This window comes from Cohaesibacter celericrescens, assembly GCF_002866925.1.
GTDB lineage: Bacteria > Pseudomonadota > Alphaproteobacteria > Rhizobiales > Cohaesibacteraceae > Cohaesibacter > Cohaesibacter celericrescens.
Genome location: NZ_PKUQ01000001.1, coordinates 57,425 through 172,767, shown reverse-complemented (window position 1 = coordinate 172,767; position 115,343 = coordinate 57,425). Strand labels below are relative to the sequence as shown.

General features: G+C 51.0%; 106 protein-coding genes, 1 tRNA gene and 1 pseudogene (2 of these 108 running past the window's edge). 52 read left to right on the top strand and 56 right to left on the bottom strand.

Annotated elements, in window-relative coordinates:
- Positions 1-597, bottom strand: partial view of an IclR family transcriptional regulator gene (locus C0081_RS00830; RefSeq protein ID WP_101532329.1) — the 5' portion only. It extends 207 nt beyond the left edge of the window; 597 of the gene's 804 nt are visible here — the first part of the coding sequence; the start codon lies at positions 595-597; the stop codon falls past the left edge of the window.
- Between the two features lie 133 nt (positions 598-730).
- On the opposite strand from C0081_RS00830, the gene C0081_RS00825 reads away from it, so the two are divergent.
- The 10 genes from C0081_RS00825 (at position 731) to xdhC (ending at position 14,138) form a co-directional block, all read left to right on the top strand.
- Complete coding sequence (locus tag C0081_RS00825; RefSeq protein WP_101532328.1) at positions 731-1,978, top strand: ABC transporter substrate-binding protein; 1,248 nt, start codon at positions 731-733, stop codon at positions 1,976-1,978.
- A gap of 115 nt (positions 1,979-2,093) precedes the next feature.
- Complete coding sequence (locus C0081_RS00820) at positions 2,094-3,014, top strand: carbohydrate ABC transporter permease (RefSeq protein ID WP_101531904.1); 921 nt, start codon at positions 2,094-2,096, stop codon at positions 3,012-3,014.
- Positions 3,014-3,862 carry a carbohydrate ABC transporter permease gene (locus C0081_RS00815; protein ID WP_101531903.1) on the top strand — a complete coding sequence of 283 codons (849 nt, stop codon included), beginning with the start codon at positions 3,014-3,016 and terminating at the stop codon, positions 3,860-3,862. Before C0081_RS00820 ends, C0081_RS00815 begins: the two co-directional genes overlap by 1 nt.
- A 73-nt stretch (positions 3,863-3,935) precedes the next feature.
- A complete protein-coding gene (locus C0081_RS00810; protein ID WP_101531902.1) occupies positions 3,936-6,020 on the top strand; it encodes an alpha-galactosidase in 2,085 nt (694 codons plus the stop codon).
- A 329-nt stretch (positions 6,021-6,349) separates the two neighbouring features.
- Entirely contained in the window at positions 6,350-7,258 is a 909-nt protein-coding gene (locus C0081_RS00805; protein WP_101531901.1) for a 2-dehydro-3-deoxygalactonokinase, read from the top strand.
- 3 nt (positions 7,259-7,261) lie between these two features.
- Entirely contained in the window at positions 7,262-8,116 is an 855-nt protein-coding gene (locus tag C0081_RS00800) for an SMP-30/gluconolactonase/LRE family protein (protein WP_101531900.1), read from the top strand.
- A gap of 364 nt (positions 8,117-8,480) precedes the next feature.
- Positions 8,481-9,302: a bifunctional allantoicase/(S)-ureidoglycine aminohydrolase gene (locus C0081_RS00795; RefSeq protein WP_101531899.1), complete on the top strand. Its 822-nt coding sequence runs from the start codon at positions 8,481-8,483 to the stop codon at positions 9,300-9,302.
- 183 nt (positions 9,303-9,485) lie between these two features.
- Positions 9,486-10,946 carry a xanthine dehydrogenase small subunit gene (gene xdhA, locus C0081_RS00790; protein ID WP_101531898.1) on the top strand — a complete coding sequence of 487 codons (1,461 nt, stop codon included), beginning with the start codon at positions 9,486-9,488 and terminating at the stop codon, positions 10,944-10,946.
- Positions 10,943-13,312: a xanthine dehydrogenase molybdopterin binding subunit gene (gene xdhB / locus C0081_RS00785; protein WP_101531897.1), complete on the top strand. Its 2,370-nt coding sequence runs from the start codon at positions 10,943-10,945 to the stop codon at positions 13,310-13,312. The genes xdhA and xdhB overlap by 4 nt, the downstream gene beginning before the upstream one ends.
- Positions 13,302-14,138: a xanthine dehydrogenase accessory protein XdhC gene (xdhC, locus tag C0081_RS00780; RefSeq protein WP_101531896.1), complete on the top strand. Its 837-nt coding sequence runs from the start codon at positions 13,302-13,304 to the stop codon at positions 14,136-14,138. Before xdhB ends, xdhC begins: the two co-directional genes overlap by 11 nt.
- Before the next feature lie 88 nt (positions 14,139-14,226).
- On the opposite strand, the gene C0081_RS00775 is transcribed toward xdhC, so the two are convergent.
- The 3 genes from C0081_RS00775 to puuE form a co-directional block, all read right to left on the bottom strand.
- Positions 14,227-15,657, bottom strand: a complete 1,431-nt coding sequence (locus tag C0081_RS00775) for a uracil-xanthine permease family protein (protein ID WP_101531895.1) — start codon at positions 15,655-15,657, stop codon at positions 14,227-14,229.
- An 84-nt stretch (positions 15,658-15,741) separates the two neighbouring features.
- Entirely contained in the window at positions 15,742-16,254 is a 513-nt protein-coding gene (locus tag C0081_RS00770; protein WP_101531894.1) for an ureidoglycolate lyase, read from the bottom strand.
- Entirely contained in the window at positions 16,251-17,690 is a 1,440-nt protein-coding gene (puuE, locus tag C0081_RS00765; protein ID WP_101532327.1) for an allantoinase PuuE, read from the bottom strand. The genes C0081_RS00770 and puuE overlap by 4 nt, the downstream gene beginning before the upstream one ends.
- 184 nt (positions 17,691-17,874) lie before the next feature.
- On the opposite strand from puuE, the gene uraH reads away from it, so the two are divergent.
- On the top strand, positions 17,875-18,228 hold the full coding sequence (gene uraH, locus C0081_RS00760) for a hydroxyisourate hydrolase (RefSeq protein WP_101531893.1): 354 nt from the start codon (positions 17,875-17,877) through the stop codon (positions 18,226-18,228).
- On the opposite strand, the gene C0081_RS00755 is transcribed toward uraH, so the two are convergent.
- The gene (locus C0081_RS00755) at positions 18,193-19,146 is read right to left on the bottom strand and encodes a LysR family transcriptional regulator (RefSeq protein ID WP_101531892.1); all 954 of its coding nucleotides are present in this window, start codon (positions 19,144-19,146) and stop codon (positions 18,193-18,195) included. The genes uraH and C0081_RS00755 overlap by 36 nt on opposite strands.
- A 148-nt stretch (positions 19,147-19,294) precedes the next feature.
- Between C0081_RS00755 and C0081_RS00750 the strand changes: the two genes are divergently transcribed.
- Complete coding sequence (locus C0081_RS00750) at positions 19,295-20,545, top strand: urate hydroxylase PuuD (RefSeq protein WP_101531891.1); 1,251 nt, start codon at positions 19,295-19,297, stop codon at positions 20,543-20,545.
- 207 nt (positions 20,546-20,752) lie between these two features.
- Here the strand turns inward: C0081_RS00750 and C0081_RS00745 are convergent, their stop codons facing one another.
- Positions 20,753-21,757, bottom strand: a complete 1,005-nt coding sequence (locus tag C0081_RS00745) for a Gfo/Idh/MocA family protein (protein ID WP_245417821.1) — start codon at positions 21,755-21,757, stop codon at positions 20,753-20,755.
- Between the two features lie 520 nt (positions 21,758-22,277).
- On the opposite strand from C0081_RS00745, the gene recA reads away from it, so the two are divergent.
- Positions 22,278-23,351 (top strand): recombinase RecA, encoded by a 1,074-nt coding sequence (gene recA / locus C0081_RS00740; RefSeq protein WP_101532325.1) that lies wholly within the window; start codon positions 22,278-22,280, stop codon positions 23,349-23,351.
- Positions 23,352-23,684: 333 nt separating this feature from the next.
- Positions 23,685-26,345: an alanine--tRNA ligase gene (gene alaS / locus C0081_RS00730; protein ID WP_101531889.1), complete on the top strand. Its 2,661-nt coding sequence runs from the start codon at positions 23,685-23,687 to the stop codon at positions 26,343-26,345.
- A gap of 103 nt (positions 26,346-26,448) precedes the next feature.
- Here alaS and C0081_RS00725 read toward each other — a convergent pair whose 3' ends face one another.
- Complete coding sequence (locus C0081_RS00725) at positions 26,449-27,660, bottom strand: NADP-dependent isocitrate dehydrogenase (protein ID WP_101531888.1); 1,212 nt, start codon at positions 27,658-27,660, stop codon at positions 26,449-26,451.
- A 343-nt stretch (positions 27,661-28,003) separates the two neighbouring features.
- Here C0081_RS00725 and C0081_RS00720 point away from each other — a divergent pair, with 343 nt between their 5' ends.
- The 4 genes from C0081_RS00720 (at position 28,004) to ttcA (ending at position 31,665) form a co-directional block, all read left to right on the top strand.
- Positions 28,004-28,741, top strand: a complete 738-nt coding sequence (locus C0081_RS00720) for an RNA methyltransferase (protein WP_101531887.1) — start codon at positions 28,004-28,006, stop codon at positions 28,739-28,741.
- 77 nt (positions 28,742-28,818) lie between these two features.
- A complete protein-coding gene (murI, locus tag C0081_RS00715; RefSeq protein WP_101531886.1) occupies positions 28,819-29,634 on the top strand; it encodes a glutamate racemase in 816 nt (271 codons plus the stop codon).
- Positions 29,635-29,953: 319 nt separating this feature from the next.
- Complete coding sequence (rpsD, locus tag C0081_RS00710) at positions 29,954-30,571, top strand: 30S ribosomal protein S4 (RefSeq protein WP_101531885.1); 618 nt, start codon at positions 29,954-29,956, stop codon at positions 30,569-30,571.
- Between the two features lie 209 nt (positions 30,572-30,780).
- A complete protein-coding gene (gene ttcA, locus C0081_RS00705) occupies positions 30,781-31,665 on the top strand; it encodes a tRNA 2-thiocytidine(32) synthetase TtcA (protein WP_245417836.1) in 885 nt (294 codons plus the stop codon).
- A gap of 70 nt (positions 31,666-31,735) precedes the next feature.
- On the opposite strand, the gene grxD is transcribed toward ttcA, so the two are convergent.
- The 7 genes from grxD to purC all read right to left on the bottom strand — a co-directional run bounded on the left by grxD (position 31,736) and on the right by purC (position 36,915).
- Positions 31,736-32,056: a Grx4 family monothiol glutaredoxin gene (grxD, locus tag C0081_RS00700; protein ID WP_101532324.1), complete on the bottom strand. Its 321-nt coding sequence runs from the start codon at positions 32,054-32,056 to the stop codon at positions 31,736-31,738.
- A gap of 130 nt (positions 32,057-32,186) precedes the next feature.
- Positions 32,187-32,420, bottom strand: coding sequence for a BolA family protein (locus C0081_RS00695; RefSeq protein WP_101531883.1), 234 nt, complete (start codon positions 32,418-32,420; stop codon positions 32,187-32,189).
- 202 nt (positions 32,421-32,622) lie between these two features.
- A complete protein-coding gene (gene purL / locus C0081_RS00690) occupies positions 32,623-34,827 on the bottom strand; it encodes a phosphoribosylformylglycinamidine synthase subunit PurL (protein ID WP_101531882.1) in 2,205 nt (734 codons plus the stop codon).
- Positions 34,824-35,513 carry a phosphoribosylformylglycinamidine synthase subunit PurQ gene (gene purQ / locus C0081_RS00685; RefSeq protein WP_101531881.1) on the bottom strand — a complete coding sequence of 230 codons (690 nt, stop codon included), beginning with the start codon at positions 35,511-35,513 and terminating at the stop codon, positions 34,824-34,826. Before purQ ends, purL begins: the two co-directional genes overlap by 4 nt.
- A 48-nt stretch (positions 35,514-35,561) precedes the next feature.
- Positions 35,562-35,753, bottom strand: a complete 192-nt coding sequence (locus C0081_RS00680) for a phosphoribosylformylglycinamidine synthase-associated small membrane protein (protein WP_101531880.1) — start codon at positions 35,751-35,753, stop codon at positions 35,562-35,564.
- Positions 35,754-35,797: 44 nt separating this feature from the next.
- Entirely contained in the window at positions 35,798-36,037 is a 240-nt protein-coding gene (purS, locus tag C0081_RS00675) for a phosphoribosylformylglycinamidine synthase subunit PurS (protein WP_101531879.1), read from the bottom strand.
- A 110-nt stretch (positions 36,038-36,147) separates the two neighbouring features.
- Positions 36,148-36,915 carry a phosphoribosylaminoimidazolesuccinocarboxamide synthase gene (purC, locus tag C0081_RS00670; RefSeq protein WP_101531878.1) on the bottom strand — a complete coding sequence of 256 codons (768 nt, stop codon included), beginning with the start codon at positions 36,913-36,915 and terminating at the stop codon, positions 36,148-36,150.
- Between the two features lie 631 nt (positions 36,916-37,546).
- Here purC and C0081_RS00665 point away from each other — a divergent pair.
- Together C0081_RS00665 and C0081_RS00660 are read left to right on the top strand one after the other, a co-directional pair.
- Positions 37,547-37,870, top strand: coding sequence for a DUF1476 domain-containing protein (locus C0081_RS00665; RefSeq protein WP_101531877.1), 324 nt, complete (start codon positions 37,547-37,549; stop codon positions 37,868-37,870).
- 249 nt (positions 37,871-38,119) lie between these two features.
- A complete protein-coding gene (locus C0081_RS00660) occupies positions 38,120-38,341 on the top strand; it encodes a hypothetical protein (protein ID WP_101532323.1) in 222 nt (73 codons plus the stop codon).
- 67 nt (positions 38,342-38,408) lie between these two features.
- Here C0081_RS00660 and C0081_RS00655 read toward each other — a convergent pair whose 3' ends face one another.
- The 3 genes from C0081_RS00655 to rpe all read right to left on the bottom strand — a co-directional run bounded on the left by C0081_RS00655 (position 38,409) and on the right by rpe (position 41,072).
- Positions 38,409-38,963 (bottom strand): RBBP9/YdeN family alpha/beta hydrolase, encoded by a 555-nt coding sequence (locus tag C0081_RS00655; protein ID WP_101531876.1) that lies wholly within the window; start codon positions 38,961-38,963, stop codon positions 38,409-38,411.
- A 39-nt stretch (positions 38,964-39,002) separates the two neighbouring features.
- The gene (gene purB, locus C0081_RS00650) at positions 39,003-40,325 is read right to left on the bottom strand and encodes an adenylosuccinate lyase (protein ID WP_101531875.1); all 1,323 of its coding nucleotides are present in this window, start codon (positions 40,323-40,325) and stop codon (positions 39,003-39,005) included.
- A 72-nt stretch (positions 40,326-40,397) separates the two neighbouring features.
- A complete protein-coding gene (gene rpe, locus C0081_RS00645) occupies positions 40,398-41,072 on the bottom strand; it encodes a ribulose-phosphate 3-epimerase (protein ID WP_101531874.1) in 675 nt (224 codons plus the stop codon).
- Between the two features lie 356 nt (positions 41,073-41,428).
- Here rpe and C0081_RS00640 point away from each other — a divergent pair, with 356 nt between their 5' ends.
- Positions 41,429-42,670 carry an NAD(P)/FAD-dependent oxidoreductase gene (locus tag C0081_RS00640; RefSeq protein ID WP_245417820.1) on the top strand — a complete coding sequence of 414 codons (1,242 nt, stop codon included), beginning with the start codon at positions 41,429-41,431 and terminating at the stop codon, positions 42,668-42,670.
- Between the two features lie 15 nt (positions 42,671-42,685).
- On the opposite strand, the gene C0081_RS00635 is transcribed toward C0081_RS00640, so the two are convergent.
- The 9 genes and pseudogenes from C0081_RS00635 to C0081_RS00595 all read right to left on the bottom strand — a co-directional run bounded on the left by C0081_RS00635 (position 42,686) and on the right by C0081_RS00595 (position 51,016).
- Positions 42,686-43,159, bottom strand: coding sequence for an Lrp/AsnC family transcriptional regulator (locus tag C0081_RS00635; protein WP_101531872.1), 474 nt, complete (start codon positions 43,157-43,159; stop codon positions 42,686-42,688).
- A 182-nt stretch (positions 43,160-43,341) separates the two neighbouring features.
- On the bottom strand, positions 43,342-44,367 hold the full coding sequence (locus tag C0081_RS00630) for a P1 family peptidase (RefSeq protein ID WP_101531871.1): 1,026 nt from the start codon (positions 44,365-44,367) through the stop codon (positions 43,342-43,344).
- An 11-nt stretch (positions 44,368-44,378) separates the two neighbouring features.
- A complete protein-coding gene (locus tag C0081_RS00625) occupies positions 44,379-45,293 on the bottom strand; it encodes a DMT family transporter (RefSeq protein WP_101531870.1) in 915 nt (304 codons plus the stop codon).
- Between the two features lie 153 nt (positions 45,294-45,446).
- Positions 45,447-46,553: a branched-chain amino acid ABC transporter substrate-binding protein gene (locus tag C0081_RS00620; RefSeq protein ID WP_101531869.1), complete on the bottom strand. Its 1,107-nt coding sequence runs from the start codon at positions 46,551-46,553 to the stop codon at positions 45,447-45,449.
- A 304-nt stretch (positions 46,554-46,857) separates the two neighbouring features.
- Positions 46,858-47,202: a DUF6867 family protein gene (locus tag C0081_RS00615; protein ID WP_373237397.1), complete on the bottom strand. Its 345-nt coding sequence runs from the start codon at positions 47,200-47,202 to the stop codon at positions 46,858-46,860.
- A gap of 17 nt (positions 47,203-47,219) precedes the next feature.
- Positions 47,220-47,945 carry an ABC transporter ATP-binding protein gene (locus C0081_RS00610; protein ID WP_101531867.1) on the bottom strand — a complete coding sequence of 242 codons (726 nt, stop codon included), beginning with the start codon at positions 47,943-47,945 and terminating at the stop codon, positions 47,220-47,222.
- 44 nt (positions 47,946-47,989) lie between these two features.
- Positions 47,990-48,811 (bottom strand): annotated as a pseudogene (locus C0081_RS00605) (ABC transporter ATP-binding protein); the annotation flags it as partial.
- Positions 48,808-50,100, bottom strand: coding sequence for a high-affinity branched-chain amino acid ABC transporter permease LivM (livM, locus tag C0081_RS00600; protein ID WP_101531865.1), 1,293 nt, complete (start codon positions 50,098-50,100; stop codon positions 48,808-48,810). The pseudogene C0081_RS00605 and the gene livM, both read right to left, overlap by 4 nt.
- A gap of 1 nt (position 50,101) precedes the next feature.
- Positions 50,102-51,016, bottom strand: a complete 915-nt coding sequence (locus tag C0081_RS00595; protein WP_101531864.1) for an ABC transporter permease subunit — start codon at positions 51,014-51,016, stop codon at positions 50,102-50,104.
- A 433-nt stretch (positions 51,017-51,449) separates the two neighbouring features.
- Here C0081_RS00595 and C0081_RS00590 point away from each other — a divergent pair, with 433 nt between their 5' ends.
- Complete coding sequence (locus C0081_RS00590; protein WP_101531863.1) at positions 51,450-51,842, top strand: MerR family transcriptional regulator; 393 nt, start codon at positions 51,450-51,452, stop codon at positions 51,840-51,842.
- Between the two features lie 69 nt (positions 51,843-51,911).
- Here C0081_RS00590 and radC read toward each other — a convergent pair whose 3' ends face one another.
- The 3 genes from radC to sfsA form a co-directional block, all read right to left on the bottom strand.
- The gene (gene radC / locus C0081_RS00585) at positions 51,912-52,610 is read right to left on the bottom strand and encodes a RadC family protein (RefSeq protein ID WP_101531862.1); all 699 of its coding nucleotides are present in this window, start codon (positions 52,608-52,610) and stop codon (positions 51,912-51,914) included.
- An 11-nt stretch (positions 52,611-52,621) separates the two neighbouring features.
- The gene (gene map, locus C0081_RS00580; RefSeq protein ID WP_101531861.1) at positions 52,622-53,458 is read right to left on the bottom strand and encodes a type I methionyl aminopeptidase; all 837 of its coding nucleotides are present in this window, start codon (positions 53,456-53,458) and stop codon (positions 52,622-52,624) included.
- A gap of 114 nt (positions 53,459-53,572) precedes the next feature.
- Positions 53,573-54,274 carry a DNA/RNA nuclease SfsA gene (sfsA, locus tag C0081_RS00575; protein WP_101531860.1) on the bottom strand — a complete coding sequence of 234 codons (702 nt, stop codon included), beginning with the start codon at positions 54,272-54,274 and terminating at the stop codon, positions 53,573-53,575.
- Positions 54,275-54,511: 237 nt separating this feature from the next.
- Between sfsA and C0081_RS00570 the strand changes: the two genes are divergently transcribed.
- The 3 genes from C0081_RS00570 (at position 54,512) to C0081_RS00560 (ending at position 56,098) form a co-directional block, all read left to right on the top strand.
- Positions 54,512-55,276, top strand: coding sequence for a competence/damage-inducible protein A (locus tag C0081_RS00570; RefSeq protein WP_101531859.1), 765 nt, complete (start codon positions 54,512-54,514; stop codon positions 55,274-55,276).
- Positions 55,277-55,332: 56 nt separating this feature from the next.
- On the top strand, positions 55,333-55,839 hold the full coding sequence (gpt, locus tag C0081_RS00565) for a xanthine phosphoribosyltransferase (RefSeq protein ID WP_101531858.1): 507 nt from the start codon (positions 55,333-55,335) through the stop codon (positions 55,837-55,839).
- Between the two features lie 174 nt (positions 55,840-56,013).
- Positions 56,014-56,098 (top strand) — tRNA-Leu (locus C0081_RS00560).
- A gap of 246 nt (positions 56,099-56,344) precedes the next feature.
- On the opposite strand, the gene C0081_RS00555 is transcribed toward C0081_RS00560, so the two are convergent.
- The 11 genes from C0081_RS00555 to C0081_RS00505 all read right to left on the bottom strand — a co-directional run bounded on the left by C0081_RS00555 (position 56,345) and on the right by C0081_RS00505 (position 69,074).
- Positions 56,345-57,316 (bottom strand): quinone oxidoreductase family protein, encoded by a 972-nt coding sequence (locus C0081_RS00555; RefSeq protein ID WP_101531857.1) that lies wholly within the window; start codon positions 57,314-57,316, stop codon positions 56,345-56,347.
- 66 nt (positions 57,317-57,382) lie between these two features.
- A complete protein-coding gene (locus C0081_RS00550; RefSeq protein ID WP_101531856.1) occupies positions 57,383-57,787 on the bottom strand; it encodes a carboxymuconolactone decarboxylase family protein in 405 nt (134 codons plus the stop codon).
- 13 nt (positions 57,788-57,800) lie between these two features.
- Positions 57,801-58,655, bottom strand: a complete 855-nt coding sequence (locus tag C0081_RS00545) for a branched-chain amino acid aminotransferase (protein ID WP_101531855.1) — start codon at positions 58,653-58,655, stop codon at positions 57,801-57,803.
- 53 nt (positions 58,656-58,708) lie between these two features.
- The gene (locus C0081_RS00540) at positions 58,709-60,205 is read right to left on the bottom strand and encodes a sugar ABC transporter ATP-binding protein (RefSeq protein WP_101531854.1); all 1,497 of its coding nucleotides are present in this window, start codon (positions 60,203-60,205) and stop codon (positions 58,709-58,711) included.
- Between the two features lies 1 nt (position 60,206).
- Positions 60,207-61,265, bottom strand: coding sequence for an SMP-30/gluconolactonase/LRE family protein (locus C0081_RS00535; protein WP_101531853.1), 1,059 nt, complete (start codon positions 61,263-61,265; stop codon positions 60,207-60,209).
- Positions 61,262-63,385: an ABC transporter permease gene (locus tag C0081_RS00530; RefSeq protein WP_101531852.1), complete on the bottom strand. Its 2,124-nt coding sequence runs from the start codon at positions 63,383-63,385 to the stop codon at positions 61,262-61,264. Before C0081_RS00530 ends, C0081_RS00535 begins: the two co-directional genes overlap by 4 nt.
- Before the next feature lie 192 nt (positions 63,386-63,577).
- Positions 63,578-64,606 carry a sugar ABC transporter substrate-binding protein gene (locus tag C0081_RS00525; protein ID WP_101531851.1) on the bottom strand — a complete coding sequence of 343 codons (1,029 nt, stop codon included), beginning with the start codon at positions 64,604-64,606 and terminating at the stop codon, positions 63,578-63,580.
- A 59-nt stretch (positions 64,607-64,665) separates the two neighbouring features.
- Complete coding sequence (locus C0081_RS00520; protein WP_101531850.1) at positions 64,666-65,637, bottom strand: ABC transporter permease; 972 nt, start codon at positions 65,635-65,637, stop codon at positions 64,666-64,668.
- A gap of 171 nt (positions 65,638-65,808) precedes the next feature.
- Positions 65,809-66,756 (bottom strand): LysR family transcriptional regulator, encoded by a 948-nt coding sequence (locus tag C0081_RS00515; protein ID WP_101531849.1) that lies wholly within the window; start codon positions 66,754-66,756, stop codon positions 65,809-65,811.
- Positions 66,757-66,904: 148 nt separating this feature from the next.
- Positions 66,905-68,230 carry a glutamine synthetase family protein gene (locus C0081_RS00510; protein WP_101531848.1) on the bottom strand — a complete coding sequence of 442 codons (1,326 nt, stop codon included), beginning with the start codon at positions 68,228-68,230 and terminating at the stop codon, positions 66,905-66,907.
- Complete coding sequence (locus C0081_RS00505) at positions 68,220-69,074, bottom strand: MurR/RpiR family transcriptional regulator (RefSeq protein WP_101531847.1); 855 nt, start codon at positions 69,072-69,074, stop codon at positions 68,220-68,222. Before C0081_RS00505 ends, C0081_RS00510 begins: the two co-directional genes overlap by 11 nt.
- A 119-nt stretch (positions 69,075-69,193) precedes the next feature.
- Between C0081_RS00505 and C0081_RS00500 the strand changes: the two genes are divergently transcribed.
- From C0081_RS00500 to C0081_RS00475, 6 genes are all read left to right on the top strand, one after another.
- A complete protein-coding gene (locus C0081_RS00500) occupies positions 69,194-70,981 on the top strand; it encodes a branched-chain amino acid ABC transporter ATP-binding protein/permease (RefSeq protein ID WP_101531846.1) in 1,788 nt (595 codons plus the stop codon).
- A gap of 76 nt (positions 70,982-71,057) precedes the next feature.
- Positions 71,058-72,215 carry an ABC transporter substrate-binding protein gene (locus C0081_RS00495; RefSeq protein WP_101531845.1) on the top strand — a complete coding sequence of 386 codons (1,158 nt, stop codon included), beginning with the start codon at positions 71,058-71,060 and terminating at the stop codon, positions 72,213-72,215.
- 19 nt (positions 72,216-72,234) lie between these two features.
- Positions 72,235-72,948, top strand: coding sequence for an ABC transporter ATP-binding protein (locus C0081_RS00490; protein WP_101531844.1), 714 nt, complete (start codon positions 72,235-72,237; stop codon positions 72,946-72,948).
- Positions 72,949-72,950: 2 nt separating this feature from the next.
- A complete protein-coding gene (locus C0081_RS00485; protein ID WP_101531843.1) occupies positions 72,951-73,844 on the top strand; it encodes a branched-chain amino acid ABC transporter permease in 894 nt (297 codons plus the stop codon).
- 74 nt (positions 73,845-73,918) lie between these two features.
- The gene (locus C0081_RS00480) at positions 73,919-74,713 is read left to right on the top strand and encodes an N-formylglutamate amidohydrolase (RefSeq protein WP_245417819.1); all 795 of its coding nucleotides are present in this window, start codon (positions 73,919-73,921) and stop codon (positions 74,711-74,713) included.
- A complete protein-coding gene (locus C0081_RS00475) occupies positions 74,710-75,360 on the top strand; it encodes a cysteine hydrolase family protein (RefSeq protein ID WP_101531842.1) in 651 nt (216 codons plus the stop codon). Before C0081_RS00480 ends, C0081_RS00475 begins: the two co-directional genes overlap by 4 nt.
- Positions 75,361-75,648: 288 nt before the next feature.
- Here the strand turns inward: C0081_RS00475 and C0081_RS00465 are convergent, their stop codons facing one another.
- The 7 genes from C0081_RS00465 to C0081_RS00435 form a co-directional block, all read right to left on the bottom strand.
- Positions 75,649-76,665 carry a LacI family DNA-binding transcriptional regulator gene (locus C0081_RS00465; RefSeq protein WP_101531840.1) on the bottom strand — a complete coding sequence of 339 codons (1,017 nt, stop codon included), beginning with the start codon at positions 76,663-76,665 and terminating at the stop codon, positions 75,649-75,651.
- On the bottom strand, positions 76,662-78,179 hold the full coding sequence (locus tag C0081_RS23135) for a glycerophosphodiester phosphodiesterase (RefSeq protein WP_180966686.1): 1,518 nt from the start codon (positions 78,177-78,179) through the stop codon (positions 76,662-76,664). Before C0081_RS23135 ends, C0081_RS00465 begins: the two co-directional genes overlap by 4 nt.
- Positions 78,179-79,237: an ABC transporter ATP-binding protein gene (locus C0081_RS00455; RefSeq protein WP_101531839.1), complete on the bottom strand. Its 1,059-nt coding sequence runs from the start codon at positions 79,235-79,237 to the stop codon at positions 78,179-78,181. The genes C0081_RS23135 and C0081_RS00455 overlap by 1 nt, the downstream gene beginning before the upstream one ends.
- Entirely contained in the window at positions 79,237-80,073 is an 837-nt protein-coding gene (locus C0081_RS00450; protein ID WP_101531838.1) for a carbohydrate ABC transporter permease, read from the bottom strand. Before C0081_RS00450 ends, C0081_RS00455 begins: the two co-directional genes overlap by 1 nt.
- Before the next feature lie 14 nt (positions 80,074-80,087).
- Entirely contained in the window at positions 80,088-81,401 is a 1,314-nt protein-coding gene (locus C0081_RS00445; RefSeq protein WP_101531837.1) for a carbohydrate ABC transporter permease, read from the bottom strand.
- Between the two features lie 117 nt (positions 81,402-81,518).
- Positions 81,519-82,874 carry an extracellular solute-binding protein gene (locus tag C0081_RS00440; protein ID WP_101531836.1) on the bottom strand — a complete coding sequence of 452 codons (1,356 nt, stop codon included), beginning with the start codon at positions 82,872-82,874 and terminating at the stop codon, positions 81,519-81,521.
- Between the two features lie 364 nt (positions 82,875-83,238).
- Positions 83,239-84,012, bottom strand: a complete 774-nt coding sequence (locus C0081_RS00435; protein ID WP_101531835.1) for a DeoR family transcriptional regulator — start codon at positions 84,010-84,012, stop codon at positions 83,239-83,241.
- A 231-nt stretch (positions 84,013-84,243) separates the two neighbouring features.
- Here C0081_RS00435 and deoC point away from each other — a divergent pair, with 231 nt between their 5' ends.
- From deoC to rbsK, 7 genes are all read left to right on the top strand, one after another.
- A complete protein-coding gene (gene deoC, locus C0081_RS00430; protein ID WP_101531834.1) occupies positions 84,244-84,915 on the top strand; it encodes a deoxyribose-phosphate aldolase in 672 nt (223 codons plus the stop codon).
- A 76-nt stretch (positions 84,916-84,991) separates the two neighbouring features.
- The gene (locus C0081_RS00425) at positions 84,992-86,041 is read left to right on the top strand and encodes an autoinducer 2 ABC transporter substrate-binding protein (RefSeq protein WP_101531833.1); all 1,050 of its coding nucleotides are present in this window, start codon (positions 84,992-84,994) and stop codon (positions 86,039-86,041) included.
- 81 nt (positions 86,042-86,122) lie between these two features.
- A complete protein-coding gene (locus tag C0081_RS00420; protein WP_101531832.1) occupies positions 86,123-87,622 on the top strand; it encodes a sugar ABC transporter ATP-binding protein in 1,500 nt (499 codons plus the stop codon).
- A 10-nt stretch (positions 87,623-87,632) separates the two neighbouring features.
- Entirely contained in the window at positions 87,633-88,610 is a 978-nt protein-coding gene (locus C0081_RS00415) for an ABC transporter permease (protein WP_101531831.1), read from the top strand.
- 11 nt (positions 88,611-88,621) lie between these two features.
- Positions 88,622-89,611: an ABC transporter permease gene (locus tag C0081_RS00410; RefSeq protein ID WP_101531830.1), complete on the top strand. Its 990-nt coding sequence runs from the start codon at positions 88,622-88,624 to the stop codon at positions 89,609-89,611.
- 113 nt (positions 89,612-89,724) lie between these two features.
- Complete coding sequence (locus tag C0081_RS00405) at positions 89,725-90,807, top strand: aldose 1-epimerase family protein (RefSeq protein WP_101532321.1); 1,083 nt, start codon at positions 89,725-89,727, stop codon at positions 90,805-90,807.
- A 65-nt stretch (positions 90,808-90,872) separates the two neighbouring features.
- Positions 90,873-91,796: a ribokinase gene (rbsK, locus tag C0081_RS00400; protein ID WP_101531829.1), complete on the top strand. Its 924-nt coding sequence runs from the start codon at positions 90,873-90,875 to the stop codon at positions 91,794-91,796.
- 138 nt (positions 91,797-91,934) lie between these two features.
- Here the strand turns inward: rbsK and C0081_RS00395 are convergent, their stop codons facing one another.
- Positions 91,935-92,444 carry a DUF2301 domain-containing membrane protein gene (locus tag C0081_RS00395; protein WP_101531828.1) on the bottom strand — a complete coding sequence of 170 codons (510 nt, stop codon included), beginning with the start codon at positions 92,442-92,444 and terminating at the stop codon, positions 91,935-91,937.
- A gap of 453 nt (positions 92,445-92,897) precedes the next feature.
- Between C0081_RS00395 and C0081_RS00390 the strand changes: the two genes are divergently transcribed.
- The 7 genes from C0081_RS00390 (at position 92,898) to C0081_RS00360 (ending at position 102,566) form a co-directional block, all read left to right on the top strand.
- Complete coding sequence (locus C0081_RS00390; protein ID WP_101532320.1) at positions 92,898-94,526, top strand: ABC transporter substrate-binding protein; 1,629 nt, start codon at positions 92,898-92,900, stop codon at positions 94,524-94,526.
- A gap of 124 nt (positions 94,527-94,650) precedes the next feature.
- The gene (locus C0081_RS00385) at positions 94,651-95,625 is read left to right on the top strand and encodes an ABC transporter permease (RefSeq protein WP_101531827.1); all 975 of its coding nucleotides are present in this window, start codon (positions 94,651-94,653) and stop codon (positions 95,623-95,625) included.
- Positions 95,626-95,632: 7 nt separating this feature from the next.
- Positions 95,633-96,562 (top strand): ABC transporter permease, encoded by a 930-nt coding sequence (locus C0081_RS00380; protein ID WP_101531826.1) that lies wholly within the window; start codon positions 95,633-95,635, stop codon positions 96,560-96,562.
- Between the two features lie 9 nt (positions 96,563-96,571).
- A complete protein-coding gene (locus C0081_RS00375) occupies positions 96,572-98,251 on the top strand; it encodes a dipeptide ABC transporter ATP-binding protein (protein ID WP_101531825.1) in 1,680 nt (559 codons plus the stop codon).
- 420 nt (positions 98,252-98,671) lie between these two features.
- Positions 98,672-100,768 carry a phosphate acetyltransferase gene (gene pta, locus C0081_RS00370; RefSeq protein WP_101531824.1) on the top strand — a complete coding sequence of 699 codons (2,097 nt, stop codon included), beginning with the start codon at positions 98,672-98,674 and terminating at the stop codon, positions 100,766-100,768.
- A gap of 745 nt (positions 100,769-101,513) precedes the next feature.
- Positions 101,514-101,852 carry a hypothetical protein gene (locus C0081_RS00365; protein ID WP_101531823.1) on the top strand — a complete coding sequence of 113 codons (339 nt, stop codon included), beginning with the start codon at positions 101,514-101,516 and terminating at the stop codon, positions 101,850-101,852.
- 114 nt (positions 101,853-101,966) lie between these two features.
- On the top strand, positions 101,967-102,566 hold the full coding sequence (locus C0081_RS00360) for a hypothetical protein (RefSeq protein WP_146006377.1): 600 nt from the start codon (positions 101,967-101,969) through the stop codon (positions 102,564-102,566).
- 25 nt (positions 102,567-102,591) lie between these two features.
- On the opposite strand, the gene C0081_RS23030 is transcribed toward C0081_RS00360, so the two are convergent.
- From C0081_RS23030 to C0081_RS23450, 5 genes are all read right to left on the bottom strand, one after another.
- Positions 102,592-102,960 carry a hypothetical protein gene (locus tag C0081_RS23030; protein ID WP_146006376.1) on the bottom strand — a complete coding sequence of 123 codons (369 nt, stop codon included), beginning with the start codon at positions 102,958-102,960 and terminating at the stop codon, positions 102,592-102,594.
- 220 nt (positions 102,961-103,180) lie between these two features.
- Positions 103,181-103,522, bottom strand: coding sequence for a hypothetical protein (locus C0081_RS00355; protein ID WP_146006375.1), 342 nt, complete (start codon positions 103,520-103,522; stop codon positions 103,181-103,183).
- Between the two features lie 122 nt (positions 103,523-103,644).
- Positions 103,645-105,462, bottom strand: a complete 1,818-nt coding sequence (locus tag C0081_RS00350) for an SLC13 family permease (RefSeq protein ID WP_210200351.1) — start codon at positions 105,460-105,462, stop codon at positions 103,645-103,647.
- Positions 105,463-105,872: 410 nt separating this feature from the next.
- Positions 105,873-106,304 (bottom strand): BA14K family protein, encoded by a 432-nt coding sequence (locus C0081_RS00345; protein WP_101531819.1) that lies wholly within the window; start codon positions 106,302-106,304, stop codon positions 105,873-105,875.
- A 174-nt stretch (positions 106,305-106,478) separates the two neighbouring features.
- Positions 106,479-106,847, bottom strand: coding sequence for a BA14K family protein (locus C0081_RS23450; RefSeq protein WP_245417818.1), 369 nt, complete (start codon positions 106,845-106,847; stop codon positions 106,479-106,481).
- Positions 106,848-107,237: 390 nt separating this feature from the next.
- On the opposite strand from C0081_RS23450, the gene C0081_RS00335 reads away from it, so the two are divergent.
- The 5 genes from C0081_RS00335 (at position 107,238) to C0081_RS00315 (ending at position 111,527) form a co-directional block, all read left to right on the top strand.
- Positions 107,238-107,807, top strand: coding sequence for a sigma-70 family RNA polymerase sigma factor (locus tag C0081_RS00335; protein ID WP_101531818.1), 570 nt, complete (start codon positions 107,238-107,240; stop codon positions 107,805-107,807).
- Positions 107,808-107,839: 32 nt separating this feature from the next.
- Positions 107,840-108,538 carry a hypothetical protein gene (locus C0081_RS00330; protein ID WP_101531817.1) on the top strand — a complete coding sequence of 233 codons (699 nt, stop codon included), beginning with the start codon at positions 107,840-107,842 and terminating at the stop codon, positions 108,536-108,538.
- 152 nt (positions 108,539-108,690) lie between these two features.
- Complete coding sequence (locus C0081_RS00325; protein ID WP_101531816.1) at positions 108,691-110,217, top strand: S8 family peptidase; 1,527 nt, start codon at positions 108,691-108,693, stop codon at positions 110,215-110,217.
- Positions 110,218-110,339: 122 nt separating this feature from the next.
- The gene (locus tag C0081_RS00320; protein WP_101531815.1) at positions 110,340-110,729 is read left to right on the top strand and encodes a VOC family protein; all 390 of its coding nucleotides are present in this window, start codon (positions 110,340-110,342) and stop codon (positions 110,727-110,729) included.
- Positions 110,730-110,786: 57 nt separating this feature from the next.
- Positions 110,787-111,527, top strand: a complete 741-nt coding sequence (locus C0081_RS00315; protein ID WP_101531814.1) for a helix-turn-helix transcriptional regulator — start codon at positions 110,787-110,789, stop codon at positions 111,525-111,527.
- 23 nt (positions 111,528-111,550) lie between these two features.
- On the opposite strand, the gene C0081_RS00310 is transcribed toward C0081_RS00315, so the two are convergent.
- Positions 111,551-112,756: an FAD-dependent monooxygenase gene (locus C0081_RS00310; RefSeq protein WP_101531813.1), complete on the bottom strand. Its 1,206-nt coding sequence runs from the start codon at positions 112,754-112,756 to the stop codon at positions 111,551-111,553.
- A 63-nt stretch (positions 112,757-112,819) separates the two neighbouring features.
- The gene (locus C0081_RS00305; protein ID WP_101531812.1) at positions 112,820-113,053 is read right to left on the bottom strand and encodes a zinc-finger domain-containing protein; all 234 of its coding nucleotides are present in this window, start codon (positions 113,051-113,053) and stop codon (positions 112,820-112,822) included.
- Positions 113,054-113,294: 241 nt separating this feature from the next.
- On the opposite strand from C0081_RS00305, the gene C0081_RS00300 reads away from it, so the two are divergent.
- Positions 113,295-114,044, top strand: a complete 750-nt coding sequence (locus C0081_RS00300; protein WP_101531811.1) for an alpha/beta fold hydrolase — start codon at positions 113,295-113,297, stop codon at positions 114,042-114,044.
- A gap of 32 nt (positions 114,045-114,076) precedes the next feature.
- On the opposite strand, the gene C0081_RS00295 is transcribed toward C0081_RS00300, so the two are convergent.
- On the bottom strand, positions 114,077-114,877 hold the full coding sequence (locus C0081_RS00295; RefSeq protein ID WP_101531810.1) for an enoyl-CoA hydratase: 801 nt from the start codon (positions 114,875-114,877) through the stop codon (positions 114,077-114,079).
- Positions 114,878-115,031: 154 nt separating this feature from the next.
- On the opposite strand from C0081_RS00295, the gene cysE reads away from it, so the two are divergent.
- Positions 115,032-115,343: the beginning of a serine O-acetyltransferase gene (gene cysE / locus C0081_RS00290; RefSeq protein WP_101531809.1), read on the top strand. 516 nt of this gene lie beyond the right edge of the window; only the first 312 of its 828 coding nucleotides appear in the window; it begins with the start codon at positions 115,032-115,034; its stop codon lies off the right edge, out of view.

The window sequence follows — 115,343 nt, the reverse complement described above, 5'->3', positions numbered from 1 at the left end:
GGCATAGCCGTCTCTACGAATCTGAACCAATTCAGACCGCAGCGTCTGTTCATCCCCAATTGTGTGGGGAGTGAAGGCATAAAAGCTCTGTAAAGACAAAATGTAAGACAGCTTGGGTTCTGGCACAACAGACAGCATCGCCTTGCCAACCCCTGTGCAATAGGCGGGCCCGACTTTGCCTGTTTGACTATATTGGCTGGCGAAGTTATTGGCGTTGCATCGGTCGATATAAAGCACTTGACCACCGTCTAGCTGGCCCAGAAGAACGGTCTCGTTAAAAGTCTTGCTCAACTTTTCGATGTGAGGCCGAGCAATGGGGGCGAGCGATGCTTGCTTCCACGCAGAGTGGGCCAAGCGAACCAAGCGAAACCCGAGGCTGTAGGTTTGGTGCTCGGCGTCGTAGCTGAGCATGTTCTGATTGGTCAGTGTTTGCAGAAAGCGATAAAGAGATGCTTTTGGGAAGTTGCTCTCATCCTGCAGTTCCTTGAAGCGGACAGGCCTATCAAAGGCTGCTACTTGCTCCAGCACCTCCAACGCCTTGCCGACCGTCCCATCTGATGGTTTGACTGGGGCGTCGGGTTGAATATTTTCCGCCATTTCATGCTCCCGCTCATGCCAGATGCCGGTGGCTTTCTCCATAAGCACTGTTGACAATATTTAGCCGTTTGGCATTATGTTTGCAATAAGTAAAACTCGGTTTCAATATATGAAACCTATTTGGGAGGAAGACATGCGTTCCATGCTTAAGACTACTTTGGTCGCTTTGGCGACAACCGCGATGATCGCGATGCCTGCAATGGCTGCGAGTTTGACCGGTGATCTTAAAATTTTCCTTGATACGTCTGACCCTGATCCTCGTGCTGCTATGGAAGGCATGATTGATCGCTTCCAAAAGTTGAACCCGGATCTGAAGATTGAAACCACAATCATTGACCACGAAGCCTATAAAACCCAAATTCGTAACTTCCTGACAGCCAATGCGCCTGATGTTGCTACTTGGTACGCTGCCAACCGCATGAAGCCATATGTCGACGCTGGTCTGTTTGACGATATTTCTGATGTTTGGGAAGATGAAGTCTTCAAAACCAAACTCGGTCCTTCCAAGGCTGCTGTGACCCTTGATGGCAAGCAGTGGGGCGTGCCTTACACCTTCTATCAGTGGGGCATTTATTATCGTAAAGACATTTATGAGCAACTGGGTATTTCTGAGCCAAAAGACTTTGCAGAAATGAAATCCAATTGTCAGAAAATTCTCGACAGCGGCAAAAAATGCTACACCATCGGCACCAAATTCCTTTGGACTGCTGCGGGCTGGTTCGACTATATGAACATGCGCACCAACGGGTTCCAGTTTCATATTGATCTTTTGGGCGGCAAGGTTGCCTGGACCGATGACCGGGTGAAAGCAACCTTTGCGAACTGGCGCGAGTTGATCGACATGGGTGCCTATGTTGATAATCACACGTCGTATAGCTGGCAGGAAGCGCTTCCCTTTATGGTCAAAGGCGAAGCTGCTGCTTATCTGATGGGGAACTTTGCTGTTCCACCACTCCGCGATGGTGGTCTTGATGATAGCAAGTTGGACTTTTATCAGTTCCCTACTATCACTCCGGGGGTGACTGTTGGTGAAGATGCACCAATGGATACTTTCCACATTCCTGCTCAGGCAAAGAACAAAGAAAATGCGCGTGCTTTCTTGAAATATGTTGTTGATGCTGAAAACCAGACCATCGTCAACAAAACCCTGCAACAGCTTCCTGTGAATGCTGATTCAGCTGTGGCTGACGACAAGTTCTTGCTTGAAGGTCTGCCTATGCTGAATGCTGCGGATGGTGTGGCACAGTTCTTTGACCGCGACGCTCCGGCAGAAATGGCCAAACTTGCCATGGATGGTTTCCAGAAATTTATGGTCAAACCTGACGCGTTGGATAGCATTTTGAACCAGCTGGAACGTGGACGCAAACGCATCTACAAATAAGTTGGCCGATTGAACCGATTGCTTCCTCGCCTGACTTTGCTCGGGCGGGGAGGTCTTAGCACCCGTCCTCGGTCCGGTCACACCTCCAACAATCACATTATAGAAAGGTTCGCTGATGAGTTCCGTGCCTGCAGCTCTTTCTGCCACAAACTCGAGTTGGTGGCACCGAAATCAACAGAGTATGACGCCCTTGCTTTTGCTTTTGCCGGGCGTTTTGTTTTTTCTATTCTATGTGATTTTTCCAATTTTCCAGTCTTTCAATCTTTCCTTTTATGAATGGGATGGGTTGGGTGAAAGAAGCTTCGTTGGTTTTTACAATTACGAAGAACTATATTGGGATGATGCCTTCTATATCTCCCTGCGCAACAATGTCATTTGGCTCGTTTTGTATTTGCTGGCTATTCCGGCCGGATTGTTCATCGCGCTTTTCCTGAACCAGACTGTCACTGGTATTCGCCTTTATAAGTCTCTGTTTTTCTTTCCATTCGTGATTTCTCAAGTGGTCGTGGGGCTGGTCTTTACCTGGTTCTATGATCCAACATTTGGCTTGCTGAATGTGTTTCTGGGCTGGTTCGGGCTTGGTCCGATCAATGTACTCGGAGACGAGCATTTGGTGACCTATGGTATTATCGCTGCAGGTTTGTGGCCACAGACCGCTTATTGCATGATCCTTTATCTGACGGGTTTGAATGCGGTTGATCCCGAGCAGATTGAAGCGGGGCGACTGGACGGTGCCAAGGGCGCGCGTATGCTGTGGTATATCATTCTGCCGCAACTGCGACCCGCGACCTTTATTGCCTTTGTGGTGACGGTTATCGGTGCACTTAGAAGCTTTGATTTGATTTCTGTGATGACCAACGGTGGCCCTTTCGGCGAGAGCCGTGTGTTAGCCTTCTATATGTTTGAAGTCGCCCTGTCTGAATATGGCTTCCGCATGGGATATGGTGCCGCCATTGCGGTGATGCTGTTCCTGATCATGCTGGTTTATATTTCGTTCTTCCTTTGGAAGATGGCGCGTGATGAGAGGGGCGTATAATGTTTCCGACTCCTGTAGAAAAGAAATCCAAAGCCTTTTCCATGACCTATCAAGGCATGTTGCCTGTGGTCATGCTGATGTGGCTGGCTCCTTTGCTGGCGGTTGCGCTGTTTTCCATCAAGCCTGATGCTGACTTTTCCCAAGGCAATTATTGGGGGCTGCCGTCCAGTTCTGAAGGGCTGGGCAATTATTGGAAAGTGTTCACCGCATCTGATATGCCTCGCTACCTGCTGAACTCGGTTTTTATTACCGTGCCGACGGTGATCGGGGCTGTGGCCTTGTCCTGCATGACGGGCTTTGCGCTTGGGGTCTATCGTTTCAAGGGCAATATGTGGGTCTTCTTCATGTTTGTTGCGGGCAACTTTGTGCCGTTCCAGATCCTGATGGTGCCGGTGCGTGAATTGACCCTGAATATGGGGCTTTACGATACCAAAACCGGCCTTGTGCTGTTCCACATCGCTTTTCAGACCGGTTTTTGCACCCTGTTTATGCGCAATTTTATTCGTGCTTTGCCCAAAGAGTTGATCGAAGCAGCGCGGGTGGAAGGCGTGAGTGAATTGCGGATCTTCTGGTATGTGGTGCTGCCTTTGATGAAGCCGGCGATTGCGGCTTTGGCTGTGTTGATTTTTACTTTCATTTGGAATGACTATTTCTGGGCGGTTGTCTTGACACAAGGGCCTGATAGTCAGCCTGTCACCGCCGGTATCACCAGCTTCAACGCCCAGTTCCGCGCTGCCTATAACATGATGAGTGCAGGCTCTTTGGTTGCGGCTCTTCCCCCTGTGATGATGTTTTTTGCTATGCAAAAGCATTTCATCGCCGGATTGACTTTGGGCGCAGTCAAATAGCTCAATTTTGACAGCTGGCGGATGCGCCAGCTGTCTCCCACTTCTGCATTTTCTCCTTTTCGGGATTATACCAATGAAAAGATGCTGGCGGATTGACGATGGACGTCAAAGCCTTGTCCTTGGCTCCCACCAAGATCGCCTTGCCGAGGTGATCTATTGGGGGCCTTGTTTGCCTCATAGTGAAGATCTCAATGCGCTCTTTGATGCCCATATCATGGACGTCACGGGCGGCATGTTGGACAAGAATCCCGAAGTGTCTCTCTGTCCGGAGGCCAAGCGTTCCTTCCCCGGTCAGCCCGGACTGATCGTGCGAGCGGGGGATGGCAGTCGGTTGTTGCCCGATTTTCGGTTCTCAGAGGTGCAGCAAAGCGCGTTTGGGCTGACATTGCTTTATCGTGATGATGCATTGGGTTTGACTTATGAAGCGGCGTTTCAAGCAAATCCTGCAACGCATGTCTTCGCTTTAAGCGCCACTTTGCTGGCGGACGCACCTGTGTTTGTTGATTGGCTTGCCGCGCCGGTTTTGCCTGCGCCACAGCTTTCTGATTCCATGATTGATTTCTCCGGTCGTTGGTGTGGGGAATTTAAGCCCAATCATGTGCCATGGACCGCTGGTGCTCATGTGCGTGAAAGCCGAATAGGCCGCACAGGGCATGAGCATTTCCCCGGTCTCTATGTGCCCTGTCGTGGTGCGACCAATACGCAAGGGAGCGCTTACGCCTTCCATTATGGATGGTCCGGCGGCCACCGGATGATCGCCGAAGAGTTACCAGACGGGCGTAGGCAGATCCAATTTGGCCACGCTTCAGACATCGAGCTGGAAGCGGCTCGCCGTTTTGAAACCGCGACGCTTTACATCACCTCTTCGGTGGATGGATTGAACGGTTGTGCCGTGGCATATCAACGGCATTTGCGCGACGAAATTCTGACCATGCCTCACCCTGAACGCCCCAGACCTGTGCATTATAATTGCTGGGAAGCGATCTATTTTGACCATGATGTCGAGGAACTGAAGGCCATTGCCAATCGGGCAGCAGAGCTGGGCGCGGAACGTTTTGTGTTGGATGACGGTTGGTTTGGCAAACGGGATGACGATACCAGCTCGCTGGGGGATTGGGTGGTCGATGACCGTAAATATCCTCAAGGGCTGACACCCCTGATCGAGCACATCCATGGCTTGGGCATGACCTTCGGTATATGGTTTGAGCCGGAAATGGTGAATGAAGAGTCTGAGATCTATCGAGCACACCCCGAGTGGGTACTTGGTACAGATGACCAGATTCGCGGGCGACAACAGTTGGTCTTTGATATGGCCAATGAAGCGGTGCGTGATTACCTGTTTGATCACATATCTGCCGTGCTGGCTGCCGATGATATCGACTATATCAAGTGGGATCACAATCGGGTTCTTCCCTTTCCGGATTCCAAGCAAACGCACGGCACCTACGCTTTGATTGACCGGTTGCGCGGGGCCTATCCCGACGTGGAAATCGAAAGCTGTGCGTCTGGCGGCGGGCGCATTGATTTTGGCATCTTAAAGCGCACCCAGCGGGTGTGGCTGTCCGATAGCAATGATGCGATTGAGCGTTTGCGTATACAGCATGATGCTGCTTTGTTTTTGCCTCTGGCCGTTACCGGATCTCATGTAGGACCGCGCATTTGCCACACCTCTGGTCGGGTGCTCGATATTCGCCTGCGGGCTTGGGTTGCGGCACAACGCCATATGGGGTTCGAGATGGATCCGCGTGAGTTGAGCGAGGATGAGGCAACTGTGCTGGCCAACGTTACCAGCTGGTGGAAGGACAATCGCAACTGGATGCAGATTGCGGACATTCTTCGTCTCGAAAGCGCCGATCCTGCCGTGATCGCAGAGCAACAATTGGCGCGTGATGGATCTCGTTTTGTGGTCTTTGCGGGCAAGGCGGCCACGTCTTCCCAAATTGCACCGCGTCCGTTGCGCCTGACCAATCTGGATGCGGATGCGCGTTATCGGGTTGAGTTGATCAACAAAGAGGATAGTGTGGGTTTGTCTCGCGGATATGTTGCACTCAAATCTGGCGCGCTTGAGCTGAGTGGGGCCTATTTGATGCAATTTGGGCTGACGCTGCCCTGGAGCTTCCCTGACACGATTTGGGTTGTCGAAGGTCAGAAATTATAGACATCCGCATGATGCCCCGCAACAAGGCGGATGAGGGGGCGGAAAGCGCATGGGATTGGAACCTGTACTCAATCAAACAGTGTTGTTCTTTGGCTGTCAGGCCGTCGTTGTGGGGATGACAGAGGGGATGGCCGAGGCTGGAGTGACACACCATTCTCACTAACTTATTTCTTGCCTGTAGGATGGGGTAGCCAAATTTAATCTGCTATACAATGTCCAATTCCTGTATCAACGGCATGACACCAACATGGTTCCGTTTTGACTTTCAAGGTGAGCCGTATGATGCGTGGGCAAAGCAGGGTGAATAATGGAGGCATTGTGGTAAACGGATGACAGAGCTGAAATGGATTGCCGTTGATTGGGGAACAACCCATTTGCGCGTTTGGGGGATGAACGCAAGCGGTATCCCCTTGTTTCACGTCCGTTCTGACCAGCGTATGGGAGCTCTTGAGGCAGATGCATTCGAGCCAACACTGATGGCTTTGATTAAAGCGCATGTGCCAGATCTGGATCGCAAAATTGATGTGATTGCCTGTGGTCGGGTTGGAGCCCTAAAGGGAAGGGCGGACATGCCGTATTGTGCTGTTCCGTGCCAGCCTTTGGCAGGCGGGCTTACCAAACTTTCAAGTGATCAGTTTAATCTGAATGTGATTTCTGGTCTCAAGCAAACGCAGCCTTTTGATCTCATGCAGGGCGAGGAGGTGCAGATTGCCGGATATCTTGCTGGTGACAAGGAGTTTGATGGTGTTGTCTGTCTGCCCGGATTGCATAGCAAATGGGTGCGCGTCAGCGCCGAGGAAGTGGTCTCTTTTCAGACGGTAATGACCGGTGAAATGTTTGACGCTCTGTCCGATCATTCGGTTTTGCAGCACAGTCTTGCGCAAACTGGCCTGAATGAAGAGTTGTTTCTGGAAACGGTTTCAGAAGGGATGGCACATCCTGCGCGTCTGAGCAGCAGGTTGTTTTCCCTGCATGCAGAGAGCTTGTTGTCAGGATTGAGTGCAGAAGATGTTCGAACGCGCTTGTCCGGCCTGTTGATCGGGATGGAACTGGCAGCCACCAAACCCTATTGGTTGGGGCAGAAAATTGTACTCATTGGTGACCACGATTTGTCCTGTCTTTATGCCAAGGCCCTCACAGAACAAGGCTGTATGCCAATTATGGTTGAGGCTGAAGATATGATACGCAATGGACTGATCGCTGCCTATGGTGCGGTTGTAAAAATAGAGGGCGTTTAGGTTATGCATGTGTTTGATGATCGTATTTGCATTCTCGGTGAGGGGCCTCTTTGGCATCCCGAGCGCAAGCAATTGTTTTGGTTCGATATCCTAGGCAGTGCCTTAATGACCCGCGTGGGTGACAAGCAGTTGCAATGGGATTTTGACGAGCATGTCAGCGCCGCTGGATGGGTTGATGAGACGCATCTGCTTGTTGCCAGTGAAAGCGCATTGTCTCTCTTTGATCTGGACAATGGCGAAACCGAATATGTTTGCGGGCTTGAAAGTGACCGTCCGGAAAATCGCTCTAATGATGGGCGGGCCGATCCCTATGGCGGTTTTTGGATTGGAACCATGGGCAAGCAAGCCGAGCCGGGGGCTGGTGCGATCTATCGATATTACGATGGTGAATTGCGACGCCTCTACAAAGACATCACGATTTCCAATGCCATTTGTTTCACGCCCGATGGCCTGTGGGCCTATTTCACAGACAGCCCGACATTGTTGGTAAAGAAGGTTGCGCTTGATGAAGACGGCTGGCCGTGTGAAGAGCCGGAGGTTTTTCTGGATCTGTCGGAAAGGCATGTCAAAGCGGACGGAGCCGTGGTCGACACGGCTGGCAATATTTGGATTGCCCATTGGGGGTCGTCCAAAGTTGCGGCTTATGCGCCTGACGGCACTTTGCTGCATGAAGAGCCTTTACCTGCCACACAAGTTAGCTGCCCTGCTTTTGGAGGGGATGACTATTCTACCCTTTTTGCCACTTGCGCCAGTGTTAACATCAGTGATGAAGAGAAGGCAGACAGACCAATGACCGGAGCGGTCTTTTCCTGCCACGTGGAATTTACAGGTCAAAAAGAGCATCGGGTCTTGCTCTAGTGGTTTGATGGATAGAAGGAACGAAACATTGGAATGGCTTGTTGTGAAGCCCCTCAAAAGCTGGGGAATCCAAATGTTTCGTTCTAGTCACTCGGTTCTGCATCGCTATGTTTTTTGAGCTGTGATGTCTGTCTTATTGCGTAGTATTTCTGTCCGATATTCGCCTATCCAATTGATTTTCAAAAAAAATAAGAGATTGCTTCTTTCGAAATCATCCGCTTTGGCGGTTGGAAAAACAGCGCTAAAGCTGTTTGATCAGGCAGAGGGTATATCACTTGCTATATGTCCGTGTTTCCCAATCGATCAAAGATGGCTGGTGCAATTATGACCGGCATTGGATTCAATCTGTGAGGTCAGAGCCGTAATGTCCAGTAACAGCTATTATGTACCCTCAGGCGGTTTGCCCCCCCAGACGCAGTTGCTCACCGACCGAGCGGTTTTTACAAACAGCTACGCAGTCATCCCAAAAGGGACAATGCGCGATATTGTGTGCAGCCATTTGCCGTTCTGGGACGGTATGCGTATGTGGGTGCTGGCGCGACCGTTATCCGGCTTTGCGGAGAGTTTTTCGCACTATATTGTCGAGCTGGAAGCCGGTGGCGGCAGTGATCGACCAGAAACCGACAAAAAGGCCGAAGGGGCACTCTTTGTGGTGAGTGGTGAAATTTGCCTCACCATCGAGGGAACCTCACATATCATGTCTGGAGGCGGGTTTGCTTATCTTCCACCCAATTGCGACTGGACCATTCGCAATGACAGCAAGGGTTTGGCCACTTTTCATTGGTTCCGGAAGACTTATGAGGCTGTTGACGGTTTGGATATGCCACCTGCCTTTGTGACGCGTGAGCAGGACGAAACTCCTATTGCGATGCCAAACACAGACGGCAAATGGGCCACAACGCGGTTTGTCGATCCGCTCGATATGCGCCACGATATGCATATAACGGTTGTCACCTTCGAGCCCGGTGCTGTCATTCCTTTTCTTGAAACCCATGTTATGGAGCACGGCTTGTATGTGCTGGAGGGAAAGGCAGCCTATCGTCTTAACCAGGATTGGGTGGAGGTTGAAGCTGGCGACTATATGTGGCTACGCGCCTTTTGCCCGCAGGCTTGTTATGCGGGCGGACCGGGTAAGTTTCGCTATTTGCTCTATAAAGATGTTAATCGGCACATGGTGCTCAAGTGATGCCTTAATGGCATCAAACAGAGGGTGTCTGTTTCCTATTTTTTGAATTATCCTGAAGCTGTCACTGTTTTTTCAACCTTCTCGCGGGTAGACCGTTCCACTAGACTATTCCTGCCCAAAGAATGATCATGATTGATGTCTGCGTGATTCTTGAGCAGAATACATCTATGAGAGGATCAGGAAATGCCATCAATCCGAGATGAAGTCAGTTTTTGGCTGAACGACCAGTTGATTACACGCAGCGCCTTTAGTCCTTGTGAAACACTGCTCGATTTTTTGCGCCTCAATCAGCGCCTGACTGGTTCAAAAGAGGGCTGTGCTGAAGGCGATTGCGGTGCCTGTACGGTGTTGGTTGGGCGGCTCTATCGGGGCGGTCTGATCTATGAAACGGTCAATTCTTGCATTCGCTTTTTACCAAGTCTGGATGGTTGCCATGTGGTGACCATTGAAGCGCTGAAAGGCCAGAACGGTGCCTTGCATCCGGTGCAGCAGGCTATGGTTGATCATCATGGCAGCCAGTGTGGATTTTGCACGCCGGGCATCGTGATGTCGCTTTATGCCCTCTGGATGGAGGTGCCCCAACCCAATCGGCAACAGGTGGAGACGGCGTTACAGGGCAATCTATGCCGCTGTACCGGCTATGCGCCCATTCTCAAGGCAGCAGCGGCCATCAGTGACTATGGCACTCCTGCATCTGATTGGTTGGAAAATGAGCGTAATGTCAATTTCGATCGCCTTGCTGATCTGAAACATGGCGATCGGGTGGTGATTGAAAAAGACGGTCAACGGGCGATTTTGCCTGCCAATCTTGATGATTTTTCCCATGTGCGTTTGGATGAGCCCGATGCCACGATTGTTGCCGGGAGCACCGATGTGGGACTTTGGGTGACCAAGAATATGCGCGCGTTGGATGTGATGGTGTTTGTGGGCCATCTTGAAGAGATGAAAGAGATTTCCTGTGCCAAGCCCTATATTACTTTGGGTGCCGGAGCCACCTATAGCGAAGCACAGGATGCTGTTGTCGAACATTTTGCGCATTTGAAGGATTTCTGGAATCGGATCGCGGGACAGCAGATCCGAAATATGGGCACTATCGGTGGTAACATTGCCAATGGATCGCCGATTGGAGATTTGCCCCCTGTGTTTATTGCGCTTGGTGCCGATGTTATCCTGCGCAGAGGGTGGGAAGAAAGGCGTGTTCCGCTTGAGCAGTTCTTTATCGCCTATGGCAAGCAGAATCGGGAACAGGGGGATTTTGTTAAAGCCATCCGCATTCCGTTGATGCAAGACAGTAGCCATCATGCGGCTTACAAAATTTCAAAGCGGCGCGATGAAGATATTTCGTCGGTGTGTGTTGCCTTCAATCTGACCGTCGAAGACGGGGTGATCAGCAAAGCCCGCATTGCGTTTGGTGGCATGGCGGGCACGCCCAAAAGAGCCGAGCATTGTGAGGCCCGCTTGATCGGTCAGCCATTCTGCGAGGCGTCTCTGGTCGCTGCCGGTGCCTGTCTTGACGAGGATTTTACACCGCTGAGTGATTGGCGGGCAAGTGATGTGTATCGCATGAAGGTGGCCAAGAATCTGTTCCGCCGATTCTGGCTGGATCAAATTGACGGACAGCCTGAACAGGAGGCTGCCCAATGAAGCAGGACAATTTCCCTTCATCCAACGACACGCCATCTGGCATAAAAGGCGGGGTACATGAGGATCTAGTTCATGAATCCGCCAGCAAACATGTCACCGGTAGTGCTGACTATACCGATGATATTGCCGAACCTGTCGGCACCTTGCATGCCTATCTAGGTTTGAGTGAACGGGCTCACGCCAAGATTATTGACCTTGATTTAACCCCCTGTCTGGCAATGGATGGGGTGGTCGGTGTGCTCTGTGCGGATGATATTCCTGGCGTCAACGATATCAGCCCCAGCCATCTTGATGATGAGCCGGTGTTTGTCACTGACACATGTGAATTTTGGGGGCAGCCGCTGTTCGCCGTGATTGCCGAGACGCGCGATCAGGCTCGTCGTGCAGCGCAATGTGCCAAAATACTCTACGAAGATTTACCCGTCGTCACGGATGCTTACGCGGCGATGGAAGCGGGATATCCTTATGTTGCCAAGCCTCTGAAGCTGGAGCGCGGTGATTTTGAAACCGGCTTTGCGGATGCGCCTCATCGTATTGCCAGCCAGATGCGTATTGGCGGACAGGACCATATGTATCTGGAGGGGCATATCGCTTTTGCCCTTCCGGGAGAAGATGAAGATGTGACTCTGTTTTCTTCGACCCAACATCCCAGCGAAGCTCAGCATATGGTGGCCCGAGTGCTTGGCATTGCGTCGCATGCGGTGACCGTTCAGGTGCGGCGGATGGGAGGTGGTTTCGGTGGCAAAGAAACGCAAATGAATATTTTCTGCTGTGTTGCGGCGATGGCGGCGAAAAAATACAATCGTCCAGTCAAGCTACGGCCTGACCGTGATGATGACATGGCAGCAACCGGCAAGCGGCATGATTTCATTGTCGATTATGATGTCGCCTTTGATGATGACGGCAAGATATTGGCTGTGGCAGGGGACTTTATTGCTCGCTGTGGTTATTCGTCTGATTTATCGGGGCCGGTGACGGATCGCGCGTTGTTCCATGCCGATAATGCTTATTTTTACCCCCATGTGCGCTTGCGCTCGCATCCAATGAAAACCAACACGGTATCCAACACGGCCTTTCGCGGCTTTGGCGGCCCGCAAGGGGTGATCGTCGCTGAGCGGATGATCGAAGAGATCGCCTACAAGTTGGGCAAAGATCCGTTGGAGGTGCGCAAGGTCAATTTCTATGGTGGAGCAGGGCGCGATCTAACGCCTTATCATCAAACGGTTGAGGACAATATTCTGGATCGTTTGGTGGATGAACTGGCGCAAGAGTCTGATTATCAAGAGCGCCGGTCTGCCGTGTTGGCTTTTAATAAAAGGGCCAATGAAACAGGAGCGATTTATCGCAAGGGCCTCTCATTGGTTCCGGTTAAATTCGGCATTTCCTTCACTGCCACATGGTTCAATCAGGCCGGCAGCCTGATCCATATCTATGCTGATGGCTCGATACAACTCAACCATGGCGGCACAGAAATGGGGCAGGGTCTAAACACCAAGGTTGCTCAGGTGGTGGCGGATGCGTTCCAGGTTGATATTGGGCGGATCAAAATTACCAAAACAGCGACAGACAAGGTTCCCAATACCTCGGCTACTGCGGCGTCCTCCGGCACAGACCTCAATGGCATGGCAGCGCTGGATGCCGCCGAACAGATCAAAACGCGCTTGGTGGCGTTTGCTATGGAAAAATGGGGTGTTGATGCCGATGCTGTTGTGTTCTTGCCCAATCAGGTAAAGATCGGCGAAGCACACATGGCGTTTGATGTCTTTATTAGTGAAGCCTATATGGCGCGAGTGCAGTTATCGGCGGCCGGTTTCTACAAAACACCCAAGATCCATTGGGATCGTGAGAAAGGGCAGGGGCGACCTTTCTTTTATTACGCCTATGGTGCGGCGGTCTCGGAAGTGACCATCGATACTTTGACCGGTGAATATGTGGTGGATCGCACCGATATTCTGCATGACGTTGGCAAGTCGCTCAATCCTGCTCTCGATTTGGGTCAAGTTGAAGGGGCGTTCATTCAGGGCATGGGCTGGTTGACTACCGAAGAACTGTGGTGGGACGACAAAGGCCAGCTGCGCACGCACGCGCCTTCGACTTATAAAATCCCGTTGGCGAGTGATATCCCGCGCATCTTTAACGTCAAGCTGGCGCATTGGTCGCAGAATAAAGAACGCTCGATCAAACGCTCTAAAGCCGTTGGTGAACCGCCCTTCATGCTTGGTATCTCTGTGCTGGAGGCTCTGTCTATGGCGGTGGCAAGTGTCGCCGACTATAAGCAATGTCCACGTCTTGCTGCTCCTGCCACGCCTGAATGCGTTCTTTTGGCGGTGGATGCTTTACAGTCTGGGGCCGGTGATGCGCACTAGCCTGAAGGCTTTTCTGAATGCGCATGATCGCGTTTATCAGGTGTCCCTGACGCATGTGAAAGGCTCTTCTCCGCGCGAGGTAGGCGCAACACTCTATGTCGCGACTGACGCACTATGGGGCACCATTGGCGGTGGTCAGTTGGAATTTATGGCCATCGACGAGGCCCGACGCATGCAACGCGATGGGACGGTGACGCGCGATATGACTGTGCCTCTGGGGCCTGAAATCGGGCAATGCTGTGGCGGTGTTGTGACATTGCGGTTTTCGATGCTGGATGCTCAAGCACAGGCACTTGCTAAACAGCAGGAAACGAAAGAGATTGACGCTCGTCCAGCTGTTTATGTCTTTGGTGCGGGGCATGTCGGGCGGGCTCTATGTGCGGCGCTTGCACTTTTGCCGCTTCGTGTGTGTGTTATTGACAGTCGTGCCGATGAGCTGGCGTTGGTGGCTGGAGATGTGGAGCAACGCTGTAGCCCGTTGCCCGAGGCCGAGATACGCAGTGCTGAACCGGGCTGCGCCTATGTTATCTTGACCCACGATCATGCCCTCGATTTTTTGCTCGTGCGGGAAGCCTTGTTGCGTGGTGATGCGGCCTATGTCGGTATGATAGGGTCTAAAAGCAAACGCGCGACATTTTCCCATTGGCTCAAACAGGAAGTTGGCGTGGATGCTGATGCTTATCTGCAAAATCTGACCTGTCCGATTGGTGCGGGTGGTAGCAAGGATAAACGCCCCGCTGTTGTGGCTGCGATGGTCGCGGCTGAAGTGATGACCATGTTTGATGTGTGCCCTGTGCTGGAGTCCACGAACCCGACAGACGCATAAACCAACAGCCGTTGATCCAAACAAAAAGCCCACCGGATTGCTCCGATGGGCTATTTTTTTGGCTATTTCGATCAAGCCCAAAGGGTGCTTAATCGTTGTGAGGCAATGTGCCTTTGCCGTGGCCTGCCATGCCGCCGGAAACTTCTTCGGTGGCTTCTGCTGCCAGTTCTTCTGGCAAGATCAGGTTGAGCACGATGGCAATCAGTGCCGCGGGCAACAGGCCGGATGTCAGCAGAACCTTAAGAGTGCTTGGCAAGTGCTGAACGGCTCCGGGCTCAAGCTGCAGACCCAGACCGACCGACAGTGCTATGGCGAAGATCACCATATTGCGACGGTTCCAGTCCACATCAGACAGCATGGAGATCCCTGCTGCAACAACCATGCCGAACATGACAATCACACCGCCGCCCAAGACTTCGATGGGAATGGTGCGAATGACGCCGCCCACTTTCGGAATCAAGCCACAGATGATGAGGAAGATGGCGCCGATGGTTACCACGTGACGGCTCATAATGCGCGTCATGGCGATGAGGCCAACATTTTGTGAGAAGGAGGTGTTTGGAAGGCCACCAAAGATACCGGCGATTGCTGTGCCAAGACCATCGGCATAGGTTGCACCAGAGATTTCTTTGTCCGTTGCCTCACGACCCGCACCGCCTTTGGTGATGCCGGAAACATCGCCGACTGTCTCAATGGCGGAGATAAAGGCCATCAAGCAAAAGCCAATGATGGCGGCGAATGACAGCTCAAAGCCGTATTTGAATGGCATTGGCAGGGCAAACGCGGCTGCGCGATCCCATGAGGTCGCAATGGCTGAGAGTGTCAGCATGCCGGTGGACAACGCAAAGATATAGCCTGCGATCAAACCGATCAGAACCGCTGAGACTGACAACATGCCTTTGGCGTAGAATTTGAGACCCAAGGTAACAAAGATCACTACCAATGCAGCACCCCAATTGAGGGCGGAGCCATATTCTGGTGTGCCAATGGCAGGAACGCCACCTGCGGCATATTGAATGCCCACTTTGACCAGAGCCAGACCGATCATGGTCACAACAAGACCGGTGACAAGCGGTGGCAGGGCGATGCGGATTTTACCGATGAACATACCCAGAATGGCGTGGAAAATACCGCCGATGAAAATGCCTGCATAAAGAGCGGCCAAGCCATCAACGCCTTTGCCTGCAACAAGTGGAATCATCACTGGCAAGAAGGCAAAGCTGGTGCCCTGAACAACCGGCAAACCTGCGCCAATCGGGCCCAAGGTGATCGTCTGGAACAGGGTGGCGATGCCTGCGAACAGCATGGACATCTGGATCATGTAAAGAAGTTCGGGAAAGTCAGGCGAATTGGAGCCGAAGCCAAAGCCTGCTGCACCAGCCACAATGATGGCAGGTGTAACGTTGGCGATAAACATAGCCAAAACATGCTGAATGCCAAGTGGAATGGCTTTGTAAAGTGGTGGTGTATAGTTGGGATCGCGGAGTTGTTCCGGTGTCCCTATGCTGCTGTTACTCATGGATTAACCCCTCGAAGAAAAATTTTATTCCTCCAGAATGCTTTTTGCATTCTTGTCGTTTTTTGATTGCTACATATTTTTCGTTTATTCTGGTGTTCGACCGACTATGTAGGGTCGTTCGAACCAATGCTCCTGTAGATTTTTGCTCGTTCCTATGCGGTCAACAACCGCAAATAGTCCTGGTGCCTGCAACGGTGTCAAAACGCCGTGCCATATGTTGCGATGGAAATTGATGCCCTGTCCCGGTTTGCTTAAAAAGGCCAAAGGCATTCCCGGTTCGCCGTTTGCGTCTGGTGCGACGATGACTAGAAATGACGTCATACTCATCGGCAGAAAGGCCTGACTGCCCAGCGGGTGCCGTTCCATCATATCCAGTTGATAGGGCAGTCTGCGTGGTTGGGCGTCGAACAGGCTGATGCCGACTTTGCCTTGGTCGGCGTCTGCCTCGCCAATGTCGACTGCCGCCAGATCGTGATACCGCCCGCATAGCCCCTGATTGATCATCATGGTGGGCGTGCCCGATGTTTCCAATACCTCACCAAACGGTGCAAATGCGAGCTTCGTCAAAGGCTGTATGAGAATTTCCATGCTACTCATTGTGCGGCTCTGTTGCTGTGCGATGGTAGCATGTCCATCAGACGGAATTGGGCAATGCGCTCGACTTGTCGACAGGCTTCAGCGAATTCAATGGAACGGCTGTTGGCTATCCGGCGTTGGAAGGCCGCCAGAATGCTGGCCTTGTTGTGATCGCGGACCGCGATGATGAAGGGGAAGCCGTGCTTTGCAACATAGGCATCATTGAGTTTTGTGAAATCTGCGCGCTCTTGATCTGATAGGGCGTCAAGGCCTGCACCGGCTTGCTCGGAAGTCGATTCAGCGGTCAGACGTTTGGCCGCCGCCAGTTTACCAGCAAGGTCAGGATGGGCTTGCAAAACGCCGAGGCGTTCTTCTTCACTTGCAGAACGGAAAATCCTGCACAAGGCATTGTGAACGCCGGTCGCTGTGTCGTGGGCTGGCCCTAACTCCAAGGCAAATGCACGTTCGGCGATCCATGGGCTGTGCTCGAATACGCCGCCGAACTGGCAAACAAAACGTGGGAAATCCATTTGGCTGGGCTGGTCAAAACGAACCGGCGGATTGACCGTTTGCCAGTGCCGGGCAATGTCAATCCGCCGGGCAAACCATACATCCGCATGGCTTTTGGCGTAGTCCATAAAGCGTTTAAGCGCCATGATGCGGCCCGGACGACCGATCAGGCGGCAATGCAGTCCGATATTCATCATCTTGGGGGTGCCGTCTTGCCCTTCTGCATAAAGACAATCGAAGCTGTCTTTGAGATAGGCAAAAAACTGATCGCCGCTGTTAAAACCCTGCGGCGTGGCAAACCGCATATCATTACAATCGAGCGTGTAGGGGAGGATCAGTTGATCCTTGTGTTCTGATTGATACCAGTAGGGCAAATCGTCAGCATATGTGTCGGAGACATAATCAAGCCCGCCGATCTCGGTTGCGAGATCTACAGTGTTTTCCGAACAACGCCCCGTGTACCAGCCGCGTGGTGCTTGACCGGTGACTTCGGTATGCAGACGGATCGCTTCGATCATGTCTGCTTTTTCATCTTCACGCGGATAATCTTTATATTCGATCCATTTCAGGCCATGACTAGCGATTTCCCAATCGGCCTGCTGCATGGCGGCGACTTGATCCGGACTGCGGGCCAGTGCAGTGGCAACGCCATAAACTGTGGCAGGAATGTCCATTTGGGTGAATAGGCGGTGCAGTCGCCAAAAACCGGCGCGGGCCCCGTATTCATAGATGGATTCCATGTTCCAGTGACGTTGAGCAGGCCATGGGGCCGCACCAACGATCTCGGACAAAAAGGCCTCGGACGCAGCATCCCCATGCAGTACACAATTCTCGCCGCCTTCTTCGTAATTGATTACGAATTGCACAGCAATTTTCGCACCACCGGGCCATTGGGCTTTTGGGGGCGTGGCGCCATAGCCATATAGATCTCTGGGGTATCGTGTCACGCTTTGGGCTCCTTTTATATTTCTCTGTATAGCAAATAAATTGGCGCGCATTTTCTTGAAATTCAGATAGCTATTACTGCAAATGAAGCAGTGTTCTAATTTTCAGAACAATTATGGTGCAACCATACGTGACTTTGTGCAATCTGATGAACCGTCACATGCGACTTAAGAAAGGATTATTTGAATGTCTGGCTATTTGACAACCCATGTTCTTGACACGGCGCGCGGCTGTCCTGCGGCGGGTATGGTCGTGGAGCTGTATCGTTTGACGGATCAGACACGCACCCTTGTGCGTTCGCTTGTCACCAATGCAGATGGCCGAACAGATGAGCAGATTTTGCCAGAAAGTGACTTTTCCATTGGCCGTTATGAGCTGGTTTTTTATGCTGGGGCTTATCTCGATGCCTCAGGTGTGGCCCCCGAAGAGCCGCGGTTTCTTGACGTCATTCCTATTCGCTTCGGTATGAGCGAGGCCACGCACTATCATGTGCCGTTGCTAATTTCACCCTTTGGCTATTCCACTTATCGTGGCAGCTGAGCCTAGTTCCGCTTGATTTGAGAGGACCGTGCGGATGTGTCCTGACACAAAATCAATGAACAGGCGGATTTTGGGATCTTGCCTGCGGCGATGGGAATAAAGGCAGGCCATCTGAATGGGGACTGGTGGCGTGTCCGTCAGGATGGGAACCAATGCGCCAGAGCGAATATGGTCCAACACTTCAAACTCGGGCTTTATTATGATGCCATGTCCATTCAGCGCCCAATCGGTCAGCACGTCGCCATCATCGGACTCGAACGGTCCGGTGACCGTGAAGCGCTTGACCCCGTCCGGTGTTTGCAGCGGCCATTGAAACTCGGGTGCCCCTGGAAAACGCAAGTTCAGGCAAGCATGAGCGGGGGTGGATAGGTCGGAGCCACTTTCGGGTATGCCATTGATTTCCAGATAGTCCGGTGAGGCACAAAGCACCCTTTGGCAATCGGCAATCTTGCGAATGCGCAGATTGGAATCTTCTGGCACGCCGAGGAAAAAAGCGATGTCCAAGCCTTCTGCTGCGACATCCAACTTGCGGTCAGACAGCCGTAGACGCACATCGATCAGCGGGAAGTCCTTTTTGAAAGCGGGCACGACGGGTGCGATCAGGCGTCTGCCCACGCCCAAAGGCGCAGCGACATGGATGGAGCCGCGCGGTTTTAACGTGACACTTGACACCAGTGCTTCGGCTTCTTCAATCGTTTCCAATATGCGGCAGGCTCCGGGATAAAAGAGCTTGCCTTGCTCGGTGGCATTGAGCATGCGGGTTGTGCGCTGGAACAAGCGAACATTGAGATATTCTTCCAGCTGGGAAATGCGTGCGGACGCGACAGCGGGAGAAATCCGTTGATCACGGGCCGCTGCCGACATGCTGCCCAACTCATAGACGCGCACAAAGGTTCGAATATTGTCGAAATAGGCCATAGCGGCATTTCTCTTTTTATTGGATTTTTTGAATCTGATCTGTTTATTTCTTAATACCAGAAAATACTGCATTGCAATAGAGTGGGGGTGGTCCTGCTTGCTTTGGGCCCGCTTTGGGAGTTGATAAGCCGGATTTTGGAGTAGAATGATGCTAGATTTTGATCTGTTACAGCCGCTGGTTTGGTCATGGATGGAATTTGCCATTCGCTGGCTGCATTTGATAACGGCGATGGCGTGGATTGGGTCAAGCTTCTATTTCATTGCGCTGGATCTGGGGTTGCGCAAAGCACCGGATTTACCCGTGGGCGCGCATGGGGAAGAATGGCAAGTCCATGGCGGCGGCTTTTATCACATTCGCAAATTTCTCGTGGCCCCAGAGGCCATGCCAGAGCATCTGATCTGGTTCAAATGGGAAAGCTATACTACTTGGCTCTCCGGGGCGGCCTTGCTGATGGTGACCTATTGGGCGGGTGCCGAGCTTTTTCTGATTGATAGCGCCAAAATGGAGCTTGAAGTCTGGCAAGCCATCTTGGTCTCGGCTGGGTCTTTGACTATTGGCTGGATCGTTTACGACTTTTTGTGCAAGTCCAAGTTGGATGAAAAACCAACATTTCTGATGGTTTTGCTGTTCATTCTACTTGTTGTGATGGGGTGGGGGTACAATGAAGTCTTCACGGGGCGGGCGGTCCTGTTGCATTTGGGTGCGTTCACAGCAACCATCATGACGGCGAATGTGTTTTTTATCATTATGCCAAATCAGCGCATCGTTGTGGCGGATCTCAAGGCCGGTCGTGTGCCGGATGCAAAATATGGCAAGATCGCCAAACTGCGCTCGACGCACAACAATTATCTGACCCTGCCGGTTATTTTTCTAATGCTGTCGAACCATTATCCGCTGGCCTTTGCGTCGCCGTATAACTGGGTCATTGCTGCTCTGGTGTTTTTGATGGGCGTGACAATCCGCCATTATTTCAACAGCAAGCATGCTGGCAAGGGCCATCCAATCTGGACCATCCCTGCAACCATTGTGCTGTTTATAGCAGTTATCTGGATTTCACTTTTGCCTGCTGAGCATTTGGGCGAGGAAATGGAAGAGAGCAGTCGCCCACTGAGTCCGAGCGAGCAGAAATTTGCTTCAGCCGATGGTTTTGAAGAGGTGAGCGACATTATCATGAGCCGGTGCTCGATGTGTCATGCTCGCGAAACTGCATGGGATGGGATCGGTGTGGCACCTCGTGGTCTATATTTGGAACATGAGGGTGAAATCGCTCGGGCGGCCCAGTTGATCTTCCTCAACGCCGGAGTGACCAATGCCATGCCACCGGCCAACGTCACCTATATGGAGCCGGAAGAACGGCGTGCCATCGTCAAGTGGTTTACAGCGGCAAGCAAAGGCTAGAGCCGACAATCAGTATCGTGTGCACTGGCAAGCCCTAACGCTTTCCCTGTCGTTGCTTTTTCTGATTTGAGCGGGGCATCTGCTTGGGCTCTTTGCCTTCAGCCCGGCAGGAGACTCTGGCAGTGCGCCTGAGCTCCTTAAATGCCTGAGCCCCTTAATTGGTTGTCTTTAAGCCCTGCGCCCCGCGTCCAAGGCGTTATAAGCGCTTCAGACCGCATGACTTTCTGCCATTGCTTGTGCTTTGAGAGCAAGCTCCATGGCTTTCAAGGTGTGGGTTTGGGGCATGGCTGTTTCGGTTCGGTTTCTTACATCGTTGATCAAACGGCTGAAGTATGGGATTCCGGCGTCGCTTGCGTCGATTTTTTCGCATCTATCGCCATTGACCAAGATCAGCGTGTTGGTGGCATCGCTGACACCGGCATCGACATATTTGCGAAGCTCAATATACCCTTCGGTGCCGAGAATGGTTAGGCGTCCATCTCCCCAATTGGGCAACGCATCTGGCGTGTACCAGTCGATGCGAATATAGCCGCGTCCTTGATCGCTTTTCAGGACGATCTCACCAAAATCCTGTAGGCCCGGGTCTTCTGGATTGGCATAGTTGGCGACGCTGGCATGCATGATTTCTGCATCGATGGAGCCAGTAAAAAATAGGAACTGGTCAATTTGATGACTGCCGATATCGGTCAGAATGCCGCCAGAAGCATCACGGTCGAAAAACCAATCCGGGCGGGTTGGGCGGTTCAAACGATGAGGACCGAGACCAACGGTCTGGACAACTTTACCTATCGCGCCAGCCTGAACCAACTCAGCTGCTTTGGTGACGCAAGGGACTTCATGGCGTTCTGAATAATCAATTGTCCAAATGCGGCCTGTTCGTGCGATGGCTTGTTTGATTTCGTCTAACTCGGCCAATGTGACACAGCCGGGTTTATCGACCATTACATCTTTGCCGGCTTCCATCGCCTTTATGGCCCAGGCAGCACGGTCCCGCGGGATGCAGGAAATCAGGATCATGTCAATTTCAGGATCAGAGAGCAGAATGTCTGGGTCGCTGATGCGAGGTGTATCAGGAAAGCGTTTGATGAAACCTGTGAGTGGCTCGGGGTTGCTGTTCGTCCACCAGCCGACAAAGTCAGCTCCGGCATCTATCAAATTGCCCGCCATGCCGAAGATATGTCTGTGGTCTATACCAATTGCACCAAACTTCATTTCTTTTCCTCCCCAAACCGCTCTTTGTCGGCTGATTGCTCAATGGGCCGGTGAGCCGATGAGCCAATAATTTGCCATACTGAAGATTGCAGGATCGACCGCAGATCTATCATTTGTATGAAGCCTTTCATCCTATCCTGATGCCTTTCAAGTGTAAAAGCCATAGGGTCGTTATCTCAGCAAATCATTTGACTTGTTGTCAGTATCCGCCGGTCGTCGCGCGATGAGTAGGGTGCGGGTTTGTGATTTGAGGGGAGGGGCTGCCGCTTTCGATGTTCAATTGGTCAGTGGTCAAATTCTGAGAATTTTGTTCGAATCATCGTCAGAAAAGCAAATATGCCGAGCTGTAGGCCTTGCAACCGGTTCGTCAGGCGTGAGTTTTCCCGATGGAACATGTTGAGAACAAACCCAAATTTTTCTTTTTAATCAAATTTTTACGTCAATGCTTGTTTATGAGAACAAAGTAAGTACATTAATCATGGTTGCGAAAGCGTGTCTGCTATGAAGAATGGATTTCAAAATGGCTCAGAATAGTCTACGACTGGTCGAAGGAAGCAGCATGGATAAGACAAAGGCATTGGATGCCGCCCTCTCACAGATTGATCGCGCATTTGGCAAGGGATCTGTGATGAAACTCGGCCAGCGTGAAGTGGTCGAGATGGAGTCCATTCCGACCGGTTCGTTGGGCCTTGATATCGCGCTGGGTATCGGTGGTTTGCCCAAGGGACGTATCGTTGAGGTTTACGGACCTGAATCCTCAGGTAAAACGACGCTTGCTCTGCATGTTATTGCTGAGTCTCAAAAACGTGGCGGGATCTGCGCTTTTGTGGATGCAGAGCATGCCTTGGATCCTATTTATGCCCGCAAATTGGGCGTTGATATCGATAATTTGCTGATTTCCCAGCCAGATGCTGGCGAGCAGGCTTTGGAAATTGCTGATACGTTGGTGCGTTCTGGTGCGGTTGATGTGTTGGTGGTCGATTCGGTGGCTGCGCTGACGCCCCGGGCCGAACTAGAGGGAGAGATGGGCGATTCTCTTCCTGGCCTACAAGCCCGTTTGATGAGCCAGGCCATGCGCAAATTGACCGGTTCGATTTCGCGTACCAACTGTATGGTTATCTTCATCAATCAGATCCGTATGAAAATTGGTGTGATGTTCGGTAGCCCCGAAACCACGACCGGTGGTAATGCGCTCAAGTTTTACGCGTCTGTTCGGCTTGATATCCGGCGCATTGGTGCCATCAAGGACCGCGATGAAATCGTGGGCAACCAGACCCGGGTTAAAGTTGTTAAAAACAAAGTCGCCGCTCCGTTCAAACAGGTTGAATTCGACATCATGTATGGCGAAGGCATCTCCAAGCTGGGTGAACTGCTCGATTTGGGTGTGAAGGCAGGGATCGTCGACAAGTCAGGTGCATGGTTCTCATATGATAGCCAGCGGCTGGGTCAGGGGCGCGAGAATTCCAAAACATTCTTGCGAGAAAATCCTGAGATTGCTGACGAGATTGAAACAGCCATCAGACAAAGTGCAGGTCTAAAAGACATTCTTCTGGCTGGAGCTCCGACCAAAGCGGGCAAAGAAAAAGAAGAATAATCGTTGTTCTATTGAACCATTTATCTGTTTTAAGGGGTCGCCAGCTGGCGGCCCTTTCGCGTTTGATAGGACGGATGTCATCCCAAAACGGTGATGTCGTCTCATTAAAGCTTGGATTGTACAAAGGTTTTGATGACAAGCTGCTGAAAGCCGGCAGGTGAGGTAGCAAAATGATAGACACGGCGAAGATGGACCGTTAAAACCGCCAAGAGACAAGTTTTCAGGTATTGCCAGCAAATCATTATTTGTTGGCTGGCAGTGGCGCCGAATTGGCGTTGAACAAGTGCAAAAGGCTCAGTGTCTTTTGTTAAGGTCAAAGAAGATTGGTGCGTCATGAGTGGTGTAAATGAAATTCGTTCTACATTCTTGAATTATTTTGGCGACAACGGCCATACGATTGAGCAATCGGGACCTCTGGTGCCACGCAATGATCCCACATTGATGTTTACCAATGCTGGCATGGTGCAGTTCAAGAATGTCTTTACCGGCCTCGAACACCGGGATTACTCTCGTGCGGTGACGTCGCAAAAATGCGTTCGCGCCGGTGGCAAGCATAACGATCTGGATAATGTTGGCTATACAGCGCGCCACCACACCTTTTTTGAAATGCTTGGTAACTTTTCCTTTGGTGACTATTTCAAAGAAGATGCGATAGAGCTGTCTTGGAATTTGATCACCAAAGAATTCGGCCTTGCAAAAGACAAGCTTCTGGTCACTGTCTATCATGAAGATGACGAAGCCTTTGATCTTTGGAAAAAGATTGCTGGTTTGCCAGATGAAAAGATCATCCGGATCGCCACCAACGATAATTTTTGGTCGATGGGCGAGACGGGCCCGTGTGGTCCTTGTTCAGAGATTTTCTATGATCATGGCGACCACATTTGGGGTGGCCCTCCAGGTAGCGCGGACGAAGATGGCGATCGCTTTATCGAAATCTGGAACCTTGTCTTTATGCAGTATGAGCAGATTAGCAAGGATAAACGCATCGACTTGCCCAAACCTTCGATTGATACGGGTATGGGGCTTGAGCGAGTGGCTGCGGTTATGCAGGGCACGCACGATAATTATGAGACAGATTTGTTCCGCGCCCTGATTCACAATTCAGTCGATTTGACCGGTGTTGAAGAGCAGGGGGAAGCGGCAGCGAGCCATCGGGTGATTGCGGACCATTTGCGTTCAACCAGCTTTTTGATTGCCGATGGAATATTGCCATCCTCGGATGGCCGTGGGTATGTATTGCGCCGGATTATGCGTCGTGCCATGCGCCATGCGCGACTGTTGGGTTCGCAAGATCCGGTGATCTATAAAATGGTGCCGACGCTCATTCGCGAGATGGGGCAGGCATTTCCCGAGCTGGTTCGTGCCGAATCTCTGATTACCGAAACCCTGAAGTTGGAAGAAAGCCGGTTCGGCAAAACCCTGAGCCGTGGTTTGCAACTTCTTGATGATGCGACCGATGGCATGGCTGGTGGGGATCGTCTTGACGGGGAAACTGCATTTAAACTCTATGACACTTATGGCTTCCCGCTGGATTTGACACAGGATGCTTTGCGTGCGCGCAGCATTGAGGTCGATAGTGACGGGTTTGATGCGGCAATGGAGCGTCAGAAAGCCGAAGCCCGTGCCAACTGGACAGGGTCGGGGGAAGCGGCGACTGACGCGGTTTGGTTCGATGTTTTTGATAAAGTCGGCGCAACGGATTTCTTGGGGTATGAAACCGAGGTTGCAGAAGGCGTAATTGTTGCTTTGATCAAAGACGGCGCTGCGACTGATAGCCTGAAGGCCGGTGATGAGGGTGCTATCGTGCTCAACCAGACACCTTTCTACGGTGAGTCTGGTGGTCAGCTGGGTGATACAGGCGTGATGCTTGCTGATAATGTTCGGTTCGAGGTCTCCGATACCAACAAAAAAGCCGGCGCCATGTTTGTGCATCAGGGCAAAGTCGTCGAAGGCCGTTTGGCTGTAGGGGATGCTCTGGAGTTAAAAGTATCCAATGATCGTCGATCCGCCATTCGGGCCAACCATTCCGCTACGCATCTTTTGCATGAAGCCTTGCGCGAAACGCTTGGCGATCATGTTGCACAAAAGGGCTCTATGGTGTCGCCTGAACGCTTGCGTTTTGATTTTTCGCATCAAAAACCCGTTGCACTGGACGAGATGAGCACAGTTGAAGCGATGGTCAACGAGATGGTGCTGCAGAATAGCGCTGTCGACACGCGTGTTATGGCGGTTGATGATGCCATCGAGGCCGGTGCTATGGCGCTGTTTGGTGAAAAGTATGGCGATGAAGTGCGGGTCGTTTCCATGGGCAAAGCGGTTCGTGGCGAAAAAGCGGGCAAAACCTACTCTGTCGAATTGTGTGGTGGTACCCATGTGCGCAGAACCGGCGATATCGGCCTGATGACCATCGTGTCAGAAAGTGCTGTTGCATCTGGTGTTCGGCGTATCGAAGCGCTGACAGGCTCCGAAGCCCGTGCTTATCTTCAACAACAGGACGGGCGTGTGCGCGATGCGGCTGCCCTTTTGAAAGTTGCGCCCGGTGATATGCTGGAACGGCTTGAAGCTTTGATTGCGGATCGCCGAAAGCTCGAAAAAGAATTGTCTGAAGTCCGCCGTAAGATGGCCATGGGCGATAGCGGTGCCAGTGGAGATGCCGCTGAAGAGGTCAATGGTGTAAAAATTATGGCACGGGTCGCTGAAGGCGTGTCGCCAAAAGACCTTAAGGGCATGGTGGATCAAGGCAAAGAAGCGCTAGGGTCTGGTGTCGTTGTTATGATTGCCGTGTCTGAAGACGGAAAAGTCGGTGTTGTGGTTGGTGTGACTGCCGATTTGACCGCACGGTTCAGCGCTGTTGAGCTGGTTAAAAAGGCAGCAGAGGTACTTGGTGGCCGCGGTGGTGGTGGCCGTCCAGATATGGCGCAGGCTGGTGGCAAAGATGCCGATCAAGCCGATGCCGCGATTGCTGCGATCAAAGACATGATCAAAGCGTCCTAAGCTTGGTTGTTGTCGGACTTGCGTGTTTAAACAAAGGGGCGAACCATTGGTTCGCCCCTTTGTTGTTTTTGCGCCTGCCTTTGCCTTCGGTCGTGAGAGATATTTAGGCCATTGCCTTTTGTAGATTTTGGTCCACGGCATCCAGGAAGCCCGTGGTTGATAGCCATTGTTGGTCCGGACCGACGAGCAAAGCCAGATCCTTGGTCATTTTACCGCTTTCGACTGTGTCGATGATTACTTTTTCCAAGGTCGACGCGAACTTGGCCAGTTCTGCGTTATCATCCAGTTTTGCACGATGCTTCAGGCCGCCAGTCCAAGCGTAAATGGAGGCGATGGAGTTGGTGGATGTCGCCTCTCCCGCCTGATGCTGTCTATAATGACGGGTGACCGTGCCGTGGGCGGCTTCAGCTTCGACAATTTTTCCGTCCGGCGTCATCAGTTGGGACGTCATCAGGCCGAGAGAGCCAAAGCCTTGTGCCACGGTGTCAGACTGAACATCACCATCGTAGTTTTTACAGGCCCAAATGAAACCACCATTCCACTTCATACAGCAGGCAACCATGTCATCGATCAGACGATGCTCATAATAGATGCCTTTTTCTTTGAATTCGGTTTCAAATTCTTGCTCATAGATCTCTTGGAACAGGTCCTTGAAGCGGCCATCATAGGCTTTCAAAATGGTGTTCTTGGTCGACAGATATACTGGCCATCCCAGATTGAGGCCATAGTTTAAAGACGCGCGGGCAAAATCACGAATGGAGTCATCAAGGTTATACATGGCCATAGCGACGCCCGCAGAAGGAGCGTCGTAGACCTCTTTTTCAATAATTGTGCCGTCTTCTCCAACAAATTTCATGGTCAGCTTGCCTTTGCCGGGGAAGCGGAAGTCGGTTGCGCGATATTGATCGCCAAAAGCATGGCGTCCAATCACCATCGGTTGCGTCCAGCCGGGAACGAGGCGCGGCACATTGCGACAAATGATTGGCTGGCGGAACACGACGCCACCAAGAATGTTGCGAATAGTGCCGTTGGGCGAGCGATACATACGCTTGAGACCAAACTCTTCCATGCGCTGCTCATCTGGTGTGATCGTGGCGCATTTGATGCCGACACCATGTTTTTTGATGGCTTCTGCTGCATCAACTGTAATTTGGTCGTCTGTTCTGTCGCGCTCTTCAATGCCGAGATCATAATATTTGAGGTCGATATCCAAATAGGGAAGGATTAGTTTTTGTTTGATGAAATCCCAGATGATGCGGGTCATTTCATCGCCGTCTAGTTCAACGACCGGATTGGCAACCTTAATCTTCGACATATAACAGACCTCATCATAAAAGTGCCTGATCCTGAAGATCCCGTCATCGGGACATATCGTGCCTTTGGATCAGGCGTAAGTTCGTATGTTTCCCTATAGCACTCCCTGTTGGGTCCGGAAAAGTGCACAATGGGGTGTTCTTATCCCAAAGACTGCCCTTTGGAAGCTGTTCGCACACAGTTTCTTTTAGGCATTTGCTTCAATGTTAGGCTGGGTCTTGAAAAAAGCATCCTTTTGCTCCACTACAGCTTTCAATTCCGTGCTTTGCAGTGTGCGGCATCTGGCACTCAATTCCCTGATCAAAGGGATGATGTTCAACAAAAACATGAAAGAATGAAGCAATATGGATCCGGTGATTATTCTGGTTGAACCGCAATTGGGGGAAAATATCGGAACCGCTGCGCGCGCTATGGCCAATTTTGGCGTGACAGATTTGCGCCTTGTACGGCCACGGGACGGTTGGCCTAGCGAGAAAGCCCGCAATGCTGCCAGTCGTGCGGATCACGTGATTGAAAAGACCAAAATTTTCGAAACGCTGGAAGAAGCGCTGGCCGATCTTGACTATGTTCTTGCAACAACAGCGCGGCAGCGGGATATGCTCAAGCCTGTTCGGCATCCGGTCGAGGCAGCACAAGTGATGCGCCAGACAATCAAAGAGGGTGGTAAGGTTGGCGTGATGTTCGGCCGCGAACGCTGGGGGCTGGAAAATGACGAGATCGTGCTGGCAAACGAAATCCTCACCTTGCCGGTGGATCCAAATTTTTCTTCACTCAATATTGCGCAGGCGGTGCTGATCATTTGCTATGAATGGCGTATGTCGGGCAACGAACGTGAAGCCGCTTTGCCGTTTGAGACGCCAGATGTCCAGCGCGCAAGCAAAGAAGAGATGGTCGGGTTGTTTGAACATCTGGAACAGGCCCTGGATGAGGCCAGTTTCTTCCGACCAGCTGAAAGACGCGTGCATATGGTGCGTAACTTGCGCACTATTTTGCAAAAGGGCGATTGGGCCGAACAGGAAGTGCGCACATTGCGCGGAGTTGTTGCAGCTCTGCAGCGTGGGCCGAGAGACGACGACAAGTAAGAGCTAGCGCTACAATCGGCAGTGGGTTTTGAAGGCCGGTGAACGGTATACTGACTGCTTGACAATGGAATTTCGACATGTTTCGGGATAAAGATCCGCGCATATTGGTATTTGATTCCGGCTTCGGTGGGTTGTCTGTTCTGTCTGCGTTGGTTGAGACATTGCCATTTGCCGACTATATCTATCTCGCGGACGATGCCCGTTTTCCATATGGTGATTTGTCTGATGATGCCTTAACCAATGGCCTGATCGATATCATCCGGCAAGCCCTTCAGGAGTTTAGTCCTGATCTGCTGGTGGTGGCATGCAATACGGCTTCAACGGTCGCACTTAAGGCCCTGCGTGAGGCTTTTGCGATACCGATTGTCGGGATCGTTCCAGCGATCAAGCTTGCGGCCAGTGCTACGCGCTCGCGGCGTTTTGCTGTGCTCGCCACACCGGGCACTATCCGGCGATCTTTTACGCGAGATCTGATCAATGATTTTGCCGCAGGATGCAGCGTAGACCTCATCGCCTGTACCAAGCTTGCTGGATTGGCGGAAGATTTTGTTTTGAACGGTCAGAGCAACAAGTCTGCTGTTTGGTCTGAAATAGAGAGTGCGTTTTGTATAGCTGATGGTCCTGACGTCGACGTTATTGTGTTGGGTTGTACTCATTATCCTCTGTTGTTGCCGGTGTTGTTGGAGGTTGCACCTCGGCCGGTCTTATGGCTAGACCCAGCACCAGCGGTGGCACGCCGCGTTATGCATTTGCTGGGGCAGGAATGGCAAGATTGTCTGGCTGATTCCAATCTGAACAATGTTGGCCATAGATTTGGATTGACCTTCGTTGCCACGGGAGGTGGTGAAGACAGGCTCCGCAAAGCGTGGATCGCATTGCGAGGCTGTTCGTAATATTTGGCGCGATACACATAATTATTGGATCTGTTGCCGTGCTTATGGCGACTGACGGTAAAAATGAGCAGGAAATCAGCAAATTCTGAGCAATGCGGTTTGACTCTGTGCGATAAAGGCTCTAAACACCTGATCAATCGATGAGGGGCTTGTTCTGCAGCCCCCCTTTGGTTTTTACGCACCCGTGAGGATTGAGGAGCGCATCTTCGATCTTCTGTCGGATCCGGCCTTGGCCTGTGATCCTAGGAGGGGCGCGTTTTCTAAACAAGAACAAGGTACTTCAATCCGTGAAGTGGCCTGAAAACAAGGAAAACACGCGATGACTAAGCGCCATTCGCAGAAATACAAAATTGACCGCCGTATGGGCGAGAATATTTGGGGTCGTCCTAAGTCCCCAGTGAACCGCCGTGAATATGGTCCAGGTCAACATGGTCAGCGCCGTAAAGGCAAAATGTCTGACTTTGGTTTGCAGCTTCGTGCGAAACAGAAGTTGAAAGGTTACTACGGTAACATCTCCGAGAAGCACTTCCTGCGCATCTATAAAGAAGCGAACCGGATCAAAGGCGATACCTCGGAAAACTTGATCGGTCTGTTGGAGTCCCGTTTGGATGCCATCGTTTACCGTTCTAAATTCGTTGCTACCGTGTTTGCTGCGCGTCAGTTCGTCAACCACGGCCACGTTCATGTGAACGGCAAACGCGTCAACATTCCTTCCTACCGTCTTAAAGTAGGTGACCTTGTTGAAGTGCGTGATCGTTCCAAACAGCTTGCTTTCGTTCTGGAAGCAACCCAGCTGGCTGAACGCGATGTGCCTGACTATTTGACAGTTGATCACAACAAAATGACCGCGACTTACAATGCGATTCCACAGCTGGCGGACGTTCCGTACCCAGTTGTCATGGAACCAAACCTCGTGGTCGAATTCTACTCCCGTTAAGGGACTGACTATACCGTTGAATTTGCAAAAGGCCGCCTTTATCGGGCGGCCTTTTGTGTTTTTGTTGAGCTGTGTGGATCTCTTTGCTACAGCATCACCATCTGATTTGACTGGAAAGAGCTTCTATGAGTGATTTAGCCACACCGTCTGTTGTTGAACCTGCCCTCCAGCCCGCTATTCAAGGCGAAGAGGATGACCTGTGCCATCCTATGTTCCGCAAGGCACCCAGTTCCGTTGCTTTTAAAAAGCTGCGTAAACGGCTTTTGCGCAATGTGCGGGCGGCAATGGACGACTTTAATATGACAACCAGAAAACAGAAGTTTTTGGTTTGTCTGTCAGGTGGCAAGGATTCCTATGCGCTTTTGGCTTTGTTGCTGGATTTGAAATGGCGCGGGGTGCTGGATGCAGACCTGTTAGCCTGCAATCTGGATCAGGCCCAGCCGGGCTTCCCGTCCGATGTGTTGCCGCGGTTTTTTGAAGAGCATGAGATTCCGTATCATATCGAGCGGCAAGACACCTATTCCATCGTCAAAGAGAAGATCCCTGAGGGCAAAACCTATTGCTCGCTCTGTTCTCGCTTGCGGCGTGGCAACCTATATCGTGTGGCGCGTGAGCATGGCTGTGATGCGGTTTTGCTGGGCCATCACCGCGATGATATGCTGGAGACGTTCTTTCTCAATCTGATGCATGGTGGGCGCTTGGCGACCATGCCGCCAAAGCTGAAGAATGAGGAGGGGGATTTAATGCTTTTCCGTCCGCTCGCCTATTGTGAAGAATCTGATCTGGAGAAATTTGCCACTCTGATGCAATTTCCGATCATTCCATGCGATCTATGCGGCTCACAGGACGGTTTGCAGCGGCAACAGGTCAAAGCCATGTTGCAAGGGTTTGAAGCCCAACATAAGGGGCGCACGCAGGTAATGTTCCGTGCTCTGTCCAACATCCGACCATCTCACATGCTTGATCCCAAGCTGTTTGATTTTCAGGGTCTGTCTATTGATGATGAACGGGCAGGGGCGGACGATGACGATGGAGAGGGTTGTGGGGCCGTTTCGGCTTTGGCCGAGAGTTTCTTGGCTATGCACGAAGACTGAAGGGTTTTGATCACTCAATAAAAAACCCGGATCAATGATCCGGGTTTTTTGATTCGGCGCTGATGGCCAATCAAGCTGAGACTTTGGAATTGACCAAGGTCTGCAGTTCCTGATTTTGGAACATTTCGCGGATGATATCACAACCACCAACAAATTCACCTTTGACATAAAGCTGGGGAATGGTTGGCCAATTGGAAAAATCTTTGATGCCCTGACGCAGATCGTCATTTTCCAGTACATTGATGCCTTTGTAAGGGACGTCCAGATAGTCCATGATCTGAACAACCTGTCCGGAGAACCCGCACTGAGGGAAGCTTGGGCTACCCTTCATGAAGAGCACAATGTCGTTGGATTTTACTTCGTTTTCAATCCAGTCTTTGATATCGCTCATAATCCGTCCTTTGCGCAATTGATAAGACCGTGTTTGCAAAAGACTGCCCGGGGAAGCATTGCCTTTGGTCAAGTCGCGGCCTGAAGCGTTGTCTATTGTGGCAATCCGCTTTCTTGGGTGCCACTGGAAATTAATCCGGTATGGAGGTTTGCAAAGCCAGAGCGTGTAGTTCACCGCCCATGTTGCCTTGCAGGGCCTCATAAACCATCTGATGCTGCTGTACACGAGATTTGTCGCGGAAGCTTTCCGATACAACCTCGGCAGCAAAATGGTCGCCGTCGCCAGCCAAATCGCGAATGACAACTTTGGCATCCGGTAGGGCGGTCTTGATTAGAGTTTCTATTTCGCTTGCGTCCATCGGCATGCTGGTCTCCTCATTTCTTGATTTTGGCAGAGAAGACAGAATTACGCAATTATCCGTATTCTGTTGCGATCATTTATTCTGCCCATTCTGCCTTTCTCGCATGAAGAAAGGCAGAATGTGTGTTTGCACAAGCGTCTCTTTTAGACTGGGTCTGGTCAAGCTGAATTTTTAGACAATCACCAGTCAAATATTTGGCATCGGTTTAGACCTCTTGCGCCATGAACTCAGGGAACCAGTTTTCATGGCTGTCTTTGAGTGTTGCGACCGAGACTGCACCGTATCCTTTAACAGAAACCGTGTCGCCTGCAATGGTGCCAAGTTGTTCAGCCTGAATGCCAGCTTCTTTCGCTTTGGTGACCATTGCTTCAGCGACGTCTGAACCGCAGGTAATCAAATAGCGGGCCTGATCCTCTGCATAGAAAGCAATATGGGTGTTCTCAACTGGCAGTTCAATGGTGCAGCCAAGGTTTGACCGCATGGCCATCTCAGCCAGAGCGACACCAAGGCCACCGTCTGAAATATCATGCGCCGCATTGATGGAACCAGCGCGGATCTCGGTGCGGACAAAGTCGCCATGGCGTTTTTCAGCGGCTAAATCAACGCTTGGAGGCGCACCTTCCTCGCGTCCCAGCATGTCACGCAAATAGAGGCTTTGGCCCATTTCAGAGCCATGGCCACCAACCAGAATGAGTGCATCCCCTTCCGCAACAAATCCGTTGCCGATGGCCATGTCGACGTCGGGCAAGAGGCCAACAGCTCCAATGGCTGGAGTTGGCAGAATCGCTTCGCCTGATGTCTCGTTATATAGAGAGACGTTGCCTGAAACGATTGGCATGTTCAGCATTTCGCATGCTTGCCCCAATCCTTTGATACAACCGACGAACTGTCCCATGATTTCGGGTTTTTCTGGGTTGCCAAAGTTGAGGTTGTCGGTAGTAGCCAATGGCTCTGCGCCGACAACATTCAGGTTGCGCCAGCTTTCTGCTACGGCCTGCTTGCCACCTTCAAATGGGTCTGCTTTACAATAGCGGGGCGTTACATCAACGGTAAAGGCGAGACCTTTTTGGGTGCCATCAACGCGGATGACTCCGGCATCGCCACCGGGGCGTTGTTTGGTGTTGCCCTGAATCATCGTGTCATATTGTTCCCAAACCCAACGGCGGGACGACAGATCTGGAGTGCCGACCATTTTGACCAGACTTTCTAGCAAGTCAGCGGGAGCGGGTACGGTCGCAGGATCCAATTTGGCCGGTTTGGGTGTCTCGATCCAAGGGCGATCATACTCAGGTGCATCATCGCCGAGTTTTTTAATCGGCAGATCTGCGACTTTTTCTCCATTGTGATAGACGCGGAACCTTAGATTGTCGGTTGTCATTCCGCATTCGGCAAAGTCCAGTTCCCACTTGCGGAATACAGCTTCCGCCGCTTCGCGTTTGTCAGGATGCAGCACCATCAGCATGCGTTCTTGAGATTCTGACAGCATCATCTCATAGGGTGTCATATTCTCTTCGCGCACGGGCACCTTGTTAAGGTCCAGATCAATGCCGAGATTGCCTTTGGCTCCCATTTCAACAGCGGAACAGGTCAGACCGGCTGCGCCCATATCCTGGATGGCGATGACGGCACCGGTTGTCATCAGTTCGAGCGTGGCTTCCATCAGGCGTTTTTCGCTGAATGGATCGCCAACTTGAACGGTTGGGCGTTTTTCAGCAGAATCATCATCAAATTCTGATGATGCCATGGTCGCGCCGCCAACACCGTCACGTCCGGTTTTAGCACCCAGATAGACAACAGGCATGCCAACGCCTTTGGCTTCTGACAGGAAGATCTTGTCTGCATCGGCCAGACCTGCAGCAAAAGCATTGACCAGACAGTTGCCATTGTAGGACGGATGGAAATCCACCTCGCCACCAACAGTGGGTACGCCAAAGCAGTTGCCATAGCCACCCACACCGGCAACAACACCAGAAACAACGTGGCGGGTGCGCTCATGGTCGGGCATGCCAAACCGCAGCGCGTTCATGGCCGCGACCGGACGCGCGCCCATGGTGAATACATCACGCAGAATGCCGCCAACGCCTGTGGCTGCGCCTTGGTAGGGTTCGATATAGGAGGGGTGGTTGTGGCTTTCCATTTTGAAAACCACGGTCTGGCCATCGTCAATGTCAACCACACCTGCGTTTTCACCCGGTCCTTGCAATACGCGAGGGCCCTTGGTTGGTAAGGTACGCAGCCAAAGCTTGGAGCTTTTGTAGGAACAGTGTTCGTTCCACATTGCTGAAAAAATACCAAACTCGGTGAAGGTGGGCTCGCGGCCGATCAGCTCAAGAATATGCTCATATTCTTCGGGTTTGAGCCCATGAGAGGCGATCAATTCCGGAGTGATCTTGATTTCTGTCGGGATCATGCCACCTTCTCCAATAGGCTTTCAAACAAGCCGCGGCCATCGAGGCCACCATGCAGGTCTTCAATGAGGTTTTCGGGATGAGGCATCATACCCAGAATTGTACCGCGAGCGTTCATGATGCCCGCGATGTTGTTGCGTGAACCGTTGATGTTTGCGTCTTTGGTGATCTCGCCATTTGCATCGCAATAGCGGAAAAGAACACGGCCATCGTCTTCGAGCATTGCCAAGGTTTCATCATCGGCAAAATAATTGCCGTCATGATGCGCAACAGGGCATCGCATCACCTGATTCTTTTTATAGGCGCTGGTGAAGATGGTGTCTTGCCGTTCAACACGCAGCAAAGCTTCCTTGCAAATAAAATGCAGGCCAGCGTTGCGCATCAAAGCGCCTGGCAGGATGCCCGTCTCTGTCAAAATCTGAAAGCCATTGCAAACACCCAGAATGCGTACGCCTTGTTTGGCTTTATCCAACAGATCCGCCACAATGGGGGACCGTGCCGCGATCGCTCCAGAGCGCAGATAATCGCCATAGGAAAAGCCGCCAGGCAAAATGATCAGATCGGCATCAGGGATTTGGGTCTCGGCATGCCAGACCATCATGGGATCACTTCCGGAAATGGAGCGCACGGCGGCGGCCATGTCATGCTCACGATTGGTTCCGGGGAATACAAGGATGGCAGTTTTCATCAGTCCTGCTCCGGTTTGTTGTGGTTTCAGCAGCCAAATTATGGCCTGTCATAGAAGAAAAAATACCGCGAGCGTAGAGGCGACGACCGGAATGAGAATGAAGATAGCGGCTTTCATCAGCATAAAACGGATGGCTTTGGCAGCTTCTTCTTTCTGATTAAAGCGGGCCTCTTGTGTGGCGCCAGCATCAGGGTCCGTCATTTTTCCTGTTGGCTCTTGGGTAAGCGGTGGTCTTTCCATCTGTGCACTTTGTCCCTTCCTGCCCTAGTCGCAGATCAGGCGGTTCAGAGGATCTCGATTTGATAGTTTTCGATGACAGTGTTGGCCAATAGCTTTTCACACATATCAGAAAGCCTGGTCTGTGCAGTGTCCTTATCGGTGTCAGCGAGCGCGATGTCGATCACCTTGCCCTGACGAACCGAATCGACGCCGTCAAAGCCCAATGCACCCAGAGCGCCTTCAATGGCCTTGCCCTGAGGGTCCAGAACGCCGTTTTTCAGTGTGACGGTGATGCGTGCTTTCATCTTTTTGCTTTCCTAGTTTCCCAGTCCTGTTGTCTCGCCTGTCGCGACAGGGATGGGGAGAGGCAGAAGGATTAATGGAAAAAGGCAGGCGTTTGGCCTGCCTTTGCATGTTATTTGACCAGAACAGGGCCTTTGCCGCTGTGCTCTGGAGCGGAATTCATGATGATGCCTAGCCGCTTGGCCACTTCTTGGTATGCTTCGAGCATACCGCCCATATCGCGGCGGAAACGGTCTTTATCCAATTTGTCGTTGGATTCAATGTCCCACAAACGGCAGGAATCAGGGGAGATCTCGTCGGCTAGAATAACGCGCATTGTGTCGCCTTCGAAATAGCGACCGCATTCGATCTTGAAGTCGACGAGACGAATGCCCACGGCGCGGAACATGCCGCACAGATAGTCATTGATGCGAATGGCGAGAGCCATGATGTCATCGATTTCCTGCGGGGAAGCCCAGCCAAATGCTGTGATGTGCTCTTCGGATACCATCGGGTCATCCAGCTCATCTTTTTTGTAGCAAAATTCAATGATCGACCGTGGCAACTGGGTGCCTTCTTCCAGTCCCAAACGTTTTGCGATGGAACCCGCAGCTACGTTGCGTATGATGACCTCAAGAGGAATGATCTCGCATTCTTTGATGAGCTGCTCGCGCATGTTCAGGCGGCGAATGAAATGGGTCTGAATGCCGATATCGTTCAGGTTCGAGAATATGAACTCTGAAATGCGGTTATTCAGAACGCCTTTGCCATCGATGATTTCATGCTTCTTGTTATTGAAAGCAGTAGCATCGTCCTTGAAATGGGCAATCAGAGTGCCAGGCTCTGGACCTTCATAAAGAATTTTGGCTTTGCCTTCATAGATCCTGCGACGACGATTCATGAGCGTTGTACCGTTCGGTTAAGCCCAGGGCTTGGGCTGTTGGATGGAGCATAAAGCCTGCGTGTGACAGGAGGTCTGCTGCTGACTTATGTTGTAGCAATTATATTTCAATCAAGCTGCACCGGAATGCGCAGCATAGAATTCTGTGATCGGACTGGCGGCTGTTGCCCCCTATGAGAATCAGACTTTGGAGCCTGTAAACTATAAACCATTTGTGCTCGGAATTGGGGCTCGCGGCAAAGAATCCATGCCGAGCGCGCGCGGTCGAGCACTCAAGCCCGCTGATTAGCGAATTCTGCGCTGAATCACAATCTTTGAAACGTCAAAAGTTCCAGTTTTTTGCCAATAATATTCTAGTGCTGACTTGATGGCAGCAGTCGCCACTAAGATGTGTTGGAAATGAGCGCATTGCTGGGGCGTTTGCTGGTTTGGGACGGGGCTCTGACGTGGTGTAATTTCAACGATCCTGTGTATTTTGTGGTATAGTAAAGGGAGGAGGTTGAGGTCTGTTTATGCTGCCCTCAGACCAAAGTTTGAGGGAAATTGGCTTGGGTCCTGTTGTTTTTTTGCCTGCACCAAGTATAGGTGAGAACAAGCAGGTGCCGGTGTTTGCCTGATCGGGAGGGATTTTATGACGACATTTGAAAAGCGAGAGGATGGTTTTGAAGCCCGCTTCGCACATGACGAAGAATTGCGCTTTAAAGCGACCGCGCGTCGGAACAAATTGCTCGGGCTGTGGGCTGCTGAAAAACTGGGTCTTGATGCTGAAGAAGCGGGCGAATATGCGAAAGAAGTTGTTCGTTCTGATTTTTTGGAACCGGGCGAGGAAGATGTGTTTCGGAAAATCCAATCCGATTTTAAAGACAATGGCGTTGATCAATCCGAACACCGTATTCGCCGTACCATGGCAGAGTTGATGCAGACCGCAGTTAAGCAATTGACCGATGGTGATTAGCGCACTTTGCGTCTTTTGATCATCTTTAGACTTCAAATTTATAGAGCCTGATGATTTTTCATCAGGCTCGTTTTGTTTCTACTCATTTGTTTTGAATGTTCACATAAGGATAACTTGCCGCACGCCTACTTGATATAAGTCAGCGCCAAGTGGAAATTATGCATCCATTATTCATCATTGAATATGGACCTGCGCTATAGCTTTCCGGGGATCCGTGGCTGTTTGCGTGTAGTTGCATGGGAGACCTACATGCTGAAACTGACTGCAATTTTTTACATTATTATCGCACCAACGTTGGCGGGGATTTGTGCTCTGGTGCCGTTGAGTATGTCTGGTACGTTGGATTTTGATCCTACTTTTTTTGTGTCTTTTGTGATCGCCGGTGCGGTTTTGGCTCTGCCTGTGTCTTGGTTCGTCGCCAAGCGTATCAGCGCAGCTGTTTCCAAGAAGGGGCCTCGTGCGGTCGTGTGATTTGAGTGTTGTAAAATACAAAAGGCCCGATCATTGCTATCGGGCCTTTTTGTTTTCTACGGTGATCTTAAGACAGGTCTCGCATGAAATTAGCGAAGGTCATCAAGCCCTCTGGCCAAGGACCTTGGCCACTTTCGTCATTGATGTGGCCGGTTTCGCCAGCATCAACAAGCGTAGATCCCCATTTGTTGCCATAATGGACGGCTGTGTCATAGGCACAATAGGGATCGCTTCGCGAGGCTACTAGAATGGACGGGAAGGGTAATTTGTGTTCTGGAATGGGCGCAAAGTGCCTGATGAGTTCTGGCACATGCTCATCGCTTTCTACATTGGGCAAACCAACAAGGAACGCACCTTTCACCAGGCCAGGCTTGATCGCATGTGCTGCCTTCACTGCCGCGACGACACCCAGAGAATGTGCGACCAGAACGGCAGGGCGATTTGCTGCTTCCACATCACGCAATATGGTGCTGACCCAGCTTTCCAGCTGAGGGTTTGACCAATCTGCCTGCTCAATGCGTCGCGCAGATCTGATTTTTGCTTCCCAGCGGGATTGCCAGTGGTCGGGGCCGGAATTATCCAGCCCCGGAATGATGAAAATGTCTGCTTCAGACGCCTTCATATTCTGCCCCTTTGTTTTGACTGTGTCGTTGTCTTGCGTTTAGCCAAAAACGCGCTTGAAGATGACATCGACATTTTTGGTGTGATAGCCAAGATCAAAGCGATCACGGATGTCGTCTTCAGACAAGTAGGTACGAACATCTTCATCGGCAAGCAGCTCGGTAAGGAAATCAACACCGGCATCACCGGAGACCTGATAGCTGTCCCACACTTTCATAGCATTGCGCTGTACCAGTCGGTAGGCGTCTTCACGGGACGAGCCGGCCTGTGTCAGGGCAAGGAGAATACGTTGGGAGTGTACCAGACCGCCCAAACGATCCATGTTGCCCATCATGCGCTCTGGATAAACCAACAGCTTGTCTATCACGCCTGTGAGGCGTGCCAGAGCGAAGTCTAGCGTGACGGTGGTATCTGGGCCAATCATACGCTCAACGGAAGAGTGTGAAATGTCCCGCTCATGCCAAAGAGCAACATTTTCCATCGCTGGCGTTACGGCCATGCGAACCAGACGGGTCAGACCTGTCAGGTTTTCGGTCAGGATGGGGTTGCGTTTGTGCGGCATGGCCGAAGAGCCTTTTTGGCCCTTAGAGAAGAATTCTTCTGCTTCCAACACTTCTGTGCGCTGAAGGTGGCGAATTTCAGTGGCAACGCGCTCGATGGAGGACGCAATCACCCCCAATGTAGCAAAGAACATGGCATGGCGGTCACGAGGAATAACTTGGGTTGAAACTGGTTCTACCTGTAGGCCCAAGGCTTTTGCAACATGTTCTTCAACGGCAGGGTCAATGTTAGCGAAGGTTCCTACTGCACCAGAAATGGCACAGGTAGCAATTTCTTCGCGAGCGGCGATCAAACGCTTTTTGCAGCGGTCAAACTCGGCGTAGGCTTCTGCCAGCTTTAAGCCAAAGGTTACAGGCTCGGCGTGAATGCCGTGTGACCGGCCAATGCAGACAGTGTTCTTGTGTTCCATCGCGCGACGTTTGAAGGCGTCGAGCAGGGTGTCCAGATCTGCCAGAAGCAGGTCCGCTGCTTGGGTCAACTGAACGCTGAGGCAGGTGTCTAAAACGTCGGAAGAGGTCATGCCCTGATGAATGAAGCGGGCATCAGGTCCAACGATCTCGGCCAGATGGGTCAAGAATGCAATCACATCATGCTTGGTTTCCCGCTCGATTTCGTCAATGCGAGCAATATCGAAAGTGGCAGCGTTGCCCTTTTCCCAAATGGTCTTGGCTGCTGCCTCTGGAATGACGCCGAGTTTGGCCAATGCGTCACATGCGTGGGCCTCGATTTCGAACCAGATACGGAATTTATTCTCTGGGGACCAGATGTCGACCATTTCGGGGCGGGAATAACGAGGGATCATGTCAATTGCCTGTCTAATTGGGTTAGCGAGCGCGTGGTGCGCGCATCTGCGGGATTTCTATTGTGTTTTGTTCTATTGCGCTTTTTCGGCGGCTTCGCGAATGCGGGCTATGTTGTCGCGGTAGGCGTCAATGGAATTGCCTTTGAAAACCGCTGAGCCTGCGACAAGAATGTTGGCTCCTGCTGCTGCGACGAGTGGCGCGGTTTGCGTGGTGATGCCGCCATCAATCTGGATGTCTATGTCGCGGTCGCCGATCATTTCGCGCACGCGGCGGGTTTTGTCGACGGTGGAAGGCAGGAACGACTGACCGCCAAAACCGGGATTGACGCTCATCAACAGCACCATATCCACTTTATCGAGCACATATTCAATAACGCTTTCATGGGTTCCGGGATTGAGCGAAACCCCTGCCAATTTGCCCATGGCTTTGATGGCCTGAAGCGAGCGATCCAGATGAACGCCCGCTTCGGCGTGCACTGTGATCATGTCCGATCCGGCGTCTGCAAAATCCTCCAGATAGGGATCGGCAGGAGAGATCATCAGGTGGCTATCGATCAATTTTTCGGTATAGGGGCGAATTGCGCGTACAACCTGAGGGCCAAAAGTGATGTTTGGAACAAAATGGCCATCCATGACATCAACGTGTATCCAGTCACATCCAGCCTCATCAATGGCTTTGACTTCTTCGCCAAAGCGGGCAAAATCTGAAGCGAGGATGGAAGGGGCGATTTTAATGGGTCGCGCCATGAGTTTTGCTGTCCTTGATTGAGAGAAGAGTGTTGGCTTCGCGGGTAACACATTATAGCGGGTTTGGGCAAGTTTAGAGCGGCACAAGTTTCTTCTTTTTGTTGCCTTTGTTGCATCAAGGTGCTGCTTTTTTGTCATGCGGACATGATGGTGTTGTTTTTATTATGACAGGGCTCTCACCAATTGCTAAAAATTGGATATTGGATGCATTTTTATAGACCGCTTTATAAAGACATGACAGACTGAGAATATGACCCCTATTGCAGTGTCTCGTGACAAACGGGATGGTGGGGCTTGACGATGTATTTTACTCGTTCACTCGTTTAACAAAAATTGATTTAACCTGAGGATATGTGATGCGCTACGATGTGGTTGTTCTGGGGGGCGGTATTGTTGGCGTAAGCACTGCGTTGCATTTGCAGGCGGCTGGTCAACGGGTGGCCTTGATCGATCGGCGGGAGCCGGGTGAAGAAACCTCTCATGGCAACGCAGGGATCATTGAACGCGATGGCTATGTGCCGTTGACGCTTCCCAACAAAATCACCGAAATTTTGAAATATATGTCCAACCGGCAAGTGGCGATGCATTACCATCCGACATTTATGCCAAAGATGGCCAGTTGGCTCTGGCGGATGTGGCGCCTGTCCAACCCTGCTGGCATTGATATCTATGCTCAAGGCGTCGCGCCTCTGCGCGCCAATGCGATTCTGGAGCATGAGTATTTGGCCAGGGATGCAGGCGTGATGGATGAATTCCGCTACACTGGCTGGATCAATCTTTATCACAGTGCCAAAAGCTTTGCTGGCACTGAGGCTGCTTTGCGCTATGCCGATATGTTCGGGATAGACTTTGAAGTGCTTGGTATGGACGGTTTGGAAGACCTTGAACCACATGTTGATTTTAGCCACAAAGACAAAGGCATTCTCTGGAAAGGCTGTGTCTCGGTTCCATCGCCAAAGCGGATCACCAAAGCTTATGCTGCGCTTTTTGCTGAGCGCGGTGGTGACGTGCGGATAGGGGAAGCTTTGAGCCTGAAGCGGGAAGGGGACGATTGGACTGTCTCTTGCACCGATGGGTCCGTCTCTGCACCCAAGGTGGTGGTCGCTTTGGGGCCGTGGAGTATGGATTTACTCAAGCCGATGGGCTATCGCCTGCCCTTGGCGACCAAGCGTGGCTATCATCAGCATTTTGCCAGTCTTGACGGCGCAGTGCTCAATCGGCCAATCGTGGATGAGGATATCGGTTTCTTGATGACTCCAACCGATCTTGGCATTCGGCTCACTTCAGGCATCGAATTTGCGCCGCGGGACGCACGCAAGACGCCGACGCAAATATACCGCGCGGCTGATTGGGCTCGACATTTGTATCCGTTGGGGGCACCGGTAGAAGATGAGCCATGGATGGGGGCACGGCCCTGTTTCCCCGATTCTCTGCCTGTGATCGATCAATCAGACAGGGATGTTGGCCTCTATTTCAATTTTGGTCACGGCCATATGGGCTTTGGCACGGGTCCCGTTACAGGGCGCCTCATGGCTGACATGGTCTTGGGGAAAACACCATCGATCAGTCCTTCGCCATTTTCCGCCAAGCGATTTTGATTTTGTTGCCTTGCTCTATTCGACAAGCGGGAGCGATGCGGTTTCTTTGACGGTGGAAACCACGATGCGTGATTGTACGTCTGAGACCAATTCCGAATTGAGAAGCTTAAAGCACAGGAAATTATCATAGGCTTTGATATCTTCGGTCACGACTTTGACCAAATAATCAACGGCGCCGGTGATGCGTTCGCAGATGACGACTTCTGGCCAGATGCTGACCAGCTTGTCGAATTCTTCCATATTTTTACGGCTAGGTACTGTCAATTTCACAAAGGCGTAGGAGACAAAGCCTAGTCCCACAGATTCGCGATCGATGATTGCGGTGATCTGTTTGAGAATACCGGATTCTTTGAGTTTTTTGATGCGACGCCAGCAAGGCGTTTGGGACATACCCGCCTGCTTTGCGATTTCAGCTATCGAAAGGGATGCATCATTCTGCAAAACTTTGAGTATCCGGATATCGCCAGAATCCAGCGTCAATTTTTCCATTTTTTACTCTCTTTAGAAGAAATCATCTAAAAACTACAAAGAAACTACGGGTTTGTATATATTATTTTTTTCGCCGTCATGCCGATTGTAAATAGATGTCATCACGCTTGTTCCTGTTTGCAGTCTAATGTGCTGCTCTGTGGCGCTATTGCAGAGGTTTGTTTTGCGCGCTCCAATGTCTATTAGCCCACTGGAGCTTGGCCTAAAAATTTACTTCTCCATGTTGGAAACAGGTCGTTTTGCTTGCTTTGTGCTTCATAGACGCCGCGCGCTATGGCCCGAGACATAGTGGCGGCGGCATAGGCACCAAGTGCGGCAAAAGCGCCATCGCCTTGGGGTAGGGGCTTGGTGCCTGTGGACAAGGCAAAAACAAGATCCCCATCCATCGGTGTATGGGATGGCCATAAGGCGCGGGAAAAGCCGTCATGGGTCATAATTGCCAGTCTTTTGGCTTGGGCTTTGGTCAGTGCTGCATCGGTGGCTATGATGCCTATCGTGGTGTTGCTGTTTTGCCCACCCATGCCATTTTGCATGGCCTGCAACTTGGTGTAAGGCGCGTCTACCTCCGATGGCATGGTGTCAGGCAATCCCAATCCACCAAATTCTGCGTTCTTTTCAAACGGTGCAGCCCAAAAATGCGGGCCATCGCCCATCGTTGCCCTTCCTAGTGCATTCACTGCAACCAAGGCTCCGAGGCGAATGCCGTTGGGGGCTTGCATCGAGGCAGAGCCCAAGCCGCCTTTGAGGCCCGCCGTCAGGGCTCCTGTGCCAGCGCCACTGCTGCCCAGATCGAAGTCGTGGCTTGCTGCTTCCGCTGCCTGCCAGCCCATATCCCAATAGGGTCCCTGTCGACCCCATGCTTTGTCCCCGCCGTTGATCAGATCAAACAAAATGGCTGCAGGAACAATCGGAACATTGACTGGTCCGACTGAAAAACCACGTCCTTGTTGCCGCAGCCAGCCCTGCACACCTCCGGCTGCGTCCAGACCAAAAGCCGAGCCACCAGACAGAACCAGTGCATCGACGGTCTCCACGGTTTGATCGGGATTGAGCAGTTCGGTGTCTCTTGTGCCCGGGGCTCCGCCCAGTATGGCGCAGGAAGCCACCATAGGGCGCTCGCAAATGAGGGCCGTTGTGCCAGATTTCAAAGCGTCATCGCTGACGTTGCCAACCAGAATTCCTTCAATGTCGGTGATCAGGTTTTTCATGGAAGGACCTTTTAGGTGGTGGAATGCGACGTGGCGGACGCTTTAAGTCCGATGAACAGAGAGGCTAGAACCGCAATGAGCCCCACAATCTGGAGCATAATCAGTTTTTCTCCGAGCGCAAAGACCGCAACTAGAAGTGTGCTGGTTGGCACAAGCGCGGTGAACAGGGCGCTGCTGGATGCGGGCACTGATTTGATGCCGACACACCAGAGATAGAAAGACACCACGCTCGCCGTGATGATGTAATAGACAGCCAGCAACCAAAAAGAGGCGTTGGCTTGTGGAATGACCCAGCCCCCATCCTGTATCATCAAAACGGGCAGCGTGATTGGAAGCGCCAATAGATGCACGATCATGGTGAGTGTCCAAGGTGGGATCATATTGGCATAACGGCGGGTCAAAATAGCAAAGATGGCTTCTGATGTGACCGCGGCCAATATGAGGCCATTGCCGAGTAGGGTTTGGGACCAGACATGACTGGATCCTGCGCTTGTTTCAGGGGTGGCCAAGTTGATGCAAGCAATGCCTACAACGGCAAGGGCGACTGAGAGTGCTTTTCTGGGTGAGACATATTCTCGTAAAACCAGCCAGCTGAGCAGCGCGATAATGGCAGGCAAGGATGACGCAATGATACCGGCATTGATGGCGGACGTATACTGGATGCCAATCAACATCAGGGTGGTAAAGCCAACCACGCCAAAGAGGGACAGTAAGAATATTTCAAACCACTGCCGTTTGGTCAGCGCCAAAAGGCTTGCGCGCGCCCCTTTTTCGGTCATAGCAAGCGGCACAAGGCAGGCACTGGCCAGCACAAAGCGCAACATGGCAAAGGAGGCGGGGGGCATTTCGGTGACGATAATTTTTCCCAATGCAACATTGATGCCGGTGAGGATCATTGCGGTGGCGAGTGCAAGATAGGCGAGCATTGGCGGTCACTCAGGCTTGAGGGGGGGGTGCTTAGGATAATCAAATCTCGTAGCTGCTAATAGCAGAAAAAAGCCCCAAAGCGAAAGCAATGGGGCTTTTCATATCAACTATGATTTACATATGATCGCGATGGCACAACGAGCCAAATGCGATTATCTGTATTCATACTTGCCGTCTTTCCACTCATACCAAACATAACCTGGCAGAGTTACGTCGCCTTTTCCATCAAAGGAAAGTGAGCCGAGCACAGTGGAGAATTCGCCCTTGTTCAGAGCGTCGGAAACGGCAGCGTAATCGGTAGAACCGGCTGCTTTTACTGCGTCAACCCAAGCCTGGATTGCTGCATAGGTGTAAAGAACATAGCCTTCGGTTGGCTTGCCATCCGCTACGAGTTTGGCAACAACGGGTGCAGCCTGTGGGTTGAGAGCTGGGTTTGGAGAGAAGGTCATCAGTGTGCCTTCACCGGCAGCACCAGTGATTGACCAATATTCGTCAGTCACAAGAGCGTCACCAGAGATCAGCACTGTGTCCATGCCCTGTTCACGCATTTGACGCACGATCAGGCCAGCTTCCGTGTGGTAACCGCCAACATAGAGAGCATCGATTTTTGCCTGTTTCAGCTTGGAAACCAGCGCGGTGTAATCTTTTTCACCGGCAGTATAAGCTTCATACATGGCGGCTTTGCCACCAGCTTTTTCAAAGTTGAGAAGGGTCTGATCAGCCAAACCTTTGCCGTATGCTGTTTTGTCATGCACAACAGCAACGTTTTTGCCTTTGTATTCTTCAGCCAACATTGCGCCGGCTACAGCACCCTGCTGGTCATCACGTCCACACACACGATAGGTGCCGCCTTCTGGATCGGGGCGCTCATCGGTGAATTTTGGGTTGGTAGATGCAGGTGAGATCTGGATGATTTCTTCTTCAGCATAAACTGCGGAAGCAGGAATAGATGAACCTGAACAGAAGTGGCCAGCCATGAAGACTACGCCTTTGCCGACCATTTGGTTGGCAACTGCAACAGCCTGTTTTGGATCGCAGGCGTCATCGCCGACTTCGAGCTTGAGCATTTCGCCATTGATGCCGCCAGCTGCGTTGATGTCTGCTACAGCCTGTTCAGCGCCGATTTTCATCTGCTGGCCGAAGGATGCGTACTGACCTGTCATTGGGCCTGCTGTGGCGATCACGATGTCAGCAAAAGCTGCGCCGGACATTGCGATTGTGCTTGCGATGGCGACGCCCGCCAATAGTGTCTTTTTCATCAAAACTCTCCCGTGAGATGTTTGGTGCGTTCCGTTGTGCCGTTTTGGTCACAACTATTCTGGAATGTTTTTTATTGAACCCATTAAGTCTGACTGTGGGGCCCGAATGTGTCAAATCTAGGCACGTAAATCAGGCCCCCTGCAAAGCTTAACCCTTTGGGTTGGTTGGATTAGGGCTGAATTTTAAAAAAGTTTCAATCCCTTTTCTTTCCTGTTGGCAATATTTGGATAAAATATACCTAGTCCTTTCGGTGGAATAGAGGAAAGTGGCGTGACCGTCACTTTCATGCTTGTTTGCATTGGTTCAGGTATTGCGCTCTTTCCAAGAAAGAGGGCTGACTTTTTCATAGAGCCAATGATATTGCCTTACCATCTGGTTGGTCCGCGTGAAGCGAAAGCCCAACCAACAGATGGTTAACAAAATTGCAAAGTTGATCAAATAATACTGCAGCGACAGCAGCTCACCCTCATAGAGGGCAAAATGCAAGAAACGAACAGCTGCAGTTAAAAGCGCCATATATAAGATCATCTGTGTGACAGGACGCCAACTGAGAGCGATACCGCGGCCGGACATCCAAGCTGCGCCACCACCCAAAAAGATGGTGACGACCATAAATGCGGCGAAGGAATTTCCCCAAAGAATGGACATGATTTTTCCTTTTCCCTTTAGTGCCGTCCACCTTCCAGATAAGCAGCCTGAACTTCTGGGTTTTCCAAAAGCTCGTGACCACCACCTGTCAGGGTGATTTGACCGTTGATCATGACATAACCACGATGGGCCAGTCTGAGGGCGTGGAACGCGTTTTGCTCTACAAGGAAGACCGTCAGGCCCTGTTTTTCATTCAGTTCCTTGACGACCTCAAAGATCTGTTTGACCACCAGAGGCGCCAGTCCAAGTGAAGGTTCGTCGAGCATCAGTAGTTTGGGTCGGGACATCAGAGCTCTGGCGATGGCGAGCATTTGTTGCTCTCCGCCGGACAGGGTGCCTCCGCGCTGATTTTGCCGCTTCTCCAAAATGGGGAAGAGGTCAAATACCATGCGCAAGTCTTCTTCCATATGCTCATACTTGATGACAGAGGCGCCCATTTGCAAATTTTCCTTCACCGTCATGCGGCCGAAGATCCGGCGGCCTTCTGGTGACTGGGCAATGGCTTTATGAGCGATCTGGTGGGTAGGCATGTCGGTGATGTCTTCACCGTTGTAGATGATCTTGCCTTCCCGTGCGCGGGTGATGCCGCACACGGTCATCATTGTGGTCGATTTTCCGGCACCGTTGGCGCCAATGATGGTGACGATTTCACCCTCATTGACATCAATATCGATGCCGCGTAGAGCAACGATTTTGCCGTAATAGGTTTTTACGCCCCTTAGGCTCAGGAGTGGCTCGCTCATGAGGTTTGCTCCTCCTTGTGCTTGAAGTGTGCTTCGGCTTCGGCGTCAGCAATCTCTTCGTCATCAACACCCAAATAGGCAGCGATCACCGCAGGATCATTTTTAACATGCTCGGCGTCACCATCCGAAATTTTGACACCATAGTCGAGAACGACCACGTGATCGGAAATTTCCATTACCATGGACATGTCATGCTCTATGAGCAGCACGGCGGTGTCATCTAATTTGCGAATAGAATAGAGCAAGCTGTTCAGCTCTTGGGTTTCCTTGGGGTTCAGTCCTGCGGCCGGTTCATCAAGGCAGAGCAATTCGGGGTCGGTACACATGGCGCGAGCGATTTCAAGCCGCCGTTGGTCGCCATAGGGCAGGTCTGCTGCAGGATCATCAGCACGATCAATCAGATCGATGCGCTCTAGCCATGCTTTGGCTTTCTCGACGGAATTTCTCTCCGAGTTAAGAAACGATTTGAGACCAAAGATGCCGCTAATGCTGTAGTTGGACGCTTTCATTAGCTTGTTATGCTGAGCAATCATGAGATTTTCCAGAACAGTCATGCCTGCGAAAAGGCGGATGTTCTGGAAAGTTCTGGCTACTCTGGCGTAACGTGCGATCTCAAAATCCGGAATCTGCTCGAGGAAGAATTCCTCTTCGTTGGACCGCCGCATCGTGATGCGGCCTTCGGTCGGCTTATAGAAACCGGTGGCACAGTTAAAGACCGTGGTCTTGCCAGCTCCATTGGGGCCGATCAACGCAGTGATGTCATTGCGACCTACCTCAAAAGAGAGGTCGTCGACCGCCACCAGACCACCAAAGCGCATGGTTAGATGCTCAATGGTCAGGATTGGATTGTCTTTCCAAGTGGTCATCCTTCACCCTCCGCAACAAGATCGCCGGAAACAGCTTTTTTCTCTTTGAGATAGACAGATGGTTCACGGCTGGAAACCAAGCCGCGCGGCTTCCAAATCATGATGAGCACCATGAGCAGGCCAAACACCAGCATGCGCAGTTCTTCGAGGTCTCGGAAGACTTCGAAACCACCGATCATGATGATGGATGCGATAACCACACCAAGTTGGCTACCCAATCCACCCAGAACCACAATCGCCAAGATGATGGCGGATTCGATGAAGGTGAAACTTTCAGGTGAGATAAACCCCTGCCGTGTGGCGAAAAAGGCACCGGCAAACCCGCCAAACATTGCACCCAACGAGAAGGCCGTCAGTTTGGTGGTGGTGGTGTTGATGCCCAATGAGCGACAGGCAATCTCGTCTTCCCGCAATGCTTCCCATGCGCGCCCTATAGGGAGCTTGCGCAGACGCATGGTTACGAAGTTGGTGATTAGCGCGAGAATAAGGATCAGGTAAAACAGGAAGATCACTTTATGCAACGAGGAATAGTCGAGCCCGAAGAATTCTGCAAAACCACCTTTACGGGTGAATTCCAACCCGAAGAAAGACGGACGTGGAATGCGAGAAATGCCATCTGGACCACCGGTGAATTGATACCAGTTGAGCAGAATAACGCGGATAATTTCACCAAAGGCCAGGGTCACAATGGCCAAATAATCACCGCGTAGTCGCAGGACAGGGAACCCAAGGATGATGCCCCAAAAGGCAGCAAGTACGCCAGCCAGCGGCAAGCAGATCCAGAAGGAAAGCCCGAAGTAATGGGCTAACAATGCGTAGGAATAGGCACCTACCGCGTAAAAGGCCACATACCCCAGATCAAGGAGACCTGCTAGGCCAACCACGATGTTCAGACCCCAGCCCAACATGATGTAGGTAAGAACCAAAATGCCCAAGTCGATCATGTAACGATCGCCATAGAAGGGCAGTGTGACGGCAAAAACCAACAAAGCCGGACCGACAAAAGTACCGATTTTGGTAAGGGTTTTGGCCTTTGGCATCATGGCTTGTGTGGCATTGGCGAAGGCATTCTCGCCTTGCCAAACAAACAGACTCATCAGAAAACGGCCAGCAAAGACAACAGCGACCATAGCAGCGACCATTGGCCATTGGCTTTCAATGACAAGGCCACCCGTTGCTGTTTTGGTTCTAAGGCCAACCATGACAACGGTAAGCCCCAATGTCACGAGTGCCGCCATGCCCGCTTGCTTAAGCGCGGAGCCGACACGGCTATCAATAAAAGATGACATATCAGACCTTCTCCACTTCAGGCTTGCCGAGCAGGCCAGATGGCAAGAAGATCAATACGATTGCAAGTATTGAAAAGGCTGCGACATCTTTATATTCGACTGAGAAATAGCCAGACCAGAATGTTTCGATCAGTCCGATCAGCAATCCTCCGAGCATAGCACCGGGCAGAGAGCCGATGCCGCCCAAGACGGCTGCTGTGAAGGCCTTGACGCCAGCAAGGAAGCCAATGAAGAAGTCAATCACACCGTAATAGAGCAGGAACATGACGCCTGCGACAGAAGCAAGGGCCGCGCCCATTACAAAAGTCAACGAAATGGTGCGGTCTACATTGACGCCCAACAATGCTGCCATTTTCTGATCCTGCTCACAGGCGCGCTGGGCGCGTCCGAGCGACGTTTTGTTAATCAGGATGGTAAAGCCAGCCATCAACACCACGGTGGTGACAATGATCAGAATCTGCATGTAAGATAGCTGAACAATGAAACCATCATTTTCCATGAGTTCGAAACCACCTGTGATTTGTGGCGCAAGTGGTTTTACGCGTGCGCCCTGTACGATCTGTACAAAGTTTTGTAGCACGATTGACATGCCGATCGCTGTAATCAGTGGTGCGAGGCGAAATGAGCCACGCAGCGGACGATAGGCAATGCGTTCGACACTCCAACCCCAAACTGATGTCATCAACATGGAGACGATAAGGACGATTAAGAGCACGACAGGAAGGAAGGTGATCCCTAAGGCCGTGATCGCTAGCAGTGTTATCAGGGCTATAAAGGCTCCCACCATAAAGATGTCACCGTGGGCAAAGTTGATCATGCCGATGATGCCATAAACCATGGTATAGCCGATGGCGATTAGGCCATAAATTGAGCCTAGCGCAATGCCATTGATCAGCTGTTGTATAAAATATTCCATTTGACTCGCTGTTCCTTGACTCCCTGTGGCTTGGTCGCCACTTATTTATTGGAAAGTGTGCATATTTTTTTATTGGAGATAAACTTCTCACTATAACTTTTTAGCAAGAAGTCAGGTTTTAGACAATTCTTTCAGCTCTAAATTTAGCGAATATTTGCCAATTATGGGATAAGTGTCCAAAATTTAGTCAGTTTCATGCAAGTTTGGCGGAGATTTGGCGCAAGTCTCCCGCTGAATGAGATGATTGATTGCATAATAGTCATATTATTGGGAATAACCTGCCTTGGCGTATAAACTATAGTCTATATAACTGCGAATGCCTGCTTTTTGACTTGGATTTGCCCAGAAAAGAGGCCTTTATTTAGCGTGCCGGACAACCAGAAAATAGTGATTATGTATAAGTACTTAAGTAGAGTTAAGCAAGAGGCTGGTCGTGAAAATCAGTGAAGCGGCAAAACAAATTGACCTGCCGGTAAAAACCCTCCGATATTACGAGGAAATCGGTTTGGTGGTTCCTGCGCGTGGTTCTAATGGATATCGCATATATCGCGATGGAGATCTGATTAGGTTGCGGCTTGTGGGGCGGGCGCGTCAGTTGGGCTTTGCGATTGATGATTGCCGTAGTTTGCTCGCTCTTCAGGCCGATGATATGCGTGCGAGTGCAGATGTGAAGCGGATTGCGACAGCACATCTTGCGGTCGTCGACGAAAAAATTTCTCAACTACAGGTGTTGAGAGGAAGCCTTGCTCCGCTTGTAGATGCTTGTCGGGGGGATGAAGAGGCCGATTGTGCAATCTTGAATGACTTTGCTCAGCCTATCTCATAATCAGCCTGTCTTACAAGGAGCACAAGGAAGCTGTCTTTTTATTGTGATAGCCATTTATCACAATGGACCTTATAGCAACCCCAACCCACGGAAACTGGTGTGGCCGTTGCGGGCGACAATGATGTGATCGTGGATGGAAATACCGAGCGGTTCGGCGGCTTCGGCCACCTGTTTGGTCATGTCAATGTCCGCGCGTGAGGGTGTCGGGTCGCCGCTTGGGTGATTGTGCACCATGATAAGCGCCGTGGCGGACAGCTCCAAAGCGCGCTTGATCACCTCACGGATATATACCGGTGTGTGGTCGACAGTGCCGGTCTGTTGAACTTCGTCGGTAATCAGGGCGTTTTTCTTGTCAAGGAAGATGACACGAAACTGCTCGATATCATTGAATGCCATCGATGTGCGGCAATGGTCTAATACGGCTTTCCAAGAAGAAAGGACCGGGCGCTCTTTGACTTGCCCGTGCGCAAATTCTGCCGCGGCGGCGTGAATGAGCTTCAATTCGGTGACGACAGAAGGGCCGATGCCTGCAAACTCCAACAACAGATGGTCCGGCGCTGCTAGAACTTCGGCAAAGGAACCGAAGCGTTTTAGCAGATCCTTGGCAAGTGGTTTGGTGTCTCGGCGCGGAATGGCGCGAAACAGGATCAATTCCAGCAACTCATAATCATGCAGGGCGGTGGGGCCGGAATCGCGGAATTTTTGCCGCAATCGTTCCCGATGACCCATGAAATGAGGCTGGCCAGATGCTTCCTTAAATCCGCCCATGCGCTGTTTCCCTATGTTTGCCCATTACCATAAGGTGGTTTGTCAAAGCCCGCGGGAGACAAGGTGAAGATCTCACAGCCGTCTTCTGTTATGCCGATGGAATGTTCAAATTGAGCGGATAAGGACCGATCACGCGTAACTGCGGTCCAGCCGTCTGATAGCACTTTGACGTGCGGTTTGCCCAGATTGATCATCGGTTCGATGGTAAAGATCATGCCCGGTTTCAGCTCGACCCCTTCGCCCCACTGGCCATAATGAAGAATGTTGGGAGAATCATGAAACAGGCGGCCTAGACCATGGCCACAGAAGTCTCTCACCACGCCGCAGCGTTCATTTTCGGCAAATTCCTGTATTGCAGCGCCGATGTCCCCCGTGGTGTTGCCCGGTTTGGCAGCTTCGATGCCAATCATGAGGCTTTGATGGGTGACTTCAATCAAGCGCTCAGCTGCACGTTTGATGTGGCCAACCGGATACATGCGGGAGGAGTCGCCGTGCCAGCCGTCTAGAATGTAGGTAACATCCACATTGACGATGTCGCCTTCTTTTAACGGCTTGTTGTTGGGTAGGCCGTGGCAAACCACGTGATTGATAGAAGTGCAAGTGTATTTGGTGTAACCGCGGTAATTCAATGTCGCGGGCAAGGCATTGTGTTCGGCGCCAAATGTCCGGATGAAGTCGTCGATTTCCTGTGTCGTGGTGCCTGGCTTGACCAGTGCTACCACGCCATCCAATGCTTTAGCCGCCAGCTGACCTGCCCGACGCATGCCTTCAAATCCATCTTCGCCATAAAGACGAATGTCACCTGTGTTTCGCAGTGGGCCGTGGCTGGCCTCAATATAATTTACCATTGCGTCGTTCCGATTTGAGTTCTTTCTCCATGGATATCGCTCCCTGCGCAAATGTGCAAACAAGAAGCAGGGGAAAACTGTTCTTTACCACCGCAACCATTGGTTCGGGGCGTGTCATTCCACAAAGGGGATCGGTTGGTTGAGCGTTATGGCTTGTGTTGTGATGGTGCAATCATAAACAAGGGCCTCTACGCCACGCTTTTGGGCGTTTTGAAAGTGTTGCGCATAGGTGGGGTCGAGATCTGCGGCCAGAGAGAAGCGTTTTGCATCGGTACGCTGTACCAAATAGAGCATGACGGCCCTATGGCCTTCCTCGACCATGTCGCCCAATTCAACCAGATGTTTTGCACCGCGTTTGGTAACCGAATCCGGGAATTCCGCCAAGTCTGACTGGCGCAATAGATGGGCGTTTTTGACCTCGACATAACAATCTGGCCGCCCATCTCCCTCTAGCAACAAATCAATGCGGCTGTTCTGGCCATACTTTACTTCACGGCGCAGGGTCGGGTAGCCGGTGAGTTCTTTGATTGTTCCAGCAAGGATTGCTTCTTCTACAATGCGATTTGGGTGGGCCGTGTTGATGCCGATCATCGCTTCACCCAGTGCCATAAGCTCCCAACTGTAGGCAAGCTTGCGTTTGGGATTGTTGGATTTTGATAACCAGACGCGGGATCCGGGCTCTTTTAGTCCTAACATGGAGCCGGGATTGGCGCAGTGGGCTGTGACGATGCTGCCATCATCCAACTCTACATCTGCGAGAAAGCGTTTATAGCGCTGAATCAGTCGGCCGGGGATGAGGGGTGCTTCAAATTTCATAATTGGATCTCGGCAAAAGCAAAGGGGCAATGGGAGCTGAGCTGGCGGTAGGAAAAAATCCAATGCGAGGGTCTTTACGTATCTTTTAGGCTATCGGTTGGTGATATGGCTATCTTCTTGTTAAGATTTGATGTGGACCATGGCGGCCCACTTGTGAAGAGCGGATGTATGGATTAAAGCGAAGTGCATTCTTCAAGCTTGTAGTAAGAGAGGCCATTGTGGGCCTTGCGAGAGTATATGGCAATGAATGCAGATATAATAACAGCAGCCGTGCTTGTTATCGGAGACGAAATTCTCTCAGGCCGAACCAAGGACAAGAATGTCGGGTTTATTGCTGACTATCTGACACAGCTGGGGATCGATCTTAAAGAGGTCCGTGTGGTGTCCGATGACGAGGCCGCTATCGTTGAGGCCGTTAATGCGCTGCGGAAGCGCTGGACCTATGTTTTTACCACTGGTGGCATCGGGCCGACCCATGATGACATCACTGCTGATTCTGTGGCTGCTGCTTTTGGTGTTGGGATCGATCATGATGCGCGTGCGATGGCCATTTTGGAGGCCCATTATGCCAAAATGCCTAACGCCGAGTTTAATGATGCCCGCAAACGGATGGCACGCATTCCGTTTGGAGCGGATCTGATTGAAAATAAAGTCTCCAGTGCCCCCGGCTTCAGGCTGGAAAATGTGCACGTGATGGCCGGTGTGCCATCGGTCATGCAAGCCATGATGGATGCCATTGCGCCGACCTTGAAGGGTGGGCGTCATATGATCAGTTTAACCATTGATAGCGGGTTGGGTGAGGGGATCGTCGCCGGTCCTCTTGCTGACGTGCAAAAGGCTCATCCATCGGTTGTGATCGGATCTTATCCCTATATTCGAGGCGATATTTTTGCCACCAACATCGTAATGCGCAGCAGGGATCAGTCTAAGCTGGACACTGCTGCTTCTGCCATTGAAGCTATGCTGGCGGACCTAAAAACTCAACAACAGGCTCAATTCTAGGGTATATAAGGGCTTTGCCCCAGATGCCGATGCACGATTGAGAGAAGGAAACACTCATGTCAGAAGATACATCCAATGCTTTTCCTGTTTATTGGGAACAGTTCCATAGAGACTGCCGTGCCCTTGCTTGGCGGTTGAAGGGCGTTTCCGAGTGGAAAGCAATCGTCTGTATTACCCGCGGTGGATTGGTGCCTGCGGCGATTATTGCCCGTGAGCTTGGTGTGCGGATGATTGATACCGTCTGTGTTGCGTCCTATCATGATTATGAAACTCAGGGCGGTATGGACGTTATCAAGCCGATTGACCCTTCTGTGGTGGATGTTGAAGGTGGTGAAGGTGAGGGCGTTCTGATCATTGATGATCTGGTGGATACAGGTAAAACGGCCAAAGTTGTGCGCGCGATGCTGCCAAAAGCCCATTTTGCGACCGTCTATGCCAAACCAATGGGCCGTCCATTGGTGGACACGTTTGTGACCGAGGTTTCGCAGGATACATGGATCTATTTCCCATGGGATATGGGGTTGCAGTTCCAGGCTCCGATTGCCAAGAAACATCAAGGCTGAGGTCTCTCGCAGATCGACAATTGGTGTTTTAAGAAGCGACCGGCTATAATCCGGCCGCTTTTTGTATTTTGGCTGTTGGCTAATGGGCCTCTTGTGGATGGTGGTGCGAGCATTGCTTGCAATTGTCTTGCTCTGGTATTAGCAATGGTCGGACTCGCGTTTGCGGGTTTGAGTGCGGGCGTGATGGAATGGTAGACATACAGGACTTAAAATCCTGAGGCCCTAGGCCGTGCGGGTTCGAGTCCCGCCGCCCGTACCAAAAAATCCAGAAACTGAAATTATTTGGTGAAGTTACGCTCGATCGGCTGACACATTTTCACTTTTGCGTCTTCTTGAGATCCACTGTTTTGCAATGGGTATGGCTGAGGAAGCCAGCGCAAAATCGCCCTGCGCACAATCACAGAGAGTTCCATTGGCTCCCATTTATAAGTGAGGGCCACTATCTAACTTGGAGACGCCAAGGGGGGCTGGTTTGGCGATTGCGTTTGCAAACCAGCAGCCATTGTTACGGTTGCAGCACTGCTGCTCCGGTGGTTTGTCTGGCTTCGAGCGCTTGATGGGCTTGAGCTGCTTCGCGCAGAGGCCGTTTGGAGACCACATCAGCACAAATATCTTGGCTCAGCAGACGGCCAAACAGATCGGCGGCTCGCATTTCCAGGTCGGTGCGATCTGCGACATAGTCAAACAATACGGGGCGATTTGCAGAGAGTGATCCTTTGGCTAGGTCGGAGAGTTTGAAATCCTCAATCATGCCGGAAGACTGACCGAAATTGACAAACATGCCAAAGGGCTTAAGGCAGCTCAGTGAGCCGCGCCAAGTGTCCTTTCCGACGCTGTCATAGACAGCTTCACAGCCAGCACCAGCTGTTAGCTCCATCACCGCTTCGGCAAAACTGACAGCGCTGTAGTTGATCACATCGCTATAGCCATGTTTGAGGGCGAGGGCGACTTTTTCCTCGGTGCCTGCCGTGCCGATCGCTCTTGCTCCGAGCGCTTTGAGCCACTGACCCAGAAGCAAACCAACACCACCTGCCGCCGCATGGACCAGCACGATGTCTCCGGGTTTGACATGGTAGGACGATGTCACCAGATATTGTGCGGTTAGTCCTTTAAGCATTACGCTGGCGGCAAGGTCGTCTGATATGCCTTCGGGCAGTAAGACTAGGCGGTCAGCAGCAAGCACGCGGCGTTCTCTGTAGGCACCTGACTTTAGCACATAGGCGACTCTATCTCCGGGCTTTAGATTGTCTACGCCTGCTCCAACGGCTTCAACGACACCGGCGGCCTCGGCTCCGGGTATCATTTTGTCTTCTGCCCAAGGGTACAGTCCCGAACGATTATAGACATCGATAAAATTAACACCGATTGCAGTGTGACGAACCAACGCTTCTCCTGGGCCGGGTGTGCCTGTTTCCAGCGCGCACCACTCCATGACTTCCGGACCGCCAGGTCTGGAAGCAACAAGTGCCATATCCATTTTTCTCTCCGATTAATGGTTGCCGTGATTGGTAGCAACGCTCTAATTTTGCTATTCGGCTCGGTTTTAGGCCACGAATTCGGGATCGATGGGGACCTGCATGCCGGTGACAAGATGGTTGGTCTGAGCTGCCAAGCTGACGATAGACAGCAGCTCACCATAGGTTTCATCGCTCATCCCTTTGGCCCGCGCCTGAGCGGTATGGGAATGAATGCAATATTGACAGGAATTGGCGATGGAAACTGCGATATAGATCATCTCGCGGGTCATCGGGTCGATGTTGCCTTCAACCATCATTACGGCTTTCAGGCCTTCCCATGTGCGTTTCAGCAGGGCGGGGTCATTGGCCATTGCGCGCCAAAAATTGTTGATGAAATCAGTCTTGCGTGCAGCGCGGATATCATCAAATACCTCTTTCACTGCCGGAATTTTTTCAGCCTCAGCATCTGTGATCAGTTTGACTGTAGCCATAGTTCTTTTCCTCTCAAGCGTGCGCCCAGTCCATATAAAGGGAACGAGCTCTTTTTGTTATCGGTCCGTAGTCCAGCGTCCGGTCATCAAAGCCAATAATGGGGACCACTTTGGAAATGTTGCCGGTAGAGAAGATCTCGTCAGCATTGCGGAAGTCTTCCAAAGTTAGTGTGATCTCATGAACCTTCACACCAGCTTGTTGCAGCAGGGCAATGACGCGTTGGCGCGTGATGCCATTCAGGAAGGTTCCATTTGGCACTGGCGTGAATACTTCACCGTCCCGCACCATGAAGACATTTGACGTCGCCAATTCCGCGACATTTCCTGCGCAATCGGTTACAAGGGCATTGTGAAAGCCTTTGGCCTTTGCTTCACGCATCATGCGTGCATTGTTGGCATAGAGGCATGCGGCCTTGGCATTGACGGGCATAACCGAAAGAGTTGGCCGACTAAAGCTGGTTGTTGTGATCGTAAAACCGGTTGGCTCGACCATCGGCATTTCTTCAAGGCAGAGGGCAAAGTCGGTAGAAGAGGCCAGTGGTGGCACGGTTCCGACGTCACTTTCCTCAGCCCAATACATCGGGCGGATATAGATGTCGGTCCCCGGCGCAAATTTTTTCAAGCCCTGCATGGTGAGGGCTTCAATCTCTTTGCCTGTCAATGTGGGGGTAAGGCCCAGTGCTTGGGCGGAGGCATTGACGCGCTCGCAATGCAGATCAAGATCGGGGGAGACACCCTCAAACAGGCGGGCTCCGTCGAAAACAAGAGAGCCGAGCCATGTCGCATGGGAGGCTGCGCCCAAAATGCGAACGTCGCCTTCTTGCCATTTGCCTTTATAATAGGTCCACATCGTACGGTCAGACGCCATCGATTTTCTCCTTTTTGTTCTTCTCGTTATTGGTTGTTAGCTGGGCGGTTTTATCAATGGACCGCCGCATACATAATTTTTTCTTCTGTCGCTTCCACGGGAGAGAATTCTTCCACAATACGCCCTTGTCTACAGACAAGGATCCTGTCCGAAAGGTTCATGATTTCCGGTAGGTAGGATGAGATAACCACAACGGCCAATCCTTGATCGGCCAAGCCGTTGATAATCTGGTGGATCTCGGCAATTGCGCCTACATCGACTCCGCGTGTCGGTTCGTCGAAAATGACCAGATTGGGTTCCTGAACCAACCCTTTGCCGATCACAACTTTTTGCTGGTTGCCACCAGAAAGCTCAACAACACGGGCGTTGTCATTGATTGCCCGGACATTCAGTTTTTTGGACCAATCTTCCGCAACGGCATGTATTTCCTTGTCGCTGACATACCAAGCTTTGTTGTGGCCTGCGGCGATCAGGCCGGCATAGATGTTTTCCGCGATTGACATGGTTTCGAAAAAGCCTTCGCTTTTGCGGTCTTCTGTCACATAGACAATGCCGTCTTTCACCGCTTGTTGCGGGACGTAATATCGGGAGGGCTTGTCGTTCAAAACAATAGAGCCGCCTCGTAAGAAGTCTCGCTTATAGATGCCGGAAACAATTTTGAATGTTTCTGTCCGACCCGATCCAATGAGACCGAAGACGCCGGTGATCTGGTCGGAGAAAATTGAAAATGAGTTGTTGCGCACCATAGCGCCCATAGAGATGTCCTGAACGGACAGGACCTTTTTGCCCGCTTTGCGCAAGTCGGATTCGGAACGATTGCGATATAATTCGCCTGACAACGTTCGGCCCACCATGGAGGCGATGATGGTGTCGCGGGTAAAGTTTTCCGTTTTGTCGCTTGCAACCATTTCGCCATCACGCAGGATCGTTATCCTATCTGAAATCATCAAGGCTTCTTCAAGAGCGTGACTGATGAAAATGATGGATACGCCGCGCTCTTTCAGGCGATTGATCAGAGCAAAGAAATGACGTTTCTCTTCCGGTGTTAAAGTCGCGGTGGGTTCATCAAAGATAATCACTTCAGCATTGTGATGAACGGCACGGGCAATCTCTACCATCTGTCGCTTCGCCGCACCGAGAGTGGCGACCAAGGCGGTCGGATCGACGGAGAAATTCAAAGATTGCAGAAATTGTTGGGCCGAAATATAGGTGCCACGTAGGCGATTGAGGAATTTTTCCGATCCCAGATAGAGATTTTGCGCCACGGTCATGGAGGGCACAAGACTGGTTTCCTGAAACACCATTGCGACCCCGGCATCAAGTGCCTCGTTCGGAGAGGTAAAGATTGTTTTCTGGCCATGAAAATACATGCTGCCGTCGGTTGGTTCCACAACGCCCGCCATCATTTTCGTTAAGGTTGATTTTCCAGCTCCATTCTCACCAAGCAGTGCGTGGACTTCCCCCTGTCGAAGCTCGAAGTCGACATGCTGGACAGCAGGAACGCCGCGATAGGCCTTGGTGATCTTGTCCATGCGAATGATGGGTTCCATGTCAGTGGCCCTTTGCATTTGTGTCAGCAATCTCAATTAGGCAATCGCCCCCCTTTGAGGCAATGATGAGCCGTCCCTCATGCTCTATGGCGCTACAAACACCGTGGCGCGTGCCGTTGGCGCGGCTATGCATGCTGGTTAAGGGGTTCATATTTGCTCCGAGCCGGACGACGAGCCCATAAGAGCGGGCAGGAGACCACGCTTTGTGTACGCCCATGGTGCGAATGCTGCCGCATTGCAGTGGCTCAAGGAAGCTGCGGCCAGAACTCAGTGCTGGGGCGATCCAGTATTCGCGCGGGACGGTGGCCATCATGTCATAGCGATAATGGGTCTCTTGCAGCACGAATTCGATCAAGCGATTGCGAGGCGCAAAAACGGAAAGAATGGCTCCGCCGTCTGCTGTGGGGGACAGGCGGGCCGGATAGCCGGGAATATGATCGATGAGGAGCGAAATGTTTTTATCCGCATCAATTTGCATCAGCCGATGGCGCCAGCTTTCTGAAAAAACGACACGACCGCCACTCAATGGGCATAGGCCACTGGGATAGGCAAGATTGTCTGCCATCTTATGAAAGGCTTCACTTGGCTGGTGGCGAACCCAAAGCGAACCGGTGGCGCGTTTGTTCATCAGATCTGCGGCCCAGTCCGAACATGTATGCTCAGACGATCCATTGGCCAGCCATAAAGCACCATTGTATGAATAGGCGAGGGCTGTGATTGCGCGGATCTCTTCTAGAAGGTGGATTGGTTCTCCTTCTATCAAAAGCTGGCCTGTTTCCAGCGCTACAGCCAATTGCCCCTCTGGCGAGACAGCAAGTGCCGTAATCGGAGCTTCGAAATTCTTCAAGAGCTCAGGCGTTTTGTCCGGGTTGATAACATAGATGGCATTGCCAGAGGTCGCGATGATATCCCCATTGAGGATTGCCAGATTATCTGCTTCTGCCAAATCGCATAGAAGTGCAGCGTCATCCAACTCTGTGTTGGGCCGGAAAGCACCATCCATCGGCGGTATTGTCACAGCCTTACCGCGAAAGAAATCGAGGATCGGGTCAAAAATCATGCTTTTTCTCCCCAATAGGAAGTCATGCCTGTCCAGCTTTCGTCCGCACCATCGATTTCATACCGTCCGATGCGATTGTTTAGAATGCCACCGATAAAGAGTTGGCCCTTATGCTCGCGCATGGAGGTCACCATCGAATGGGATTGTCCTGTCAGGTCGCCAAAGGTCTGAATGATATTGGCACTATCATCGAATTTGACGATGCCACCTGTGTTGATGTTGGGGAAGAGCCAGTCGTCCTGTGGCAAACGTCGGGTCATACGCTTGCGCATGGCCGGATGTCGCAACGAGAGATCGAAGCTGGGTGTCCGCATTCCGAGCCAAGCCATCCAGTAGGTGCCATCTGATGCGCGGTTGATATTGTCTGTGTAACCCGGCATATCTTTGATAACGCATTCGGCAGTGCCTGCCTTGGGACCTTCCAGCCAATAACGGTGGATCCGGCAGGCCCAGCTTTCGGAAAAATAGAGCGACTTGCCGTCGTGGGCGATACATACGCCGTTGGTGTAGCGATAGCCATCGAGCAGGGTTTTGGTTGAGCCATCCTTGGGATCATAGACCAAGAGACGTCCCGTGCCGCGGTTTTCGATCGAATCCAACGCCCATTCGTGCGCATCATAGCGCTTGGTGGAGTCGGTGAAATAGATCTTGCCATCGGCTGCGATGTCTAGGTCATTGGGGTCACGCAAGCGAGCATCATCGACAATGGATGTCCAAGATCGTTTTGTTTCTGCCGTAAGACGTGTGACTTCCCGTTCTGGAGAAATTTTGTATAGCCCCATAGCGCCAACGCAGGTGATCAGGTTTTGATCGCTGTCGAAAGCCAGACCGAGGGGGAAGCCTCCCACATGGGCAAAGACTTCCGAGCGTTTATAGTCGGGCGCGAAAAAGCGAACGATCTCTCCGTGGCGGGTGCCGCAATAAAGATTATCTTCCCGATCGAGTATGACATCTTCCGGCCCTTCCAATTCGCCAAGCCCAATATGATCGGCTTTAGAAAGGCTATTGTTGAGAGAGTAGGGGGATCCAGAGCCGGGCTCGGCGGACAAGGCTTCTCCCATTTTGAGATAAACAGGAGCAACATAGACCTCGTTGAGGACCTTGTGTCGGTTCTTGAGCCAGCGGATGTCGATGGTTACCGCGACAGCCAACATGATGCCGAGTACCATTTGGTTGGTACCGGTACCAAAACCAAGACGGATGAGGCCGTTGGTCATGATCAGAACGATAATGGCTCCCATCATGCCTTTGGTCACAGAGCCACGACCGCCCCCCAGACTGTTGCCGCCGACAACGGCTGCCGTTAAAGCGAGGATTTCGAGATTGAGACCTGTTCCGGGCCCCGCACTGCTTAGGCGCGTGGCAATAAGAAAACCGGCGATACTGGCGCAAAAACCCGAGAAAACATAGGTCATAAAGACCGTTCGTCGCACGCGAATGCCGGCATTATGTGCTGATCGACGAGAGCCGCCGACGGCTTGAATGTGCCAACCGGGGCGGGATCGTGTAAGTACAATATGAGTGATAAATGCAAGAAGCAGGGCTGTCAGGATTGGAACCGAGAAGCCATAAATCGTGCTGTCTCCAATGAAATCCCAAGTGTCTGATGATGCCATCGACATCTGTATTTCGGCACCATATTTGACGATTAGAATATCAAAGACAGCGCGGCCAATGATGAAGGTTACCAGCGTTGTGAGGAATGCACGCAACCGCAAAAAGCCGATAAGATATCCGTTGATCGCACCGCAGGCGATGCCCGTGCCAATCGCCGCCAAAAGCGCGACCCAGACCGGCGCATCGAAAATGAAAAAGGTTGAGACTGATGCAAAGGCCGCCAGAGCAAAGATCGAGCCGACAGACAAATCAATGCCACCACCCAGCATAACGACGGTCAAGCCCGTTACCACGATAGAGAATTCACCGAGCTGGCGCGTGGATTCTTGCAACGAATAGAGCTTGAAGAAACCCGGTATAGCCGAGCCGAATGTCGCCACAGTGATCACCAAGGCAATAAACGGAATGGCATTGTCCGTCCAGCGTTTGGTCAGGATCTCGCCGACGAGGTGATCGGGGATTAAATTATAGCGCCAGGCTTGTATGCGTTCACGAAGGGCCATCTATCAGGATTCCGACGACTTGGTCCATCTGGCCCTTCGCATATAGACAGGAAAAGGGCCAGACAAAATATAAGCAGGATAGGGCGGCATCACCGAAAGTTTGGGGCTGCCGCATGGATGGGAGGCGTGGTTTCGGGTGACCATGGACCACCCGAAACATTTGAGAAGGAAACTTATCCGTCTCTGTTGGATTTACTCTATGCCGGCTTCAGCCTGTAACGCCTTGAGATCCCAACAGCTATCGGGACGCAAGTTGTCCTTCGTTGTTGCTTTCAACAGGGTGTAAATGTAGGGAGCTGACGTTCCGGGTTGCTGGCCGCTTTGCAGCAGGTATTTGATGATTGCCACCATGTTGTGGGTCTCGCGAGCCAACTCAGTCATGACAACAGCACCGTAAGTACCATCAGCGATGCGATCACAGTCTGCCGTTTGCTCGCCACCGCCGGTGGTGACGAGGAAGACTTCATCCTGTTTGCCCGCGTCACGAATGGCCGCAGCTGCGCCTGTTGCGTCGCCGTCCCAGAAATCAATGATGCCGCAAATATCAGGATTTTGCTGCAGCATCGTGGTGGTCACATTGCGAGATGTGGTTGCATCCCAGTTGGAATCCGGTTTTGCAACGACTTCGAAATCAGGATATTTTTTGAGCACTTCCATGATGCCCGCATATTGAAACAGGCTGGTTGCATTGACCTGATCGCCTTGCACAAGGCCGATTTTTTTGGAAGAATCCGGTCCGCAGCCCTTCACCACTGCTTCGGCTTCCAGTCGTCCCAATTCCGCCCAGTCGCTTCCGATGTAGGCATCCGCTTTGAAGTTTGCCGGATTATCGATGAGGATCACATAGATGCCGGCTTTCTGTGCCCGCTTCATCAGTTTGGAATAGGAGTTCATATCGGGAGACATGACAATCAGCACGTCTGGTTTGTTTTCCGATGCAATTGCTTCGGTGATGGCTTGTGCGCCTGCTTCCACACTCCAGTTGGGATCGCGTGTTTCCAAAATACCCTCAAAGGCGGCGACTTCGCGTTTCAAAATGGCGGTCCAACCCTGAGCAAGGTCGAAACCCATAGCCATCGGTACGAGCATGATGCGCTTGCCCTTCAGGGCATCGGCATAAACCTTTGGCGCCGGATCTGCTGCCGAGGCCTGTGGTACAAGGGCAGCGCAACTGATGGAGAGTGTCGCCGTCGCGGCTAAAAGTGTCTTGATGATGTTCATGACTGTTCCTCTATTCAATGATCTGGCGATTGGTTTGTCTTTTTTTGTTTTATTTTTTATTAAATATCACCCTGTTGCGCTGTCTGCTCATCACGTGGGTTTAAGAGTCCGTCGACGATAATTGCACCGAGCAAAATCGCCGACTTGATGAGGTTTTGATACAACAGGGAAATGTCGATGATCGTCATTGCATTCAGCATGATGCCGATGAGTGCGGCGCCGAAAAGCACGTTGCGGACACCTCCTTTGCCGCCAGACAGGCCGATGCCACCAATGACGGCGACCAGCACGATGTCGTACAGCAGGCTGGAATTGACGATACGGGTGTTGATGGAGTGGAGGCTGGCTGCGGTCAGGATGCCGGCGATGAAGGCAACTAAGGCAGAAAGAACATAACGCAACACCATCATCGGGCGTACCGGCATGCCGGCGTTGCGTGCAGCTTCGGGATTGTCGCCAGCGTAATAGACATAGCGGCCCCATTTGCTGTAGCGCAGAAAGAGGAAGGCCGCAAAAGACAAGCCTGCGAAAATAAACACCTCAATAGGCACGTCACCAAAACGGAGGCTACCGAGTATCTCGACCCAATGTCCCGCTGGCACCGGCACCGAATCGGTGGAAATGAGTTGAGACCGCACAAAGCCAAAAACAAAGGACGCACTGGCCAGCGTTACAAAAATTGCAGGCACTTCTGCGTAAGCAACAAGAAAGCCGTTGATCAGGCCAATGCAAATGACACCAGCCAGCGCAAAAGCAAGCGCGCCTCCTTCGCTGACACCACTGCCCAGCATTTGAAGATAACAAGCCACGGACATCGCCATGATCGACACCATGGAGAGATCAATGCCACGACCAATGATGATCACTGACATGCCAAGGGCGAGGATGCCCAGTACAGATACAGATCTGACAACGGATACCAAATTATTTGCGGAGAAAAACCCGGGCAGGGCCAAGGAAGCCAGCGCGAATATTGCAATCGTGATTGCAAAAACAATGCGCTCCTGATTGAGGTTTTTTACAAAGCCCATGCGCGATTACCTACTCCAAGCGTGTGATCTGCATATTTTTGATGCAGTGCAAATTATTGCCTAAACAACAAGCAGCGTAGCTTTAGATGGAATTGCGCGTCCAATGAATAATTTCATTGTGAATCTATGCGAAATTAGAATAGATCAAATTTTAGTGGCTAGAATTTGGCTTCAAATAACGTGCAAATGGCCGTAACGTTCTGTTGATATTGTGTTTTCTGATGCAAGCTGTTCGTTCTGAATGTGAGCACCTAAGGCGTCGACAAATCGCTTTCCGTAGGCAGGCAGGGGGTGACGGATATTCCACATGGCGCAGATGCCAAAGCTGATGAGCTCGCCTTTAAGGGCTATGGGGCGGCACATCAGCTCCTTTGACTGCGGTTCTGACGAAGACGGCACCACCGCAACGCCATTGCCGCCGATCGCCATCGCGAACAGGGTGTGTGGAGAATAGCTCTCCAGAACAATGCGCGGGACTGTTCCGCTGACCCTGCAGGCCGCATCGAACACCTCACGAGAGGCGTGTTTTTTGTTCAAAGAGAGAATAGGCAAATTGAGCAATTGGTCAATTTCGATGCTATCGGGAGACTCACCCAGAAATTCCCTGTCACCAACCGCCAGAAATCCCAGTTTGCCTAAAGGTTTGCTTTCAAATGAGTCTATCGGAGCCGATGGTTCGGCGCTGATTGTTAGATGGAAGAGGCCATCTTGCAGCTTGCCTGCCAACTCCGGACCGCCCCCGTCCTCGAGGCGGATTTCTATATCTGGGTTTTCTTCAGTCCAATGTTTTAGAAAGGAAGGCAGATACCGTTCAATCAATTGTGAACAAGAGCCAATTTTGAGCAGGCCAGTTTCCCCACCCGTCAAGTCGACAGCAAAGGTACGCAGTTCTTTGTCAGCGACCAATACCTTGTTTATCTTGGCGTAGAGTGCTTCACCGTGGGGAGTAAAGCGGATGTTTCTTCCAGACTTTTCAAAGAGCTTCACTCCCAGATAGTCTTCTAGGCTTTTGACCTGTCGGGAGAGTGCGGATTGGGTAATGTTTAACCGCTCCGCAGCTCTTGTGAAATTCATCAATTCAGCGACTGAAACAAAACTGTTGAAATTGCGAATATCCATGGTTGAAAGTCCTAAATGCCCAGAACAGGTATAACGTCTGTTGTAGGAGCAGCTGACACGAATGGAATTTTGATGTCAATCATTCTTGTTATGTCATTGAAGTCATGTGTTTCTCCAGGAGAATATTTGCTTTTACTCTTGTCGAAACTTAATATACTTCGGCGTAAGCAATACAGCGCGCTTTGGTGTCATCCTTGCTAATATGGTCTTTAAGATAGGATAGCTCACCCCGCTTGTGGGCCAAATAAACGTCGACAAACTCCTCGGCAAACCAAGAGCGAACCACGTCATTGTTGCTCAGTCGATCGAGTGCTTCTTCAAGGCTTTGTGGCAGCCGGACATAGCCGCGTTCTGTCAATGCCTCTTCTGACAAAAGCGAGAGATCTTCCTCTGTAATTGCTGGAGGAGCCAAGCCTTCTTCTATGCCTTGTACGCCAGCATGAATGATTGCGGCCAAAGCCAGATGTGGTGAGGCTGACGCGTCGGCAGCGCGGAATTCAAAGTTATATTGCCGCGCAATGCTGTCTTTCTCGGTTGAGGTGACGGGACAGATGCGGACAGATGCTTCTCTGTCTCTAAAACCCAGATTGTTGTAGGCAGCGCTCCAGCGATGGGGTGTCAAACGCAAATAGGACACATCGGACGGCGCGGTAAAGGCGATGATGCTGTCGAGATATTTAAGCACGCCTGCAATGAAAGAACCGGTTAGAGCAGACATCCCGGCTGGACCATCTTCGTCATAGGTGGCTGGTTTACCGTCCTTGTTGAGAAAACTCATATGAATATGCACACCATTTCCGACGGAATCGGGGTCTAGAATGGGGGAAAAACTGACTTGTTCGCTGCAGTGGGCTGCAGTCATGCGCGTGACTTCTCGCAAAATGAGGGCCTCATCCGCGGCGCGGTGGTTTTTGGACGGTCCTATGGTCACCTCATACTGGTCGGGTCCATATTCCTTCATGAAGGTGTCGATATCCAAACCGGCTTTATCAAGCGCAGCCATAAGCGTTTCGCCAAATTTGCGGCGACGGGAGAAGCCGGTCAGGGAATAGCCCTCACCATTGGGTGGTTTGCCACCTTTAAACTGGAATTCATGTTCAAAGGCCGCGCAAAGATCGACATGGCCGAGCTCTTTGAGCCGCTTCAAGGCGTTTTTCAGGATAGATCGGGTACAACAATTCCAAGCGTTGCCGTCAAGATCAGTGACATCGCCAATTATGAAGCGCTCTACTGGGGCTTCGTCTTCAAAATCAATTTCAACGCTAGTCTCGCCATCTGGGATCAACAATAGATCGCCCAGCGCCCCAAAAGGGCTTTCAGCGATGGCATTGAAACAGGTGATTTGAACGTTGGTTGGTGTCCAGCCGACGCCACGTTTGAGGCGTTTTTCCAGATCGCGAAGTGGAAAGGACTTGCCACGAGATTTGCCTGCAATGTCGGGGGTGACTGCAAAGATCAACGGGTTAGTGATCATTATTTTCTTCTCCAAAGTCAATGCGCATGGAATCCCAATGCTCGATGCGCTGCTTGGTTGTCTCCCAATGGGAATCGGCGATGTTGGTCAGGATGGCTTCATTGATGGCAAAAGCGCCGGAATAGCTGTCCCAAAGCGTGTTGCTGTTGATTGGTACGGCAAGAATTTCTGAGGCATGGCGCGCCACGGGCGAAAGCCAGCGATCTGTCATCAGGATGATTTGGGCTTTCCGTTCTTCCGAGGCTGTCCGGGCCAGTTTTAACAAATTGGGTTGGTAACGCCGGAAATCAGCCACAAATAATATGTCGCGCGCGCGCATACGCAGCAGATATTCCGGCCAAATTTCGGGGTCTGCGGGCACGTGATAGACCTTTTCCCGGATCTGACGCAGGTGCCGGGAGAGATATTGCATCAGTGTGTCACTCATGCGCCCTCCGATAAAATAGAGCGAGCGGCGGGGATCCGACAGCATGTCGCAGACCAGTGCGAATTGAGCCTCGGATATGGTCTGGGTGGATTCATCAAGGATGGTTTCAACGCGCGCCAAGAAACTGGAGAGATAGGCTCCTCCCACCGGTGTGCTCATATCTTTGCGTTCAACCGGCGAGGTCTGCACCTGCTTTAATTCCTCGATTAAATGCCGTTGAAAATCCTGAAAACTATGAAACCCCAGTTTGGTAACAAAGCGGGAGATGCTCGGAGCTGACGTCTTTGCGCGTTCGGCAAGAATCTGTATTGGCTCAAGGCCGGCAAACGGATAATCCAGCAAAATCGTTGTGCTGAGACGCCTTTCTGTTGCCGTAAATTCCGACGCGTGGGCTTCGAATTGCTCTCGAACCGTCATGCATTTTCTCCCTTTTGAACCATAATGCTTTATGAAAATTATTTGTCAAATATATTTTTTATATTGACATTGAAAATAATCCATCACTATGGTTGTTAGCAATTAGTCGGAGATTTTACATGCTTGTCACCTCGGGACGTCAGCTGATTTTTTCAGTTTTTGCTATTGTTGTACTGGCGCTTTTGGCGTCTGTCGTCGCTTGGTATATGGGGCCGGCGAGCCAACGCATTCTGGTGGTTTTCTTTGTTTCCTTGATTGCTGTCGTGGCGATCGGGGTCTATAGCGGCAACAGTGGTATTCTCAGTTTTGGCCACGTGTCTTTCATGGCGATAGGCGCTTATGCGTCTTCTCTGTTGACCGTTCCGGCCATGATGAAAGCCGCAACACTGCCTAAACTGCCAGAATGGCTGGCCTCAACCGAGATGGGCCTATTGCCTGCCATCGTGATTGCCTTGCTCTTCACCGCGCTCATCGCAGTGGTGACGGGTGTGATCTTTGGCAAGTTAGAAGGGTCTGCTGCGACCATCGCCACACTCGGGTTGCTGATCATCACACATGGCGTGATTATTGGCTGGCGCGATGTAACCCGCGGTTCCGGTTCTTTCTTTGGCGTGCCAAGGGAGACCACTCTTGTGGTTGCGATGGTCGGTGCCGTGGTTGCCCTAGTTGTTGCGCGCCTCTACCGGGATTCGATTTCCGGCCTCAAATTACGAGCCAGTCGCGAAAATGCTATCGCTGCCAGTGCTGTGGGGGTCAACATAAGACGGGAACGCCTGATCGCATGGGTTCTGAGTGCTATGTTGATGGCCCTTTCGGGCGCATTGATGGCGCATTTTCTCGGCGCCTTCAGCCCAAAAAGCTTCTATTTCACCGTCACCTTCCACCTGTTGGCCATGCTCATTGTTGGCGGTATGACAACTGTGACCGGCGCCATTGCTGGCTCGGTGCTAATAACCATCGTCACTGAGATTTTACGCCATTTGGAAGGTGGATTTTCCCTCGGTTTTATCGACGTTCCACAAATATTCGGCACAACCCAGATCGGTATAGCCCTGCTCATTCTGTTTGCGATGTTCAAAAAATCGGATGGATTGCTTGGCTTGAAAGAGTGGGAAGAACGGCTGATCAAGTTTACACATCCTGCTGTGAGCCAACAGAGCTTGGGTGCTGTTGAGCCTGCTGGTTTTCTCACCGCTCAGGGAATGACCATGCGCTTTGGTGGTTTGACTGCGGTTGATAAAGTCGACTTCCTGCTCAAGCCGGGCGAAATTGTTGGTCTGATTGGACCAAACGGGTCAGGCAAAACCACTTTGCTCAATATGCTTTCTGGCGTTCTTGAGGCTAGTGAAGGGACCTTTAAGATCGGCGATATTGTGCTGGATGGGGTTCCGTCTCATTTTATCGCCGAACACGGCATTGCGCGCACCTTTCAAAATATCCGTCTGTTCGGGCATCTCAGTGTCTATCAAAATGTTCTCGTTGCTGCCCTGTCGACCAACGGTGGAGAGCACGCGCATGGCCGCACGCAATCTGCCTTGGCCAGAATGGGTATGTCGCAGTTTGCTGATATGGAGGCGGGCACGTTGTCTTATGGCGATCAACGCCGTGTCGAAATTGCCCGCGCTCTTGCCTGCCAGCCGAGCCTTCTTTTCCTTGATGAACCTGCTGCAGGCATGAACCGCGAGGAAACCGATGCGCTCATGGATATGTTGCGCAGCCTGACCAAGGATTTGGGCATCGGTATCCTGCTGGTGGACCATGATCTCAAGCTTATCAACCAATTATGCGATCGCATTTCCGTTCTCAATGAAGGCAAATTGATCGCTCAAGGCACTCCCGCAGAAATCCGCAAAAATCCGGCTGTTATCGAAGCTTATCTCGGTACAAGCTCGGAGCAACACCAATAAGCAAAAACAAAACAAAACAAAATAATAAAAGTGAAAATCACCAAGCACCACTCCCAAAAAAATCCAGAGGATTACTATGAAAAAGGCACTCTTTTTATCAAGTCTTCTCGCTTTATCAGCGTTGAGCCAACCGGTTTTGGCTGAAAGCCTGAAAATCGGTCTTGCAACAGCACAAACCGGCGGACTTGCTCCCTATGATGCTCCCGTTATTGAAGGCGTCAATATTGCGGTTGATGAAATCAACGCAGCGGGTGGCATCGACGGCAAGATCATGATCGAACTGATCAACAAGGATATGCGCTCTGACGCTGCCCAGACGTCAATTGCAACGCAAGAGCTGGTGGACCAAAAAGTTTCTGTTTTGGTGCTGCCTTGTGATGCTGATCCGGCGCTGGCTGCTGTTTCAATTGTTGCGGCGGCTCAAATTCCGGCGATTTCTACCTGTGCGTCTTCTCCAACGCTACCGATGGTCGGTGGAGATTATATGTTCGCCAACTTCCCCGGTGACAATGTTCAGGCGACGGTATCGGCTGAATGGGCATGGAAAGAAGGCTTTAAATCCAGCTACATCATCTATAGCCCGGATGCGCAATACACCACGCTGCCGCTTTATTACAAAGAGGTGTTTGAAAAGCTGGGTGGCGAGATCCTGGGTGAGGATACCTATTCGATCAATCAGCAGGATTTCTCCGCAATCGCAACCCGTATTGCCGCACTCGATCCTCAGCCAGACGTCATTATGACGGCCGCTTTCGAACCTGATTTCCCATCCCTTCTAAAGGCATTGCGTGCCGCTGGCGTCAAGAGCCAAATGATCGGCTCCGATGGTATTGATAGCCCAACCACCTTTTCGCTGGGTGATGTAGTTGAAGGCACGGTCTTCACCACCGCTGGCTTCGAGTTACCAGGAAGTCCTATGGAAGCTTTCAATAAAAAATATCTGGAAGTCACCGGCAAAAAATCTCAAACGGTCTTCAACGCTGTTGGTTATGACTTGATCAAAGTCATTGAGGCCGCTGTTTTGAAGGCTGGATCAACCGAGCCTGCAGCGTTGCGTGATGCTATTGCTAACCTTGAGAATATACAGGGTGCAACCAGCCTCATTACCTATAAAGGCACGCAAGGCATGCCCGTCCGGCAAGTGTCGCTGGTTCGGGTAAAGGATGGTGATCGCGAGCTCATCGGCCAGCCTAACCCGACCGCAGATCTCATTCCTGCGCCACGGATGCAATAATCCAAGGAGGTTGGATCCTATGACACCGCTGTTAAAAGTATCCTCGCTGCAAGTGTGGTATGGCGCTGTGCAAGCGGTCCGTGGGATCGACATTGAAGTCCAGGAAGGCGAAATAGTTGCCTTCCTGGGAGCCAATGGAGCTGGCAAGTCTTCCACGCTCAATGCCATCGCTGGTCTGGTGCCTGCTTCGGAAGGGAAAATTGAATTCTCCGGCAGGGATGTAACAGATCTTGCCCCCGAGGCGCTGACGCCGATGGGGCTGGCACTGTCACCAGAAGGGCGCAGGGTTTTTCCTGCTCTCAGCGTTTCTGAAAATCTTCTGATGGGGGCCTACAGCGTGAAGGACAAACAAGCGATCGCCGCCGCTTGGGATCGTGTTTATTCCCTGTTTCCTATTCTGCACGAACGTAAGGATCAGCTGGCAGGCACTCTTTCAGGTGGTCAACAGCAAATGCTGGCCGTTGGGCGTGCTTTGATGAGTGGCCCCAAACTCCTGCTTCTGGATGAACCATCTCTGGGCCTTGCTCCTAAAATCGTCGAGCAGATTTTTGAATTGATCACCATCCTACGGGATCAAAAAGTGACCATTGCTCTGGTGGAACAGAATGTTGCCAAAAGTCTGGAGATCGCAGACCGCGGTTACATTATCGCCGGAGGGCAAGTGGTCGGTCAGGGGCGCGTAGAAGATTTGCGCTCTCAAGGTGGCCTAGAAGAAACATTCTTGGGAGCGTGACAATGGAACTTTTTCTGCAACAAACGGTCAATGCTATCGCTCTGGGCGGCACTTATGCACTTCTCGCTCTGGGGCTGGCGATTGTCTTCTCTATCATGGGGCTGATCAACTTTGCGCATGGAGAGTTGATGACAATTGCCGGTTATATCTTGATGTATTGCGGGCTTGCGGGGTTGCCCTTCTCGCTTTCAATTGCACTGGCAATCGGCGCTGCGATGTTGGCTGCGGTGTTGATGGAAATGATTGCTTTTCGTCCGGTGCGAAAGGCCTCTGGAGAGACAATGCTGGTCACTTCCTTTGCGGTCTCTATGGTGCTGCAAGTGCTGTTCCAGAATTTCATTTCCGCTCGGTCACAACCGGTTCTACTGCCTCAATTCCTGTCGGATAGCACGCGGATTTTCGGGCTGGTGATTGGCGTTAACAAGATCAGTGCCATTGTCGCCACTGTGGTTATGCTTGTGTTCCTTGATTGGTTCATGAAGCGCCAGAAACATGGTATTGCGATGCGGGCCGCCGCTGAAGATTTTGCGGTGGCGCGCTTGATGGGCATCCGAGCCAATACCGTGATTTCGGCAGCCTTTGCCCTGTCGGGATTGCTGGCTGGCGTGGCGGCTGTTCTATGGGTTTCGCAACGCGCTTCTGTTGATCCTTTGATGGGCTTCACACCGGTGCTCAAAGCGTTTATCGCTGCTATTCTCGGGGGGCTTGGTTCCTTGCGCGGCGCGGTGGCGGGGGGCTTCCTACTCGGCTTCATCGAGATTTATCTTGCTGCTTTTCTTCCTGCCGAATTTCAGGAGTTTCGCGATCCGATCGGACTTGGCATTGTCGTGCTTGTTCTTTTGATCAGACCAAACGGCCTTATTCCTGCTGCAGGGTTAAAGGCGGAAAAAGTATAACCGGAGCTATTCTTGAAAGATGAAAAGCGATTTTCAGTAGAGAATAACGCCAAAACAAAGAATGGAGCGTGGTCATGATGCAAAGTGACCAAGAGGCTCAAGATCAAGGTGCTTATATGTCGCGCTTGTTACAAGTTGGTGATCCCGCCCCTGCCAAAATAATCAACCCCGAAGGCACTTCGCCTATCTTACTGGTTTGCGAACATGCGGGGCAGGGTATTCCTGCTGCCCTCGGGGATTTGGGGCTTACACAAGACCAGCGCGATGCGCATATCGGATGGGATATTGGTGCGGCAGCCGTTACGCATCTGCTGTCAGAGCGTTTGAATGCGACGGCTATTTTGCAGCACTACAGTCGTCTTGTTATTGACTGTAATCGTCCGCCAGAGGCTGTCGATTCTGTACCTGAGGTCAGCGATGGCATTAAGATTCCCGGCAATATAGCCTTACCCAACCGGCGGCAGCGCGTTGAAGAAATATTCGAGCCTTTCCATGCTCAGGTCTCTGGCCTGCTTGATAGCGGGCGCTTTAGTGTGGCCATCTCGGTGCATAGCTTTACGCCCGTTATGCAAAATGTACCGCGTCCTTGGGACATCGGGTTTCTCTATCGCAAGGATGCCGACACGCCGTCCAGGCTGGCGGCCTATATGCAAAAAACGTTTCCCTGGATGACAATCGGACACAATCAGCCTTATCAGGTAACCGGAGTGTCTGACTGGTTTGTGCCCGTGCATGGCGAAGCACGGGGCCTCAAGCATAGCTTGATTGAAATTCGCAATGATCACATAAGCACCGAGGATGGACAGGCTAAATGGGCCGACATTCTAGGCGACTCTCTTCAGCATTTTCTAACCGAGGCATCAACATGACTTTGACACGCGACTTAGCTCTGGATCCCGCCGTTTCGGCTTTGCTCTTTATTGATGTTCAAAATTTTAGTTGTCATAGAGAAGGTGGGGAATTCAAACATTTGTCTCCCCAAGAGCTGGAGCAAACCTGCGGCTGGTATTTCAAGGAGCTGGAAACCAGTGTGGTCCCCAATATGCAAGCGGTGCAGGCAGCCTGCCGCGAGGCTGGTATTGAAGTGCTCTATACCACCATTGAAAGCCTGACGCTTGATGGCAGAGATCGGTCACTTGACTATAAGATCACCGGTTTCAACGTACCAAAAGGATCGTGGGACGGCAAAGTGATTGACGCGATTGCTCCGATTGGAGATGAAATCAATCTCCCCAAAGGTTCGTCATCGGTTTTTATCTCTACCAACATTGATTATATCCTGCGAAATCTGGGTGTAAAACAATTGGTGCTTTGTGGCATGCTGACCGATCAATGCGTCGAAAGTGCCATCCGTGATGCTTGCGATCTGGGGTATTTGGTCACGCAGGTTACAGATGCTTGCCTGACCCTCACGCCGGAACGTCACGATCAGTCGATCAAGACAATCAAAGGCTATTGCCGCCAAATCACCAGCGCGCAATTGATTGAAGAGATCGGCTCCAAACCCACTGCCTGATGGAGTTTGGACCGCTGTATTCTATTCAAGATGAGCCCTTAGCTTATTGCTTACTTGCTGCCGGAATGGATGGCCTACCAAAACGGCATCCCTTGAGCATGGTCCTGATATACATGCTCAAGGGATGCCTAATGAAAAGTCTCAATTATCCAGCTTTCGATGACGTTTTCGACGGCTAGATCTGCTCGGGCGATAAAATCCTGAACCCCTTTGGTTTCTGTCTCATGGCCCCTTGTTTAACGTCTTGCAGCCACTGGAGTGCGGGAATGCTAGCTTCACGCGCCACGCTCAGCGGGTTGTGCCTCGTTCGATCAAGCTCACGTCCAGTGTTTTTGTCGTGGCCGGTGCGTTTGGTTTTGAGAAGCGATTGAGGAGGGCCTCTATCACTGCTTCGGCTAAATGCGCGGTATCTTGGCGGATCGTGGTGAGGTTGTAGCCTTGCCATGCAGCTTGACGAATGTCATCGCAGCCTATGACTTGCATGCGTTCTGGTACCGGTGGGGCACCGGATAAGCGCAAATGATCAAGCGCGCCAAGCGCCATAAAGTCCGTTACACAAAATAGTCCATCGAAGGGGCGTCCGGATGCTAAAAGCTGCGCTGCTGCGTGTGCGCCACCATTATAGTCTTGAAAATCTGCTGCAAAGCCGGTCACCGGTTGTAATCCCATCTCTAGGCAGCTGCGCTTGAATGCGTCGCCGCGCACCTGCAGGGAATAGGAGGGAACATTGGCGCTGATGATCGCCACATTGCGACACCCTTTTTCATACAGGGCTTGGGCGGCGAGTTGTCCGCATTTTAGGTTGTCCATCAAAACACGGTCGACCGTTGCACCGATTTTGCGCTTGTTGACCAACACAACAGGTACGCCGAGGGAGACACACTCCTGACAGATGGCCTCGGGTGGGGTATCCGACGTCACAATGACCCCTGATACACTGTATTCGAGCAGCATCCCTATGATGCGTGATGGATCATCGGCGCTTTCTGCGGGCATCAGAATGGGTCTGAAATTCTGTTCCATCAGTTTTCGGGATATTTGTTCGATCTGTTCTGTGCGAAATGGATTGTCCATATTTGCAGCGACGATGCCGACCAGATCGGACCGTTTGTTGGTCAGGCTTCTGGCCAACTGATTGACCCGGTAGCCAAGCGCATCGGCGGCTTTGAGGACCTTTTCGCGGGTTTCCTGTGCAACACTGGCACCGGGGGTAAAGGTGCGTGATACCGCTGAACGCGAAACCCCTGCCAATTTGGCGACATCGACCGAGGTTATTTGTTTGGATGTATCATCTTGGGCATTCATTCTGCGGTGGTCTTTCCAGCATATGCAAACTTGGCTCGGTGGCAAACTTCTTTCCACAAATGGGGATTGTCCAAATTTACCATATCTGGCGCAAGGGCAAACATGCGGTTGAGCATATCCTGATCGCGGCCCATATAGCAGAGCATAATTTGGGCTCCCAGTTTTCGAACTTGCGCAACTTTGTCATTTACATCGGGTTCGGACATATTGATTTCGACGATCGTGGCGTTGATTGCATCCATGGCTTGCGAGAGCACCAGATAGTCGAGGCTTCTTACCATGATGTTTGCTTTGTCGGAATGGGTGCGCAGCTGCTCAATCAATGACCAATCAAAACTCCAGAAGAAGCATTGATCGAGAAAGCCTTTTTCTTCTACCTGTGCAAGTAGTTTGGCCGGATCTACCTGCTTGAGTTCGATGTAGATTCGCTTGTTCCATGCATTGGCAAGATCGATCATTTCTGCCAGTGTGGGGATGGTTGTGCCGGTAAATTGTGGTGAAAACCAACTGCCCGCATCATAATTTTGTAGCTCTGCCAGCGATTTTTCTGCCACAGCGCCTGTGCCGTTGGTGGTACGCTCCAGCGTATCGTCATGGATAACGACCATCGCGCCGTCGGCTGTTTCATGCACATCCAGCTCGAGCCAATCAAAGCCTTGTTCAAATACCAGTTGAGCCGCAGGCAGGGTGTTTTCCGGTGCCAATTTATTGATGCCACGATGGCACACCACTTCTGGCCCTTTGGCAAAGTCTGACGGGCGAGCCGGAGAGGTGGCGTAAGGCACCAGCAATTCGGGGCGATTGCTACAGACGCCTGCTACATCCATAGCCATAATGGCTTTGATCACGTCAGCGCGTTCTTCATGCCAAAGGAATATCGGTAGATTTTCCTCGCGAGCTTTATCCATCAACGTGACGGTCAACAGATTATCGGGCCGATCGCTGGCGCGCTCCCAGCACAAATGGACGGCATCGGCAGCTGCCATTTTTGCCTGCGCGAAGGGATCGTCTCCCACGCGTACAAGTGTGGTGAGCGGATAAGGGCATCCCATAGCCGCCAGTTGGGACACCTGCGCAGGCACAAAAGACCCCAGCGCGGCAAAGGAATAACCGGCCTCGGTCAAATCTTGCCATGCAGTGAGGCCAGCCCCGTCCCCTTTGATCTCGATATAGAGGCCGCTGTTGTACTGTTTGGCAAGGGCAATGACCTGTTTAAGGGTCGGGACAAGGGCCGTTTCAAGGGCTTGAAGTGCGCTGAGTGTCAATTCTGATATCTTGGCATCGACCCCAAAAACGCGTGAGAGGTCGTCATCATGACTGACCACGCAAATGCCATCGGCAGTGTTGCGGACGTCGAGTTCCCACATATCTGCGCCCAGTTCCGATGCCAACTTAAAGGCCGATAGACTATTCTCAATGGCATGGTGGCTGGCACCGCGATGGCCAATGATATAAGGCCCACCAAAGCGGCTATCAGGCCAACCCAGAGCAGAGGTTTTTGTCGCAAAAGACATCACAACCGCTTTCCATCTTGGCTGAATACCAGCATTTTGGAGCAATCGACCGGCCACGTAATCCGGTCGCCTAATCTAACATCATCGCGCACTTGTTGAATGGATCGGATCACTTTTCCATTGGGCAGGGTGATGTCATAAAGATTTTCGCGGCCCTGTGTCTCGACAAAGGAGATAACACCCGAAATTTCAGATGTGCCTTTGGTCCCAACCAATTCGGGACGGATACCCAGCTTGATCGGCGTGTTGCCGTTTAACGCCGAAAGATGGTCGGGTAAGGGGAGCTCAATGTCTGTGCCGTCAAGAGCACAGCTGCCGCCTTTGGCAATGCCGTCAAGGAATGCAATGGGCGGATTGCCAAGAAAACCGGCAACAAAGTCACTTTGTGGATTGCTATACATATCGGTGGGGGTGGCGATCTGAAGAATCTTGCCATCATTCATAATGGCGATGCGATCACACATCGACATGGCTTCGACCTGATCATGGGTAACCAGAACAGCTGTAATTCCTGTTTCGAGTTGTATACGGCGGATTTCCGAGCGCATTTCCAATCGCAATTTTGCGTCGAGGTTGGCGAGCGGCTCATCCATCAACAATACATCGGGTTTGCGGATGAGTGCACGGGCCAGAGCGACTCGTTGTTGCTGGCCACCGGACAATTGAGCGGGTTTGCGTTCTAGTAATTCGCTGATATGGACCAAATCGGCAATAGCCTCCACTTCATGCTTGATGGTCTTTTTGTCCAATTTGCGCACGGTCAGCGGGAAAGCGATATTGTCGAAAATCGACATATGCGGGTAGAGGGCATAATTTTGGAAAACCACGCCCACATTGCGAGATTGGGCGTTTGTATGTGTTACATCTCTGTCGCCAAACAAGATGCTGCCGTCGTTGATCTGATGAATGCCGCAAATGGCAAACAGGGTGGTGGACTTGCCGCAACCAGACGGGCCAAGCAGAGCGATCATTTCGCCGCTTGTGATCTCCAGATCGAGCTCGTCAATGACAGTGTTGTCGCCAAAGCGTTTGGTGAATTTATTGAGAGAAATATGCATCAGCCTTTCGTACCTCCGCCATAGATATTCATCAGTTTATTCTGGAAGATGAGATAAAGAATGATCACCGGAATGACATAGAAAAGCCCGATGGATTTGAAGAGATTGAAGTCAAACTTTTGATCGTCGGCGATCAGTGACGCCAGATGCACGGATAGGACTTGCACATCTGCGTTCGGGGCAAAGATTTGCGGCAGGATATATTCCTTCCAGCCTTCCAGAAACGAGAATACCCCCAGAGCCACTATTCCGGGCTGGATCTGTGGCAAGACGAGACGACGCCAAACCATGAAACGACTGGCGCCATCCTGTACGCCTGCCATTTCTATTTCCCACGGTACGGTGTCATAAAATCCCTTCATCACCCAAATACCGAAGGGCAACATCAGCGCAGATTTGATGAAGATGACACCGATCAGGGTGTTGTAGAGGCCTACCATCTGCAGCACGATGAACAAGGCAATCACCAGTGTGACAGTGGGGAACGCATGCAGGGTCATTACGCCCGCAAGGAAAAAAGCACGAAAGGGCATATTCAGCCGCGACAATGCGTAGCCTGCGGTCATTGAGACCGACAAGATGATTGCGGTCATAACGGTGGCAAAGATGAGCGTGTTTTTTGTCGAAACCCAGATGCTGGTTGCGCCTTCCTCTGTTTCCCAAAGAAAACGCCAATGCTGCAAAGTGAACTCGCTTGGAATGAGCGACCCTGGCTCTGTGTTGGTGACCGTGTCTATAAACAGATAGGCATACATAATCAGGGTTGGTATTGATGCCGCAAATAGAACGGCCAGTATCGGCCAGCTTCTGAAGTTTCGGGACGTCTCGCTTTTCATGATGGTGATCCCCCCTAGTTTTCTATGCGTGGTTTGGCGACCAGTTCATCAAATTTGAACAAGCGGAGATAAAGCAGCGACAAGATCACGCCGACAATGACCAGTACCAGTGCCATAGCCGCGCCGTTGCCATATTCGAGATTGCCTGCATAATTGTTGAGGGCCACATAGTAGGCATCCAGTGACCAGACCGTTGTTGATCCTCCGGGCCCCCCGTCTGTTGCAAGCAGGATATATTCAAAGGACGTCAGTAGAGACAGGGTGTTGTAACTGGTGGTAAAGAGGATCGGCCAGCGCAGCTGCGGCATAATGATGTAGCGGATTTGCTGCCAGCGAGATGCGCCATCCACTTCACTGGCATGCAGCATGGAAGAAGGAATGGCGGCGATGGCTGACGAAAAAAGCAACATGCCAAGAGACGCGCCGACAAAGCCGTTGATCAGAATGACAACGGTCCAAGCGCTGGGGATCGACCCCAACATATAGTTAAAGGCGGGAAAGCCAAACCAGCTGGTAATTGTGGATAGGAAGCCGCTGTCCCAAGTAAACCATTTCCAAAGCAGCACATAAAGAACGGGAGGAGAAATGCGTGGCAGCAGCCAGACCGCACGGAAGAAGGAAGCCTGTCCCGCGGGCAAATAAAAGGTGCTGATGGCAAGGAATAGCCCAAATCCGATGTTGAAAACCAACGTGAGCGTAACATAGAGAAGGGTGTTGAAGGCTACAAACCATGTGCCGGGTTTGGATGCCATATTGGTGAAGTTTTCGGACGTCCAAACCCAGCCTGTATAGGCCCGCTTGATCAGAGTTTGTTGGTGTTCGTCGCTGATGGGAGCGCCAAGGTTTTCCAACGCAGCTATAAATGCGGTTTCGCTCTCATAGCGCTGGTTGAGGATGGAGCGCGAAAAAGGTTCTGCGGCCTGTTTCAAGGCGCGGGGACTACGCGGACGGGATTTGAGCTTCTTGAGTGTTCGCTCAAAATCTCGGCGTGATTTGAAACTCTTACCCAGCAGATTCTTTTTGATTTCTTTGAGAAAGGCCGGTTTGATCTTTGCTTCAAGGGCTTTGGTTAGCCCGAATTCGTCGACGCGATAGGAGGTGCTGCTTAGCCTGTCGAGTGTTTTTTTGTCGAAGAGAGGGTCACTTTCCAATCTTCTGATGGTCTTTGGCGAAATCATATATTCGCCACCTTGAATGCCCGTCGCCGTGCTCATGTTGGTAAAGGCGAAGACGCCTGTCAACACGACTGGGATTAAAAAGAAAACGAGAATCATGATCAGGGCCGGAGTCAAGAAACCAAGGCCTAGCAAACTGGTTTTTGTGCGCATATTTGTCTCCCCCAATTTGGCAAATCTGACGATTGCGCGAGGACGGGTGAAGTCGGGCAGGGGCTTGGGTCTTGCCCGACTTCTCCGGAGAGTTAAGGTGCTCTTTAAAGTCGCGCCTTACTTGATGATGACAGCGTCAGCCATGGAGGACTTGATTTCGGCTTCCACGCCATTGACAGCATCAGCAACAGATTTTTGCCCGGTCCAAGCAGCTTCTAGGCCTTTGAACATGATCTGCCAGTAAGCGCCAAAATCGGTGTTGTTTGGCATTGCGTTGGCATGGGTCAAAAGGCGTTCGGTGGCCTCGGATGCCCAGCGGTCATTGGCATAAAGAGCGATATTTGGCTGCTCTTTACCAATGCCCAAATGGGCTGATTTTATTGCATGAAGGGTGTTGAGGCGCGGCTCGGACGCAATGGCAATCAACTGCGCTGCCACTTCAGCCACTTCGTCGTCACCGGTGTTGGAAACCAGATAAGCCAAAGGCTGGGTGATGGTGTTGGCATGGCCGTTTTTGTTGCCAGCGGGGATCAGTGTGAACTGGATGTTACCAAAGAAGTCTTCAAGACCCTCTTTGCCGGTGTAACGGGCATAGTGCCAAGTGCCGCCGTGCCATGTGCCAGCTTTGCCGTTGGCCACTTCATTGTACCACTGGCCCCAATCCGCACCCAGATGGGTTGGAGAGGTAACACCCATTTTCACCGCATCAGCAAAAAACTGGAACATGTCGGTCATGGCCCGCTTGTCAAAGACCAGTTTGCCAGACTCTTTGTCCATCATCTCGCCGCCGAAGCTTTGGTAGAATTGCCAGTAGTCAGGACCATTTGAAACGCGTGGGGAGAAGCCTTTTCCTGCCTCGACGATGCCTTTGTCCTGAATTTTTTTGGCGTCTTCCAGAACATTATACAGGGTATATTCGCCGGACAAAACCTTGTTTGGCAGGTCTTCGATTTGTTCGTCACTGTAGCCAATGGCTTTCAGGTGCGGTTTCCAGAAGAAGAACGGACGGGATTCTGCGTCTTGAGGTAAACCCCAGACCTGACCATTGTAGGTGGTAATTTCAATTAGGTTTGGATAAATCTGGTTGAGGGGCCAAGAGTCGAGATCAATATAGTCCACGATCGGACGGATGAGGCCTGACTGAGACCAAGGCGCAATATCAACATGTGATGTGACGATGATGTTTGGTGCTGTTTTGGACTCGGCAGCTAGAGTGACGGCCTGCTTGAAATTGTCCCAACCGTCGTTGAACAGCTTTTTTTCAACATTGATGGTGATATCTTCGCCGCGAATGGCAGCTTCACGCATGTAAATGTCTGCAGCCATTTCGATCGCGTCCGCGCGATAGCTGTCATTGTCATTGGAACCACCGGCCCAGACGCTGATGTTGAAATCTTTAGCGATTGCGGCTGTGCTGGACAGGGCAAGAGCAGCCGTGATGGCTGCAACTTTCAGGGTCTTTGTGATAGTCATCCTGAATTCTCCATGAAAACGGTATGCATGAATTAAGCAAAAATGCGTTTGTGCTCGCGCGGGTGTGTTGTCCGATAAAAATATTTGCACGCGTGTGCACTGCGGGATTGATACCCCGTCGTCATGACAGAAATATTACGGTGTGTGGGATTTGCCGTTGGTGAGGGATTTTCTAATCAACGACACAGAGAAACTGTGGTTGGGCGGGCTAACCTGAATTGGTCTGGGCGCTTCATTCCGGCCAATATTGGAGTTGGAATGGAGGTATCCAGAAAAGGTCAGTTTGAAGGGATGGCGAGCTGTGTCATGAAAAAAGCGCCGTATAGCCATCGATCGCCAAATTGCTCGGTTTTGAATGCTTCTGTTAAACTTGTTTTGGATTGACCACAATCTTGGCCTCGTTGAAAAGTGCAAGGTGGCTATCGTCCATGCCATCGTCAGTGGTGAGGAAGTCGATTTGGTCAAGTGCTGCGAAGGATGCAGCTTTGACTTTGCCGATTTTTGTCGAATCCATAACGAGGATATTTGTGACAGCTCGGGACATGACCATTTGTTTGACGCGGACCTCGTGGAAGTTTGAGCAACTGATACCATTTTGAAAATGGAGTCCACCGGCCGAAATGAACGCCTTGTTGATGCCAATTTTGGCAAGCATTTCCATTGCTTCGTCGCTGGCGAAAGAGGCCGAGGAGGGGTGATATTCTCCTCCTAGCAGAATCACTTTGAGATTGGGCTTTTTACAGATGATCTCGGCGATATTGATTGAATAACAAATAACGGTCAGAGGTGTGATCGTCGTTAGAGCACTTGCCATATAGGGCAGCGTGGTTCCACAGTCGAGGAAAATGACATCGCCAGGCTCAATGAGCTGGATTGCTCGATCACAGGCTTTCCGTTTGGCTTCTACATTGGTGCTGTTTTCCCGGTACAGAAAATAGGCTCTGCTTGATTCTTGGTCGTTTGCGCCAACAATATGTCCGCCCAAGAAAGAAAAACGCGCCTGCGCTGTGGCAACATCACGGCGCACTGTCATTTCCGACACGCCCAACAGGTCAGCCGCTTCCTTGAGGTGTAGGGACCGCCCTTCCTCGAGTGCCCTTGTTAGTTTATTCAATCGGTTTTCTCTGCGCGTTTGCATTATTTTCGCTTCGATACAGGTGCCAATATGAGGCTTAAACAGGATTTTCAGAAAGTTTATATCCAAACATCAGTGTCTAAGTAATATATTTGAAGATGTGAATTAATTCACTTGCTATTATTACATATTGACACAAGGCGTTTAATTTTGCAAAAATAATTTCAAATAATGTTACGATCATAACATTCTTGAGTTTTGTCCCCCCGCTCTGTAAGTCAGGAGATTCATTCGATGTCGACCATTGTGTCCGACCAACAAGTTACAAACCTGGCCAGTTATATCGATCATACGATTTTGGCACCGCAAGCGACCGTTGCGGATGTTGAACGCATTTGTCATGAAGCTATCGAACACGAGTTTTGTTCAGTTTGTGTCAATCCGATCCATATTCCCCTGGTGGCGAAATTGTTAAAAGCGAGCTCTGTATTGACCTGTTCGGTCATCGGTTTTCCGCTTGGCGCGATACCAACGCATTTGAAATGTGAAGAAGCCAAATGGGTGATTGAACAGGGCGCACAAGAAGTTGATATGGTGATTTCGGTCGGTCATCTGAAACAGGGCGATACAGACTATGTTCTCAAGGATATTGCTGCTGTTAAAGACGCTTGCGGTCCTGTCACTCTGAAAGTGATAATCGAGACATGCTTATTGAGTGATGAAGAAAAGAAGATCGCATGTCAGTTGTCCAAGGATGCCGGTGCCGATTTTGTTAAGACATCAACTGGTTTCATGAGCGGCGGTGCAACAGCGCACGATATTGCCCTCATGCGCGCCGTTGTTGGACCGGAAATGGGCGTCAAGGCTTCGGGAGGTGTCAGAAGCCGTGACAATGCCTTGGAAATGATTAAAGCGGGTGCTTCGCGCTTGGGTGCAAGTGCGAGTATCTCGATCGTTTCCGGATAATCTACATCATGTAAAGAGGTGTGGATTTTTAAAACCTACTACCAGAGTAACCTTAGGAAATAAACGGGAGAGTTTAATGAAGTCACTATTCTCATCACTGGTTGTGGCGGCTGCCCTCGTGGTCAGTCCGGCCCTTGCTGAAAATGGTCCTGTTGATACCAGTCAGGTACGCAAGGACATCTACAAAAGTGAAACGGGCAAAGAATATTCCATCGCAACCGTTGTGAAGGTTGACGGGATTGCTTGGTTTGACCGTATGCGGGATGGAGTTAATCAATTCGGCGCCGAAACCGGCCATGACACATGGATGCTTGGCCCAAGTCAGGCGGATGCTGCCGCTCAGGTGCAAATCGTTGAAAACCTGATCGCGCAAGGCGTTGATGCCATTGCTATCGTGCCTTTCTCCGTGGAAGCTGTTGAGCCGGTTCTGAAAAAAGCCCGTGATCGTGGTATCGTTGTTGTAGCGCACGAAGCGTCCAACATCAAAAATGCTGACTATGTTCTGGAAGCCTTCGATAACCACGCTTATGGCGCGAAATTGATGGAAGTTCTTGGCGGATATATGGACGGTGAAGGCAAATATGCAGCCACTGTCGGTAGCCTGACCTCTAAATCCCAGAACGAATGGATTGACGGTGCAATCGATTACCAGAAAAAGAACTTCCCAAAAATGGAGCTGGTAACCGAACGTCTGGAAACCTATGACGATGCCAACACTGACTATAACAAACTCAAAGAAGTCCTGACCACGTATCCTGATCTTAAAGGTGTCGTTGGTGGTCCTATGCCTACGTCTGCAGGCGCAGGTCGTCTGATTGCCGAACGTGGTTTGAAAGACAAACTCTTCTTTGCAGGTACCGGTCTGGTGTCGGTTGCTGGTGAATATCTGGCCAATGAAGATATCCAGTATATCCAATTCTGGGATCCTGCTGTTGCTGGATACGCCATGAATGTGGTTGCTGTGATGGCTCTTGAGAAAAAGAATGCCGAAATCAAGGCTGGTCTGAACCTCGGCTTGCCTGGTTATACCGATCTGATCACTCCTGTGGCAGATCAACCTAACCTGCTCTACGGTGCAGGCTGGGTCGGTGTCACCAAAGACAATATGGCTGAGTATAATTTCTAATTAGCCGCTCGAGAGAGGGCAGTGCATAGGCGCTGCCCTTTCCTTGTCACATTTCCTCATCTTCAACCGCTTGGATCCATCATGTCTGAAGCGTTCATAGAATTGCGCAATATCGGGAAGCAGTTCCTTGGTTTGCGTGCCTTGGATGATGTTTCTCTGACCATAAACAAAGGCGAGATCCATTGTCTCGCTGGCGAGAATGGCTCAGGAAAATCCACACTCATTAAAATTATCTCAGGTGTTTATCAGCCCACCAGCGGCGAGATTATTATTGAGGGAGAAAAGGTTGAAAATCTCAACCCTATTGAATCCGTCAATCGCGCCATTCAGGTGATCTATCAGGATTTTTCTCTCTTTGGTAATCTGACTGTTGCAGAGAATCTGGCCTTAAATTCCGAGTTGCGTGCCAAAACGAAACTTGTGAGTTGGCGCCGGGTGCGCAAGTTGGCAAAAGAAGCCATTGATCGTCTGGGCGTGGACATTGATCTTGATGCGGACGTGGAAACTCTTCCCACTTCGAGCAAGCAGCTTGTGGCGATTGCCCGTGCTCTGATGTCCGATGCCAAACTCATCATCATGGATGAGCCAACCACTGCGCTTACAGGCAAAGAAGTTGAAACCCTGTTTAAAATTGTCAGGGATATCCAGAGTCGCGGCATCGCTATTCTTTTTGTCAGTCATAAAATGCGCGAAATGCTGGAAATCTCAGAGCGCCTGACCGTCATTCGCAATGGCATGAAAGTGGCAGAAGGGTCGACGTCGGAGTTTGATGAGGCCAGCGTCATTCGTCATATGACGGGACTGGATATCGATATTCAACCTTATCGTAAACCACGCCCGCCAGAGGATGAAATTCCTCGGTTGCAGGTCAAGGGTTTGACGTTACCTGGACAATATGAAGATATTGATCTCACCTTGCATTCCGGAGAGATTGTAGGGATTTCTGGTCTTCTGGGATCGGGGCGCACGGAACTGGCTCTGACATTGTTTGGTATGCTACCTGCCAAGTCTGGCAGTATTGAAATTGATGGTAAAATCGCGCATATCGACAATGTTCAACAAGCCATCGCGCAAGGTATGGCCTATGTGCCCGAAGATCGGTTGACCGAAGGTTTGTTCCTTACTCAATCTATCACGCGCAACATTGTTGCTACGTCGTTGGATGCCCTCTCTAACAAAGGCATCATTGATCAAGACAAGGTGCAAAACGTTACTGCCGACACTATCAAATCCATGCAAATTGCTACGCCAAGTGCTGACAAAATGGTCGGCGAGCTGTCTGGTGGCAATGCTCAAAGGGTGGTGCTGGGGCGTTGGTTGCTCACCAATGCACGTGTCCTCATTCTGAATGGCCCGACTGTCGGCGTGGACGTTGGTTCGAAAGCGGAAATTCATAAAAAGATCCGCGAGCTGGTTAAGACCCATGGATTGGCCGTCTTGATGATATCGGACGACGTGCTGGAATTGGCACAGAACTGTAGCCGTGTGGTCCTCATGCACCGCGGACGGTTCATCGAGGAGATGGAAGGCGACGCCATTCTCGAAGATGTCATCAGCGATAAGTTGAAATCGTTCAGCTAAGGAAAAGGCTATGAAACTCTTCAAAAGATCCGAATTTGTCATTGCCGCCATCCTTCTGCTTGCAATGATTGTGATCGGATTGATCAATCCGGCCTTCTGGCAAATGGACAACCTGTTCTCACTGATGCGGTCCAATGTGATCATTGGTATCATGGCACTGGGGGTTCTGGTGGTCATGATTTCGGGTGGGATCGACGTGTCCTTTCCGGCTTTTGCCGTGGCGGCGATGTATCTGACCGTTAAAGGCATGGTTTATTTCGGCTATGACGGGGTTGTCATACCCTTTATCGCAGCCATGACTATGGGGGTGCTGTTTGGTAGCCTCAATGCTTTTTTTGTCTATAAGTTTAAGATGATCCCGCTGATCGTGACCCTTGGTACGGGCAGTATGGTGAAAGGCTTCTTGCTTGGTATCGTCGGGACATCGATGATCAATATCAACAAAATGCCTGACGCGTTGATCGACTTTGCTAAAACGGAGATCATTTCAGTAACCAAACCGGATGGTACGCATTTTGGCCTCACCGCCATGGTGCTGATTTACGTCGGCCTTGCCATCCTGGTTCATCTGGTGTTGCGCTATACCATGATCGGACGCAGCGTTTATGCGTTGGGCGGGGACGGGGAAGCGGCCAAGCGTGTCGGGTTCGATGTTCGCAAAACCACTTTCTTTATCTATTGCTTTGCCGGCATGCTGGCTGGCTTTGGTGGACTGCTGCATAGCGGCATGATCTGGCTGGCCAACCCACGCGATTTTGTCGGGTTAGAGCTTGATGTTATTGCCGCCGTTGTTTTGGGTGGCGCAAGTATCTTCGGCGGCCGAGGGTCGGTTCTGGGCACCATGTTGGGTGTTTTCATGCTGGTCATGGTCAAAAACAGTCTGATCATCATGAAGGTGGAAACCACCTGGCAACGTGTGGTGGTCGGGATCGTGATCATTATAGCCACAGCCATGACGGCATGGCGTGACCGCAAAAGAAATGTGTGAGGAGTAAAATCATGAAAGCCTCCTTTAACGTCCGGAACATGATCAATCGCGACAATAATATTCTGCAATTGATTATGATGACTGTCTTGATTTTCGTCATCATGACAGCGCTCAGTCCGGATAAATTCCTGCGTTATTATAATTTTGAATCCATCACCTATCTGTTTCCTGAACTTGGTCTGTTATCCATTGCTATGATGATCGCCATGTTGACTGGCGGTATTGATCTATCGGTTGTGGGCATCGCCAATCTGTCAGGCATTTTGTCTGGCGTTTTGTTCCACTATCTCATACGGGACTTAGGGATAGCGGAAAGCGGATTAATGGTTGCGTTGGGTGTTTGTATCGCACTTTGCGTGGGACTGGCGGCGGGAGCCCTCAACGGCTTCCTGATCACCAAGCTTAACATCACGCCCATTCTGGCTACCTTGGGAACCGGACAGGTGCTTATCGGTTTGTGCTTGGTGCTTACCGGTGGGCCTGCGATTGTCGGTTTCCCTGACGCTTGGGCGTTTCTGGGCAATGGCAAGTTGTTTGGCATCGCTGTGCCATTCATTTTGTTCCTATTGGTAGCGGCTGGCATTGCTTTCTTGCTGACGAGGACGACCCTTGGGGTCAATCTCATGCTGATTGGTTCCAATCCGCGTGCTGCTATTTTTGCAGGGCTGAAAAAATCCCGGATGATCTTTTACAGCTACATGCTGTCGGGGGCGTTGGCCAGTGTTGCAGGCATCATCCTGTCAGGACGTACCAATGCAGCTAAATCGGACTATGGCAATTCGTATCTGCTGCAAGCCGTTTTGATCGCTGTGCTTGGCGGAACCAATCCTGCTGGAGGTAAGGGCACCGTTGCTGGGGTTTCAATTGCCGTTGTGGCGTTGATGCTGTTGTCCAGTGGTTTTCAGATTTTGCGGTTCAGCAATCACCTGATTGACTTTATTTGGGGTGCGTTTCTGTTGTTGGTTATTGTCATTAATGCCTTCAAAAACCGTGAAAAATAGTCCCCCGCCCGTCCTGCAAGAGAGTCTTTTTTCTCTTGCAGGACAATGAATACACATCCATTGACATCCGGGGCGATGGCCATGTCGCTCTGGTTATCTCGGAGGAAAATGACATGAAACCGGTGAATATTGCTCTACGCAAAGCTGATTTTGCCCCTCATGAGCAAACCATCGTCACCTATGCAGACATTACCGCAACAAGCTTTTGTTATCAAAATGGCATTCAAGCGCTGCGGCTGAGCAACAGTCGCGGCCATCTGGTTGTTTTGCCCTACTATGGGCAGATGATTTGGGATGCCGTGTTTGACGGTGTGGATCTGACCATGAAAAATATGTTCAGTATGCCCCGTCCTGCTTCTGATATTGCGGGCACTTACGGCTGTTTTGCCTTCCATTCGGGTTTGTTGCGAAATGGCTGTCCATCCCCACAAGATACTCACGCGCTGCATGGGGAAATGTCTGTTGCCAGCATGGATAGTGCCGGATTGGAATGTGGTGAAGATGATGAAGGGGCCTATTTGGCCGTTACCGGACTTTGCGAATATGTGATGGGTTTCGGAGATCACTATCTCGCGGCCCCGCGCATCGTTTTGCGACCTAACGCCAGTTTGTTCGATATGGCAATGGCGGTCAAAAACCTGGGCGGTGCGGCTATGGACTTGATGTATATGTGTCACGTCAATTTTGCCTATGCAAAAGGCGCGCGCATTATCCAGCCGGCTCCGTTCACTCCCGAACGCACACAAGTGCGCACTGCCGTGCCCGGTCATGTCAAAACAACACCGGATTATCTGGCTTTCATCGACTCGCTTGCGACAGATCCTTCTGGGCTGGAAGTGCTTGATGAACCGGAGCGTTACAATCCGGAACAGGTGCTTTATATTCGGGATCCGGCATCAGATGCGGCAAACAATACTGCCTGTATGATGCGGCGTGTAGAGGGCGATGCGTTCCACATTGCCTATAACCGAAAAGAGTTCCCCCAGACCGTGCGCTGGATTTTGGTCAATGACGATCAGCAGGTGGCGGCTTTTGCCTTGCCTTCTACTTGTGAACCAGAAGGTTATCTCGCGGAAAGCAAAAAGGGCAACGTTCGCAGTCTTGCTCCCGGAGAAGACGCCAGTTTTGTTGTGCGTTTGGGTTATTTAACAAACCATGAGGCCGATGAGGCCGAAGCATATATCCACGCTCTGTGAAGGCGATCTGGCGGCGGTGACGTCTCCACGGATAGCCTGTTCCATAGCAATGGAAGGAAAGAAAAATGACAGGAAAAATAGCTGTTGTCGGCAGCAACATGGTTGACTTGATCACCTATGTTAATCGCATGCCCGCACCGGGTGAAACCTTGGAGGCTCCCTCCTTCAGTCTCGGGTGCGGCGGCAAAGGCGCCAATCAGGCTGTGGCCGCGGCCAAGCTGGGTGCCGATGTCTTGATGGTCACACGGATTGGTGACGATATTTTTGCTGACAATACACTTCACAATTTCGATGCTCTGGGCATGAACACGAAACATGTGATCAAGGTTCCCGGAATGTCCTCCGGTGTGGCACCAATTTTCGTTGAAAAGTCCGGTGAGAACAGCATTCTTATTGTCAAAGGGGCGAACGAAGCGCTGACGCCTGCTGAAGTAGACAAGGCGGCTGACGATCTTAAGCAATGCGATCTGATCGTCATGCAGCTGGAAGTGCCGCTTGAAACGATTTATCACACCATCGCATTCGGCGCCAAACATGGCATTCCTACTTTGCTGAACCCCGCGCCTGCACAGCCTGATCTGGATGTCTCGCGCATCACTGACGTTACCTATCTTGTGCCCAACGAAACAGAGTTGGAGCTTTTGACTGGCATGACTGTGAGTGATGAAATAAGTGCTGAAAAAGCAGCGCGCAGTTTAATGGAAAAAGGCATTAAAACGGTGATTGTCACCCTTGGCTCCAAAGGTGCTTTGCTGGTGACCAACGATGGTAAAAAGCATTTCGAGCCTGTCTCGGTAACACCTAAAGACACGACCGGAGCCGGAGATGCCTTTATTGGTGCGTTTGCGCGCTATTTTACTGAGAGTAAAGATCTCGATTTCTCTCTGGGTCAAGCCAGCCGCTATGCTGCGGATTCCATCACACGCCCTGGCACCCAGAAATCCTACGCCACAGCGGAGGAATTCAAAGTATTTTGTGAGAGATTGTAAGAGGTCCAAACCTTGGATATTAGCGAAGTTGTGTAAAAAGAATACAACTCCCGCCGTCTCTTTGGGATGCGTTTAGAAGGAATGGGATAAGTGTTGCACTTATCCCATTTTGCGTTGGTTATGGCGCGGTTCGATTACTCAAACCTCATATTTTGTCTTATCACCGATATCGAAGTGAAAGGGCATCCGCCATTTTGCGATGCTGACGATCAAGAACAGCAGGGCTGATGCAGCGGCGAGCACTTGGGCTGCGACAGTCAGGTTCACGGCGAGACAAAACCACAGCCCTGCCAACAGCAGTGGCTGGGCGGGCAGCCCGGGAATCTTAAAGCAGAAATATTCCTTAAAGCAGAGCCCGCCCAAGGTTATAAATGCTCCGCCCAGACCAAACATGGGAAATCCAAGCACCGCACACATCAGCCCGCCCCAGGTTGCCGCTTGAAGCAGCAGTCTGTATGACTTCATGTAGATGTGCAAACAACTTGCGCACATCATTGCGGCAACAAAGCACATCTGCTGCGCCGGATAAGCTGTATCCCATGGGAGGAGTAGAACAGAAGGGGCCGCGAGCACTAAGCCTAGTCGGTAGGTGCAGACAGATAGATAATCAAGCCAGTCCATCTCGGATTTAATATGGGGATCTGCCAAATCATGTTCCTTCTATAAGGAGGGGCTGTTGGCCCACAACTACAACGAGTCGTAACGGCGTTGTTATAAATTGTCAGCATTGAATGTGTTTTATTGACGCATATTCGATTGATCCAGACTGTCGAAATTTTGTGAGGACCTATCCTCAAACTGTAATAACGGTGACTTGAGTTGAAGGATTGTTTCTTCTAACAAGCACTTCTGAGAAGTGATGTTATCAGAAGTCTCTGATTTCCCTACATCACGCGATTTTGGTTGTCTTGGTTCCGAGATGTAAACTAGGATCAATTCCTAAAATTCTATTCATCTTGCGCTACGCTTTGTTTCTAGTGATATCAAATTGGAAGAATGACACGTCAACAGCATCAAAAGGATCTAAAGTTTGTTGACCGGAAAGCCGACAAACGACATTCTCGCAACAGAATGCTCTTCATCAACCTGAGAGAGAAGCCAATGAAAAAGTCAATTCTCAAGCGCGCCTCTTTGGCGCTTGCCCTGGTGGCTAGTCCTACAGTGATTCACGCTGAAACTTTGCGCTTTGCTGCTCAAGGGGACGTTGTCAGTATGGACCCCTATGTTGTTGAAGAGGTGTTTACCTCTGGTTTTTTGGGCAATGTCTATGAAGGCTTGATCCGTCGGGCGCCTGATCTCTCTATTCAGCCAGCCCTTGCAGAAAGTTGGGAGTTGATTTCTCCAACTCATTGGCGTTTTCATCTTCGAAAAGGGGTGAAATTTCATGATGGCACGCCTTTCACCGCTGATGATGTTGTTTTCTCGGCAGAGCGCGTGAGATCTGGTGCATCTGATTTTAAAAACCGCCTCGCAGCAGACACGGAAGTCGTGGCCGTTGACGATCACACTGTGGATTTTATTGGCAGCAAACCGAATCCGATTTTGCATTATACGTGGGCCAATTGGTATATCATGTCTCGTCAATGGGCCGAGGCAAATAACGTCAGTGCGCCACAAAAAGGCGGAGAAGACGAAAGCTTCGCAACCCTGCACGAAAACGGCACCGGTCCCTTCTCGCTTGTGAAACGCGAACCCGGTGTTAGAACCGTGCTCGAGGCCAATGATGATTGGTGGGGGGCCGGATCCATTCCCACAAATGTTACAGAGGTTGTGTATACGCCAGTGCCAAATGCGGCGACCCGTGTAGCAGCGCTTTTGTCAAACCAGCTTGATGTCGTTTTCCCCATTCCGGTTCAGGATATCGCGCGCATTGATGCGACGCCCGGTGCGCATATCGAAGCAGGACCGGAAGTGCGCACCATGTATCTGACCATGAATCAGTGGAAAGATACCTTGCCTGGCTATTCGCAAGAGGGCAAAAATCCTTTTAAGGACCAACGCGTGCGCGAGGCTGTCTATCGTGCAATTGATGTCGAAATCATTCGCAAAAAAATCATGCGTGGCCGAGCCACTCCATCAGCGTTAATGGTCGCTCCCGGTGTGAATGGATATTCAGAAGACTTCAAACGGTACGAGTACGACCCTGAAAAATCCAAAGCATTGCTTGAGGAAGCCGGATATCCAGATGGTTTCAGCTTCACCTTCCAATGCTCCAACAATATGTACATCAATGATGAGGCTATCTGTCTTGCCGTTTCGAACATGTTGGCGAAAGTGGGTGTTGATGCCAAAGCAAATGTCCAGTCTAAGCCGCAATATTTGAAAGCGATTCTTGCCCCGAACATGGACTTCGGCATGGCTATGCTGGGCACAACGCCAGCCAGTCTGGACAGTCATATCGCTCTATATTCTTTGCATATGTGCCCACGGGTGTCGCCAGACTCTGCGCTTTGGGCGCTCGCCGATCAGAAGAAAATTGTTGCCGGAAAATCTAACTTTGCGGGTTACTGCAACCCAGAGATTGATCGTCTGGCCAATGAAATCCTTGTTACGACCGATACAGGCGCGCGTAACGATCTGATCAACAAGGCTTGGAAGATTACCACAGATGATGTGGCCTACATTCCGCTGCATCAGTCATGGGGGGCGTGGGGCGTTCGCGATAATGTTGCGCTCAAAGTGCGCGCTGACAATATCTTTGATTGGCGCTATGTCACCGTTTCGAAATAACGGTTTGGTGTTCTGGGCCGTCTTTCGGACGGCCCAGATGGTTTTGGGATTGTCTTCCTTTAAACAACAGATCAACTCATTCTGGATGCGCTCAATTGTGCATGCCTGACGTAAAGCAATATCAATGATTAGATTTCTACTCCAGCGTCTGATACAGGCCGCAAGCGTGCTTTTGATCGTTGCGCTGCTTGCGTTTGTGATGTTCCGTTTTACAGGTGATCCTGTTGCGCAGATGGTCAGTCAGGACACCAGTTTCGCTGATCGCGAAGCCTTAAGAGAAGCCTTGGGTCTAAATGCACCTTTGATGGTCCAGTTCGGGCATTTCGTTTTGCGGGCGTTGCAGGGCGAATTTGGACTGTCCTACCAAATGGGCCAGCCGGTCTTTTCGCTCCTTGCTGATCGGCTGCCTGCGTCCCTTGAGCTGAGCTTTGTTGCCTTTGGCATTGCGCTGGCAATTGGTATTCCAATGGGAGTTTATTCTGGATTGCGCCCTGACAGTTGGTTGGCGCGGCTGTTTTTGATTGTATCTCTGGCGGGCATCTCGCTGCCAACATTTTTCATCGGCATTATGCTTATTTTATATTTCGGTGTGGAGTTGAGTCTTTTCCCGACTTTCGGCAGGGGGGAAACTGTTGATCTGGGATGGTGGACCACAGGTCTGTTAACAAAAACGGGTTGGCAGTCCATTGTTCTGCCTGCCTGCACGCTGGGTTTGTTCCAGATGACATTTATTATGCGGCTGGTTCGTGCTGAAATGCTTGAAGTACTCCGTGCGGACTATATAAAATTCGCGCGCGCCCGCGGCATTTCCAGTTTCCATATTCACTTTGGCCATGCACTCAAAAATACACTCGTACCGGTGACGACAATCGCTGGTCTGCAACTGGGTTCGATCATTGCTTTTGGTATTGTGACGGAGAGCGTATTTCAGTGGCCGGGAATTGGTCTGTTGTTTCTGCAGGCAATTTCAACGGTCGACATTCCCGTGATGTCGACTTACCTGTTGTTGGTCGCTCTGATCTTTGTCACGATCAATTTTATTGTCGATATTCTATATTTCCTGATCGATCCGCGCCTTCGGGTTATGGACAAGTCGTGAGCATTCAATGACCAAAGAAAGACTGTTTTCGCGTCTCTACCAAATCGTTGATAGTGATGCGTTCTTTAAATTCAGGTCATCGCCGGTGACTATTTTAGCCGGAATTTGCGCTATCATTTTGTTTGGAGCATCGCTGGGTGCTGCTGTGTTTGCGCCTTTCGATCCTTTTGATAAAGCCAGTATCGATTTGATCAATTCTCTTTTGCCGCCCGCATGGCAAGACGGGGGGGAGCCCATGTTTCTATTGGGAACAGATGATCAGGGACGCGACCTGCTGTCGGCCATCCTGTATGGCACAAGGACGTCAGTTCTTGTGGGTTTAATCTCAGTATCTCTGGCAGTGATCATCGGGTTGTTTTTTGGACTTATTGCAGGCTATTTCGGCGGATTGGCGGATGCTTTGATTATGCGTCTGGTGGATGTCCAGATGACATTTCCAGCCATTATGGTGGCCTTGCTGATTGACGGGGTTTCGCGCAGCTTTTTACCGCGCGATTTGCACGATAGTTTGGCGATCTTTGTTATCATCCTTGCTATGGCCCAATCGATCTGGCCTCAGGTTGCCCGTACCGTGCGGGCTTCTACTATGGTCGAGAAGGGTCGAGAATATGTACAGGCCGCACAGGTGATTGGACGGGCCCCTTGGATCATTATGGCGCGTCATGTCTTGCCGAACGTTATGGGGCCTGTTCTTGTGATTGCCACAATAAATCTTGGTGTCGCCATTCTCGGTGAAGCGACACTTAGCTTTCTTGGTGTCGGGATTCCGGCCAGTGAACCATCTCTAGGCACGCTTATTCGCATCGGCAATAATTATGTCTTTTCCGGAGAACGCTGGATCTTGATTTATCCAGGACTAACGCTTGCTCTGCTGGTGCTCTCGATCAATTTGTTGGGGGACTGGCTTCGCGATGTCCTCGATCCAAAACTGCGTTAAGGTCCTTTCATGTCTTTGCTTTCTATTCAAAATTTGACAGTCGAGTATCCGGGTCGCAAATCGACATTTACGGCTGCGCGAGATGTAACCTTGTCTGTTGAACGTGGCGAAATCCTAGGGTTGGTGGGAGAATCTGGTGCGGGAAAATCTACAATAGGCACTGCAATCATGGGACTTCTGGACCGTCCCGGCAGGGTCGCGGAGGGACTTATCTCTCTGGATGGGCAGGACGTTACCTCCATACAGGATTTGAGGGGTGGGCGGGTTTCTATGATTTTTCAGGACCCGCTCACCAGCCTCAATCCGCTGTATACGATTGAAAAGCAGTTGGTTGAGACGATCCGAACACATCGGCGGATGAGTAAGACAGAGGCATCGCTAGAGGCCGTTACCTTGTTGAATTCGGTTGGCATCGACAATGCAGAGACGCGGATCCACCAATATCCGCATCAGTTTTCAGGTGGTATGCGACAGCGGGTGGTAATTGCGTTGGCTCTTTGTTCCAATCCGGACCTGATTATCGCGGATGAGCCCACCACAGCGCTTGATGTGTCGGTTCAGGCCCAAATTCTTGATCTGATCCGCGCTCTTGCTGCCGAGCATGAAGTGGGCGTCATTCTTGTTACGCATGATATGGGGGTTATTTCCCAAACGGCTGACCGTGTTGCTGTCATGTATCATGGTGAATTGGTCGAGACAGGGCCGACCAAGGATATCATTCACGCCCCTAAACATGCCTACACCCAGAGTCTGATCGCGGCGGTGCCTCGAGGGGATCTCAAACTCGATCGTTTCCCGCGTGTTTCCTATGCTGAAGAAGGCACTGTGGCCATGGCAGAGTTCAATCTGTCCAGCCATTGGCTCGGCAAACAACGAGATGAGACACCGGCTCCAAGCAGTGAGGCCTTGGTCTCTGTCAAGGGACTTGGTATTCGGTTTCCCACCGTCAATGCTATTTTGCCCAGAAACCGGCGTTATATTCAGGCAGTTCAGGATGTTAGTTTTGATATTATGCCTGGGGAGGTTCTTGGTCTTGTTGGCGAGTCTGGAAGTGGTAAGTCAACGGTGGCCCGCATGCTGGCCGGTATCCACAAGCCAGACACAGGAACCATTTATATTAATGGGCAGGATTTGTCTCAAGTACGTTCTCGCAAAGAGAAACAAGCCATGCGGCGACAAATTCAAATGATTTTTCAGGATCCATATTCATCGCTGAACCCCCGCATGCGTGTTGACGATATTGTTGCTGAGCCTATCCATCATAACCGGTTGGTGTTGAACAAAGGCGAGATTAGCGCCATTGTCGCGGATTTGCTCGAGGTCGTTGGTTTGGGGGCGGTAGCAGGGAGCAAATTCCCACATGAATTTTCGGGCGGCCAGCGCCAACGTATCTCCATTGCTCGTGCGCTTGCTACCCGTCCGCGCTTTCTGATTTGTGATGAGCCGACGTCTGCGCTTGATGTTTCCATTCAAGCGCAAATTCTGAATCTTCTCAAGGATCTACGCGAGGCTCTCGATTTGAGTGTATTGTTTATTAGCCATGATTTGCCTGTTGTGCGGCAGATGTGTGATCGTGTCGCGGTAATGCGGCATGGCAAAATTTGCGAATTGTCTGAAACCGAGCAATTGTTCGACCAACCGGAGGATGACTATACCAAGGAGCTCATTCGGCTCATGCCAACACTATAGGTTTTGATGCGTGTTTCTCACACAGAGGTGTGAGCATACAAAGAATCATACGCCCAAAACTCCATTGATTGTCTCATGCGGTTGGTATCCTACCAACCATCTGATAGCTTAAGTGTTTCTATTGTCTTGACGCTCTTGAAAACATGACATATCGCAATGCTCAGTTGACCTGCGTCCGTATAACTTGATTGGCGTGCGTGCCAGTATTGTTGCCTAGATGTTCCTCCCAGACATGGTATTCAATATTGGAGCAATGGCACTATGTTCGAAAATGTTGCCGGACATAACTCACATAGACTACAACTGCTACGGCTCCCGTTGCTCTCGTTTTCCTCCCCGATGCAGAGCGCATGATACCCATAGATATCATGTCTATTGATCATGACGATGGTGAGCCAAAAACAAAAGGACAGCCGTTAAATGACCGCTCTTGGCAAGCACCGCACTTTATTTGTGACGCCAACGTCGAACGCGTTCCGTCTCGCTACGCCCTCACTTGGGCTCGTCCGCGCCTTGCAACGCGCTGGCCACACAGTTGCCTTCGTTAAGCCGGTGGGCGATCCAGCCACTCCAGTCGGTGAAGAAGATCTATCGGTGCATTTTGCACGGTCTCTGTGCAATCTTACAGTGCCGGATCCGATCTCTCTTTCGCTCGCTGAGGAGATGATCCGGTCAGATAATATCAGCAGTTTACTGGAAGACATTGTGGCTTTGGTCGAAAAAGTCCGGGGTGACGCTGAGATTGTCGTGGTTGAAGGTATTCTCCCCTTCGAAGATCATAACTTGATTGGCGACTTGGACTTAGCCATGGGGCGCAGCCTCGCTGCTGAAGTCATCGCTGTCGTGTCTGGTCAATCGGGTGATCTCGCGACAATCGTTGACACCGTTCGTGATGCCGCGATGCATGTTAAGACGGCTGTGCGCCCTCTGGCTGGTATTATGGTTCCGCGCCTGCCGGATGGTGTTGCTGCCAAGGATATCGCAGCAGCGTTGGAAAAAGCCGATTTGAAGGTGCCTGTGATCTCGGCTTCACCTGTTGCAAAGGGCCATAATGCCCGACGCTTATGCGATGTGGTCAAGGATCTTGGCTGTTCAATCCGTTATAAGGGCGGGTTAGATACGGCAAGGGTAGAAGATGTTGTCGTGGCGGCCCGTCAGCCGGAGCATCTGGTGCAGCTCTTCAAGCCAGGTACGCTGGTTGTCACCCCGGGGGACCGCTCCGACGTGATCATGGCAACCGCTTTGGCGCAAAGTTCAGGCATGCCTATAGCAGGCTTGATGTTAACGTGCGGAGTTCCGCTATCTCCAAAGTTGGATAGCTTCCTCGGCCCTCGTTTTTCCGATTTGTCCATCCTCGAAACCAAGGACCAGACCTTTGATGTGGCAACCAAACTTGCTGCCATGGATAGACGTGTCCGAGTGGGGGATGATCGTCGCATGGAAGAGCTGATGGACAACACTGCCGATCACATCGATCTGGCTGTTCTTCATCTGAATGACGCGCGTGATATGTCTGTTCACATGACACCTCCTATGTTCCGTCACCGTCTTATTCAGGACGCCAGTCGTGCGAAGGCATCGATTGTCCTGCCCGAGGGGGATGAGCCGCGCACGTTGCGCGCAGCTATCATCTGTACCGAAAAGAAAATTGCCCACTGTATCCTTCTGGCTAAGCCAGAGGATGTCGAGGCTGTCGCAGAACGGCATGGTATTCTTTTGCCATCGGATCTGGAAATTATCGACCCTGCGTCAATCCGCGATAAATATATCGAGCCAATGGTTGAAATGCGCAAAAAGAAGGGGCTTACTTCTCTTCAGGCCGAAGCGCAGTTGGAAGATACCGTGGTGCTCGGTACGATGATGTTGGCAGCTGGTGACGTACAGGGTTTGGTTTCTGGAGCTGTACATACCACAGCTTCTACTGTCCGCCCTGCCTTGCAGCTGATCAAAACCGCACCGGGTAACTCCATTGTGTCTTCGGTGTTCTTTATGCTGATGCCAGATCAGGTGCTGGTCTATGGTGACTGCGCCATCAATCCTGATCCCGATGCAGAACAATTGGCCGAGATCGCCATGCAGGCTGCAGATTCAGCCAAGGCGTTCGGTATTTTGCCAAAGGTTGCGATGATTTCCTACTCAACGGGCACCTCCGGTGTCGGCGCAGACGTGGACAAAGTTCGCGAAGCAACCGCTATCGTCAAGGCCAAATGTCCCGACTTGATTGTTGATGGCCCTATTCAGTATGACGCAGCAACGGTCGAAAGCGTCAATCGACAAAAGGCCCCAGGTAGCCCGCTTGATGGTCATGCCAATGTGTTCATCTTCCCTGATTTGAACACTGGCAACACCACCTACAAAGCCGTACAGCGGTCTGCTGATGTGGTGTCTATTGGCCCTATGCTTCAAGGCCTGCGTAAGCCCGTGAATGATCTGTCTCGCGGAGCTTTGGTGGACGACATTGTCTATACCATTGCATTGACGGCGATCCAGTCTGCAGCTCAAGCGGAAGCCGAGTAAGCTTGGAGCAGACGTGTTTCTTCTAAATACGATCAGAATTCACCAAATATCAGGCTCTCCCCATTGTGTGGGAGAGCCTTTTTCGTTTGCGTGGACTGAGTGTCAAATCTGAAAAGTTGGCATTACTGCTGAGGAGGGCGCTGTCGTTAGATAATTGGATCTTCAATGCACATTCTTCATTTGCCATACAAAAGCTGCGGTTTTGGTTTCGATGATGCAGTGCTTTTTGTTGGCGATGCCTGTGATAATCAGGGCCTGTGCCTATTGGGATGGTTGCTATGAATTCGATTGTTCCTCTGGTCAATTGTTTTTGATTGGAAATGCCGAGGTTTATCGATTGCGATTAAGGGATTTATCCAAGGGTGTGCATAAAATGTGGATATATTAACAATTAGTTAAATTTCCTATTGATAATTCTACGTATTCAATATTCCGAGGGAGTTTTTTAAGAAAATACACCTTGGGTTGAAGTGGCTGTATATAAAAAAATCGCGATAGAATACTGAAAATATTGATTTTTTCATAAATCGATTTTTACTCTCTAGTTTTTGATATAACGATCATGTCTTGGTCCTGTTTTTAATAATAATTACGAATATTGTGCGAAATTGAACAATTTATAAGTATCTATAATCTATAGAATGTACTCGTGATTCATTTACTTTGACAAAATGAACTTCATTGTCTCTTATCAGTATGTGGCCCACTCAATTACAAGGGCAAATTTTATTCTGGAGGGACTGATATGACATATTTTACATTTCCAAAACTATCTCTCGCTGTGGCCGTTGCTGTCACTAGCTTTGCTGCTGGATCTGTTGTTTCAATGGACGCAGAAGCCCGCACTTTCTCAGGAGATCGCTACGTAAATCGCGATAAATGTTACAAGGTGAAGAAAATTCCACAGCTGGTGGAATATGACACCAAAGGTATTTTTGTTCGCGGTTCTAGCCGTAGCTGGTCGGGCAATATGCGCAGAGGCGGGGCTGTCGTAAGAAATAAATACAATGATCCTGTATACATTCGCACAGCTCGTGTATTGGAAGATCAGCACTATACATTGATCCCAAAGAAGTGTCGGTAATACATAATACTTCAGGGTTCGGGTTTTAAATTTGTCCGAACCCTCCATATTCGTATAATTATTATATAGATATTGGCCTTCTATTTTATTGTTGGCCATGTCGAAGGATTTTCTATGGTTGGTTGTTCCGTTGGCAATGCGATTTATGCGATCCGATTAACGATATTGTGTTCTGCTCTGATGCTGTGTGGCATTGCGCAGGCGGATGCGTCTGCTTTTGTTGCGAAGGTTCTCTCCGACGCTTCCCGCCCACAGTTGGAAGCAGGAAAAACGGATGATGACAGCGATCTTGTCTTTGCCTTTGTTACCAAGCTTGGACAAAAAGATAAGCTGGATGATTTGGATGAGGATGACGAGTCATCGCCAGCTCTTGAAGACGGCAATCTATTGTCGGGGACGGATATACTGAAAGCGTTTGATCAGCGCGATAGCTCCGAGCGGTCCAACTTTTTAAAAGACCATGCTTTAGCCGCCTTTTTTCAGCACCCAGCCTCTGGTAAGAGTGTTGAGTTGCAGATTGCCCAATGCGCGACTCTGGATTATGCCACGGGCTCAGGGCCTTTTACGCAACAGGTCAAGTGTGGGGAAGATCTGTATTCCTATCGTGCCTATGACGGCGGACTCGCTATTTTGCGAAATGAAGAAATCCATTTTTCGCTGCCGTTGGATCCGGGGCACTATCGGGTTAATGGCATCGATATTGAGGTGAATTAGGCTGTGGAACTGTCAGCAAAGTGGATCACGGTTGAGTGTAAGACGATATATATGGCGACGGTTTGCCCTTCGTGGAAACGGTTTGTGACATAGCGTCAAACAGGGCCATCACATATTCGGGAACGGGGGTATAGCTGTTGCTGTCGAGTTCAGCGCTATAGCGTAAATAATCGCCACGTTGGCAGATCTCATCGTAAGGCATACCCTCGACGACCCTAGTGAAACAGCGCGTACGCCCTTTTTTCACGATCTGGATATATGTCTCACTGGGTTTTGCAACTATCGGCTTGTTTGATCCTAAAAGCGGGCCGTTGGCGCATCCGGTGGAGATCACAGACACAATGCCCAAAACTAGGTATGTAGCCGTTTTTCGCATTCTATTGCGGTCTGACATTCAACCTAATCCACCAATTTTTACTTGCAAGATTGCGTGTTGCAATAGCGGTCGAGAGCCAGGTTCGCCGAATATTTTCCCAGTGCTCAACCGTAAAGCAAGAGTAAAGAAAGTTGGTTAAAAAAGACTTAAATCAGTGCAATATGCACGATGACGACTGGTGCTTAGCGAGCTTTGATCAGCATTTGCTAAGCAATAAGTAGCGCTGTTGTATGGGACGTTATTTTTTCGCAAGATTGGCACGGATCACTTTTTCACCAATGGTGAAGGCGACGTGTGACGTGATCAACATAGCCAGCACGGCGATGATGGATGAGACTGTATAAGCTGAACCTGCTTGTTGTCCGAAAACCGCTTGATTGAAAAACATAAAGGCACTGGCTGCGATAACGGCTGCTATGCTTGCGTAGATGCGTTTTTTGAGCAGGGTACAAATAATGAAATTTGCGATGCCGGGTGGGCTGAACATTATCAGCAGTAGAAATTTTAAAAGTGCGGCCAGATCCATGGGTTGTTTTTCCGTAATGTGTGGGGCATGGCCCCATATAGGTGCGTCAATCATGGACTGATTGCTGCAAAATTGAAAGAGTGCAACGAGCTGTGACTCTCATCTCATTTGGAAAAGCCGGGTGCCCAATGGAAACCGGCGCGGCTTTTTCCTTGTTTCTGTCTGATTACCCAGCTTTAGAAAGGCAGAAAATAGGGAATTGCAAAGGTTGAGATAACCAGCGCAATGATTTGGAGTGGTACTCCGATGATTGCATAATCCTTAAATCGATAATTGCCCGGTCCCATAACAAGGGTGTTGATGGGGGAGGCGACCGGTGTGGAAAATGCGGTCGAAGCGGCAATGGCCACACTCATCAATAAAGGTTCCGGATTAACGCCCATGATCTTTGCGACTTCAAAAGCCACTGGTGCAATCAATACGGCGGTGGCTGTGTTAGAGGTGAACTGGCTGAATACCGAAGTAAGCAGGAAGAATGAGATGAGCATCAAATAGGGAGAGTTGGCGCCGTTAAGGGCCAGCATTTGATCGACAATCAGTTGTAAACCGCCTGTTTTTGAAAGGGCGGTTGCCATTGGGATCATGCCAGCGATCAACACAAGGCTTCGCCATTTTATAACGTTGTAGACATTGTTGGGAGCAATGCAATTTGTACTGACCATCGCAGCCGCAGCCAGAATAACCGCTGTCACACTGGGTACAATCCGGAAGATGATTAAGACCAACATAACCACGAGAATTCCAACAGCAATAGGTGCCAGCTTGCGGCGGGGCAGGTAGTTTTGGATTTCTTCAGGGAAGGCTAAGACCAGAAAATCTTCTGGGAATGCACGCAATTTACGAATGCGGTCCCACTCGCCGACCACCAATAGCTGATCACCAAATTCCAGCACGGCATGGCCGAAATTGCCGTGAATGGGTTTGCCCTTACGGATGACACCCACAACACTGAGGCCATGCTTGGTGCGGAACCCTGCGCCGCTTACCGTGCGCCCAACCAGCTTGGAGCGGGGTGTGACGATCAAGTCGGCCATGCCCAATTCGCGTGCCGATATGTGGTGCCCCGCTTCATCCAGAGGAAGCACCTTCATGCCATTTTCAGCAAAAGCCTGATCTGTGATTGGTTCATCCATAACGCCAAATAGGATGTCGCCCTCTTGGAAAGGAATATCGGTGTGGGTTGAAATGATCCCCGGTTTGCCGCGTCCTTCAGTCTTGCGTTCGATCCCGAACAATGTGAGGCCGATCTTGCGTCTCAATTTGGCGCTGACAACTGTTTCACCTGCGAGACTGGCCCCCTGAAGAACCTCAAGGCGCACGATGCTGTCTTCGATGTCATACATCTTGATCAAATCACTCAAGGATCGTCTTTCTTGAGAGTGTTGTTTGCCACCTTCGTTGCGCAGAACGCGGCGACCAAAAAAGACCATCCATAGTATAGCTATAACTAGAATGATGAGGCCGATTGGTGTGAAGACGAAAAAGCCGAATGGTTCCATTCCGGCGTTTTCCAATTGGGCGTTTGCCACGAGATTGGGAGGGGTACCGATCAGGGTTAGCATGCCGCCGATCAGAGCAGCGAAAGCCAGCGGCATCAATAATTTGGAAGGTGATATGCCCGCGCGCGTGGCGAGACGAATAGCGACGGGAATGAATATAGCACCGGACCCCGTTACGCTCATCACGGAGGCTAGGCTGGCAACGGCAAGCATTAGCAAAACGATCAGCTTCCATTCTTCTCTGCCCGCAACCTGAACGATTTTGTCCCCTACCGCGTAGGAAATGCCTGTTTGAGATAGACCTTCACCGACTATAAACAGCCCCGCAATAAGAATGACCACTGGTGTCCCGAAGCCTGATACGGTTTCTGTCGGGGTGAGGACGCCAGATAGCCCCAACGCGAGCATGACGCCGATTGCTACCAGATCTAGACGTAGCTTATCGGTGACAAAGAGTATGACGGAAATGCCGAGGACGGCGAATGTGAAAATCATTTCCCAGGACATAGTTGGACCATTTTGTGATTGTTTCCGGAGGTGAGTTGCCATTTTCCAAACTAATGTTGTTTGGTTCTGCCTTTCGGACCATACCGTTGTCACATCATAAATACAGCCATTGTCGTCGATAGCCGGTATGCAAAAATGGCACCTCCAAATTGGGAATGGCGCTAAAAGCGCATTTCTCAGTGAAATTTGTAGGGGCTAAATGTCGATTTAGCACAGGTATAAATTGTGAGTTTTGCTGTGACTAGAAAATGGATGAAAGGCTGGGCTACAAAAAAGTCCTCTCGCTGTTAGACGAGAGGACCAATAGTGATTCTGTGATAAACAGAAGTGTGACTGCATATGAAGGGCTTACGTGATCCCTCAAAAGCAATAGGGGCGCAAATGTTTTCTTCTATTCACTAGCGACAGAAAGCTTTGCGGCCGCTGTATTTGGTGTAGTAGCCAGTACGCGGATTAAATGAACGATATTTGTTTCTGCAGTAGCGGCGCCATTCGCGAGTCCAAGGCTCTGGACGGTAGCTATTACGTCTTGGTGCTTCACGGTAGTTTTTCGTTGGACGTTGGTTTCGTGCGTTATGGCAGTGGCGTACACCATTGTGGGTGTGACATCCACGGAAACCGTTACGGTGATAATGGTTCTGCACCCGGTTCCATTTGTTTTTGTTGCCGTTGTAGAGAACGGCAGCGCCAACAGCACCAATAATCAAGCCAGCAGCAAGTGCCCCTTTGCGGCCATTTTTGGCTTCAGCTTGTGTGGTCGGCGTGACAATGGCAAGAGCAGGCAAAATAGCTGCTAACAATGCATAAATAAGTATTTTTCTTCCGGTCATTGGTTGCTCCTCAAATTCTCCCCAGCATCAACCCAGTCGCGGGATACGCGAGGTAAAGCTATAACTTTATCATGGCAAAAATACGATCCATCGACCATAGCATAAACAAAGTCCGTGTAAATACGCAATGCCAACGGGCTCTCACCCGATAGCATTGCGCTCTGGATGCCGCTCTTAGCGACAGAAGTGGCGGCGGCCGTCATAGCCACGGAAATAACCGGTGCGTGAGTTGAAGGACCGATAGCGTGTTTCGCAATAGCGGTACCAAGCACGGGTCCAAGGGGCTGGACGACCAGAGTGACGAACGCGGTGATGTCTGTTTGGGCGATGGTGCGGGCGGTAGTGCGAACGGTGTGGGCGGTAATTGCGATGGCCATTGCGGTAGGCGACATCATGTGCGATTGCGCCAACAGCCAGTCCGGTAACTGCACCAATTGCGAAGGCTGCGTTGCGTCCGCCTGCGGCTTGGGCCTGACTGGTTGGTAGAGCTACTGTTGCGATGGTTGCGATCAGGGCGAAGGCTGCGATGGTTTTCTTTAACATGATGTGTCCCCTTATGGATTTTTGACTGTTTCAATTGAAGGTCTTGTGTGTCGCTTTGAAGGTATTTGGCGTTGATCATCAGCGCCTATACTCATCAGTCGCGGCGTATCCGGAAAGGGTTCAAAAAAATCGTAAAAAAATGCACTCGATTGTGAGAGTGCGGATTTCTGGGATTTTGGATAACCTGATGACAAGGGCCTGTGATTGTAAAAGCGATCTTCATTCCTCTATTAAGGTATTTATAATTTGCAGGAGGGGGCAGGGGATTGGCGTCAGGTGTGTTCATGTGCCACTAATGAGGTGGGCGCATCTTTGTAAAGAAATTTCACAAATATTGAACCAATATGCGTTTGGGAACGACACAGGTATGACAGTGAAATCGGGGATTGCATGTCGGGATCTGAAAATACTCGCGATCTAGAGCTTCTGAATAGGGTCGCGCGTAATGATCGTAAAGCCATAACGCTTCTATACCAGAGGCATAATCTTCGGCTTTATCGTTATCTGCTGCGCTTCACTAAAAATGATGCGATAGCAGAGGAGCTTGTAAATGAGACATTTCTCGATGTCTGGCGGTCTGCCGGTAAATTCGAGGGGCGCAGTCAAGTTTCGTCATGGATCATTTCCATCGGGCGGAATAAGGCGATTTCTCTTCTGCGTAAGCGGTCGGATGCTGAACTTGATGATGACTATGCGTCAGGTCTGGAAGATGACAGTGATACGCCTGAGGTAACAACGCTAAAACAGGACAAAGCCGCTGCAATGCGGACCTGTATCAACAAGCTGAGTGCCGAGCATCGCGAAGTGATTGATCTTGTTTACTATCAGGAAAAGGCGATCAAGGAGATTGCCGTGATCCTGTCGGTTCCGGAAAATACGGTGAAGACACGGGTGTTTCATGCTCGAAAGAAGCTGTCCGACTTATTAGCAAAATCCGGAATAGACCGGGGATGGCCATAACGCCAATTGAATACCAGTGTCGAGGATGAATAATGACCAATAATCCGGAAATCGAAAAGCTCCTGCCTTGGTATGCAAAAGGTCTGTTGGAGCCTGAAGAGGCCCAAAGAGTTGACGCCTATCTTGAAGAGCATCCCGAAATGCGTATGCAGCTAGGCCTGATTGCAGAAGAAAATGACGCTATAGCGCAGCAACATGCCGCTCTGGGCGCTCCTGTGCCGGGTGGGCTCGACCGTCTTCTTTCCGATATTGATGCCTTGGAAGCCACAGAGGCGCCCTTGGCGCATTCGATTGGCGCCAGCACGATAGGCAGAATGGTTCAGAAATTCAAAGATCTCCTTGCCAGTTTTGCTAGCCCAGGTGTGCGGTTCGCTGCCATGGCCGCTGCGTTGGTGATTGTCGCACAAGGGGTTGTCATCGGCGGGCTCATGCGGGATGGGACTGCGCCCACTGATGTGTCGTCAAAATTCACCACAGCATCGGGACCACAGCAAGCAACGACAACGAACGGAGCGGTGTTTCTTGTGGCTTTTCAAAAAGATGCGCGTATGAACGATGTGGCCCAGCTGCTTAAATTGCAGTCTGCCAAAATCATTGCAGGGCCTAAAGCCGGTGGGTTTTTCGAGATTATGGTGCCAGTCAACAAGCTACCAGAAGGGGGCGCTGATGGTGTCCTTAAATCTCTGCAAGCCCAAACAAATTTAGTGCAATTTATTTCCATCAATCAATAATCTGTGATCGAACAGAAGCAAACGAGGAAAGAAGCACCATTAAATTGTGTTATTCTGGCATTTCAATGAGGGCGTTCGGATTTGAGATTTCGCATGATAAGCGCAACCGGTCCGTATAGATACATGCCGTGAGATAATCGGAGAGAGAGACTATGAAACGGACAGGATTTGCAAAAAGTGCGTGTGCGTTGTTGGCCTGTTTGCTAGTGATGACATTGGGGTCTGCTGATCAAGCACGAGCGCAATATCCTGATACCTATCCAGATCAGGATGATTCAAGTCACTCAGGAGGCTCGGGACGTATACTGCTCCCTGCAATCGGTTTGGGGATTTCAATCATTCGGGAAGTGAGCCGCCAAAAACAGATCAAAGAACAAGAAGAGTTGCAAAGGCCTGCTGCGCAACGACCTAGGGTCTCCAAAAAGCGGCCAAACCGCAAGCCACGGAAAACCAGAGACAACCGCTCATCGCGTAAGGCGGCTCCAAGGATCGTGCTGCCCGAAACATTGCGTGTGGCCCGAGCCAAGCCGCGTATATACTCTATTGACGGCAAGCCCTGGTCCAGCGACAAAGAGTTTGTTGTTGTTCTGCAGTCCGGTTTGAGCGAGCAAGCGGTTTCTGAGTTTCTGGCGCAGTTTGATCTCGAAGTGATTGATCAAACACGCATCAATCTGCTCGATCAGGTCGTGCTTAAACTGGCATATCCGGCTGAAATGTCGCCGCAACAGGCGTTGTTGATGGCAACGGATGAACGGGTTTATCGCGCGCAGCCCGATTATTTTTATTACCCCGCTACGGAGGGTGACGCCGAGCCAACGGATATGTTGGAAGGGCTACAATATGCCTTTGACAAAATGGGTTTTGCCCAACTGTCCGGCGAGGAAAGTGGGCTGGGAGTGAAACTTGCTGTGGTTGATAGCGGCATCAAGTTTGATCACCCTTCTCTTTCCAGCAGTGTGACAGATCGTTTTACGGCATTCCCCGAAGCTGACAGCGCGCAGTTGAATCGGGATCATGGCACCGCCGTTGCCTCCATCATTGCGGCCCATGCCGGTATGCGGGGCGTTGCGAAAAATGTGGCGTTGATGTCTGCGCAAGTGTTTCGGTTTAGCGACAAGGGGCACATGGTTGCCGACAGCTATGACATTGTACGCGGAATTGACTGGGCAGTGGAAAATGGCGCCGAGATACTCAATCTCAGCTTTGCCGGTAGTAAAGACAAATTCTTGCAAGACGCATTGGGTAAAGCCGAAGAAAAGGGTGTCATTGTGGTTGCCGCTGCAGGCAATGAAGGGCCCGACGCTCCTGCAGCTTATCCTGCTGCCTATGAGAATGTCATAGCGGTTACGGCAACCGATGAAGATGACGGCCTCTATATCTTTGCCAATCGTGGTGACCATGTCGAGTTGGCCGCTCCCGGTGTGGATGTGCTTGTCGCTGCAGGGGAGGATGGATATGGCTTACAGACCGGCACCTCTATGGCCACTGCGTATATTTCAGGTTCTATTGCCCTGATGCTTGAAAAAGAGCCAGAGTTGACTGTGCAAGACATCAAAGGACGTTTGGCACGTTCTGTTCTTGATCTTGGAATGGAAGGTCGAGATCCTGATTTTGGATATGGTCGATTGGATGCCTATAAAGCTCTGACCAGCTCTAGCCAGCCTGAGTTGGTCAATTGAAATTGCACTTGCCAACAAGAAAATGGCTGCACTCAAAAGGCTGCTGACACTATGCTGTCAGCAGCCTCTCTCTATGGTGATCTCAAGCGGTGATAACACCGGCCGATTTACAGGAGAGAGAAATGACCAATTTGCCAAAAAATGCCGTGACATGGTTTTCCATTCCGGCAACAGATTTCGAAAAATCTATCAGTTTTTTCCAAGGCTTGCTCGGTGTTGAGCTGATCCGAGACATTCACGGTGAGGGCGATGATGCAATGCCTTTTGCGATGTTCCCAAAAGAGGGTGAAGACAGTGTCTCTGGTGCGGTTACGCCTGCTGACAGAATAAAACCCGCTGCTGGTGGTGTTTTGATCTATTTGGCCTGCAATGACATTGATGGCGCTCTGGAGCGTGTTGATAGCCTAGGGGGAGCCTTATTGACACCCAAGACGCCGTTGCCAGGGGATATGGGCGATATTGCTGTTGTTGCCGATTGTGACGGCACTCCGATCGGATTGCATCAGGTATGATCTTGCGATCTGCGCTGCAGCTTCCTAGGGTGACTTCTGGTGTTTTGGGAGTGTGCTATGCGGCGGGCAGATCGTTTGTTTGAGATTGTGCAATTTCTGCGTGGTGGGCGTTTGCTCACCGCGCAGGCGTTGGCTGAACGACTGGAAGTATCCAAACGAACCATTTACCGCGACCTAGCCCAATTGCAGGGCTGTGGCGTTCCAATTGAGGGGGAGGCAGGGGTCGGCTATGTTTTGGCCAGCGATTATCATGTGCCACCGCTCACGTTTACTGCGGATGAAATCGCATCGCTTGTTCTGGGTGCGCGCATGGTGCGGGCTTGGGCTGGCGACGATTTGGCGCAAGCGGCACAAGAAGCCTTGATCAAGATTGATGCCGTGATCCCGGAAGGGATGCGCAGCTTGATTGACGACACGCAAATGTTTGCGATGTCCTTTTCCGGCAGCTCTATAGAACGATCGTCGCTGGATGCTTTGCGCAAGGCGTGCAAGGAACGCTGCTTTCTGGACATGACCTATGTCAGCCTTGAAGGAGAGGGCAGCACACGACGCGTGCGCCCGTTGGGGTTGTATTTTTGGGGACGGGTCTGGACGTTACTTGCCTGGTGCGAAATACGGGCCGATTTTCGCTCCTTTCGCGTTGATCGTATAAAAACAATGAAACAGGCAGACCACTGTTTTCCTGTCGAAGCGGGACGGGAGCTGAAAGACTATGTTGCCAAGATGAAGGCAAAACACGGCATTGATGCGCATGGTCAGCCAATAAAAACAGACAGTCAATCATCGAGTTGCAAATAGGGTGTTGGACAGGTGTCTATCTGTTATGCGTCAAATGAGACGTCTTCGGGCTTCCAGCTGTAGATCCAGTCGAATTGGCGCATCAACTGGGATGTCGGCAACAGACGCATGGTCATGTTGCGTGCTGTCGCGATTGCGCCTTGCATATGATAGATCTCACCATTGCGGCGTGCTTTGGCGACGACTTTTCTCACTCGATTTTTGCGCGCCTTTTCATAGGCTTTGAGGCGCGTTTCCATTGGTCCTTGCACTTCGTCTATTGCGCGGGCAAGGATTGCAGCATCCTCGATGGCCATCACAGCGCCTTGCGCCATAAAGGGCAACATGGCGTGGGCGGCGTCTCCCGTCAGGGCAACCTTGCCTTTGACCCACGCTTGCTCAGGGTCTTGCCCACACAACGCCCATTTGAGCCAGTCTTGCCGTTCGACCAACAATTCGCGGATCTCGCGCGGCCATCGTGCAAAGCGATTGTTGAGCCAATCTGCATCGCCCTTGCCGTTCCAGCCTTCTTCGGTCCAGTCTTCATTGACGATGGCAACGATATTCATCATATGGCCGCCGACAATCGGATAATGGACCAAATGGGCGTTGGGGGACAACCACAGGCCAATGTTCCGGCTGTCGATGGTATCAGGAACCATTTGTAACGGCAGGGTGGTGCGCCAGGCGGTCTTGCCGCTGTATGCAGCAGGCTTGTTGCCAAAATAGGTGGTGCCAATGCGCGACCATACACCGTCAGCCGCAATCAGAGCCGAACCCTTGAAGCTGCGCTGCTCGCCACTGGCCAATGTGCAGGTGACTTCGATGCCATCAGCTGTGTCTTTGATATCTTGAACGTCACATTCGTCTTGCATCTCGATGAGGGCGAGTTGGCTGGCCCTATGATAAAGCGCTTGCTGCATGTCGGCACGATGCACAACCATATAGGGCGCACCATAGCGGGCAGAAATGTCTCGAGCGGACAATTCTGATAGCAATGCCCCAGAGACCCCCGAACGAATTTTGATTTTTCCGGGTATTACAGCCTGCTCAGCTATATAGGGCCAGACACCCCACTGTTTGAGGCTGCTTGTGGCGTTGGGAGATATCTGAATGCCAGCGCCGACTTCTGTCGGCATCTGGTTTTTTTCGAGCAGCAGAACTGGAATGTTTTTATGAGCAAGCGCCAAGGCAGTCGCCAGTCCGCCCGGGCCAGCACCCACAATGATGATTGGCAATTGCTCGGACATATTTGGTTCTTTCCCCGTGGGTGTTTTGATTTTCCGAGTGTATCAGGACGGATAACAGTGGCTTTATTCGTGGAAACAACCGTCCGGACGGGTTTGGGTTTCACCAAGTTCTGCGTTGAATTTATAATGGGTCGAGCAATAGGGGCACAGAATTTCATTTTCTTCACCCATATCAAGATACACATGAGGATGGTCTTGCGGAGGGGTTGCACCCATGCACTGAAATTCCCGAACGCCGATCTCGATTGCCGAAACACCTTCGTCGTTTTTGAAATGAGGAATCGTGTGGCCTGCCATGGGATGATGCTCTCTCTTAATCCAGTTTGATTTTGCGGAGACAATAGCGCCAGCGACAAGGGAATCCTAGTCTCGATGTGATCATCTGGATTAACTTTCCCAAATTCCAAGCGCTATTCTGGCGTGGATGGTTTCAATTGTTGCGCTTTTTTGCCATCCTGATAAGAACAAAAGCCCCAGAGGCGTGTTTCATAAATGCGCTTCGTTTTGATTTCAACTTCTCAATAGTGTTTTGTCAAATATGCCAGAATTTCAATCCGACGGTTATACTCTCTCCTATCTCGATGAAGGCGCAGGCGAGCCTGTTTTGCTCATTCACGGCTTTGCTTCCAATAAGACAGTCAACTGGATCAATCCCGGCTGGGTGCAGACCCTGACAGGGGCGGGGTATCGTGTTATCGCGATTGATAACCGTGGCCATGGCGAAAGTGAGAAACTTTATGATCCGGCTCTTTACACCTCTCCCACGATGGCAGAAGACGCCAAACGGTTGTTGGATCACCTCGGGTTGGATCGTGTCTTTGTTATGGGCTATTCGATGGGCGCGCGTATTTCAGCCTTTTTGTCGCTGAAGTATCCCGAACGGGTGAGGCGAGTGGTGTTTGGTGGTCTTGGCGGCGGTATGATTCATGGTACGGGCGATCCCGCCCCTATTATCGCTGCATTGGAAGCTGATCAGGGGGTGCCGATCAAACATGCCGTCGGAAAGGCGTTTCGCATGTTTGCTGATCAGACGGGCAGTGATCGGCTGGCGCTGGCTGCATGCATGCGCTCGGCCAGACAGAAGATTCCGGTTGAAGATCTCGCCAAGCTGGCAGTGCCGGCGCTTGTTGCTGTCGGCACGCGCGATGTCATCGCAGGTTCTGCCAAAGAATTGGCGGATATCCTGCCCGATGCCCGTGTCGCTGATATCCCTGGGCGCGACCATATGGTCGCTGTTGGGGACAAGGTCTTCAAGCAAGCCGCGTTGGACTTTTTTGCCGAAGGCTAAACGGCTTGCTTGTACCTGAATAAGTCGCTTGCTTATTTCCCTATGAAAACGGGCTTTCGCTTTTCAGCGAAGGCGTTTCGCCCTTCTGCATAGTCTTGGCTGTCAAAGCAAGCATTGGCCATGCTTTTTAGCTCATTCATTGACAGGCTATCAGACTGGCCAATGGCGCTGTTGATGGCCGCCTTGTGATATTGTGCACTCATGGGCGCTAGCGTGGCGACGGTTTTGCAATAGTCTTCTGCGGCTTCATCAAATGTTTCGTCATCAAAAATCGCGTTGAGGAAACCGAGCTTTTGAGCATCTTGTGCACCATAAACTCTGGCGGTTAGATACAATTCCTTGGCGTTGGCCGAACCGACCAGATTAACGATGTCGGCGATGGCATTGGTAGGATAGCCCACACCAAGTTTGCCTGCCGGAATGCCGAACTTGCCGTTGGCGTTGGACAGTCGCAGGTCACATGCGGCAGCAAGGCCAAACCCACCACCCATGCAAAAGCCTTTTATCAACGCAATCGTTGGTTTGTTGGCGTTGCGTACTGCGCGATAACAGTCGGAATTGATGTCGTCATAGCGGGTGGCTGAGGCCGTGTCTTTGCGTACCGTATCAAATTCACCGATGTCTGCCCCAGAGACAAAAGCTTTGCTGCCTGCGCCTGTGATGACAATGACATGGATGTCAAAATCGTCATCTAGGCTCTTTACCGCAGCGGGAATTGCTTGCCACATATCCAAGGACATGGCGTTTCTTTTGGCTTCGTTGTTGATAACAATACGGCCAATTGGGCCAGACCGTTCAACGAGGATTTTGTTGTGATTTTGGATGTCTGTCATGACTGTGCTATCTTTGGTGTCTGTCGTTTGCAAAGGATGCTGCAAAGAAGATCAAGCGTCTACCTTGCAGCTCGTCATCGGGCGGACTATGTCTAAAGGCAATATATGCCAATTAGAAGCCGGGCGATAGGCTTAGAGAGAAGGCGAGAATAACATGGCGGATACTGGATTGCGGTGGAGTGTTGACGACAAACTTGGAGTAGTTGACCCTATTTGGCAACGGGTGCGCACGGAAGCCGAGGAAGTCGTTCGGGCCGAGCCTGTTCTCAGCAGCTTCATTTATTCAACCATTCTCAGCCACAAACGCATGGAAAATGCCGTTATTCACCGTCTGGTGGATCGTTTGCATAGTCCTGCAATGGATTCTGAAGCCATTCGTCAGGCATATCGCGAGGCCTATGAATCGGATGCGTCGATTGCACTTGCCATGCGTGCTGATATTGTCGCTGTCGCAGATCGCGATCCG

What these genes read in the sequence shown, in the direction of transcription:
- C0081_RS00825 (WP_101532328.1), top strand. Translation starts at nt 731, where the DNA reads ATGCGTTCCATGCTTAAGACTACTTTGGTCGCTTTGGCGACAACCGCG.
- C0081_RS00820 (WP_101531904.1), top strand. Translation starts at nt 2,094, where the DNA reads ATGAGTTCCGTGCCTGCAGCTCTTTCTGCCACAAACTCGAGTTGGTGG.
- C0081_RS00815 (WP_101531903.1), top strand. Translation starts at nt 3,014, where the DNA reads ATGTTTCCGACTCCTGTAGAAAAGAAATCCAAAGCCTTTTCCATGACC.
- C0081_RS00810 (WP_101531902.1), top strand. Translation starts at nt 3,936, where the DNA reads ATGAAAAGATGCTGGCGGATTGACGATGGACGTCAAAGCCTTGTCCTT.
- C0081_RS00805 (WP_101531901.1), top strand. Translation starts at nt 6,350, where the DNA reads ATGACAGAGCTGAAATGGATTGCCGTTGATTGGGGAACAACCCATTTG.
- C0081_RS00800 (WP_101531900.1), top strand. Translation starts at nt 7,262, where the DNA reads ATGCATGTGTTTGATGATCGTATTTGCATTCTCGGTGAGGGGCCTCTT.
- C0081_RS00795 (WP_101531899.1), top strand. Translation starts at nt 8,481, where the DNA reads ATGTCCAGTAACAGCTATTATGTACCCTCAGGCGGTTTGCCCCCCCAG.
- xdhA (WP_101531898.1), top strand. Translation starts at nt 9,486, where the DNA reads ATGCCATCAATCCGAGATGAAGTCAGTTTTTGGCTGAACGACCAGTTG.
- xdhB (WP_101531897.1), top strand. Translation starts at nt 10,943, where the DNA reads ATGAAGCAGGACAATTTCCCTTCATCCAACGACACGCCATCTGGCATA.
- xdhC (WP_101531896.1), top strand. Translation starts at nt 13,302, where the DNA reads ATGCGCACTAGCCTGAAGGCTTTTCTGAATGCGCATGATCGCGTTTAT.
- C0081_RS00775 (WP_101531895.1), bottom strand. Translation starts at nt 15,657, where the DNA reads ATGAGTAACAGCAGCATAGGGACACCGGAACAACTCCGCGATCCCAAC.
- C0081_RS00770 (WP_101531894.1), bottom strand. Translation starts at nt 16,254, where the DNA reads ATGAGTAGCATGGAAATTCTCATACAGCCTTTGACGAAGCTCGCATTT.
- uraH (WP_101531893.1), top strand. Translation starts at nt 17,875, where the DNA reads ATGTCTGGCTATTTGACAACCCATGTTCTTGACACGGCGCGCGGCTGT.
- C0081_RS00755 (WP_101531892.1), bottom strand. Translation starts at nt 19,146, where the DNA reads ATGGCCTATTTCGACAATATTCGAACCTTTGTGCGCGTCTATGAGTTG.
- C0081_RS00750 (WP_101531891.1), top strand. Translation starts at nt 19,295, where the DNA reads ATGCTAGATTTTGATCTGTTACAGCCGCTGGTTTGGTCATGGATGGAA.
- C0081_RS00745 (WP_245417821.1), bottom strand. Translation starts at nt 21,757, where the DNA reads ATGAAGTTTGGTGCAATTGGTATAGACCACAGACATATCTTCGGCATG.
- recA (WP_101532325.1), top strand. Translation starts at nt 22,278, where the DNA reads ATGGCTCAGAATAGTCTACGACTGGTCGAAGGAAGCAGCATGGATAAG.
- alaS (WP_101531889.1), top strand. Translation starts at nt 23,685, where the DNA reads ATGAGTGGTGTAAATGAAATTCGTTCTACATTCTTGAATTATTTTGGC.
- C0081_RS00725 (WP_101531888.1), bottom strand. Translation starts at nt 27,660, where the DNA reads ATGTCGAAGATTAAGGTTGCCAATCCGGTCGTTGAACTAGACGGCGAT.
- C0081_RS00720 (WP_101531887.1), top strand. Translation starts at nt 28,004, where the DNA reads ATGGATCCGGTGATTATTCTGGTTGAACCGCAATTGGGGGAAAATATC.
- murI (WP_101531886.1), top strand. Translation starts at nt 28,819, where the DNA reads ATGTTTCGGGATAAAGATCCGCGCATATTGGTATTTGATTCCGGCTTC.
- rpsD (WP_101531885.1), top strand. Translation starts at nt 29,954, where the DNA reads ATGACTAAGCGCCATTCGCAGAAATACAAAATTGACCGCCGTATGGGC.
- ttcA (WP_245417836.1), top strand. Translation starts at nt 30,781, where the DNA reads ATGTTCCGCAAGGCACCCAGTTCCGTTGCTTTTAAAAAGCTGCGTAAA.
- grxD (WP_101532324.1), bottom strand. Translation starts at nt 32,056, where the DNA reads ATGAGCGATATCAAAGACTGGATTGAAAACGAAGTAAAATCCAACGAC.
- C0081_RS00695 (WP_101531883.1), bottom strand. Translation starts at nt 32,420, where the DNA reads ATGCCGATGGACGCAAGCGAAATAGAAACTCTAATCAAGACCGCCCTA.
- purL (WP_101531882.1), bottom strand. Translation starts at nt 34,827, where the DNA reads ATGATCCCGACAGAAATCAAGATCACTCCGGAATTGATCGCCTCTCAT.
- purQ (WP_101531881.1), bottom strand. Translation starts at nt 35,513, where the DNA reads ATGAAAACTGCCATCCTTGTATTCCCCGGAACCAATCGTGAGCATGAC.
- C0081_RS00680 (WP_101531880.1), bottom strand. Translation starts at nt 35,753, where the DNA reads ATGGAAAGACCACCGCTTACCCAAGAGCCAACAGGAAAAATGACGGAC.
- purS (WP_101531879.1), bottom strand. Translation starts at nt 36,037, where the DNA reads ATGAAAGCACGCATCACCGTCACACTGAAAAACGGCGTTCTGGACCCT.
- purC (WP_101531878.1), bottom strand. Translation starts at nt 36,915, where the DNA reads ATGAATCGTCGTCGCAGGATCTATGAAGGCAAAGCCAAAATTCTTTAT.
- C0081_RS00665 (WP_101531877.1), top strand. Translation starts at nt 37,547, where the DNA reads ATGACGACATTTGAAAAGCGAGAGGATGGTTTTGAAGCCCGCTTCGCA.
- C0081_RS00660 (WP_101532323.1), top strand. Translation starts at nt 38,120, where the DNA reads ATGCTGAAACTGACTGCAATTTTTTACATTATTATCGCACCAACGTTG.
- C0081_RS00655 (WP_101531876.1), bottom strand. Translation starts at nt 38,963, where the DNA reads ATGAAGGCGTCTGAAGCAGACATTTTCATCATTCCGGGGCTGGATAAT.
- purB (WP_101531875.1), bottom strand. Translation starts at nt 40,325, where the DNA reads ATGATCCCTCGTTATTCCCGCCCCGAAATGGTCGACATCTGGTCCCCA.
- rpe (WP_101531874.1), bottom strand. Translation starts at nt 41,072, where the DNA reads ATGGCGCGACCCATTAAAATCGCCCCTTCCATCCTCGCTTCAGATTTT.
- C0081_RS00640 (WP_245417820.1), top strand. Translation starts at nt 41,429, where the DNA reads ATGCGCTACGATGTGGTTGTTCTGGGGGGCGGTATTGTTGGCGTAAGC.
- C0081_RS00635 (WP_101531872.1), bottom strand. Translation starts at nt 43,159, where the DNA reads ATGGAAAAATTGACGCTGGATTCTGGCGATATCCGGATACTCAAAGTT.
- C0081_RS00630 (WP_101531871.1), bottom strand. Translation starts at nt 44,367, where the DNA reads ATGAAAAACCTGATCACCGACATTGAAGGAATTCTGGTTGGCAACGTC.
- C0081_RS00625 (WP_101531870.1), bottom strand. Translation starts at nt 45,293, where the DNA reads ATGCTCGCCTATCTTGCACTCGCCACCGCAATGATCCTCACCGGCATC.
- C0081_RS00620 (WP_101531869.1), bottom strand. Translation starts at nt 46,553, where the DNA reads ATGAAAAAGACACTATTGGCGGGCGTCGCCATCGCAAGCACAATCGCA.
- C0081_RS00615 (WP_373237397.1), bottom strand. Translation starts at nt 47,202, where the DNA reads ATGTCCATTCTTTGGGGAAATTCCTTCGCCGCATTTATGGTCGTCACC.
- C0081_RS00610 (WP_101531867.1), bottom strand. Translation starts at nt 47,945, where the DNA reads ATGAGCGAGCCACTCCTGAGCCTAAGGGGCGTAAAAACCTATTACGGC.
- livM (WP_101531865.1), bottom strand. Translation starts at nt 50,100, where the DNA reads ATGTCATCTTTTATTGATAGCCGTGTCGGCTCCGCGCTTAAGCAAGCG.
- C0081_RS00595 (WP_101531864.1), bottom strand. Translation starts at nt 51,016, where the DNA reads ATGGAATATTTTATACAACAGCTGATCAATGGCATTGCGCTAGGCTCA.
- radC (WP_101531862.1), bottom strand. Translation starts at nt 52,610, where the DNA reads ATGGGCGGATTTAAGGAAGCATCTGGCCAGCCTCATTTCATGGGTCAT.
- map (WP_101531861.1), bottom strand. Translation starts at nt 53,458, where the DNA reads ATGGTAAATTATATTGAGGCCAGCCACGGCCCACTGCGAAACACAGGT.
- sfsA (WP_101531860.1), bottom strand. Translation starts at nt 54,274, where the DNA reads ATGAAATTTGAAGCACCCCTCATCCCCGGCCGACTGATTCAGCGCTAT.
- C0081_RS00570 (WP_101531859.1), top strand. Translation starts at nt 54,512, where the DNA reads ATGGCAATGAATGCAGATATAATAACAGCAGCCGTGCTTGTTATCGGA.
- gpt (WP_101531858.1), top strand. Translation starts at nt 55,333, where the DNA reads ATGTCAGAAGATACATCCAATGCTTTTCCTGTTTATTGGGAACAGTTC.
- C0081_RS00555 (WP_101531857.1), bottom strand. Translation starts at nt 57,316, where the DNA reads ATGGATATGGCACTTGTTGCTTCCAGACCTGGCGGTCCGGAAGTCATG.
- C0081_RS00550 (WP_101531856.1), bottom strand. Translation starts at nt 57,787, where the DNA reads ATGGCTACAGTCAAACTGATCACAGATGCTGAGGCTGAAAAAATTCCG.
- C0081_RS00545 (WP_101531855.1), bottom strand. Translation starts at nt 58,655, where the DNA reads ATGGCGTCTGACCGTACGATGTGGACCTATTATAAAGGCAAATGGCAA.
- C0081_RS00540 (WP_101531854.1), bottom strand. Translation starts at nt 60,205, where the DNA reads ATGGAACCCATCATTCGCATGGACAAGATCACCAAGGCCTATCGCGGC.
- C0081_RS00535 (WP_101531853.1), bottom strand. Translation starts at nt 61,265, where the DNA reads ATGATTTTTGACCCGATCCTCGATTTCTTTCGCGGTAAGGCTGTGACA.
- C0081_RS00530 (WP_101531852.1), bottom strand. Translation starts at nt 63,385, where the DNA reads ATGGCCCTTCGTGAACGCATACAAGCCTGGCGCTATAATTTAATCCCC.
- C0081_RS00525 (WP_101531851.1), bottom strand. Translation starts at nt 64,606, where the DNA reads ATGAACATCATCAAGACACTTTTAGCCGCGACGGCGACACTCTCCATC.
- C0081_RS00520 (WP_101531850.1), bottom strand. Translation starts at nt 65,637, where the DNA reads ATGGGCTTTGTAAAAAACCTCAATCAGGAGCGCATTGTTTTTGCAATC.
- C0081_RS00515 (WP_101531849.1), bottom strand. Translation starts at nt 66,756, where the DNA reads ATGGATATTCGCAATTTCAACAGTTTTGTTTCAGTCGCTGAATTGATG.
- C0081_RS00510 (WP_101531848.1), bottom strand. Translation starts at nt 68,230, where the DNA reads ATGATCACTAACCCGTTGATCTTTGCAGTCACCCCCGACATTGCAGGC.
- C0081_RS00505 (WP_101531847.1), bottom strand. Translation starts at nt 69,074, where the DNA reads ATGACGGTTCGAGAGCAATTCGAAGCCCACGCGTCGGAATTTACGGCA.
- C0081_RS00500 (WP_101531846.1), top strand. Translation starts at nt 69,194, where the DNA reads ATGCTTGTCACCTCGGGACGTCAGCTGATTTTTTCAGTTTTTGCTATT.
- C0081_RS00495 (WP_101531845.1), top strand. Translation starts at nt 71,058, where the DNA reads ATGAAAAAGGCACTCTTTTTATCAAGTCTTCTCGCTTTATCAGCGTTG.
- C0081_RS00490 (WP_101531844.1), top strand. Translation starts at nt 72,235, where the DNA reads ATGACACCGCTGTTAAAAGTATCCTCGCTGCAAGTGTGGTATGGCGCT.
- C0081_RS00485 (WP_101531843.1), top strand. Translation starts at nt 72,951, where the DNA reads ATGGAACTTTTTCTGCAACAAACGGTCAATGCTATCGCTCTGGGCGGC.
- C0081_RS00480 (WP_245417819.1), top strand. Translation starts at nt 73,919, where the DNA reads ATGATGCAAAGTGACCAAGAGGCTCAAGATCAAGGTGCTTATATGTCG.
- C0081_RS00475 (WP_101531842.1), top strand. Translation starts at nt 74,710, where the DNA reads ATGACTTTGACACGCGACTTAGCTCTGGATCCCGCCGTTTCGGCTTTG.
- C0081_RS00465 (WP_101531840.1), bottom strand. Translation starts at nt 76,665, where the DNA reads ATGAATGCCCAAGATGATACATCCAAACAAATAACCTCGGTCGATGTC.
- C0081_RS23135 (WP_180966686.1), bottom strand. Translation starts at nt 78,179, where the DNA reads ATGTCTTTTGCGACAAAAACCTCTGCTCTGGGTTGGCCTGATAGCCGC.
- C0081_RS00455 (WP_101531839.1), bottom strand. Translation starts at nt 79,237, where the DNA reads ATGCATATTTCTCTCAATAAATTCACCAAACGCTTTGGCGACAACACT.
- C0081_RS00450 (WP_101531838.1), bottom strand. Translation starts at nt 80,073, where the DNA reads ATGAAAAGCGAGACGTCCCGAAACTTCAGAAGCTGGCCGATACTGGCC.
- C0081_RS00445 (WP_101531837.1), bottom strand. Translation starts at nt 81,401, where the DNA reads ATGCGCACAAAAACCAGTTTGCTAGGCCTTGGTTTCTTGACTCCGGCC.
- C0081_RS00440 (WP_101531836.1), bottom strand. Translation starts at nt 82,874, where the DNA reads ATGACTATCACAAAGACCCTGAAAGTTGCAGCCATCACGGCTGCTCTT.
- C0081_RS00435 (WP_101531835.1), bottom strand. Translation starts at nt 84,012, where the DNA reads ATGCAAACGCGCAGAGAAAACCGATTGAATAAACTAACAAGGGCACTC.
- deoC (WP_101531834.1), top strand. Translation starts at nt 84,244, where the DNA reads ATGTCGACCATTGTGTCCGACCAACAAGTTACAAACCTGGCCAGTTAT.
- C0081_RS00425 (WP_101531833.1), top strand. Translation starts at nt 84,992, where the DNA reads ATGAAGTCACTATTCTCATCACTGGTTGTGGCGGCTGCCCTCGTGGTC.
- C0081_RS00420 (WP_101531832.1), top strand. Translation starts at nt 86,123, where the DNA reads ATGTCTGAAGCGTTCATAGAATTGCGCAATATCGGGAAGCAGTTCCTT.
- C0081_RS00415 (WP_101531831.1), top strand. Translation starts at nt 87,633, where the DNA reads ATGAAACTCTTCAAAAGATCCGAATTTGTCATTGCCGCCATCCTTCTG.
- C0081_RS00410 (WP_101531830.1), top strand. Translation starts at nt 88,622, where the DNA reads ATGAAAGCCTCCTTTAACGTCCGGAACATGATCAATCGCGACAATAAT.
- C0081_RS00405 (WP_101532321.1), top strand. Translation starts at nt 89,725, where the DNA reads ATGAAACCGGTGAATATTGCTCTACGCAAAGCTGATTTTGCCCCTCAT.
- rbsK (WP_101531829.1), top strand. Translation starts at nt 90,873, where the DNA reads ATGACAGGAAAAATAGCTGTTGTCGGCAGCAACATGGTTGACTTGATC.
- C0081_RS00390 (WP_101532320.1), top strand. Translation starts at nt 92,898, where the DNA reads ATGAAAAAGTCAATTCTCAAGCGCGCCTCTTTGGCGCTTGCCCTGGTG.
- C0081_RS00385 (WP_101531827.1), top strand. Translation starts at nt 94,651, where the DNA reads ATGATTAGATTTCTACTCCAGCGTCTGATACAGGCCGCAAGCGTGCTT.
- C0081_RS00380 (WP_101531826.1), top strand. Translation starts at nt 95,633, where the DNA reads ATGACCAAAGAAAGACTGTTTTCGCGTCTCTACCAAATCGTTGATAGT.
- C0081_RS00375 (WP_101531825.1), top strand. Translation starts at nt 96,572, where the DNA reads ATGTCTTTGCTTTCTATTCAAAATTTGACAGTCGAGTATCCGGGTCGC.
- pta (WP_101531824.1), top strand. Translation starts at nt 98,672, where the DNA reads ATGACCGCTCTTGGCAAGCACCGCACTTTATTTGTGACGCCAACGTCG.
- C0081_RS00365 (WP_101531823.1), top strand. Translation starts at nt 101,514, where the DNA reads ATGACATATTTTACATTTCCAAAACTATCTCTCGCTGTGGCCGTTGCT.
- C0081_RS00360 (WP_146006377.1), top strand. Translation starts at nt 101,967, where the DNA reads ATGGTTGGTTGTTCCGTTGGCAATGCGATTTATGCGATCCGATTAACG.
- C0081_RS23030 (WP_146006376.1), bottom strand. Translation starts at nt 102,960, where the DNA reads ATGTCAGACCGCAATAGAATGCGAAAAACGGCTACATACCTAGTTTTG.
- C0081_RS00355 (WP_146006375.1), bottom strand. Translation starts at nt 103,522, where the DNA reads ATGATTGACGCACCTATATGGGGCCATGCCCCACACATTACGGAAAAA.
- C0081_RS00350 (WP_210200351.1), bottom strand. Translation starts at nt 105,462, where the DNA reads ATGATTTTCACATTCGCCGTCCTCGGCATTTCCGTCATACTCTTTGTC.
- C0081_RS00345 (WP_101531819.1), bottom strand. Translation starts at nt 106,304, where the DNA reads ATGACCGGAAGAAAAATACTTATTTATGCATTGTTAGCAGCTATTTTG.
- C0081_RS23450 (WP_245417818.1), bottom strand. Translation starts at nt 106,847, where the DNA reads ATGTTAAAGAAAACCATCGCAGCCTTCGCCCTGATCGCAACCATCGCA.
- C0081_RS00335 (WP_101531818.1), top strand. Translation starts at nt 107,238, where the DNA reads ATGTCGGGATCTGAAAATACTCGCGATCTAGAGCTTCTGAATAGGGTC.
- C0081_RS00330 (WP_101531817.1), top strand. Translation starts at nt 107,840, where the DNA reads ATGACCAATAATCCGGAAATCGAAAAGCTCCTGCCTTGGTATGCAAAA.
- C0081_RS00325 (WP_101531816.1), top strand. Translation starts at nt 108,691, where the DNA reads ATGAAACGGACAGGATTTGCAAAAAGTGCGTGTGCGTTGTTGGCCTGT.
- C0081_RS00320 (WP_101531815.1), top strand. Translation starts at nt 110,340, where the DNA reads ATGACCAATTTGCCAAAAAATGCCGTGACATGGTTTTCCATTCCGGCA.
- C0081_RS00315 (WP_101531814.1), top strand. Translation starts at nt 110,787, where the DNA reads ATGCGGCGGGCAGATCGTTTGTTTGAGATTGTGCAATTTCTGCGTGGT.
- C0081_RS00310 (WP_101531813.1), bottom strand. Translation starts at nt 112,756, where the DNA reads ATGTCCGAGCAATTGCCAATCATCATTGTGGGTGCTGGCCCGGGCGGA.
- C0081_RS00305 (WP_101531812.1), bottom strand. Translation starts at nt 113,053, where the DNA reads ATGGCAGGCCACACGATTCCTCATTTCAAAAACGACGAAGGTGTTTCG.
- C0081_RS00300 (WP_101531811.1), top strand. Translation starts at nt 113,295, where the DNA reads ATGCCAGAATTTCAATCCGACGGTTATACTCTCTCCTATCTCGATGAA.
- C0081_RS00295 (WP_101531810.1), bottom strand. Translation starts at nt 114,877, where the DNA reads ATGACAGACATCCAAAATCACAACAAAATCCTCGTTGAACGGTCTGGC.